Origin of the sequence: Pseudomonas sp. Tri1 (genome assembly GCF_017968885.1) — a bacterium.
Lineage (GTDB): Bacteria > Pseudomonadota > Gammaproteobacteria > Pseudomonadales > Pseudomonadaceae > Aquipseudomonas.
In genome coordinates this window covers 5,263,226-5,377,635 of record NZ_CP072913.1, presented here as the reverse complement: position 1 = coordinate 5,377,635, position 114,410 = coordinate 5,263,226, and the positions used below count along the sequence as shown (strand labels likewise).

The following is a 114,410-nucleotide window of genomic DNA, read 5'->3' as shown; positions in this document are numbered from 1 at the left end:
GGGCGTTGGTGGCCGAGGCGGATGTGGTGCTGGCCATCGGCACCGAACTGGCCGAAACCGACTATGACATTACCTTTGCCGGCGGCTTCGAGATCCCAGGTGCGTTGCTGCGTATCGACATCGACCCGGACCAGACCGTGCGCAACTATTCACCGCGCTTGGCCCTGGTGGCCGATGCACGTACGGCTGCCCGGGCCCTGCTCGACGGGTTGAACGCGCACCCCTTGGCCGAGCGCTGCGGCGATTGGGGGCCGGCGCGCGCTGCGCGGTTGCGGGCCGATCTGGCAGGGAGCTGGGACGCTGCGGCTCGCGCTCAGACGCTATTTCTCGACACCGTTTTGCAGGCGCTGCCCGACGCGGTATTCGTCGGCGACTCCACCCAACCGGTGTACACCGGCAACCTGACCTTCAACCCGGAACAGCCACGTCGCTGGTTCAATTCGTCGACCGGCTACGGCACCCTCGGCTATGCGTTGCCGGCGGCCATCGGCGCCTGGCTCGGGGCAAGGACCTGGGGCACGGTCGCCCGCCGGTGGTGTGCCTGATCGGCGACGGCGGCTTGCAGTTCACCCTGCCGGAGTTGGCCTGCGCGGTGGAAGCGCGGACCCCGGTGATCGTGCTGCTGTGGAATAACCAGGGTTACGAAGAGATCAAGAAATACATGGTCAATCGCGCCATCGAACCGGTGGGTGTGGACATCTACACCCCGGATTTCATTGGTGTCGCCAAGGCCTTGGGCTGCGCGGCCGAAACCATCGACGGCGTGGCGCAACTGTACGCCGCGTTGCTCGCCGCTTGCGACCGGCAGGGGCCGACGCTGATCGAAATCGATCAGGCACGCTGGATGGCTGAGGTGTCGAAATGAGTGTGCTCACAACGCAAGACGGGCTGTACATCAACGGCCAATGGTCCGCAGGTGACCAACCGCTACGGGTGATCAATCCGGCGACCGAGGCACTGCTGACCACTGTTTATGGCGGCGATGAACACGCCGTCGATCAGGCCTTGGAGGCCGCTACCCAGGCTTTCGGCCCGTGGTCGAACACTTCTGGCCGCGAGCGCGGTGCGCTTCTGCGCCGTATCGCCGCCGGCGTGCGGGAGGCGCGTGAGCGGTTGATGCACCTGCAATCGAGCAACAATGGCAAACCGCTGTTCGAAGCGGCCATCGATGTCGACGATGTGGTTGCCACGTTCGAGTATTACGCCGAACTGGCCGAAGGCTTGGACGTTCGGCAAGACAATCCGCTGGCATTGCCCAGCGCTGATTTCAGCGCACGTCTGCGCCGCGAGCCCTGCGGTGTGGTCGGCTTGATCGTGCCGTGGAATTTCCCGATGGTCACCACCGCCTGGAAACTCGCCCCGGCCCTGGCTGCCGGCTGCTGTGTGGTGCTCAAACCCTCGGAAGTCACGCCGCTGCCGGAGCTTGCGCTGGCGTCGATCATCGCCGAATGCGGCTTGCCCCACGGGGTGTTCAATCTGGTCTGTGGCACCGGCCTGGCTGTCGGAGCGCCGCTGGCGGCGGACCCGCGTGTAGCGAAGATTTCCTTCACCGGCAGCAATGCGGTGGGTGTGCAGGTGATGCAGCGGGCGGCGGAAACGGTCAAGGGCGTAAGCCTGGAATTGGGCGGTAAATCGTCCTTGCTGGTGCTGGCCGATGCCGACTTGGACCTGGCGGTGGAACTGGCCTGCGGCGGCGGTTTTTTCAATGCCGGGCAGATGTGTTCGGCCACCAGCCGCGTACTGGTCGCCGATGAACTGGCCGATGAGTTCCTGCAGCGGCTCAAGACCCGCGCCGAGGCGATCCGCGTGGCCGACCCGTTCGACGCGGACGTGGAGATGGGCGCGTTGGTCAACCAGGCGCAATACCAGCGCGTGCTGGGGCATATCGACCGTGGCTTGAGCGCCGGGGCGACGCTGGTGTGTGGTGGACAGCGGCCCGCGCATCTGCCGCGCGGCTTTTTTTTACAGCCGACCGTCTTCACCGATGTGCCCCTGGACAGTGCGTTGTGGTGCGAGGAGATCTTCGGACCCGTGCTGTGCGTACGCCGTTTCAGCACCCAGGCGCAGGCCATCGCCCTGGCCAACGACAGCCGTTTCGGCCTGGTGGCCAGTGTGGTCAGCCGTGATACGACGGCTGCCGAACAGGTGGCCAACGCCTTACAGGCAGGGTTGGTGTGGATCAACGCCCCCCAGGTGATTTTCCCCCAGGCAGCTTGGGGTGGTTACAAGCAGAGCAGCCTTGGCCGCGAATTGGGGCCTTGGGGATTGGCGGCGTTTCAGGAAATCAAGCATGTGATCCGGGCGGTCTGACGGCGCGTTATCAGGTCACGCATGCCTCGAAAAAAGGCATGCGCCAGGAACATGGCTTCAATGAGTTTTTTTCGATAGTCAGGGATTTTGCACAACCCCAGGATGGCCGCAGGCGGCGGCAGAGCCCAAGCAGTACGGGGCTTTGCTCGATGTCGAACGGTGCGGGCGCAGCGGTTTTTACCCACCTCATACTTAAAAGAATAAAGGGAGTCCTCCATGGGCGAGCATGATCTGAACAGACGTCAATTCATCAAGACTGCAAGTGTGGTTTCGGTAGCGGCGGCCGCCATGAGCGTGCCCTTCATCAGCGCCCGGGCCAGTGACACGCGGTTCGTCGGCAAGACCCTACGCCTGCTCACGTGGTCCGACGACACCGGGCTGGCGGCGTTGCGCAATATCGCGGCAACCTTCGAGGCCAAGACCGGGGCCAAGGTCATTGCCGACCGCACCGGCAGTACTTCGGAAATGGTGGCCAAGCTCAAGGCCGGTGGCGACCGGCCGCAGTACGACATCATCACCCTGGCTGGCGTCGGCGCCGAGGGCCTGGCCGTCGCCGGGTTGCTGGAAAAGCCTGACCTCAACCGCATTCCCAACCTGGCCGATGTGCCGGCGCAATATCGCACGGGCGCTGGTGGCCATGGCATCGGTTACCTGCTGTGGTGCAACAGTCTGGTCTACAGCACCCGAACCTTGAAACAGGCGCCGGACAGCTACGCCGCACTGTGGGACGCGGACCTGGCCCCGAACATTTTCCTGCCGCCGCCGAACTGGACCGAGGCCATGGACCTGATCATCATCGCCGCCAAGCTGGCCGGTGGTGACGAACACAATATCGAACCCGGCTTCAAGAAACTCGCCGAGCTCAAGGACCGGGTGGTGACCCTGGGGGAAAACCCGAACCAGATCGCCGAGCTGTTCCGTACCGGTTCCCTGGACATGGGGGGCTTGTACGCGCCGGCGTTTTTCCCCAAGCAGATCCGCGACCCGGCCTACGGCCTGGGGGCGACGTTTGGCATGAAGGAGGGGTTCTACACCGACCTGATGCTCTCGGTCATGCCGAAAAACCGCCCGGGTGACACTGATCTGGCCTACGCCTTCATCGACCACTCCCTCGACCCGCTGGTGCAGGGCAAGATGGCCGAAGACATCTTCAACGGCCCGGTCAACGCCAAGGCCATCATCTCCGCCGAAGCGCGCAAGAGCCCGTACATCCTCACCCCGGAGCAAATTGCCGATAAGGCGATCATGCACGACAACGCCTTCCTGGCGACGGTGCATGACCAGTGGATTCGCCGGTACACGGAAATCTTCTCTTCCTGATTCGAGCACCACTGGGTATGTGCATGGACTCTGTCTCCACCGCCGATCCACTGCGGGAGCGAGCTTGCTCGCGATAGCGGTGGGTCAGTTGGCTGGGATGTCGCCTGTGCCGCCGTCATCGCGAGCAAGCTCGCTCCCACAGGGAATAGGGGGGGGCATGGATTCTGTGACCACTGGAGATCCAGTGTGGGAGTTGGGGTGTGCATGGATTCTGTAATCACTGGAGATCCACTGTAGGGGTTGGGCTGTGCATGGATTCTGTGACCACTGGAGATCCACTGTAGGAGTTGGGGTGTGCATGGATTCTGTGACCACTGGAGATCCACTGTGGGAGCGAGCTTGCTCGCGATAGCGGTGGGTCAGTTGGCTGGGATGTTGCCTGTGCCGCCGCCATCGCGAGCAAGCTCGCTGCCACAGGGAATCGGGGCGTTTTGAGATTTGTGTTTGTTCTGTCGTTTTCCACTGACGAGACCTTGCCATGGAACACCAACCGTTAACCCATCCCCAGAGTGTTGCGCCCATGCGTCCAACCCGGGGCATTTCACCCACCAGCCGAGCCTGGCTTTTCCTGTCGCCGTCGATGTTGTTTCTCGGTGTGCTGATCGCTGCCAGCCTGTTGGTGCTGCGCATGAGCGTCGGCACCAAAGGCGCGGAGTGGAGTGGTTTCAGCCTCGCCAGTTACGGGCAGTTGCTGGAGCCCTATTACCTCAAGTCCCTGCTGCTGACCTTGCGCCTGGCATTGATTAGCGCGGTGATCGCCGTACTGTTGGCGATCCCCGTGGCCTACACCATGTCGCGCTTGGCTTCGCCGTTGTTGCGGCGGGTGTTCCTGGCGGCGGTGCTGCTGCCGTTGTTGGTCAACCTGCTGCTGCAAAGCTATGGCTGGCTGGTGATCCTCGGCCCGGCCGGCATGCTCAACCAGGCACTCATGGGCCTGGGCCTGATCAAGCGGCCGATCATGTTGCTGTACAACCAGAATGGTGTGTTGATGGGCCTGGTTCAGACGGCTTTTCCGCTGGCCGTGCTGCCCATCGCCAGCGCCATGCGTGGCGTTGCCCGTAGTTATGAAGAGGCTGCCGCCACCCTCGGCGCCAGCCGCTTCCAAGTGTTTCGCCAAGTGGTGCTGCCCATGAGCTTGCCGGGGATTATCACCGGCGCGACGCTGGTGTTTGCCTACAACGCCAGCAGCTTCGTCGTGCCGCTGCTGCTGGGCGGTCGACGGGTGCCGATGCTGGCGGTGATGGTTCACGACCAGATCGCCCCGTTGATGAACTGGCCCGCCGCGTCCGCCGCCGGGGTGGTGCTGATTGTCACCACGTTGATGATCATGACCCTGTCCGAATATTTCACCGGCCGTCGTCGGCGAATGCTGGAGGCCTCTCAATGAGCGTGTCGGGTAAAAAACGCCAGTCGCTGTTGCCGGGTGAAACCGGGCGTGCAGTGGGGCTGCTATCGGGTTTCATCCTGTTGCTGGCGGTATTGCCGATCCTGACCATGATCGTCATGTCCTTCAGCGGCGCCGCGAACCTGGACTTTCCGCCGAGCAGCTACAGCCTGCAATGGTATCGGGCCGCCTGGCACACCTTTGTGTCGCCGGATGCCAGCGATGTGCTGAGCCTGGGCCAGGCCATGGCGACCAGCCTGTTGGTGGCCTGCCTGACCATGGTGTTCGCCACACTGATCGCAGTGCCGGCGGCCTACGCGCTGACCCGTTGCGAGTTCCGTGGCAAGGCCGTGGCGCTGCAACTGATGTCGCTGCCGCTGGTGTTTCCCATGGTGGTGCTGGGCTTGGCACTGCTGCTGGTGTTCGACAGCCTGCCGTTCCAGATGACCACCTCGCGGCTGGTCATTGCCCACGTCATTTTGGCCTTGCCGTTTGTGGTGAAGAACTGCACCGCCGCCATGCTCGGCATCGGCAGTGAAGTGGAAGAGGCCGCGCGCATGCTGGGCGCCACACCGCAGCGGGCCATCGTCGATGTGGTGGTGCCCTTGATGAAGTCGGGGATTCTCGCCGGGATGCTGTTGGCGTTCATCGTCTCGTTCAACGAGTTCACCGTGACCTATTTCCTCTACACCATCGATGTCATGACCGTGCCGATCTGGATGTACAGCCGCACCGTGTCGTCGCTGGACCCCACCGTTTTTTCGTTTGCCGTACTCATCGTGCTGATCGACTTCGTGTTGATCTGGGCGTTGGAGAAACTGGTAGGCGAGGGCGGTGTTTCCTTTTGATTTCGAGGTGAAGACATGACTGGACTGATACTGGAAAACGTCGAGAAACACTACGGCTCGGCCTGTGCGGTAACGGACGTGAACCTGCATTTGCCCGAGGGCAAGCTGGTGTGTTTCCTCGGACCTTCGGGCTGTGGCAAGACCACGCTGCTGCGCATGATTGCCGGCCTGGAAAGCCTCAGCGGCGGTGAAATTCGCCTGGATGGCCAAGACATCGGCCATACCCCGGCGCACCTGCGCAATTTCGGCATGGTGTTTCAATCGTTGGCGTTGTTTCCCCACATGACCGTCGGCGAGAACATTGCCTATCCACTGAAACTGCGCGGCGTGAGCAAGGTCGAGCAACAGGCGCGGGTGGTGGAGTTGCTGGAACTGATCCAGCTCCAGGCGATGATCGACCGGCCAGTGGCGAAGCTTTCCGGCGGCCAGCGCCAGCGCGTGGCGATTGCCCGGGCCATTGCCGCCCGGCCGAAAATCCTGCTGTTGGACGAACCGCTGTCGGCCCTGGACGCCAAGTTGCGCGAGTCGATGCAAGTGGAAATCCGCCAACTGCAACAGCGCTTGAACATCACCACCATTTTGGTGACCCACGATCAGCGCGAAGCCATGACCATGGCCGACATCGTGGTGGTGTTGGGTGAGCACCGGGTGCAACAGGTCGGTACGCCGATCGAGATCTACCGGCACCCGGCCAATGAATTCGTCGCCGATTTCATTGGCTCAGGCAACATCTTCCCCGCGACCACACTGGGCAACGGGCAGGTCGGGCTGCCGGGCGGGGACACGCTGCAAGTGCCGGCCAGCCATAGCATCGTCGTTGGCGAGAAGATCAAGTTGCTGGTGCGCCCCGAAGACCTGCAACTGTCCGCGCCCCAGGCCACGGCGGGCAATCGCTTGTTGGGCAAGGTGACGTTCGTGCGGGACATCGGCGCGACCGTGGAGACCACGGTGGAGTGTTCCGGAATCTCCTTCACCGCGCTGAGTACGCCTTGCCAGGGCATGGACCTGGGGATCGGGCATGCGGTGTCGGTGACCATACCGGCGCAGGCGTGTCGGTTGCTCAGTGCCTGAGTTCAAGAGATGAGGCGCTTCTACTGGCCCCATCGCGAGCAAGCTCGCTCCCACAGGGGATCTTCAGTGAACACAGATTCTCTGTTCACAACAGACCCAATGTGGGAGAGATGAGGCGCTTCTACTGGCCCCATCGCGAGCAGGCTCGCTCCCACAGGGGATCTTCAGTGAACACAGATTCTCTGTTTACAACAGACCCAATGTGGGAGCGAGCTTGCTCGCGATGAGGCCGGCCCAGTCAACAAAAAAAAACGGATCAAACACTCAACCGCAACCGCGCCAGATCCCGCAGCGGCGGGGCGCCGAACAACCGGCTGTACTCGCGGCTGAACTGCGAAGGGCTTTCATAACCCACCCGATACCCCGCCGCCGAAGCTTCCAGCCCTTCGGCCAGCATCAGTCGCCGGGCTTCCTGCAGGCGCAGTTGCTTCTGGTATTGCAGCGGGCTCATGGCGGTCATGGCCTTGAAGCGGTGATGCAGGGTCGAGACGCTGAGGTTCACTTCCCGGGCCAGGTCATCGATGCGCAATGGCTGTTCGAAATGGCCGTTGAGCCATTTGATCGCCTGGCTGATGCGATGGCTCTGACTGTTGGCGATGGCGATTTCGTACAGCCGGTAGCCCTGAGGACTGCGCAGCAGGCGGTACAGAATCTCCCGGCGTACCAGCGGCGCGAGCATGGCGATGTCTTTCGGGCTGTCCAGCAACCTGGCCAGGCGCAGCACGGCGTCGAGCGTCGGCGTGTCCAGGCGTTCGACATACAACCCACGCCCGGCGGGTCGGGTCGGCACACCCAGGGGGCCGGCGTCGGCGATCAGTGCGGTGATTTCCGCCGGGTCAATGTCCAGGCGCAGGGCCAGGATCGGTTCCTCGGGCGAAACGTCGGCGATGCAACCACTCAACGGCATCGACACCGAGACCACCAGGTAATGGAGCGGATCGTAATTGAACAATTCGTCGGCCAGGCGCACCTGTTTACTGCCCTGGGCCATGATGCACAGCGCGGGTTGGGCCAGCACCGGGGCGAACTTTTGGGGTTTGCTGTGACGCGACAGGTTCAGCGAGCCGATGGCCGTGGCGTAGCTGCCGTCTTCGCTGGTGTTGCGGTCGATGATCGACGCCAATTCGGCGCGCTGTTGTTCCAGGTGCGTGTCCAGCGGGACGTGGGCGTGGTCGAGCGGCGACATGCCGGAATCCTCAGGAGATAGGGGCGATGGGCAAAGCTTATGTTTGTGCAAGGCGCTGCGGTAGCCACATCCTGTCGAAAGCTTGCCTGATCCTGCACGGCGCTGCGGGACGGGACGGTACAAGGCGGTGGAAACTTGCTTGAAACCTTTTGTTTCAACTTCCCGGCTTCCAACCGGATCAATGTCGGATTTTACCCTGCACGTGCGCAGGATTGTGCAATGGGTCGGCAGGAATCGACTAACGAAGCTGGCATCGCGGCGCTTAACCTTTGATCCTGTCGCAGCCTGTCCCCGGCTGCACAACGGATCACCTGGGAGGGTTGAACATGACTACACAGATCCCCGTCAGTCACATGGCTTTTGTCCGCGCCCGTGCCGGTTGTTCGAAGCAATTGGGGGCACGCCTGAGTACCCTGATCGCGCCTTCGCGCCAGGCGCCCGGTTGTCTGCACTTTGCCTTGCAACATTCCCAGTGTGATGCGGATTTGTGGCTGGTGTCCGGGCTCTGGGTCAATCAACTGGCGATGGATGCCTACTTCAATTCACCGGCCATGGCGATTTTCGCCGAGCTGGTGCAGGACCTGGTGGTGAGCAGCCTGGATTTCCACACGTTCCGCGAAGTCTCCGTCGCCCAGGCGACTGAAGGATGCCTGGCGCAGGTACACAAACTGGCCGGTTGAAGGTTTAATGAGCATCATTTTCCACTGCCAGGATGCACAAGACATGGCACGTAAAGCCTTTGAAACCTTTGAAGCTGTTTCCGCTGTGATCCCCAGAGAAGGCGGCTACCATGCCGCCATTGCCACCAAGGCCATCGGCGGCTCGGGTGCGCCGCGTTTTACCAAGGTGCTTGAACTGCAGAGCTTCAAGACCGCTCACGAGGCTGATGATGCTGCTGCAAAGGAGTTGACCCGTCTTCAGGGTGTCGACGCCGAGGGCGGATTGGTCTGGTAAACCCGCATCGATGGGAATGGCCTTGTGGCGAGAGGATAAATCCCCTCGCCACAAGGCAACCTTCTACTGGGGGCGATACATCTTGAACAGCGCCTCAGGCCCCAACTGGAAATAATCCGCCGGCCCGCCGCCGCGCAGGATTGGCTCGGCGGCGGCGGTGTCGTACACCCCGTCCTTCAACAGCCACTTGGCGATATGCACGGCGACCACTTCGCCGAGGATCAGCCAGCTTGGCACCAGGCCTTTATCCGCCCGTTGCAACTGAATGATCTGGGTAACCTTGCATTCGAAGGACACCGGGCTTTCGGCCACGCGTGGCACCTGGATCAGCCGTGACGCCACCGGCGTCAAACCCGCCAGTTCGAATTCGTTGACCTCAGGCGCGACCATCGCGCAGCTCTGGTTCATCTGCTCGGCCAGCGGTCGCGTGGCCAGGTTCCAGGCGAATTCGCCGGTCTGTTCGATGTTGTTCAGGCTGTCTTTGCGCCCGACGCTGGAGAAACCAATGATCGGTGGGATGTAGTTGAAGGCGTTGAAGAAACTATAGGGCGCCAGGTTCAGGCGGCCTTCGGCATCTTGCGAAGAAATCCAGCCGATGGGGCGCGGGCCGACGATGGCGTTGAACGGGTCGTGGGGCAGGCCGTGGCCGTTGGCCGGTTCGTAGAAATGGATGTCATCGGGCATGGCGGGGGATCCTGGAGGGCCGTTCGTAGGCGGCCAATAGTGCAAGGCTGGGCCTTTTATTTCCATATTTGGTTGATGCAAAAGATCGCAGCCTTCGGCAGCGCCTACAGGACCGTATTCAATCCGTAAGCGCTGCTGAAGGCTGCGATCTTTTTTGCTTCAACAATCAACTAATCGCTTCAGCGGTACCGGTCTTGTCGAAACCGTCAGCGGCGATGGCATCGGCAGTACCGGTCTTGTCGAAACCGTCAGCGGCGATGGCGTCGGCGGTGCCGGTCTTGTCGAAACCGTCAGCGGCGATGGCGTCGGCGGTGCCGGTCTTGTCGAAACCGTCAGCGGCGATGGCGTCGGCAGTGCCGGTCTTGTCGAAGCCGTCAGCGGCGATGGCGTCGGCGTGCCGGTCTTGTCGAAGCCGTCAGCGGCGATGGCGTCGGCGGTGCCGGTCTTGTCGAAACCGTCAGCGGCGATGGCGTCGGCAGTGCCGGTCTTGTCGAAGCCGTCGGCAGCGTAGCTACCGGTGTGGCTGCGTTCGATGGCAGCGCTGGCACCCGAGCCAAAGGAGGCGGTACCGGTTTTGTCGAAACCGTCGGCGGCGAAGGTGTTGGCGGTCAATACGGACAAGGTCAGGGCGAGGATCAGTTTGGTTTTCATGGTTGTCACTCCAGGTTCGTTGGCGATGTGTCTTGCATGGGGTGAATGCTACGCCAATTAAATTGATTGAAAATCTCAAAATAATGCTAAAACTAATCGATTAAATAGATGTTAAGGGCGACGCATATCATCGCTTCAGAGTTGCAGCGAACGTCGCGCAGATGATCGATCAGATGAGCTCAGGGTGCAGCGCCAGCATTAACGGGTGATTAATCGCTCCGTGTGACAGATTTTTCATACATTCCCGACCTGTTTTTCACCGCCGTATCTCCAGTCTGCCCCCATGGCCACCAAGAGCCCGCCATCACACACTGGAGCTTGCCCTGCGATGAATAAATTGCCCCAAATTACCCTGGCCTTCTGGGTCATGAAAATCTGCGCGACGACCCTTGGCGAAACCGCAGGGGATTTGTTATCGATGACCCTCAATGTCGGTTACGCCATCAGCTCGCTGATTCTGATCAGCGTGTTTGTCCTGACGCTGGTTACGCAACTGATGGCCAAGACCTACAAGCCGCTGCTGTATTGGATAGTGATCCTGTCCACCAGCACGGCGGGCACCACAATGTCCGATTTCATGGATCGCACCCTTGAGTTGGGGTACGCCACCGGGTCGATGATCCTGATTGCGATTTTGTTGGCGATCTTCGCCGCCTGGCGCCTGAGTGGTGATTCGCTCAACGTCACCAAGGTGCAGACCTTTCGCGGCGAGATGTTCTACTGGATGGCGATTCTGTTTTCCAACACCCTGGGCACCGCGCTTGGCGATTACTTGGCCGACGATTCGGGGCTGGGATTTGCCGGCGGCGCATTGTTGATCAGCTCGGCCATTGCCGCAGTCGTGCTACTCAAGTACTTCACCAGGATTTCGTCGGTGGTGTTGTTCTGGATAGCGTTCGTGCTGACGCGTCCCCTTGGCGCGACGCTGGGTGACTTGATGACCAAGCCCCATGACCAGGGTGGTCTGGACTTCGGCACCGTCGGCTCATCGGCGGTGTTGGCAGGGATACTGATTGTGATGATCGCTGGCGCGACCTATGCGCAGAACCGTTACGGCAACGGGCAGCGTGCCGCTGAGTTGACCTGATTACCGCGCCGCCGCGCCCACAGGTCCAGCGCAAATCCTGTGGGAGCGAGCCTGCTCGCGATGGGGCCACCACAGTCACCGTTGCAGTGACTGTGGAACCCTGTCAGTCGGTGACGATCCGCGAGTGCTTACGGGTGTCTTTCATGGTGATGTACACCAGCAGCGACACGGCGATGCACGCCGTCACGTACCAGTAGTAGCCGGTTTCCATACCGATGCTCTTGAACCACAGCGCGATGTATTCAGCGGTGCCGCCGAAGATCGACACAGTCAGTGCGTACGGCAGGCCGACACCCAGGGCGCGGATTTCGGTGGGGAACAGTTCGGCTTTCACCACGGCGTTGATCGAGGTGTAGCCGCTGACGATGATCAGCGCGGCCATGATCAGGAAAAACGCGCCCCACCAGCTCTGGATAGTGTGCAGGGCAGTGAGGATCGGCACGGTGCACAGCGTCCCGAGGATGCCGAAGGCAATCAGGATCGGCCGGCGACCGATCTTGTCCGACAGCCCGCCGATCACCGGTTGCAGGCACATGAACAGGAACAGCGTGGCGGCGGAAATGGTGGTGGAGTCGGAGATGCTCATGCCGACGGTGTTCACCAGGTATTTCTGCATGTAGGTGGTGTAGGTGTAGAACGCCAGGGTGCCACCCATGGTCAGGCCGACCACGGTCATCAGTTCCTTGGGATGGCGCAGCAAGGTGCGCATGGCGCTTTCCTTGGACTTCTCTTTCTTGGTGAACGACTCGGTTTCTTCCATGCCGCGTCGCAGATACAGCGCCACGATCGCACACAGCGCGCCGATGGCGAACGGAATGCGCCAGCCCCAGGCATACAGCTGCTCGGTGGTGAGGAACTGTTGCAGCACGATCAGCACGCCAAGGGCGATGAGCTGGCCGGAGATCAGGGTCACGTACTGGAAGCTGGAGAAGAAGCCGCGACGTTCCTTGGTGGCCATCTCGCTCAGGTAAGTCGCCGAGGTGCCGTACTCGCCACCCACCGACAGGCCCTGGAGCAAACGGGCAAACACCAGCAGGATCGGCGCGCCGACGCCGATGGTTTCGTAGCTCGGGCTCAGGGCGATGATCAGCGAGCCGAAGCACATCAGGTACACCGAGGCCATCAAGGCGCGTTTACGACCGGCGCGGTCGGCGTACAGGCCCATCAACCAGCCGCCGATCGGGCGCATCAGGAAGCCTACGGCGAAAATCGCGGCGGTATTGAGCAACTGGGCGGTAGTGTCGCCCTTGGGGAAAAAGACTTTGGCGAAGTACAACGAGAAAGCGGCGTAGACGTACCAGTCATACCACTCGACCATGTTGCCGACCGAACCGCTGAAGATCGATTTGATCCGGCTGGTGGTGGTTCTTTCACGGGCGGGCACGGCGGCCGACCCAAGGGGCAGGGCGTTGGAGTTATCCATTGAAGGATCCTTCGTTTAATTGTTTTTGTGGAGCGCGTGGGAACGCAGCCTGACAGGGCTATAGCAGGAGCTGTGCCAGCGGCTGGAGGGCCGGGCTAGAGGGGTTTGCGGCGCTGGGTGAGCGGAAATCCGCTCATTATGGCTGGGGTGTGGGCGGGAATCCGCTTATGCAGGGGGAGGTTTGTCGTCTGTGCAGGCCTCATCGCGAGCAAGCTCGCTCCCACATGTTTTGACCTGCACGCATAACCCCTGTGGGAGCGAGCTTGCTCGCGATGGCGTCAGTCCAGGCACAGAAAATTCAGCGGCTCTACAAAAACATCTCCCGACTCAACCCATGCCGCTGCATCTTTTCATTGAAGGTGCGGCGTGGCAGTTGCAGCTCTTCGAGCACCGCTTTCACATCACCTTTGTGCCGCGTCAGGGCGGCGCGCAGGCATTGGGCTTCGAAGGCCTCCTGTTGGGCGGCGAGGGACTGGCCGGGCTCGGTCTCCAAGGCGTGCGGTTGATCGAGCCCCAATACCTGACGCTCGGCGACGTTGGCCAGTTCGCGCACGTTGCCCGGCCAGTCGTGGCTGAGCAGGTGGCTCAGCTGCGGGCCACTCAGAGGTGCGGCGGCGCGGCCCAGGCGTTCGGCGGCGCTGTGGGTGAAGTGTTCGAACAGCAGGGGAATGTCCTCGCGGCGTTCACGCAGCGGCGGCAGGCGTAGCTCGGCGACGTTCAGGCGATAGGCCAGGTCTTCGCGGAACCGTCCGGCCCGGGCTTCGTCCAGCAGGTCGGGCTTGGTGGCGGCGATGATGCGCAGGTCCACGGGGATGCTCTGGTTCGAACCCAGGCGTTCGAGTTTCTGTTCCTGCAACACCCGTAGCAGCTTGACCTGTTGCGCCAGGGGCATGCTCTCGATTTCATCGAGAAACAGCGTGCCGCCGTCGGCGTATTCGAGCTTGCCGATGCGCTTGCCTTGGGCGCCAGTGAAGGCGCCGCTTTCGTGGCCAAACAGCTCCGCCTCGAACAGCGCTTCGGGAATGGCCGCGCAATTCAACGCGACGAAGGGTTTGCTCGCCCTCGGGCCGAAGTCGTGCAGGCAACGGGCGACCAGCTCCTTGCCGCTGCCGGTTTCGCCACGGATCAACACATTGACCGGCAGTGTCGCCAGGTCCAGTACTTGGCGTCGCAGGTTCTGCAGCGCTCGGGAAACCCCCAGCAGCGTCCCGTCGAGGCGGGCCCTGGCATCGGCCTGTTCATGCAAGCGACGGTTCTCCAGCACCAGCGTGCGCTTGTCCAGGGCCCGGCGCAGGCTGCCGAGCAAGGCTTCGGGGCTGAAGGGTTTTTCCAGGAAATCGTAGGCGCCGTCGCGCATGGCCTCCACGGCCATCGGTACATCGCCATGGCCGGTCAGCAAAATCACCGGCAGGTCCGGATCGCGCCGCCGCACTTCGGCCAGCAGGTCGAGGCCGCTGAGCCCGGGCATGCGCACATCGCTGAGGATCACCCCAGGAAAATGTTCCGGCAACTTTGCCAGGCATTCGTCGGCGCGGCTGAACAGCTGCACCTGGAACCCCGACAGGCTCAACCATTGCTCGACGGCACTGCGAATGCTGCCTTCGTCATCCACGACCATGACTGAATCAAGCATGTAACTGCGCCTCCTGATCGATGGGCAAGGTCACGCAGAACACTGCGCCGTGCTCATGGTTGTCCGCCGTCAGCCGCCCACCGGACTCGTGAATGATCGCAAACGAAACCGCCAGGCCCAAGCCCAGGCCATCACCCACGGCCTTGGTAGTGAAAAACGGATCGAACACCTGGGCCAGGTGTTCCTCGGCGATGCCGGTGCCGCTGTCATTGACGCTCAGGCGCCACAATTGGTCATCGGCCTCCAGGCGCACTTCCAGGCGCTTGATAGGTTGGCCGGCCATGGCGTCGAGGGCGTTGCGCAGCAGGTTGATCAATACCTGCTCGAGGCGGATCGCATCGCCGCGCACCCACGCCGGGCGAGTCAGGTGCAACACGGTGCTGACCTGTTCGTCGCGCAGGCGTGTGTCCAGTAGTTGCAGCGCCTGATCCACCACCGCCGCCAGGTCCAGGCGTTCGCGCAGGCCGCTGGGGCTTTTGCGGGCGAACGTTTTCAGGTGGCCGGTAAGGGCTGCCATGCGGGTCAGCATGTCATCCACCGGCTTGAGGGCCTTGTAGGCATCGTCGACCCGTCCGTGATCCAACAGCAGGCGCAGGGTTGCCAGTTGCATGCGCTGGGCGGTCAGCGGCTGGTTGATTTCATGGGCCAGGGCTGCCGACATTTGTCCCAGCGCTGCCAGCTTGGCCGATTGCACCAAGCCGTCCTGGGCCGTGCGCAGATCCCGAGTGCGTTCCTCTACCAAGCGTTCGAGTTCTTCGCGGCTGCGCTGTCGCAGTTTGGCCAGGCGCCAGCGCTGGTTGAGGAACAGCAGCAGGAACACCAGCGCCAGCCACAACCCAGCGGCTGCCAAACCGGCATTGCGGCGGTCTTCGAAGGCGATTTGCGGGCGACGCAGCAAGTGCAGTGTCCAGCCTTCGGCACTCAGCGGCAGGGATTCCCACAGATAGTCAGCCGGGCCATCGGGGGCTTCGACCCGGGCCAGACGGCTGTTGTCGCCAAAGTGCCGCAAGGGCTCAAAGGCCAGCGGCTGCAACGGCTGCTTGTCGTATTGGCGGGTGGCCTTGAGTTCAGCGCGGTCGCTGTCGGTCAGCGGCTGCAGGTGCCGATAACGCCATCCCGGGCGATTGGCGATGAAGACGATGCTCCGGGCATCGCTGACCAACAGGGTGTCACTGCCCTGGCGCCATTCGCGCTCAAGCTCCGGAAACTCGAGCTTCACCACCATCGCGCCGAGGAACTCGCCGTTATCGCCGGTCACCGCGCTGGAGAGGAAATACCCGGGGATGCCGCTGGTCACGCCCACCGCATAAAACCTCCCGGTACCTTGGGTGCGGGTCTGGAGGAAATAGGGGCGAAAGCCATAGTTGTGCCCCACATAGCTGCTGGGCAGGCGCCAGTTGCTGGCTGCGACGGCCAGGCCGGTGTGGTCGAGCAGTTCCAATGTCGAGGATTGCGCGGCACCGTTGATCTGTTCCAGTTTGCGGTTCAAGGCGTCCTGCTGCGCCGCACTGACCGGGCCCGTGAGGGCTGAGCGCAACTGCGGGTCCAGCGCCAGCACGGCGGGCAGGGCGCGGTAGCGTTCGATCAGGGTGTGCAACGAATTGGCATACAACGCCAACTGCTGGTTCGCCCGGCTGGCGTCTTCCTCCAGGGCCTGGCGTTCGGCGTGACGCACTGCCAGGGTGGCGGCAACCGCCGCGCCGGCAAGGATCAGCAAGGTGTACAACGACAGACGCAAGGTACGGGTAGTCGGCAGCATGCTGGCGTAAACCAGTGGAAAGTCGGGCGGGCACGATAGCATGGCGCTCGCGAAGACGGCTGCCCATCCAACATGGATGCAAGCTGACCCGCCGCTATCGCGAGCAAGCTCGCTCCCACAGGGGATCTGTGGTGATCAGCAATTTTTGTGAGCAAGCTCGCTCCCACAGGGGATCTGTGGTGATCAGCAATTTTTGTGAGCAAGCCCGCTCCCACAGGGATCTGTGGTGGACATCAAATGTTGTGAGCACAAAAAAAGGCCGGTGAGCTTGTCGCCCACCGGCCTTTTTCATAGCGGCAAAGTGCGTGTTACTGCACTTCTACCGCCAGGCTTTCACTGATCTTCTTCTGCCAGATGGCTGGACCGGTGATGTGCACCGACTCGCCTTTGCTATCGACCGCGACGGTCACCGGCATGTCCTTGACCTCGAACTCGTAGATCGCTTCCATCCCCAGTTCGGCGAAGGCCAATACCTTGGATTTCTTGATGGCCTGGGCCACCAGGTAAGCGGCACCGCCAACGGCCATCAGGTAGACAGCCTTGTTGTCCTTGATCGCTTCGATGGCGGTCGGGCCGCGCTCGGATTTGCCGATCATGCCCAACAGACCGGTTTGCTCGAGGATCTGGCGAGTGAACTTGTCCATCCGCGTGGCTGTGGTCGGGCCGGCCGGGCCGACGACTTCGTCACCCACCGGGTCGACTGGGCCGACGTAATAGATGAAGCGGCCCTTGAGGTCCACCGGTAAGGTTTCGCCCTTGTTCAGCATCTCGACCATACGCTTGTGCGCCGCGTCGCGACCGGTGAGCATCTTGCCGTTGAGCAGCACGGTTTCACCCGGTTTCCAGCTCTGCACTTCTTCCGGGGTCAGGGTGTCGAGGTTGACACGACGAGCCGACGGGCCGGCTTCCCAGACGATTTCCGGGTAGGCGTCCAAGGGTGGCGCTTCCAGCGATGCCGGGCCGGTGCCGTCCAGTACGAAGTGGGCGTGACGGGTGGCGGCGCAGTTGGGGATCATGCACACCGGCAGGGAGGCGGCGTGGGTCGGGTAGTCCATGATCTTCACGTCAAGCACGGTGGTCAGGCCACCCAGGCCCTGGGCGCCGATGCCCAGTTGGTTGACCTTCTCGAACAGTTCCAGGCGCATCTCTTCGATACGGTTCTGCGGGCCGCGAGCCTTGAGCTCGTGGATGTCGATGGACTCCATCAACACTTCCTTGGCCATCACCGCGGCTTTCTCGGCGGTACCACCGATGCCGATACCCAGCATGCCCGGTGGGCACCAGCCGGCGCCCATGGTCGGAACGGTTTTCAGCACCCAGTCAACGATGGAGTCGGACGGGTTGAGCATGGCCATCTTCGATTTGTTCTCGGAACCGCCGCCCTTGGCCGCCACGTCCACTTCCACGGTGTTACCCGGGACGATGGAGTAGTGGATGACCGCCGGGGTGTTGTCCTTGGTGTTTTTACGCGCGCCCGCCGGGTCGGCGAGGATGGATGCGCGCAGGACGTTTTCCGGCAGGTTGTAGGCGCGGCGCACGCCCTCGTTGATCATGTCGTCCAGGCTCATGGTCGCGCCATCCCAACGCACGTCCATGCCCACGCGCACGAACACGGTCACGATGCCGGTGTCCTGGCAGATCGGCCGGTGGCCGGTGGCGCACATGCGCGAGTTGATCAGGATCTGCGCCATGGAGTCGCGAGCCGCCGGCGATTCTTCGCGCAGGTAGGCCTCGTGCATCGCCTGGATGAAATCCACGGGGTGGTAGTAGGAAATGAACTGCAAGGCGTCGGCAACGCTCTGAATCAGGTCATCTTGCTTGATCACGGTCATGAGTCGCGCTCCTCTCTAAAGACGGGAACATTCAATAAGGTGCCGGCCGTTTGGGTGCATCGGTCGACGGGCGGCACCTTTTAAGGCACGCCGGGCATGCTGGCGCGACGCTAAAAAGGCGCGGCAGTATATCGCAGGCGGGCACCCTGTGGGAGCGAGCTGTCTGGATGGCGAAGGGATTTGTGTGGGAACAGGGCTTGCCCGCGATGAAGGCGATGCGGTCTTTGAGGTATCGCGGCGCCTGTTTCGCGGGCAAGCCTTGCTCCCACATGTACCCCCTCGCCACAGGTAAGCGTTCACCACAGACATCAGACAACTGCGTCATTTTGGGCCATTGCTTTGACGCCATTTTTCTGCTCCAGAATTGAATGGTCATTTGCCCTACACGCCACTAAAGTGGCGTCTGGCCTGTAGCGTAGGACGCCTCCTGTCAGTTTCCTTTCCCATGGTGAGTCAACGATTGACCCATAACGCCATCCAACGTCTTTTGCTGAAACGCTTCGCTTTGGCGGCCGCGACTTACGCGCTGGCACTGGTGTTGTTGTGGCTGGCATTTTTCAGTGGTCATTACCTCGATTCGTTGCGCGATGTGATCATCGGCAGCGTGTTGGTGGTGCTGTGCCAGGCAGGGCTGTTCGCGCTGTTTATCACCGACCGCAACCTGCGCTTCGCCGACCCCAGTCTCACTGAAATACAGGTATTGATCGGCCTGGGCTGGCAGACCTGGATGATGGCGCACCTGGACCAGGCACGGGGTGTGTTTCTGGTGTTCTATGTGCTGATCCTGCTGTTCGGGCTGTTCCATCTGTCGCGCCGGGCTTTTGTGCGCTGCGCGATGTTGGTGTTCATCAGCTTCACCGGCATTACCCTGTGGGACGGCTACTTCTTTCGGCTGTCTGACCCCACGTTGGCCGGTTTGCAGGTGTGCGTGCTGTTTATCGTTCTGGTGTGGCTGGTGTTCTACGCCCGCTACGTCCAGACCTCGCGCCAACGCATGCGTCAGCGACGATTTGCCTTGCAGGCGCACCAGGACACCTTGCGCGGCATGATGCGTCAGCTCGAAGACCTGGTGGCCACCGACGAATTGACCGGCCTGTTCAACCGCCGGCATTTCCTGCGCCTGGCGTCCCGTGAACTCAACACCCTCAGGCCTGGCATCGCCCATGGCCTGGCCTTGATCGACCTCGACCATTTCAAGCGTATCAACGACCTGCACGGCCACGCCGCCGGCGATCAGGTGCTTCAGGCCTTTGCCGGCGTTGCCACGGCCTGTCTGCGTGAAGGTGATGTGCTGGCCCGTTATGGTGGCGAAGAGTTTGTCATGTTGTTGCCTGCCTGCGATCCTTTGCGCTTGACCGCCTGTTGCGAGCGATTGCGCCTGGCGTTTACTGAGGTCGAGCTGGTCGGGCTGCAGTTGGGTTCCCTGAGCCTGTCGGCGGGTTTGACCATGCTGGAAGTGGGGGACGACCTGGATAATGCCTTGCAACGGGCCGACCAGGCCCTGTACCGAGCCAAACGAGACGGCCGCAATCGGTGTGCCGCCGCCTGGGAGAATGTCGATGCCTGAACTGACAGTCGCCGGTCGGCAATGGACGGTGGCCGCAGGCAGCAATCTGCTGGATGCGTTGAATCAGTCCGGTGTGCCGGTGCCCTATAGTTGTCGCGCCGGCAGTTGCCACGCGTGCCTGGTGCAATGCGTGGAGGGCGATGTGCGCGACAGTCGGCCCGATGCCCTGAGCCCGGCGCAGCGCGATCAAGGTTGGCGGCTGGCGTGCCAATGCCAGGTGGTCGAGGACGTGCAGATCCATACCTTCGACCCGCAGCGCGACGGCCAGGCTGCCCAAGTGGTGGCGGTGGATTGGTTGGGCCCGGATGTGTTGCGCTTGCGGATTACGCCTGAGCGGGCGTTGCGTTACCAGGCTGGCCAGCATCTGGTGCTATGGGCCGGTGACGTGGCCCGGCCGTATTCCCTGGCGAGCTTGCCGGAAGAAGACCGCTTCCTGGAGTTCCACCTCGATTGCCGCGAGCCCGGCCGATTCGTCGATGCGGCTCGGAAAATGAAAGGCGGCGATCCGATCCGCCTCGGCGAACTGCGCGGCGGAGCTCTGCATTACGACCCCGACTGGCACACCAGACCCCTATGGCTGCTTGCTGCCGGTACCGGCCTGGCACCGCTGTTCGGTCTCTTGCGTGAAGCCCTGCGCCAGCGTCACCAAGGCGCGATTCGCCTGATTCACGTGGCCCATGATGCCGCCGGGCATTACCTGGCCAAACCGCTGGCGGCGTTGGCAGCCAAGCATGAAAACCTCAGTGTCGAGCTGCTGACCGCGGCCGAGGCGCCGCTTGCGTTGGCGCAACTGCGGCTTGTTTCCCGGCAAACCCAAGCCTTGCTCTGCGGCCATCCCGACCGGGTCGAGGCGTTTGCCAAGCGCCTGTACCTGGCCGGCCTGCCGCGCAATCAATTGCTGGCCGACGTTTTCCTGCCCCGTGGTTGAGCGCTGATTTTCAGGCGCGAGACCAACCATGATGGAAAACCTTGCAGCCCCCGCAGGGTTTGGCAGTGGTCGATAAATTGAATAACCACCGCAGACCCACTGTAGGAGCGAGCCTGCTCGCGATGAGGCCAGTCCAGGCAACGCATTTATCAGAAGATAAAAACCAAAAAGCCCCGCCATTCACATGGCAGGGCTTTTGTTTTTCGAGCAGCAGGTCACTCAGACCATCGGGTCGCCAACGTGCAGGATTTTCATCCCATTGGTACCGCCGATGGTGTGATAGCTGTCGCCTTTGGTCAGGATTACCCAGTCGCCGGTTTGTACCACGCCGCGCTTGACCAGTTCATCCACCGCCGCCTGGCTGACTTCGCCCGGTTGCAGGGCGGCCGGGTCGAATGGCACGGTGTAGACGCCACGGAACATGGCGGCGCGGGCCTGGGTTTCGCGGTGCGGGGAGAACGCGTAGATCGGCACCGAGGAGCGGATGCGCGACATGATCAGCGGTGTGTAGCCACTTTCGGTCAGGGCGATGATCGCTTTCACGCCCGGGAAGTGGTTGGCGGTGTACATCGTCGCCAGGGCGATACTCTCGTCGCAGCGCTCGAAGGTCTTGCCGATGCGGTGGCTGGAGGTCTTGCTGGTCGGATGCTTCTCCGCACCGATGCAGATGCGCGCCATGGCTTGCACCGCTTCGAGCGGGTAGAGGCCGGCGGCGCTTTCGGCCGAGAGCATCACGGCGTCGGTGTAGTCCAGCACGGCGTTGGCTACGTCGGACACTTCGGCGCGGGTCGGCATCGGGTTCTGGATCATCGACTCCATCATCTGGGTCGCAACGATCACCGCTTTATTGTGGCGGCGTGCATGCAGAATGATCTTCTTCTGGATGCCCACCAGCTCGGCGTCGCCGATTTCCACGCCCAGGTCGCCACGGGCCACCATCACGGCGTCGGACGCCTTGATCAGGCCGTCGAGGGTTTCATCGTCGGCCACGGCTTCGGCGCGTTCGATCTTGGCCACCAGCCAGGCAGTACCGCCGGCTTCGTCGCGCAGTTGACGGGCGTATTCCATATCGGCAGCGTCACGCGGGAAAGACACGGCCAGGTAATCGACTTCCATTTCCGCGGCCAGCTTGATGTCGGCCTTGTCTTTTTCGGTCAGGGCCGGCGCCGTCAGGCCACCGCCACGACGGTTGATGCCTTTGTGGTCCGACAGCGGGCCGCCGATGGTCACGACGCAGTTCAGTTCGGTGGCGGTGGCGGTCTCGACGCGCATCACCACGCGGCCGTCGTCGAGCAGCAACTCGTCGCCCACGCCGCAGTCCTTGACCAGGTCCGGGTAGTCGATGCCGACCACTTGCTGGTTGCCTTCGGTCAGCGGATGGCTGGTGGAGAAAGTGAATTTGTCACCGATCTTCAGCTCGATGCGCTTGTTGGCGAATTTGGCGATGCGGATCTTCGGGCCTTGCAGGTCACCCAGCAGGGCGACGAAGCGGCCGTGCTTGGCGGCGAGGTCGCGCACCAACTTGGCACGAGCCTTGTGCTCTTCGGGGGTGCCGTGGGAGAAATTCAGGCGGGCAACGTCCAGGCCAGCCAGAATCAGCTGTTCGAGAACTTCCGGCGAATTACTGGCCGGGCCAAGGGTAGCGACGATTTTGGTGCGACGGACGGACATGCAAGACTCCTCAAGTTCAAGCGCCAGCGAAGGCTACTATGCTCTTTGGGTGTAGTCATTGTTCATATGCACTACTTTTTCGTTTGTTTTTCGAAATGAACATTCCTGAAAATTTTTGCGCCTCTATGGCTTTCACATCTGTGGCGAGGGGATTTATTCCCGCTGGGCTGCGAAGCAGCCCCAAAAAGGCCGATGCACATTAACCTGACACACCCAGGTGGCAGGCTTGAGGTCTGCTGCGCAGCCCAGCGGGGATAAATTCCCTCGCCACAAGGCACCATTTTCAGGCTGAAGATTTCTCCAGCCAGGTCGATACAGAGCTCAAGACAGGAGAACCTCCCATGCGATTCGTGCTTTTTGTTGCCCTGGCCCTGAGTGTCACGGGCTGCACCCGTTGGTCGATGAACCATCACATGAACCTGGCCTACAAGGCCTATGACCGTGGCAATTGCGAGCAAGTGATGCTCGAGTTGTCCCAGGTTGACCGCGCCAGCCGGGCCCGTCGCTATATGCAACCGGAAGTCTCGATGCTGCGCGGCCAATGCCTGGAACGGCAGAAACTGTTCGTCGATGCGGCGCAGACCTACCAGTTCATCATCACCCAATACCCTAACAGCGAATACGCCTTCCGTGCCCGCGCGCGACTCGAAACCTTGCAGAGCCTGGGGCATTACCCGACCCGCAGCGCCTCCGCGATGCGCCCCTCGGCGTCCTGACAGGGCATTCTGGGTAGTGGCCAGGAGCGCTTCCTGGCCACTACCACCTTGTATATTTTTTGTTGATGAAATGTGTCGGCATGGACTGGCCTCTCTTCCACCATGAGCTATATTTGTACAAGTCGTATTAGAGCTAAATCTCTAATGTCAAGGAGCACCTGTGACCGGCAGAGGTACAGCCTGGGCGCTTTACAAGTGTCTGGCACCGGGATCGGGGAGAGCGGGCTGGCTTGGGTTCGTTCCGAAGTATTCGTTTACCCCTGTTCGGGGTCGTTCAAAAAGCGATACAAGACATGTACAAAAAAAGGCGAATCGAGCGGCACCAGTTGCCGTGTTTCCTGCGTGTGTTTAACGGCGTCAATGACAGGCCCATCGGCTTTCTGGGCAACGTCTCTGAAAACGGCCTGATGCTGATCAGCCATCTGCCCTTGATGGTCGGGGCAGACTTTGAACTGCATTTGAAAATTCCTTCCGACGAGGGGCCGCAGCAAAACATCAAGCTGAAGGCCAATTGCCTGTGGTGCCATGAAGACGTGACGCCGATGCATTTCGATGCCGGTTTCAGCCTGCAATGGGCGCCACCGGAGTACGTGCAATTGATCAGCGCGTTGCAGCAATATTTCAGTTTTTATCCGTTGCCGGAATCGGCTTAAACCGCGGGTGTACTCAATCCAACTGTGGGAGCGAGCTTGCTCGCGAAGGCGGCGACACATTCAGCATTGATGCAAGCTGATCCACCGCTATCGCGAGCAAGCTCGCTCCCACAGGGTGAATCAGCGGTGTCGTTGGAATTGTGATTACCCGCGATCCAATGTGGGAGCGAGCTTGCTCGCGATGACGATCTCAACCACGCCATCGCAGCAGTTGTGCTCCCACTGATCCGATCAGCGCTGAGTCTTCGCCTCGTTATCCAGCAGCCTCTCCAGCAACAACACCCCCATCTCGCCCATCTGGTGAATCGCCAGGGCCAGGTTGCGCGGGGCGCCTTCGAGGTCTTCGGATAAATCCAGGATCAGCGTGCTCACCGAGCAGAAGGTTTCGTAACTGTGGGCGAGCATGCCTTCGGGGTCGGCGTCGGGGGCGACGATGAAGTAGTCCAGTTGCTTGTCGGTTTTCTTGTCGGCTTGGCCGTTGTCCGGCTTGAGGTAGTAGTCCAGGGCCCTTTGGGCGGCCTGTTCGAGTTTTTCGGGGTCGAGGGTTTCGTGGGGGATAGTGGGTCGGTGTGTGGTGGGTTGGGTGTAGCCTTGAACATGATAGGTCTCCTTGATGGGGCCTCCACCCGGTTCGCGACTAAACGAATGTAGGGTGGCGGCTGGACGCAGGTTAGTCGACCGGCGGAGACACGAAGTCCGGCGCGCCCGGGGGCGCCCTGCGTACAGCCACCATCAAGTAGGGGATAGGGGAACCCCACTGGATGACGCTTGTGCACATCGTGTCAAACCGCCGGGCGACTAAACCCGATCGCTGGATATCAGCGACGCGAATCAAGTTACGGGGCAAGACCAAGGCGCACAAGCCGGCGGATTCTGGCGGATCTGTAGTCCGTTGCGCAAGGCGCTGTAGTCACCCGGACCTCTGCTTGCTCGCTGTAGGACCTAGGCGGTCCCCGCCTTTTTCCAGGCCAGATATTGCGTCACCAATTGCGCCCCCAATTCACTGGGGCGCGCATCCAGGGTCGGGATGCCATGGGCGCCCAGTTGCTGATGCAGTTCGGCCCGCGCATTCACATAGTCCACCGTGCCGCAGTAAGCCAAGGCCTCAGGCAGTGTTTGCACCGGCACTTGGCGCAAGCGGTCGAGCGCCTCTTCCCGCAGGCTGGCCACCAGTACCCGGTGGTGTTGGCCCAGCCGTTTCACGGCGGCCAGCAGTTCCTCGTCGTCCTCATCCCGCAGATTGGTCACCAGTACCACCAGCGCGCGGCGTTTTTGCCGGGCCAGCAGTTGGGTCACGGCCGCCTGGTAGTCGGCGGGGCGTTGGCTGCTGTCGAGGTCGTACACCGTGTTGAGCAAGACGTTGAGCTGGCCGGTGCCTTTGACCGGCGCGAGGTAGCGGGTTTGCTCGCCGGCAAACGTGCTCAGGCCCACGGCGTCGCCCTGGCGCAGGGCGGTGTAGCTGAGCAACAGACAGGCGTTGAGGGCGTGGTCGAAATGCGACAACTCGCCGTCCTGGCTGCGCATGCGCCGGCCGCAATCGAGCATGAAGATGATCTGCTGGTCGCGCTCGTCTTCGTACTCCCGGGCAATCGGCGTGCGGTGGCGTGCGGTGGCCTTCCAGTCGATCTGGCGCAGGCTGTCACCTTCGCGAAATTCGCGCAGTTGATGGAATTCCTGGCCCTGGCCCCGCCGTTGCCGCTGGCGGATGCCGAGCTGGCTCAGCCAGTTGTCCACCGCCAATAACTGGCCTTCGTAGAGCCTGGCGAAATCTGGATAGACGCGGGTCCCATCGGTCGCGTCCAGCAGGCGCTTGTCGGTCCATAGGCCTAACGGGCTCGGCAGGTTGATTTCGCACTGTTCGAAGGTGAAATGACCACGCTTGAGCGGGCGCAGGCGGTAGCCAACCTGGTTGTGCTGGCCGGGTTGAAGCTCGACCGATAGGGGCAGGTTTTCGAAGTCCAGGCCGTCGGGTACGTGATCGAAGACCTGAATGTCCAGCGGTTGCGCAAAGTCGTGGCTGATCTCCAGGCGGACTTCACTCCAACGACCCAGCGCCAGGCTACCGGGCATCTGCCGTTGCACACGGGGCGAAGGCAAGCGCCTGAGCCGCACGGCGTCGAGCAGCGCCAGGGCGAGCAAGGCCAGCAGCAACCCCCAGTTGATCGACAGCAGCGTCGAGGGCAGCGCAACGCCCAACGCCCGCAGCGTGCCCAGCGCGATGCCGAGGGCCAGGAGGATGGCGAGCCAGGTTAGCAGCAGGCGGGAGGGTTTCATGGCCTCATCACAACCGCGGCGCCGGCACTTGATCGAGCAACTGTCCCAACACCTGATCCACCGTCAGCCCTTCGATGTCCAGCTCTGGCGCCAGTCGCACTCGATGGCGCAGCACGGCCAGGGCGCAGCCCTTGATGTCATCCGGCACCACGAACTCGCCGCCGCGCAATAACGCCCGCGCCCGGGCGCAACGCACCAGGGCAATCGAGGCGCGAGGCCCGGCGCCGAGGGTCAGCCCCGGCCAACTGCGGGTGGTGCGGGCCAGGCGCACGGCGTAGTCGAGCACCTGCTCGTCCATCGGCAGATCGCTGGCGATGCGTTGCAGTGCTTGCACGTCCTTGGCCTGCAACACCGTGCGCAACGGCTGCACGTCAAGCATGTCGGCACGGGTCGAGCGGCTGACCTGACGCACCATGTTCAATTCCTGGTCAGCATCGGGGTAGTCCATGCGCACCTTGAGCATGAAACGGTCGAGCTCGGCCTCCGGCAGCGGATAGGTGCCTTCCTGTTCGATGGGGTTCTGGGTGGCGAGCACCATGAACGGTTGGGTGATGGGCAGGGCGCGGCCTTCGAGGGTGACCTGACGTTCCTGCATGGCTTCGAGCAGCGCGGCCTGGGTCTTTGCCGGCGCGCGGTTGATCTCGTCGGCCAGCAGCAGGTTGGTGAACACCGGCCCCTTGCGCAGCTTGAACTGCTCGGTCTGCAAGTCGTACACCGCGTGCCCGGTAACGTCGCTGGGCATCAGGTCGGGGGTGAACTGGATACGGGCGAACTCGCCACCGAAACAGCGGGCCAGGGCACGCACCAGCAAGGTCTTGCCCAACCCGGGAACTCCTTCGAGCAGGACATGACCGCCGGCGATCAGCGCCGTGAGCACATCGTCGATCACCGCGCTCTGGCCGACCACCGCCTTATGCAGCTCGTTGCGGATGGCCTGGGCCAACTGACTGGCGCGCTGGCGCTGTTGGACGGCGTGGGTCTGGCCGTCGGCAGGTTCGTTCTGTTCAGTCATAAGGCATTCCTGAGGGTTTGCAAATGGGCGACCTGGCGGCAGAACTCAGCGCTGGACATACGCTGTTTCGGCCGCGGGCTTAAAGCCTGGCTGATGGCTCGCGTGGGCTGGCGGGTCAGGCGGGCGAGCACCTGCCATTGTTCGGCGACGACCAGTTGTTCGAAGCCGGGATGAAGATGGCGGGCCCGGCGCAGCACGTCCTGTTGCAAGGTCTGCAACAGTTGCTGCTGGCCGTTGTGGCGCAGATGGAAACCGGCGCTGGCCTGCAAGTGTTCCTCCAACTGACGCCGCGCCTTGGGGGCCGGTTGTTGCAGCGGGCCATGGCGCACCGCCGAGCGCCAGAGCCACAGGGCAATCAACGCCAGCAGCGCCACCAGTGCCTGGGGGAAATAGCGCAGTAGCAGGGTCAGCAGGTTGTCGTGGTCAGTGTTGAACAGCAGCGTGACGTCTGTGTCGGCGCTCAAATACCAGAGCAGCCAGGCGTTGTCGTACTGGTCGATATGCTCGTTCTTCCACAGCTCGGCGTCGGTGATCACCGTGACCGAGCCCTGGCCGAGGGGCAGTTGCATCATGTGGGTCGCCCGGGCGCTGTTGGCCCAGGCCTGGGCGAGGTTCTGCGGGTCCTCGAGGTGGAAGTCGGTGTCGAAGCCGATATACGCCGGTGCCTCCTCGTCCTCCAGGTACAACTTGGTCAGCTCGGGGTAACGGTCCTTGATGAGCTCGGGGGCCGGCTCCTTGAGGTCCTTGCTCAGCAGTTGGTGCAGGTGCACGCGGTCCAGCAGCAAATCGCCGCTGCTGCCGGTGTTGTCATCCCACAAGGCCTCGGCGACAAACAGCAATCGCCCACCGGCGCGGGTCCAGTTCAGCAACTGGTCGGCCTCCCGTGGCGTCATGTTGGTTCGCTCACCCAGCAACAGCAGGCTGCGCCGACGGGGTTCCAGGGTGGGCAGCACGCTCAGGCCATTGGCGTGCTCGACGTTGATACCCTGCTGGCGCAGGAAGTGTTCGGCGGCCAGGTAAGGATTGGCCTGGGCTTCGGGGGAGGGGCCGTGGTCGACGGTTTCCTGGTACGGCACCGCCTTCACGGATAGGTAAACCAGCAATGCACCCACCAGCGTGGTCAGCAATACGCCGGTCAGCAGCCCTGCACGCCGGCTCATCGAGACACTCCCGGACCGAACAGCCCACGCCAGCCGTCACACAGCTCCTGCCGCAGCTGCGGCGGTGGTGCCCGATGCCCATAGGCAATGTTCTGCCAGTGCAGGGTCAGGCTTTTGCTGAACCCCAGCAGGTTTTCCTGTTGCAGCTGTTCGACGCGTTGCAGCACCTGGCCTTCGGTGTCGGCCGGTTTCAAGGGGACCTTGAAGTCATGGTGCAAGCGACTGAGCAGGGCTCGATACAGCAGGCCCAGGGCCTCGCGGGGGTTGCTCGACCACAACTGCTCGACGCTGGCGGCCACGTCGATCGGCAGGCTTTCTTCGCGGATATCCAGGCCGAACATCTGCGCAGGTCCCGGGCGTTCCACGGGCTGGCGTCGGGTTGGCCGGCGATTGGCCAGGGCCTTGAGCCGTTCCCGGTAGCGCCAGGCCAGCCAGACAATCGCAGCCACCAGGCAGGCCCAGAGCACGATCTGGATCAGTGCCGCGGCGAGTTCGAAGCGCTGGCTGCCCATCCATTTGAACAGTGTCTTGAGCCAGCCCGGGGTTTGACCCTTTTCGTTGGTGTCGACGGTTTCTTCGCCGAAACGATAGCGAGTGACCGTTTCCGGGTTCTTGAACGGCGGCGCATCGAGGATCGTCTTGATGCTGTCCCGGGCGGCTTCGCTGGTGAGGGGCTGGTTGAGCAGCCGCGGGCTGTCGGGGCCGATGCTGTCCTCATCGGCCCACGCCGGGGGGCCAGCGGTAGCAGCATCAAGGCCAGCAGCATCAGTACCGGGGCTACACCGCCCAGGCGTTGGCGCAGACGGCGGAACGCCAGTTCGATGTCCCAGCCTTCGAGGATCGTGCGTCGGTTCAGGTACAGGCTGAAGCCGCAGGCGACGTAGATCGGTTCCCAGACGATCAGCACCAGGGGGTACAGGAAGTTCACCAGGTGTTCGAACCACAACCAGCCGTATTCGGTGGTGTCGAACAGTGCCTGCCAGTCCCACTCCAGTTCGACCTGTTGCGGCACGAACAGATAGAACAGCGCCATCAGGCCAAACCACAGGGCGGTCTCCAGGTGCACGCCGATGATGGTCAGCCATTGCGCCGCACCGCCATTGCGTTGCAGCAGGACCCGCAAGCGCTGCTCCCGCGCCTCCCCGGCGAGCCCTTCCAGTTGCACCACGGGCATCAGGAAACTGCGGCTCAAGCTTAGTCGTCGCCAGGTCAGGCTCGCCAGCAACTGGGGCTTGAGTAGCGCCGGCCACTGACGCAAGGCCTGCTTCAAGGTGGGGGTTTCGCCAAACAATGCCTTGGAGAGAATGTACAGTGGCAGACGGTCAAAGGCCGGTTTCAACCACCAGAACACCACCACGACCAGGGATGGCGAATCCCACAGCAACAGGGTCAGCAACATATACACCGGCAACGTGACGATGGCCCAACTGGTCATCAGCAACCTTCGGTGTTGCTGGCTCATCAGCACGCCGAGGTCCATGGCTTCCCAGGTGGTACGCGGGCGGATGACTACGGTGGCGTCACTCAGGCGCATGGCGAACCCGTCCGGCAAACAGCAGGTAACTGATCACCAGCAGCCACAACAACCCGCCGACTGTGTATTTGGTGGCGGGAGTCGCGGCGCTGGAGGACCAGTAGGCCTCGATGAATGCGGCAATGAGCAGCAATAGCATCACCCCGCCGATCATCAACACGCTTTTGCCCGCGGCGAGCCGCAAGGCCTCGCCGCGGGTCAGTCGCCCGGGTGCGATCAAGGCCCAGCCCAGTTGCAGGCCCGCGGCGCCGGCCAGGGCGATGGCGGTGAGTTCGAAGGCGCCGTGGCCGATCACGAACGACCAGAACGTTGCACCCGAACCGATCTGGGTCAGATGCCCGGCCACCGCGCCAATGGTCAGGCCATTGAAGAACAGGAAGAACGCACTGCCCAGGCCAAACATCAAGCCGCTGGCAAATGTCTGAAAGGCAATGCCGATGTTGTGCATGATGTAGTAGCCGAACATGGCCCAATCTTCGCTGGAGGCACGCTCGATCGAACGCCCCAGGTGCCCGGCGACCGGGTCGTACATGCCGCGTATCTGGCTGATTTCTTCGACGCTCAGCAAGCTGTAGACCAGGTCGGGAAACAGGTAGACCAACAGCCCGATGCCCACCAGGCTGCCCAGGAACATCAGGCTGGCGGCGAGCACAAAGCGCCATTGTTCACGGACCAGGCGGGGAAAGCCGGAGAGGATAAAGGTGGAAAGACTGGCCGATGGTCGGCTGCGATCCCGGTAGAGTTGCTGGTGGCCCCGCAGCGCCAGTTGCTGCAGGGTGTCGATCAGCAAACTGCTGTAGCCCCGGGCCTGGGCCAGCGCGAGATGGTGGCAAAGCCGTCGATAGGCAGGAGGAAAATCGCTGCTCTGGGGAACGTTGCGGCTGCGTTCCAGTTGGTCGAGCAAGCGCGACAAATCTTCCCATTCCCCCTGGTGGCGGCTTTCGAACTGGCTTTGCTTCATGTTGGCCCCAGCAGGCCGCGGGCAATGCCATTGAGTTCGACCACGGCGTTGGGCGCCTGGACCTTCAAAGGCGCGGCCAGGATGGCAGCCAGTTCGTTGACCCGGGCTGGGGAAAGTTCGGCCTGTCGCTCGGCGAAGCTCAGTACCGCGCGCTGTTCGTTAAGGCTCAGGGCAAATGGCGGCCGTATCGGTTGTACCAATGGCAAGGCGGGGCGCTTGACCGGCTGCTCGCGGTACACCACCAGCGTGCCGGCGGCGAGATCGCCCAGGCGTTTGAAGGTCGGATGTTGCAGGCAACTGATTGCGCCGAAGGCATAGGCGAAAGGCAGCATGTCGACGAAGCGCAGCAGGTTGCGGATCAATGAGGCAGACCAGCCGATGGGACGGCCGTCGTCCTGCACCACGCGCAGCCCCATTATTTGCTTGCCGGGGGAGCGTCCCTGGTTCAGCACCTCGAACAGCACCATGTACCACCAACTGATAACAAACAGCAGGATGGAACCCAGGCCGATGCCCAGCTCGCCGAAAAACGCCAGGATGAGAAAGAGCAGGCCCAGGACCAGCCCGCGTATGCCCAGGTCGATGGCAAAGGCCAGTGAGCGGGGCATCAAGCCCGCCGGACGCAAGGGCAGGTCGATGCCTTCGGGCGTTTCAACCTGATAGCGCGTGTCCAGAGGCGCAGGCAGCGTCGCGTTCCTTTGCAGTGCTGGTGTCTCGAGCATGGGCAACCTGAGTGATGGGCCGGTTCGAACGTTCAATGTCGCTTCGATGCTAGCAGCCTTCGTGCGGGCAAACGATATAACTGTGTATGTCATTTTATGGATCGCGTCAGGATTGAGGGGGCGAACACGGTTTGTCGTGTCCAGCGGCCTTCCTGATGCTCAGGTGTCCGCAGATCCTACAGCCACCACAGATCCCTTGTGGGCGAGCTTGCTCGCGATGACGGCGGCACATTCAACATCGACGCAAACTGACCCACCGCTATCGCGAGCAAGCTCGCTCCCACATGGGGTCCCCAATGTTTACAGAACCAGTGCCTGCCACAGATATCACGCTGGATTTTTCAAAAGTGACAGGACCGCTGGCCTGGGGCAGGTGCGAGCGCCTAGACTTCGCCAGTCTTTAGCTCAGGAACAGCCCGTGACTTCCATCTTCTGGTACGACTACGAAACCACCGGCATCAACCCGCGTTGCGATAGGCCCTTGCAGGTGGCAGGTATCCGTACCGATTTCGAACTCAATGAAATCGATGCGCCGGTGAATCTGTACTGCCAGCCCAGCGAAGACATTCTGCCTCATCCGGCTGCTTGTGCGATCACCGGCATCACCCCGGCATGCCTGGCCGAAAAAGGCTTGAGCGAGGCCGACTTCATGACCCGTGTCCACGCGCAACTGGCCGCCCCCGGTACGTGTGGCGCCGGCTACAACACCCTGCGCTTTGACGATGAAATGACCCGCTACAGCCTGTATCGGAATTTTTTCGACCCCTATGCGCGGGAATGGCAGGGTGGCAACAGCCGCTGGGATCTGATCGACCTGGTACGTGCCGCCTATGCGCTGCGCCCCGACGGCATTGTCTGGCCGCAGGAGGAGGGCCGCGTCACCCTCAAGCTCGAGCGCCTGACCGCCGCCAATGGTATCGACCATGGCCAGGCGCACGATGCGTTGTCAGACGTGCGCGCGACGATCGCCCTGGCCCGCCTGATTCGCCAGAAGCAGCCGCGACTCTACGACTGGCTGTTTCAGTTGCGCAGCAAACAGAAAGTGATGGACCAGATCCGCCTGTTGCAGCCGATGGTGCATATTTCCGGACGTTTCTCGGCGGCGCGAAACTACGTCGGCGTGGTCCTGCCGTTGGCCTGGCACCCGAAAAACCGTAACGCCCTGATTGTCTGTGATCTGCACCTGGACCCCCAAGGCCTGCTGGACCACGATGCCGATACGCTGCGCCAGCGTTTATATACCCGCCGTGAAGAACTGCTCGACGGTGAATTGCCGGTGCCCCTCAAGCTCATTCATATCAACAAGTGCCCGGTGGTCGCGCCGTTGTCGGTGCTGCGCGCCGAGGATCAGCAGCGATTGCAATTGGACATGGACGGCTATCAGCAGCGGGCATTGCGGCTAACTGACGCACAGAAAGTTTGGCAGGATAAACTTCAGGCTATTTATGGGCGCGAGGACTTCACCGCCAGCGAAGATCCGGAGCAACAGTTATACGCAGGATTTATCGGAGATCGCGATCGTCGTTTATGTGAACAAGTTCGCACTGCGGACCCGGCTCAGTTGGCTCGAGAACGCTGGCCGTTCGACGACGAGCGTTTGCCGGAATTATTGTTTCGATATCGCGCGCGCAACTTTCCAGAGACGTTGAGTGCCGAAGAGCAGGGGCGCTGGAGACTTTTCTGTCAACAACGTCTGTCATCCCCGGAATGGGGGGCGCCTAATACCTTGAAAAGTTTTGACGAGGCAATGGGCGAGTGGATGAGCCTTTCTACGCCATTGCAGCGAGAGGTACTCATTGAATGGCAGGGCTACAGCCAGCAATTGCGCAAACGTTTAAGCCTTTGAGCCGGTGCCGAGAAGTAAAGAGACAGGCATAAAAAACGCCAGCAATCGCTGGCGTTATTGTGTTCGCAAAGAACGCTGCGAACCGGTGGTGCTTAGCCCAGCAGTGTTGCCCAGCCTTCAACCACGTCACCGCCCCACTTGGCCTTCCACTCTTTCAAGGTCTTGTGGTTGCCACCTTTGGTTTCGATGACTTCGCCGTTGTGCGGGTTTTTGTATTGCTTAACTTTGCGAGCGCGTTTGGTGCCAGTAGTTTTTACGGCGCCACGTGGTGCTTTGCTCGATTTGGCTTCTGGGTCCAGCAGGGCAATGATGTCGCGCAGGGACTTGGAGTACTCGCCCATCAGGGTGCGCAGTTTGCCTTCGAATTCCAGTTCTTTTTGCAGTTTGTCGTCTTTGGACAGGTCTGCCAGGCGCTGTTGCAGATCTTCAATGGCTTGCTTTGTGGCGTTGTATTCGTTGATCAAGGACATGGGGACTACCTTATGTAGGACGCAGGGTGACATTGCGACAATAGTAATCAGACAGTTTCATCAAGTAAACATTTAAGCCGCGTTTTATTTAATTAATTAGTGCAATGCCACAAAAAACGGGCGGTACAGTTAAATACCGCGCAGTCTCACATCTGTTCACAAATATAGCGTGTCACCACAGGCCATGCCGTTCGCGGCCTCGGGTTGTCTCGAGGAAGACGGCGTGTCATCGATACTGCAGTTTTTCTGCGCAATGGCTAGAATGGCCGCCTTTGCGAAGTTCTGGAGTTCCCCTAATGCGCACTTTTCGGCTGGTGATTGCTTGCCCGGACCGCGTCGGTATCGTTGCTAAAGTCAGTAACTTTCTGGCGTCCCATAACGGCTGGATCACTGAAGCAAGCCATCACTCGGACAATCACAGTGGCTGGTTTTTCATGCGTCACGAGATACGTGCCGACTCGCTGCCCTTCGGTATCGAAGCTTTTCGTGAGGCGTTCGCACCGATTGCCGAAGAGTTCTCGATGGACTGGCGCATCACCGACACCGCGCAGAAAAAACGTGTTGTGCTGATGGCCAGCCGCGAGTCTCACTGCCTGGCTGACTTGTTGCACCGCTGGCACAGCGATGAACTCGATTGCGATATCGCCTGTGTGATTTCCAACCATGACGACTTGCGCAGCATGGTGGAGTGGCACGGCATCCCGTACTACCACGTACCGGTCAACCCGCAGGACAAGCAGCCGGCGTTCGCCGAAGTCTCGCGGCTGGTCAAGCAGCACGAGGCCGAGGTGGTGGTGCTGGCGCGCTACATGCAGATCCTGCCGCCAGCCTTGTGCAGCGAATACGCCCATAAGGTCATCAACATCCACCACAGCTTCCTGCCGTCGTTCGTCGGTGCCAAGCCGTACCACCAGGCCTCGATGCGCGGTGTGAAGCTGATTGGCGCCACCTGCCACTACGTGACCGAAGAGTTGGACGCCGGCCCGATCATCGAGCAGGACGTGGTGCGTGTCAGCCACAGCGACAGTATCGAAGACATGGTCCGTTTCGGTCGCGACGTGGAGAAGATGGTGCTGGCGCGGGGCTTGCGTTATCACTTGGAAGACCGAGTGTTGGTGCACGGCAACAAGACCGTGGTGTTCTGACTTACACTACAAAGGGCCTGGACGAGCGATCGCCAGGCCCTTTTTTCATGAGGCTCGCCATGACCGATCCACTGGACAAAGCCACCTCCAAGGCGCCGGCCACCCTGGGCGAGGGCTGCCTGAGCCGCTATGATCCTGATGCGTTGAGCCCGGAAAATGGCACTGAGTTTCCCGATGCCGCCGAGCTTTGGGAGCAGATGCAAAAACAACCGCATCCCCAGGATGATCCCGAACAGAAGTCCTGACCTCTCAAGCTTGCCTGAGCTTGATCAGCTTCTTGATCAACGGTCGCCCGACCATCAAAAAGAACACCGGCCCGCCGGCCACCAGATAAAAGTAGTAGGTCACCGCTCGCCAGATCAGGATCGCCGCCGCCGCGGTGGATTTGCCCACCATGGGCGCGAGCAGCGCCGCCGATGTCAGCTCTGCCGCCCCGGCGCCGCCCGGTAGCAGGCTGAACTGCCCGGCGCTCAAGGACAGCATCTGGATCAGGAAACTCCAAGCCCACTGCACATCCGCCCCCAGCCCTTTCAATGCCAGGTACAGCACGCTGTAGCGCAGTGCCCAATGCAGGCACGTCAGGCCGAAGACCTGGAACAGGGTCTGGCGTGGCAACTTCAAAGTGTCGGTGAACGCCGCGAGAAAATGCAGGATTTTGCGCGCCCAGCGTCGGCGGGTGCTGCTCTTTACACGCAAATGGCACAGTAGCCGAGCGCCCAGAAGAATCAGCCGGCGGTGGTAGCGGGCCGCCAGCGCGCAGGCGAACAGCCCGCCAAACAATGAAACCGCGCTCAACGTCAGCATCCATTCCAGGCGCTGGCTGAGGTTCTGAAACAGCGCGTAAAACAGGATGGCGACCAAGGCGCAGAGGAAGAACAGCAGGTCACTCAACTGATCCATGGCGAACACCGCGCTGCCATGGGCCGGACGCACGCCGTTGCGCGCCAGCAGGGCCATCAACGTCAGTGGCCCGCCGCTGCCGCCAGGCGTCGCGCACATGGCGAACTCGGTGGACATCACCACGCCCATGCTTTTCAGCCCACCGATGCGCCCGCGATGTTCGCCCAGCAACAGGCGCAGGCGCACCGAATTCAAGCCCCAGCACAGCACGATCATGCCGAGCATGGTCAGCAGCAGCGATAAGGGAAAGCGCTGCACGCGAGCCCACATGTCTGCGCCGCCCACCAGCAACGGAACCAGCAACGCCGTGAGCAGGGCGGCGGCCAGCCAGATCAGCCGTTTCATGCCGCGCTGCTGACCGGCAGCCCCTGGGTCGCCAGCCAGCCGGCCTTGGTCAGCGGCACTCGGCCGTCATTGAGCAGGCGCTCGAGGGTTCGGAGCCAGTAGTCGCGGGAAAAACCGTGGCGCATGTCCACCGGGTGCAGGCCCAGGCGAATCACCGGGGCCTGGCGCCAGCGCTGTTCACGTTGGTCGCTGATGACTTTCGACAGGCCACGACGCCAGGCACTGCGGGCGCTCCAGACCAACCCGGGGGCGTCGATGACGGTGAAGTCCGGCAGGCGATAAAGGTGTTGGCTGTCGCTGGTGTAACTCAGGGGCAACTGGCGCAAGGCCTGGCGTGTGCCTGCGCTCATCAGCCAGGCCGGGGCAACGAAACCTTCCAGTGGCCACTGGTAACGCTGGAAGGTTTCGATACCGGCACGCAGGCGGGCGAGGGCGGCTTGCTCGGACAAGTTGTAGAACTCGCCTTCGTGGGTATAGACCCGGCGCATGAACCAGTCCTTGGGGTGCAGGGCCAGCGGCCCCTCGTCGCAATGGTAATAGCCATGCAGCACCAGTTCGTCGCCGCGCTCGACCCGACTGTCGAGCAAGCGCCGAAAGCCGGGGTGATCCTCCAGCGCATTGGCACGGTGGAAGTCGGGCACCACCAGCCAGGTCATCGGCACATGGCCGAGGGCGTCGACGGCTTCGACGAAGGGCTGGTAGTCGGGCCAGGTTTGCGGCGCCACGTCGTGCAGCACCAGTAACACGCTGGGCGAGTGATTCATCGATAACCCCTCGCCTCAACCATTGGCCAGCAACGGCATCTGTTCGCCGAGCACAGCGTAATAATGCCCCAACAAGCTGTTGACCACGGAGTCCCATGCGTAATGGCGCTCCACATGCTGGCGCGCCAGCACCCCGCGCTGCTGACAGCCTTCGGAGAAAAGTTGCCGCACAGCGTTGGCCATGGCCTGTGGATTGTTGGGGGTGCACAGCAAGCCGCAGTTCTCGTGGACGATTTCAGTAAAGGCCCCGGCCGCCACTGCCACCACCGGGATACCGCTGGCCATGGCTTCGAGGATCACCAGGCCGAATGTCTCCTGGTCACCGGCATGGAGCAGGGCATCGGCGCTGGCCATGAGCCGGGCGACCTGCGGTGCCGGGCAGAATTCATCGACCACCGTGACGTTGTCCGGCACCACGGCGGGCATTGACGAGCCCACCAGCAGCAGGTGGTAGCGCTCGCCCAGGCGTTTCATGCACTTGAGCAACACCGGCAGGTTTTTTTCCTTGGAACCGCGACCGGCAAAAATCAGCAGGCGCGTGTCCTCGGCAATGCCCAGCTCGGCACGCAACTCCGGGTCGCGGGCGGCGGGGTTGAAGGTCTGCAGGTCTACGCCCAACGGTTGCACGTAGACGTTCTTGACGCCCAACCCGATCAGTTTGTCGGCCATGACCTGGCTCGGCGCCAGGACCCGATCGAAGTTGCCATACAACTTGCTGACATAGGCTTCGATATTGGGCGTGAACCAGTTGCCCATGCGGTTGCTCACCAGCAGCGGCAGGTCGGAGTGATAGAAACCGATAACGGGCACGTCAAGCTGGCGCCGGGCATCCAGGGCAGCCCACGCGGTAAGGTAGGGATCGCCGACTTCAATCAGATCCGGCTGTAAATCACGCAGGACATTGCGCCAGGGTGCCAGGCGAAGTGGGAAACGATAGCCCTTGCCGAAGGGCAGGGCGGGGGCCGGAACCTTGTAGATCCCATCGTGCTCGCTCAAATGCGCGCCGGGGATCAACAGGCTGTGGCGAATTCCGGGCCGATCACCCAGGCGCCGGTGCTTGGCATCCAGATAAGTGCGCACGCCTCCGCTGGCGGGGGCGTAGAACATGGTTATGTCCGCTATATGCACGATGAACATCCCTCCGGTCAGTGTTCTCCTGTGTTGACCCTTAGTAAGAATAGATGTTCGGTTGGGGTTGTGGCGGTGGGGTGTCAGGGCAGTCATGCTTTGTTTGGCAGGGCCTCATCGCGAGCAAGCTCGCTCCCACATTGGATCTATGTTGTCCACAACCGCCCCTGTGGGAGCGAGCTTGCTCGCGATGAGGCCAGCCCAGGCGCCGCCTGCTGTTCCAGGCCAACCGCAAGTTTTTATTCATGGCTCGGAACTGCGCCAAGGCCTTATTGTTCCGGGCGTGCTTTTATATAAGCGTGCAAAATGGCGTCATATCGTAAATATCACAGGTGACCACATGCCTGACTCATCGCAACTCGTTATCGGGGCCGACCTTGCTGGCCAGCCCATCGCCCAGGCCATGCGCCTGGCGAACCGTCATGGTCTGGTGGCAGGGGCCACCGGCACCGGCAAGACCGTCACCTTGCAACGCCTGGCCGAAGCGTTCAGCGACGCCGGCGTGGCGGTGTTCGCCGCGGACATCAAGGGCGACTTGTGTGGCCTCGGCGCTGCCGGAAACCCCCAGGGCAAAGTCGCCGAGCGCATTGCCGGTATGCCCTGGCTTGGCCACAAGCCTCAGGCTTATCCCGTAACGTTGTGGGACATCCATGGTCAATCCGGTCATCCATTGCGCACCACGCTGAGTGAAATGGGCCCCCTGCTGATCGGCAGCCTGCTCGAGCTGACGGACAGCCAGCAGTCGGCGTTGTACGCCGCCTTCAAGGTCGCTGACCGCGAAGGCCTGTTGCTGCTGGACCTCAAGGATTTGAAGGCATTGCTCAATCACCTCAGGGACAACCCCGAGTTGCTGGGCGACGATGCGGCCCTGATGACCACCGGTTCCAGCCAGGCCTTGTTGCGACGCTTGTCCACTCTGGAGCAGCAGGGCGCGGACGCGTTGTTCGGCGAGCCGGCCCTGCAACTGGAAGACATCCTGCAACCGGCCAGCGATGGTCGCGGTCGCATCCACTTGCTGGACGCCAGCCGTCTGGTCCATGAAGCACCGAAGGTCTACGCGACGTTCCTGCTGTGGCTGCTGGCTGAGTTGTTCGAGCAGTTGCCCGAGCGCGGCGATGCGGACAAACCGCTGCTGGCTCTGTTCTTCGATGAGGCACACTTGCTGTTCGCCGGCACGCCCAAGGCTTTGCAGGACCGCCTGGAGCAAGTCGTACGGCTGATCCGCTCCAAAGGTGTCGGGGTGTATTTCGTGACCCAGTCGCCTGGGGATTTGCCAGACGACGTGCTGGCGCAGTTGGGTTTGCGCATCCAGCATGGCCTGCGGGCCTTTACCGCCAAGGAGCAGAAGTCGTTGCGGGCGGTGGCGGAAGGTTTCCGGCCGAACCCGCAATTCGATGCCCTGGCGGTGCTCACTGAGCTGGGTATCGGTGAGGCCTTGGTGGGCACCTTGCAGGAAAAAGGCACGCCGGAAATGGTCCAACGTGTGCTGGTGGCGCCACCGCAGTCGCGTATCGGGCCGCTGAGCGAGGCCGAGCGCGCCGGGCTGATCGCCAGTTCGCCGTTGCAAGGGCGCTACGACAAACCGATCGATCGCGAATCGGCCTATGAAGTGCTGATGGGGCGCAAGGGGCTGGAGCCGCAGGCTGAAGTGGCCCCAGGCAAACCGACGGCCGAAGAACCGAGCTTCACCGAACAGGCCGGGGAATTCCTTGGCACGGCGGCCGGCCAGGCGCTTAAATCGGCGATGCGCCAGGCGGCCAATCAGTTGGGGCGCCAACTGGTGCGCGGGTTGATGGGGTCGTTGCTGGGGGGCAGCAAGCGCCGGTAGGTCTGGACTCAACCTGTGGGAGCGAGCTTGCTCGCGATGGCGGTTTAGCAGGCGAAGAATGTGCCGGCTGATCGGCCGTCATCGCGAGCAAGCTCGCTCCCACAGTGGATCTGTGCTGTACACAAGATTTGTGTGCGCTGAAGACCTATGGTGGGAGCGAGCTTGCTCGTGATGGCGATTCAACAGGCAATGAAAATCTCAGTCCTTGGGCCGCGCATGCGCCGCCAACCGCTCCAGTGCCGCCCGCAGCTTGGGATCGGTGATGCCGTCCGCCGTGGCCTGGATGGTCGCGGCGGCATCGCTGGACAAGTCCAGCGTATGCCCCTTGGCGCCGACCTGGACGGTGGGCGGCTGGACCTTGAACAGAATCCGCGTCAGGTTGGCGAACTCTTCGAACGCCTGCAATTGACGCAGCAGGCGCTTTTGCTGGTAGCGCAAACGCGTGGCCCAGTGGCCGTCGGTGACGATCAGCAACAAACTGCCTTCGCGCCAGGACGCCACGTGACAATGCTCGCGGGCGGCTGGCTGCAGCTGACTGTCGAGCAAGCGCTGCAAGTGGCCCAGGCGTTTGGCGTGGCCGAAGATGGCTTTCAGCGGCTTGGCTTCGCGCAGCAGAACGGCGGGCGCCTTGGCTGGAAGAGGGCGGAAGGCCATGAACTAATACCGCAAGTGACAGAGGCGCCATGGTAGCAGAAAGCGCAGGGAGCGCCTGAACCCTGTCGCCCAGCGCCTTTTTACCCGCACAATCAACGCGTAACTTCTGTGCTTTGTGGGTTGAAGTTCGTGCAAAAGCCCTTATTTTAGGGAGGCCCCGTCACAGCGCTGTGCCAGCATCGTGGAATAACGCCACTTTCCTCTCCATCGTTTCCGGGTAGAATGCTCGTTCGCATGCGGCCATGAGGGCTGCACGGGCGACTCATGGGGCCGCCCTCCATCCCTTTAGTGTGGAAGATCCTGCCGATATGTTTGCGCCTTTGTTAAAGAAACTTTTTGGAAGCAAGAACGAGCGTGAAATCAAACGCATGCTCAAGACGGTACAGACTGTCAATGCCTTCGAAGAGCAAATGGTGGCCCTTTCGGACGATCAGTTACGCGCCAAGACTGCCGAATTCAAGGACCGCATCGCCAAGGGGGAAACCCTTGACCAGATCCTGCCCGAAGCCTTTGCGGTCGCCCGCGAAGCCGGCAAGCGGATCATGGGTATGCGCCACTTCGACGTCCAGTTGATCGGCGGCATGACCTTGCACGAAGGCAAGATCGCCGAAATGCGTACCGGTGAGGGCAAGACCCTCGTGGCAACCCTGGGCGTGTACCTCAACGCGCTGTCCGGCAAGGGCGTGCACGTGGTGACGGTCAACGACTACCTGGCTCGCCGCGACGCCAACTGGATGCGTCCGCTCTATGAATTCCTCGGCCTGACCGTCGGCGTCGTCACGCCGTTCCAGCCGCCGGAAGAGAAGCGCGCCGCCTACGCCGCCGACATCACCTACGGTACCAACAACGAATTCGGTTTCGACTACCTGCGCGACAACATGGCGTTCAGCATGGAAGAGAAATTCCAGCGTGAACTCAACTTTGCCGTGATCGACGAAGTCGACTCCATCCTTATCGACGAGGCCCGTACCCCGCTGATCATTTCCGGTCAGGCCGAGGACAGCTCCAAGCTGTACATCGAGATCAACAAACTGATCCCGCAGCTCACCTTGCACGTCGAGGAAGTCGAAGGCGAAGTCACCAAGCCCGGGCACTACACCGTTGACGAGAAGACCCGCCAGGTCGAGCTCAACGAAGCCGGTCACCAGTTCGTCGAGGAAATGCTTACCCGCGTCGGCTTGCTGGCCGAAGGCGAGAGCCTGTACTCGGCCCACAACCTGGGCCTGCTGACCCACGTTTATGCAGGCCTGCGTGCCCACAAGCTGTTCCATCGCAACGTCGAATACATCGTGCAGGACGGCCAGGTCGTGCTGGTTGACGAACACACCGGTCGTACCATGCCGGGTCGTCGCCTGTCCGAAGGCCTGCACCAGGCCATCGAAGCCAAGGAAGGCCTGAACATCCAGGCCGAGAGCCAGACCCTGGCCTCGACCACCTTCCAGAACTACTTCCGCCTGTACAACAAACTGTCCGGCATGACGGGTACCGCCGACACCGAAGCGTTCGAATTCCACCAGATCTATGGTCTGCAAGTGGTGGTGATTCCGCCGAACAAGCCACTGGCCCGTAAAGACTACAACGACCTGGTGTTCCTGACCGCCGAAGAGAAGTACGCGGCGATCATCAACGACATCAAGGAAGGCATGGCCCAGGGGCGTCCGATCCTGGTGGGTACCGCCACCATCGAAACCTCCGAGCACATGTCCGCCTTGCTCAACAAGGAAGGCATCGAGCACAAGGTACTCAACGCCAAGTTCCACGAGAAGGAAGCCGAGATCATCGCCCAGGCCGGTCGCCCGGGGGCGCTGACCATCGCCACCAACATGGCCGGCCGTGGTACCGACATCCTGCTGGGCGGCAACTGGGAAGTGGAAGTCGCTACCCTGGAAGACCCGACCCCCGAGCAGATCGCGCAGATCAAGGCCGACTGGCAGAAGCGTCACCAGCAGGTACTGGAGTCCGGCGGTTTGCAGGTCATCGCTTCCGAGCGTCATGAATCGCGCCGTATCGACAACCAGTTGCGTGGCCGTGCCGGTCGCCAGGGTGACGCCGGTTCCAGCCGCTTCTACCTGTCTCTGGAAGACAGCCTGATGCGCATCTTCGCCTCTGACCGGGTGAAGAATTTCATGAAGGCCCTGGGCATGCAGCCGGGCGAGGCGATCGAGCACCGCATGGTGACCAACGCCATCGAGAAGGCCCAGCGCAAGGTCGAAGGTCGTAACTTCGATATTCGCAAGCAACTGCTCGAGTTCGACGACGTCAACAACGAACAGCGTAAAGTGATCTATCACATGCGTAACAGTTTGTTGGCCGCCGACAACATCGGTGAAACCATCGCCGATTTCCGCCAGGACGTGCTCAACGCCACCGTCAGCGCCCACATTCCGCCGCAGTCGCTGCCGGAGCAATGGGATGTTGCCGGCCTGGAAGCGGCCCTGCAGAGCGACTTCGGCGTGGCGCTGCCGATCCAGCAATGGCTCGACGAAGACGATCACCTGTATGAAGAAACCCTGCGTGAGAAGCTGCTGGCCGAGTTGATCGCTGCCTACAACGAGAAAGAAGACCAGGCCGGTGCCGAAGCGCTGCGCTCCTTCGAGAAGCAGATTGTGCTGCGGGTACTGGACGATCTGTGGAAAGACCACCTGTCGACCATGGACCACCTGCGTCACGGTATCCATTTGCGCGGTTACGCCCAGAAGAACCCGAAGCAGGAGTACAAGCGCGAGTCCTACACGCTGTTCTCCGAACTGCTGGATTCGATCAAGCGCGACTCGATCCGGGTCCTGTCCCACGTTCAGGTTCGTCGCGAAGACCCGGCCGAGGAAGAAGCTCGCCTGCGTCAGGAAGCCGAAGCCCTGGCCGCGCGCATGCAATTCGAACACGCCGAAGCCCCGGGGCTTGAAGTGGTCGCCGAGGAGGGCGTCGACGTCGATGTCGCCCTGGCAACCGCACCGGTGCGTAACGAGCAGAAGCTGGGCCGTAACGAACTGTGCTACTGCGGTTCGGGCAAGAAATACAAGCATTGCCACGGGCAGATCCAGTAACCCCGTTTCAACGCTGAACTACCCGCGCCGCGACAGGCCACCTAGCCGTCGCGGCGTTTTGCCATTTTGATTCGCCGTCTCGCTGCAGGCGGTGTTGATTTATTTATTAAGGAGCGCATTCATGGCTGTTGGTCTTGGTCCGTTGCCAACGTTGCACCCGGTTGCCGGTTTTGAACTCGGTATCGCCTCGGCGGGCATCAAGCGCCCCGGGCGCAAGGATGTCGTGGTGATGCGTTGTGCCGAAGGCTCGACGGTTGCCGGGGTGTTCACCCTCAACGCTTTTTGCGCAGCTCCAGTCATCCTGGCCAAGCAACGCGTGCAGGGGCCGGTGCGTTATCTGCTGACCAACACCGGTAACGCCAACGCCGGTACCGGCGCGCCAGGCCTGGCCGCCGCCGAGCGCACTTGCGCCAAACTGGCCGAGCTGACTGGTGTCGATGCCAGCCAGGTGCTGCCGTATTCCACCGGGGTGATCGGTGAGCCGTTGCCGGTCGAGAAGATCGAAGGCGCGCTGCAGGCCGCTCTCGATGATCTGTCGGAAAACAACTGGGCCGCCGCCGCCACCGGCATCATGACCACCGACACCCTGCCCAAGGGCGCGAGCCGCCAGTTCCAGCACGACGGCGTGACTGTCACCGTCACTGGCATCAGCAAAGGCGCCGGCATGATCCGTCCGAACATGGCGACCATGCTCGGCTACATCGCCACCGACGCCAAAGTTTCCCGGCAGGTGCTGCAAGACCTGATGCTCGACGGCGCCAACAAGTCGTTCAACCGCATCACCATCGACGGCGACACCTCCACCAACGACTGCTGCATGCTGATCGCCACCGGCAAGGCCAACTTGCCGGAAATTACCGAGGCCAGTGGTCCGCTGTTCGCCGCCCTGAAGCAGGCGGTGTTCGAGGTGTGCATGGAAGTGGCCCAGGCCATCGTGCGTGACGGCGAAGGCGCGACCAAGTTCGTGACCGTGCAGGTCAACGGCGGTGGCAATCACCAGGAATGCCTGGATGTCGGCTACACCGTGGCGCACTCGCCGCTGATCAAGACCGCGCTGTTCGCCTCCGACCCGAACTGGGGCCGGATCCTTGCCGCCGTTGGCCGTGCCGGTGTGCCGGAGCTGGACGTGAGCAAGATCGACGTGTTCCTCGGTGAAGTGTGCATCGCCAGCCAAGGCGCCCGTGCAGCGACCTACACCGAGGCGCAGGGGGCGGCGGTGATGCAACAGGAAGAAATCACCATCCGTATCGAGCTGGGGCGTGGTGCTTGCAGCGAAACGATCTGGACTACCGACCTGTCCCACGAGTATGTGAAGATCAACGCTGAGTACCGGACTTAACCGGTTCGGGACCGAGTTGCTGCCATCGCGAGCAGGCTCGCTCCCACAGGGATTTGCTGGGTGGCTTAGAAAGTGTCTACACCGCCGATCCCCTGTGGGAGCGAGCTTGCTCGCGATGGCGCCAGTACAGACTCCACAAAACCAAAAGAAAGGAATCCACATGAGCCTGCACCTGATCATCGGCGACAAAAACCTTTCTTCCTGGTCTCTGCGCGGCGCTTTAGCCCTGGCGCTGACCGGCGCGAAGTACACCGAAGAGTTGGTCAGGCTCGACCAACCCGACACCCGCGAGAAACTGCTCAAGTATTCGGCCACGGCCAAAGTCCCATTGCTCAAGACCGAATTCGGCGTGATCGCCGATTCCCTGGCGATTGCCGAATACCTGGCTGAGCAATTCCCCGCCGCCGGCCTCTGGCCCAAGGATGTGGCTGCCCGGGCCCAGGCGCGCTCGGCCTGTGCGCAAATGCACAGCGGCTTCTTTGCCATTCGCAGCAACATGCCCTTTGCGTTGACCCGCAATGCACCGCTGTCGCCGATGCCACCTGAGGTCCAGGCGGAGATCCAGCGGATGCTGGCGCTGTGGGCTGAATGCCGTGCTGCTGCCACCGAGGCCGGCCCTTACCTGTTTGGTACCTTGAGCCTGGCCGACGCGTTTTTTGCGCCAATTGCCGTGCGCCTGCGCACCTATCAGGTGGAATTGCCCGAGGTCGATGCGGCCTATGTCGAAACCCTTTATCAATGGCCGGCGTTCAAGGCGTGGCAACAGGCCGGCCTGGAGGAAACTGCGCGGTGAAACGAGTACACGTAGCGGCGGCGGTCATTCGTGACGCTGCTGGCAAGATCCTGATCGCCCGCCGTGCCGACACCCAGCACCAGGGCGGTCTGTGGGAGTTTCCTGGCGGTAAGGTCGAGGCCGATGAGTCCGTCGAAACCGCCCTGGCCCGGGAGCTTCATGAAGAGCTGGGCATCGTGGTCGGCACCGCTCGGCCGCTGATCAAGGTGCGCCACGATTACCCGGACAAACAGGTATTGCTGGATGTCTGGGAAGTCTCGGCGTTCAGCGGCGAGCCCCATGGCGCCGAAGGGCAACCGTTGGCTTGGGTGACGGCCCGTGATCTGCCGAACTACGAGTTTCCGGCGGCCAATCAACCGATTGTCGCGGCGGCCCGCTTGCCGGGCGAATACCTGATCACGCCTGAAGGCCTCGAAACGCCCAGCTTGTTGCGCGGCATGCAGAAGGCTATCGCTGGTGGGATCAGACTGCTCCAGCTACGCGCCCCCAACGGCTACGACCCGCAATACCGCGACCTGGCGGTGGATGCGGCGGGGTTGTGTGCCGGCAAGGCCCAACTGATGCTCAAGGGACCGTTCGAATGGCTGGGGGATTTTCCTTCCGCTGGCTGGCACATCACCGCCGCACAACTGCGCAAGCATGCGGCGGCAGGGCGCCCTTTCGGCAAGGACCGCTGGTTGGCTGCTTCCTGCCATAACGCCGAGGAACTGTCCCTGGCGCAGCAGATGGATGTGGACTTCGTCACCCTTTCGCCGGTGCAACCGACCCAGACCCATCCAGACGCCCAGCCGTTGGGGTGGGCAGAGGCGGCGCGGTTGATCGAGGGTTTCAACAAGCCGGTCTACCTGTTGGGTGGGGTCGGGCCTGGCGAACGGCAAAAGGCCTGGGAGGCTGGGGCGCAGGGTGTGGCGGGGATTCGGGCGTTTTGGCCTGGGGCTTGATTTTGTGGTGTGCTGCTGACGCTATCGCGAGCAAGCTCGCTCCCACAGGGATCTACCGGGTGACATAGATAACATGTACACCGCGGATTACTGTGGGAGCGAGCTTGCTCGCGATGAGGTCCTCACAAACGATACACCTCTGTGATCACTCCCCCGGCTTGGTCGCCGCCACCCAAAGTACCTCCGCCACCCCCTGCCGCCGTGCGATGACCCGAGCGGCCACGAACAACAAGTCCGACAACCGATTGATATAGGCCAACCCTGGCCCGGCCAGCGGCTCCATGGCGTTCAACTGCTGGCAACGGCGCTCGGCGCTGCGGGCCAGGCTACGGCAGACATGGGCCTGGGCTACCAGGGTCGAGCCGCCGGGCAGGATGAAATTCTCCAGCGGCCCCAATTCCTCGTTCCACACATCAATCGCCGCTTCCAGTCGTTCGACTTCCGTCGTGTTCAGCGCCTGATAGGCCGGCATAGCCAGTTCACCGCCGAGATCGAACAGCCGGTGCTGACAAGGCGTCAGCACTTCGATGACCTCCTTGAGTGCCGGGTATTGAGCCATTTCAGCGGCAAGGCCGGCCAGCAGCAACCCCAGCTGACTGTTCAGCGTGTCCACTTCGCCAATGGCCTCGACCCGCGGGTGATCCTTCGGCACGCGGCGACCATCGCCCAACCCGGTTTCACCTTTGTCGCCGGTGCGGGTGTAAATCTTCGACAGGCGAAAACCCATGCTCAGCGCTCCAGTTGCTTGTTTTCCTGCGCCACCATCGAAGTGCCCGTCAGGGGCAGGCGCAAGGTGAAGCAGGTGCCTTGGCCCGGCGCTGACTGCACTTCCATCTGGCCCTTGTGGTTGTTGGTGATGATGAAATACGAAACCGACAGCCCCAGGCCCGTGCCTTGGCCGATTTCCTTGGTGGTGAAGAACGGTTCGAAGGTGCGTTTGCGCACGTTTTCGCTCATGCCGATGCCGTTGTCCTCGACCTGGATTTCCGCCCACGGTGGATTCAACCGCGTGCGCAGGATAATGCGCCCGGGCTCGCTGTCGTCCTGGCGTTGGTGGATCGCCTGGGCGGCGTTTTTCAGCAGGTTGAGCAGTACCTGCTCCAACTCGTTGGCCGTGCCGGGCACCGGGCCCAGGTTCGGGTCGAACTGACGGATGATCGCCTGGCCCTTGAAGTCGAAACCAATCGCCAGGTCGAAGTCATTGCCGGCGATTTCCACCGCTTGGTCGATCAGTGCCGGCAGGTCGCATGGCGCCATTTGCCGGGTACTGCGCCGGCTGAAGCTGAGCATGTGGGTGACGATTTTCGCCGCCCGGGCACCGGCCTGTTGAATGCCGTCGAGCAACTGCGGGATCTCTCGGCTTTGCAGGTAACGATTGACCACCGGTAGCTCGATACCCAGTTGCTCGGCCTGTTCGAGGTTCTTGGGCAATTCCGGCGACAGGCGCCGACGGATGTTTTGCACGTTGTGCAGGATCGCCCCCAGCGGGTTATTGATCTCGTGGGCCATGCCGGCTGCGAGGCCGCCGACCGAGAGCATTTTCTCCGATTGCACCATCATTTCTTCCAGCGACAGGCGCTGGGTGATGTCATCGATCCGGATCACCACCCCGCGCCCGGCGCCGCCCATCAGCGGGTAGAAGGTCAGGGCGTAGTGCCGGGCTTCGTCGTCCTTGGTCCAGGTGACGCGTTCGATTTTGGCCACCGTGTGCTGCTCGACCGTCTGCTTGAGCTGCGGCAGGTAGGGCTTGAGCGGTTCGAAAGCGAGGAAGATCGGTTGGTTCAGCGCCTCGTCCAGTCGTGTGCCGGAGAGGGCACTGGCTTCCTGGTTCCATTGGGTGACGTAGAGCTGTTCGTCGAGGGCGATCAGCGCTGACGGCATGGAGTCGATGATGCTGTTGAGGTAGTTCTGGAAGCCCGTGAGCTTCTTCTCGATCTTGCTGCGCACCTGGACTTCCAGCTCCAGCTTGCGGTTGGTGTGGCGGGTTTCTTCCGCCAGGCCCTGGGCCTGGTCGTAGGCGGCCTGGGAGTCGTCCCTGGCGCGCTTGAGTTGCTGTTCCCGGGCTTCGATACGCGAGAGCATGGTGTTGAACGCCTCGGCCAGGCTGCCGATTTCATCGTGGTTGCCGCGAGCGGCGCGCAGGGCATAGTTCTCCTCGCGGGTGACCTGGCGCGACAGCTCTTCGAGCTGATGAATTGGCTGGGTGATCAGGCGTTTGATCTGCTGGGCAATGATCAGCCACAGCAACACGCTGAAAATCAGGATGCCCAGGCTGGCGGTCAGGGTGCCGGTGTAGAACGCCGTGGGCAGTTCGCTGCTGGCCACCAGCAACAGGTGACCGGGCTCCGTGCCGGGACGGGGTAGGGTGATGACCTGGTTGCTGCGGAATTCGCCAGCCTGCCAGGCCTGCATATGGCGGTAGTGGTCCGGCAGCTTGAGTTTTTCGGCATGCTGAAGCTGCGCCAGGCGTTCGCCCTGGCCGTCGTATAGCGCCGCTGCCCGTAGCGGTGCATAGCTGTTGAGTTCATCGAGCAGGCGCTTGGCACTCTGTGGCGATTGCAGGGCATCGGAGATCAGGCTTGGATTGGCCACCAGCCGGCCGATGGTCTGCAGGGCCTGGGGCGCCATGCTTTCCTGGGAAATGTAATAGGCGGCGCTGATAAAGGTCAGGTTGGCCACCAGCAGGACAGTGGTCAACAACACCAACAGGGCGGCCAGCAGCTTCTGGCCGACCGGGAGGTTTTCAAGGCGCTGGCGCAATGGCATCAGACTCATCATTAAAGAAGGAACACGAGGGCCAGCGTAGCCGCTGCTCAGTCGCTGGGCAATCCGAGGTTGTTCAAGTGGGCAATCAGTCGCTGGCGCAGCTGTTCCAAGTGCGGCACGGTCAGCTCATGGCGCTGGGCGACCTTGCAGGCGTGGCCGAGCAAATAGCTGATTTCGGTGCGACGGCCGTTGGCAACGTCCTGGTACATCGAGGAGTAGTTGGCGGCGGTGGCCTGGATCACCCGTTCCACTTCGGTCGACAAGTCTTCGGCTGCGGCGGGCTGACCGCAGCGCTCCAGCAAGTCCGTGAGCTCGGCGCAGAGGGTCGCCACTTCGCAGTGATGCGCCTGCAAGCCACCATTCTTGCAGTGATGCAGCACGGTCAGCGGGTTGATTGCGCAGTTGAGCGCCAGTTTGCGCCAGAGCCGCGTGAGGATGTCGGCGCTCCATTCGTGGGGAATGCCGGCGGCGCTCAGGTCATCCAGCCAGAACGGCGCCACCGGGTGCGCGGGGTCGCCCAGCCAGGTGTAACCGTGGCCGGCGAACACCACGCGCCAGTCACCGTCGCGGAACGCGCCTTCGGTGCTGGAAGCGCTGATACAACGGGCTTGGGGGACGCGGTTTGCTACCGCGTCCTGGCTGCCGAGGCCGTTCTGCAACAGGATCAGTTCCGATTCGGCACTCAGGCGATGGGCCACCGAGGCCACGGCCGCTTCGGCATCATAGGCCTTGCAGGCCACCAGCAGGCGCTTGATCGGCTCAGGGCTGTCCGCCATTTCGCCAGGTACCGGGTAACACTGCGCTTGACCCTGTTCCACCAGCGTCAGCCCCCCGGCCGCCCGATAAGCCTGCAAGCGGGTGTCATTGCGCAACACCAGCCGCACCGGCAGGCCGGCCCGGGCCAGGCGAGTGGCCCACAAGGTGCCGAGGCTGCCAGCCCCGAGGACGTGCCAGGTGGTGGACATCAGTTTTTTACTCGGTTTGGCGCAGGCATCTGCGGGGCTCGCGGTATCGGCAAGAAAAGACCCGTTATAATGAGCCCGATTTTAACCACAAGCCAAGCGCGCGCCTTTGTTACAGCGCGCCTTTTTATTTGGAGAACACTACATGCCGTCATTCGACGTGGTATCCGAACTGGACAAACACGAAGTCACCAACGCCGTTGAAAACGCCGTCAAGGAACTCGACCGTCGTTATGACCTTAAGGGCAAAGGCAGTTTCGAGTTCAAGGAAAAGGACCTGACCGTCAACCTGACCGCCGAGGCCGATTTCCAGCTCGAGGCGATGATCGAGATTCTCAAGCTGGCCCTGGTCAAGCGCAAGATCGACGTGCAGTGCCTTGAGGTCAAGGACGCCTATGCCTCGGGCAAGCTGATGAAGCAGGAAGCCGTGCTCAAGGAAGGCATCGACAAGGAACTGGCGAAGAAAATCGTCGCTCATATCAAGGACGCCAAGCTCAAGGTACAAGCCGCCATCCAGGGCGAGCAGGTGCGCGTTACCGGCAAGAAGCGTGACGACTTGCAGGAAGCCATCGCGGCACTGCGGGCCAAGGAATTCGGCATGCCATTGCAGTTCAATAACTTCCGCGACTGATACCGGGTTGTCTGAAATTACGGTGGCCAGAGATTGCTCCCGCTTGGATGCGCAGCGCCCACCTATAAAAGGGGCTGCTACGCAGCCAGCGGGAGCAATCTCTGGCCACGATGCCGCGTGCAACAGGAATAGGAGAGAAAGATGGACTTGAATGCTGAAGTGGACAACCTGGTCAAGGCTTCCCAGACCTGGATCCCGATGATCATGGAGTACGGCAGCCGGGTGCTGCTGGCGGTCATCACCCTGGCCATCGGCTGGTGGCTGATCAACAAGGTGACGCAGAAGCTGGGGGCTTTGCTGGCGCTGCGTAACGCCGACCTGGCACTGCAAGGGTTTATCAGTACCCTGGCCAATATCATCCTGAAGATACTGCTGATCGTCAGCGTCGCATCGATGATCGGTGTGGAAACCACCTCGTTCGTCGCTGCCATCGGTGCCGCCGGCCTGGCCATCGGCCTGGCGTTGCAGGGCAGCCTGGCGAACTTCGCCGGCGGCGTGCTGATCCTGCTGTTCCGTCCGTTTCGCATCGGCGACTGGATCGAAGCCCAGGGTGTGGCCGGTACGGTCGACAGCATCCAGATCTTCCACACGGTGATTCGCACCGGTGACAACAAAACCGTCATCGTGCCCAACGGCAACCTGTCGAATGGCATCATCACCAACACCAATCGCCAGCCGACGCGCAAAGTTGTGTTCGACGTGGGTGTGGATTACCAGGCTGACCTGCAAAAGGCCCGGGAAGTGTTACTGGACTTGGCCAAGGATGAGCGCGTGCTGGCGGATCCGGCGCCTGAAGCGGTGATTTCCACCTTGGGCGACAGTTCCATCACGGTGTCGTTGCGGATTTGGGTCAAGACGGCGGATTACTGGAACGTGATGTTCATGCTCAATGAGCAGGCACGGGATCGTTTGAAGGACGCGGGTATTGATATCCCATTTCCACAGCGAGTGATTCGGGTCGTTCAGGAATCGACTTCGGCGTAATGTTCTATTGGTTGTTGTTTGACCTTCAGGTCAGACCTTGCGTAAAAGTTGACCCAATGAAAAAGGCCCATCCGAGGATGGGCCTTTTTTTGATTACCGCGAACTAACTTTCGGCAATTACAGAACCGAAATCGGATAGTCGACGATCAGGCGGAACTCTTTGATATCGCCTTCGCCTTCGTCAGCGTTAGCGTAGTGCCAGGCTTGACGAACACGGAAGGAAAGATCTTTGGCCGGGCCAGACTGAACAACGTACTTGGCTTCGAAGTTGGTTTCGTTGTGCTTGCCATCGGCGCCGTAGAACGGGTTACCTTGACTATCGCGGTACTGGCTGTTAGCCGACAGGTTGGTACCGTCGATGTCCCAACCTTTGACGTAACGGGTCATGAAGCTCAGACCTGGAACGCCGTACTCAGCCATTTTCAGATCGTAACGGATCTGTGCAGACTTCTCGCCAGGGGCGTTGAAGTCAGAGTACTGGATGGAGTTGGCGAGGAAGATCGAGTCGCCGCCGCGGTTGTTCGTGCCCACACCGATGTAGTCGAACGGGGTGTCGCCGTTGATTTTCTGGAAAGCAACGGTGATGGTGTGCGCTTTCAGGAACGAGAAGGCAGCTGCCAGGGAGTACGCGGTGTTGCTGATGTCACCGGCCTTGGAGCTGCCAGTGTCGGTGGTGCGGTAGATGTTACCGTCCAGGTTCAGCGACTGATCGCCACCCATTGGGATGGTGTAGTTCAGGTTGCCGTAGTACTGGTTCCAGATGTCTTCCAGCTGGGCGCCGTAGAGCGATGCGCTCAGGTTTTCGGTGAAGGCATACTTGCCGCCAGCGTAGTCGATGGAGTTGGCTTCTACGCCGGCGTAGGTTGCATACAGGCCGCCATTGCGAGCGTTGCGGTCCTGGCTGGTACCCGAGTAGAAGTGACCGGCTTCGAGGTCAAGATCTTTGACTTCGCTGCTTTGCAGTTGGAAACCGCTGGCAGTTTGAGGCAGAACGCGGGAACCACCTACAGCGAACACTGGGGCAGTGCTTGGCTGCTGGTCACCAATTTTCAGCTCGGTCTTGGAGACGCGGAACTTGATAGCTGCGCCTGCTTTACCTTGGCTGTCGTTGACGTCGCCATCGGCATCGCGGCTCATGTTGCCAGTGCCGCCGGTACCGTCGCCACCGTCCAGTTTGACTGCCAGGTAACCGAAGGCATCGACGCCTACGCCTACGGTGCCTTGGGTGTAACCGGAGTTGAAGTTACCCCAGATACCTTGGGTCCAGTCTTTCTGATCGGTTGAACCATCTTTGCGGTCACGGTTGAAGTAGTAGTTGCGCAGCAGCAGTTTAGCGCTGGCATCTTCAACAAAACCCTTGGCTTCAGCCTGGTCACTTACGAAAGGTGCGGCCGAGGCCATTTGAGTACTGGCGGCTGCTGCAACTGCCAGTGCGATCATGCTCCACTTCATCACGCGCATCGTGATTTGCTCCTTTGGTTTTAGAAGAGTACTGCCGTCCCACCTGTTTTATTATCTGGGCGGCTCTTTCTTTTTGTGTCGGCGCAAACTTATATCACGCCGACCCTATTGGCGATACTTGCCCATGTAACCTTTCAGCTTCTTTACGACCATGTCGCCAATGGCTCGATCCATGTCGCATTTCAGCTGGCCCGACGCAATCGGATTCACAACTTTAATGTTGTTTTTCTTTTCCGGCATCGGTGTAAAGAGTCCGTCATTACCGCGCTTGAAGCTCCTGAGGGCAGCCTTGCCACTTTAATTTGTATGTCTGCAGGGCCCCGCTTCCGGTAGGGCCCTTTGGACGATGTGGGGATGAATGCAACAAGCATGCACAAACCCGAGTTTCGTTTACATTTTTTTCACATTTTAGCTGCTGTCGTGGTGAAACCTCATGAAACCGGGCCCCAAAGGCCTTGTTTTAAATAGGGTTGACTGCCGTGCAGCTATCGTGTTTGGCACCGACAAATGTCGCGAGACAACCAAAAACGTTACCGGTTCACCCTGCCAGGTGAGTAAATCCCGGATGCTTCGTGCACTGAGCGTAGACGCACTGTGCTGTTTTGGTGCAAAAAATTTTCAAGCTGTACGAAAATCATACAGGTCCGACGTTTTGCCTAACCCTTTGGGCGGTCGTTTCAGGTGTTCACGGTATCTTTGCGCTGTGTTGGTGCGCGAGGCTGCACTTGTTAATGCCAGGCGCCGAAAAAGACGGCTCGAATATTGGCCTCAGGCCAGGGCCCGGGCGGTACACAGTGAACGAGCCGGCATTCGCGGGTATGCTGCCAGTCTGTGCCCGGCGCAGGCCTGCGGGCCGCCAGACCGGGCAGAACCGATAACGAGCGAGGAGTACGCGCGGTGTTTGCCTTAGATCCACGATTGCAACAAGACACATTGCCCATCGGTGATTTCCCGTTGTGCCGGCTGCTCTTGTCCAACGATTCGAATTACCCGTGGTTCATCCTCGTACCGCGGCGGGAAGATATCAGCGAATTGTTTCAATTGGATGACGCTGATCAACAACAGTTGTGGAAAGAAACCACAGCGCTGGCCGAAACCCTCAAGGACTCGTTCGATGCCGACAAGTTGAACGTTGCAACCTTAGGTAACGTTGTCAGTCAATTGCACATGCATGTCATCGTCCGCAAGCGTGATGATGCTGCTTGGCCGGCCCCAGTCTGGGGCAAGCATCCGGCCAAGCCGTATAATGACGAGCAGGTGACGGCCATTCGCGAGCGATTGCGAGTGGCCCTGACCAATGATTTCAAGTTTCTGGAGGGCTGAAACCATGAACCTTGAAGCGCGTGTAACCGATCTGGAAAGCCGCCTGGCGTTTCAGGATGACACCATCCAGGCATTGAACGACGTGCTGGTGGAACAACAGCGAGTCGTCGAACGCCTGCAACTGCAGATGGCGGCGCTGCTCAAGCGCCAGGAAGAAATGGTTGGGCAATTCGAATCCTTCGAAGAAGAGGCGCCACCGCCTCATTACTGAGCAGGCCCCGAACGGCAGGCAATAAAAAACCGCGAGCAGCCAGGCTGCATCGCGGTTTTTTTACGCTTGGATCAGCGGCGCGGGAGCGCGGCGATCACATCTTCGGCCTGCAGGCCTTTGTCACGGTTCATCACGGAGAATTCCACGCGCTGGCCTTCTACCAGGACGCGGTGGCCTTCGCCACGAATGGCTCGAAAGTGCACGAAAATGTCATCGCCGGAGTCACGGGAGATGAAACCGAACCCCTTGGATGTGTTGAACCACTTCACGGTGCCGGTATCGCGGTTGGACATGTCGTAGTTCTGAGGTGCGGCGGCTGGTGACGACTTTTTGTAGAAGCTGACAGCCAAGTGCAGTGCCACCGCCAGCAGTGCCGCGGCCAGGCTGAACACAATGGCCGGTTGACCGCCGATTTCCGGCATAGGTGCCAGCAGGGCCAGGGTTTGCAGGGCAACGGCCAATACCAGCAAGGCGCTGACAAGGTTTTGCAGTTGATGACGTGGACCTTTGTTCCAGTAAGGGATAACAGGTGCGAGGGTCAGGTTGAGCAGGCCGAAAAAGGCCAGGTACAGCGCGTCGGGGTGTTGCAGGTAAGGTGTGGCTTCGGAACCCAGGCTAGGGATGAAGGACAGCAGCAGGGCAGCTGCGCCCATTAGCAAGTGGACGATTTTCAACATTTTGATTGGCTCACGGTTAAGACGGATCACAAGGAAGAGCTGGTCGGGGCGGTTCGCTTCGGAAAAATTAAGAGGCGTTGGACACGTACCCGAATCAGCCTATGCGCCACACCTGGAAAAATAGGCGTAGCGACACACTGCCTATTTAACAGCAAAGCCCTGGCCTTCTCAAACTCGTTACCGACGCGTGCCGCGCTGTTCGTCGGCCAGGAAAATCCCGCCGGCGCTTGAAGGTCCCTGGTAAAGGGCGTTGAATTTCCCCGGCTTGCCGGAACCGTTCGGTGTCCCGGCTTGTCGGTTCAGGAACGTTGGCAATTTGTCGCAGGCTACAGACGGCGACATCCACTAGAGTCATTGTCAAATTCATCACCATCAGGAGATCAACCCACATGGCAATTGATATCGGTATCAGTGAAGAAGATCGCAAGTCCATCGTCGACGGGCTGTCACGCCTGCTGTCGGACACCTATGTGCTGTATCTCAAGACCCACAACTTCCACTGGAACGTCACGGGGCCGATGTTTCGGACCCTGCACCTGATGTTCGAGGAGCAATATAACGAGCTGGCGCTGGCGGTGGACCTGATTGCCGAGCGAATCCGCGCGCTGGGCTTCCCGGCACCGGGCGCCTACTCGGTGTATGCGCGCTTGTCCTCTATTAAGGAAGAGGAGGGCGTGCCTGGGGCCGAGGACATGATCAGGCAACTGGTCGAGGGCCAGGAGGCAGTGACGCGTACGGCCCGCAGCATCTTTCCCCTGTTGGACAAGGTCAGTGATGAACCCACTGCCGATCTGCTGACGCAGCGTATGCAGGTCCATGAAAAAACCGCGTGGATGTTGCGTTCATTGCTGGACGAGCGGTAAACATCGCGCGGGTGATGAACGGGGCGTAGGTATCGTTGCCTGCGCGCCGCGTGTAGGACAGCGTAATTCGTCGCCTGCGTGCCGTTGGCTTGTCCTACGTCGATGGTCATAAAGTCATCTGGATCTGGCGATGCCGTTGAGCTTCCATAGAGCCACAGATTGGTTGTTCCAACTGAGAGGTTCGTATGGCAAAGGAGTGTCAACGGTATGATTCAAGGAAAAGCAACCAGGGAGGGGCGACAGGGGCGTTTTCGACCCATCGACATCGACCCGTTCGTCAGTGGGTTCGATATGCAACTGGCCTGTCCCTCGGCCCGATCCATCCGCCTGAACGGGTTCGCTACCTGTCTGCGGCTGGAGCAGATCTATTGGGATATTCTCGGTGCCATGGCCCGGCTCAACAGCTGTTCTGTCAGCACGTTGCTGTCCCATGTGGACCGGGAAGTGCACCTGCGTCACGGTGGGGTGCGCAATTTCAGTGGCTTGGTGCGCGTGGTCTGCGTGGTGCACAGTTTGAAGGAAACCGGGATGGAGGTCGTGCAACCCACATTGGCTGGGTGAGCGCATAGCCCCATCGAAGATGGTGATGGCCTGTGCGGTCTTACGGCTGCACAGGCTGCATTTAATGGATATAATCCCGCTCTTTGCCGCAAAGCCCAACCTTTGCGCGAGTAACCTGATCGCCGAGACAACCCCCATGCCGATGTACGACTATCAATGTGCTTCCTGTGGTCATCAGATGGAAGCCATTCAAAAGATCAGCGCGGCACCGCTGGTCGACTGCCCTGCCTGCCAGGCGCCGGAACTGAAAAAGATGCTGTCCATGCCAGGTTTTCGCCTCGGCGGCACCGGCTGGTATGAAACCGACTTCAAGACCGGCGCCAAGAAGAACCTGGCCGGTGGCGACAAAGCTGATTGAGTTGAACACGCGCGAGTGCTTGCACGGGCAGGTCCTCCAACCGAATTTCGAATTACGAGAAGTGAAACCACTACCATGATGCGCAGCCATTATTGCGGCCAACTGAACGAAAGCCTGGAAGGTCAGGAAGTTACTCTTTGCGGATGGGTCCATCGTCGCCGTGACCATGGCGGGGTGATTTTCCTCGATATCCGTGATCGTGAAGGCCTGGCGCAGGTGGTGTTCGATCCGGACCGCGCTGAAACCTTCGCCTCCGCCGACCGCGTGCGCAGCGAATATGTGGTCAAGGTCACCGGTAAGGTCCGCTTGCGTCCGGCCGGTGCCAGCAACGCCAACATGGCGTCCGGCATGATCGAGGTGCTGGGCTACGAGCTGGAAGTGTTGAACGAGTCGGAAACCCCTCCGTTTCCGCTCAACGAATATTCCGATGTGGGCGAAGAAACCCGCCTGCGCTACCGCTTCATCGACCTGCGTCGCCCGGAAATGGCCGAGAAGCTGCGTCTGCGTTCGCGCATGACCACCAGCATCCGTCGCTACCTGGACGAGAACGGGTTCCTCGACGTCGAGACGCCGATCCTGACCCGCGCCACGCCGGAAGGCGCTCGCGACTACCTGGTGCCGAGTCGTACACACCCCGGCAGTTTCTTCGCCTTGCCGCAATCGCCGCAGCTGTTCAAGCAACTGCTGATGGTGGCCGGCTTCGACCGCTACTACCAGATCGCCAAATGCTTCCGCGACGAAGACCTGCGTGCCGATCGTCAGCCTGAGTTCACTCAGATCGACATCGAGACCAGCTTCCTCGATGAAAAAGACATCATGGGCCTGACCGAAGGCATGATCCGCAATCTGTTCAAGGAAGTGCTGGGTCTGGAGTTCGGCGAGTTCCCGCACATGACCTTCGAAGAAGCCATGCGTCGCTACGGTTCCGACAAGCCGGACCTGCGTAACCCGTTGGAACTGGTGGACGTGGCCGACCAGCTCAAGGAAGTCGATTTCAAGGTATTCAGCGGCCCGGCCAACGACCCGAAATGCCGTATCGCGGCGCTGCGTGTGCCAGGCGGGGCAAGCATGCCGCGCAAGCAGATCGACGACTACACCAAGTTCGTCGGCATCTACGGTGCCAAGGGCCTGGCGTACATCAAGGTCAACGAGCGCGCCGCGGGTGTTGACGGCCTGCAATCGCCGATCGTGAAAAATATCCCTGAAGCCAACCTGAACGTGATCCTCGATCGGGTGGGTGCGGTTGATGGCGACATCGTGTTTTTCGGCGCCGACAAGGCCAAGATCGTCAGCGAAGCCTTGGGCGCACTGCGCATCAAGCTGGGTCACGACCTGAAGCTGCTGACCTGCGAGTGGGCGCCGATGTGGGTCGTTGACTTCCCGATGTTCGAAGAGAACGACGATGGCAGCTTCTCTGCGCTGCACCACCCGTTCACCGCGCCGAAGTGCTCGCCGCAAGAGTTGGAGGCCAACCCGGCCACCGCCCTGTCGCGCGCTTACGACATGGTCTTGAACGGCACCGAGCTGGGTGGCGGTTCGATCCGTATCCATCGCAAGGAAATGCAACAGGCGGTCTTCCGTCTGCTGGGCATCAACGAAGCGGAGCAGGAAGAGAAATTCGGCTTCCTGCTCGATGCGTTGAAGTACGGTGCCCCGCCCCACGGTGGCCTGGCCTTCGGCCTGGACCGCCTGGTGATGCTGATGACTGGCGCCCAGTCGATCCGTGAAGTGATCGCGTTCCCGAAAACCCAGAGCGCGGCCGATGTCATGACCCAGGCCCCGGGCGTGGTGGATGCCAAGGCACTGCGCGAGTTGCACATCCGTCTGCGTGAACAGCCAAAGGCTGAGTAAGGCTGACCCTTGAGGGCGCATCTTCGGATGCGCCTTTTCATTGGGATCGATATTTCTGCTTGCCGGCTGCTGCGTGAGCGCAGGGCGGGCAATGTTTCAAAGAAAAACCGGAGCGAGTTATGGCAGGTCATTCCAAGTGGGCGAATATCAAGCACCGCAAAGAACGTCAGGATGCCAAGAGGGGCAAGATCTTCACCAAGTGGATCCGTGAGCTGACGGTCGCGGCTCGCCAGGGGGGCGGTGATCCGGGGTCCAACCCGCGTTTGCGCCTGGCCCTGGACAAGGCGCTGGGTGCGAACATGAGCCGCGACATCATCGACCGGGCCATTGCCCGTGGCGCGGGTGCGACCGAGGCCGACAACGTTGAAGAGCTGACCTACGAAGGTTACGGTCCGGGCGGCGTGGCGGTGATGGTCGAATGCATGACCGATAATCGCAACCGTACCGCGGCAGCCGTGCGTCATGCCTTCAGCAAGTGCGGTGGCAACCTGGGTACCGATGGCTCGGTGGCTTATCTGTTCGAGCGCAAGGGGCAGATCAGCTTCGCGCCAGGCCTCGATGAAGATGCTCTGACGGAAGCGGCCCTGGAAGCCGATGCCGATGACGTGGTCAGCCATGAAGACGGCTCGTTTGACGTGTTCACGTCCTTCGCCAGCTTCTATGCCGTGCGTAATGCCCTGGAAGCGGCCGGTTTCAAGCCTGCCGATGCGGAAATCGTCATGCAGCCGACCACCAGCGCCGAACTGGACCTGGAAGGTGCCGAGAAGGTGCTCAAGCTGATCGACATGCTTGAAGACCTGGACGATGTGCAGAACGTCTACTCTAACGCCGACATTCCGGAGTCGGTGGCTGAACAGCTCGGCTGAGAAGGCCTGTTCAAATATTGACGATTGCGAATGACCCAGATGTGGGAGCGAGCTGGCTCGCGATAGCGGTACTTCAGTCAAAGCTCTGCTTGCTGATTCGACGCCATCGCGAGCAAGCTCGCTCCCACAGATCTGGATAACTCCCCTTCAAACCGCAGGCGCTATGACTTTAATCCTTGGCATCGACCCCGGTTCGCGCATCACCGGCTACGGCGTGGTTCGCGACACCGGGCGCGGCTGCGTGTACGTGGCGTCTGGCTGTATCCGCACCGGTGCTGGCGAGTTGCACGAACGTTTGCAGATTGTTTACCGCGGCGTGCGTGAGGTCATCCAGACCTACGGCCCGGTCACCATGGGCATCGAAAAGGTCTTCATGGCGCGCAACGCTGACTCGGCCTTGAAACTGGGGCAGGCTCGGGGCGCGGCGATCGTGGCCGGTGCCGAGGAAAGCCTGGAGATCGCCGAATACACCGCGACCCAGGTCAAGCAGGCGGTTGTCGGAACGGGGGCGGCGAACAAGGAGCAGGTGCAAATGATGGTCATGCATTTGCTGAAGCTGGTCAGCAAGCCGCAAATCGACGCCTCCGATGCCCTGGCCATCGCCATTTGCCATGCTCATACCCGTTCCAGTCTGTTGCCTCACGGCCTGGGAGCCGCACGCAGTCGTGGCGGGCGCCTGCGTCTCTGATAGCATCAGCGCAATCTTTCGTGAGCCTGAGCATTTTGCGCCTGTGTTGTCGGCGTTGCTGCTCCGGCCGTTACTCGCCAGCCAGCGGCTGGCCTACGCCCAAGGATCTGAAACGTGATTGGACGCTTGCGCGGCACCCTGGCTGAGAAACAGCCGCCGCACCTGATTCTGGATGTAAACGGCTTGGGTTATGAGCTGGAAGTGCCCATGACCACGCTGTATCGCTTGCCGTCGGTCGGTGAGCCGCTGACGCTGCACACCCATTTGGTCGTGCGCGAGGATGCGCAGTTACTCTATGGCTTCGTCGGCAAGCGCGAGCGGGATTTCTTCCGCGAGCTGATCCGTCTCAATGGCGTCGGCCCGAAGCTGGCCCTGGCCTTGATGTCGAGCCTTGAAGTCGACGAACTGGTGCGTTGCGTGCAGTCCCAGGACACCTCGGCGCTGACCAAGGTGCCGGGTGTGGGCAAGAAAACCGCCGAGCGTCTGTTGGTCGAGCTCAAGGACCGTTTCAAGGCTTGGGAAGCGGTGCCGGCCATGTTCGCGCTGGTGCCGAACCAGCCCGACGCACCGGCACCTGCGGTCAGTGCCGAAAACGATGCGGTCACCGCGCTGATCTCCCTGGGCTACAAGCCACAGGAAGCCAGCAAGGCGATTTCCGCTATCAAGGAAAAAGGCCTGAGCACCGAAGACATGATTCGTCGTGCCCTGAAGGGAATGATTTAAGTGATTGAAGCTGACCGTCTGATCGCCGCCACGGGCGCGCCCCGTGACCGCGAGGAAATCCAGGACCGCGCAATTCGCCCCGTCAGCCTGGCCGACTACATCGGTCAACCGACCGTGCGTGAGCAGATGGAGCTGTTCATCCAGGCGGCCCGTGGGCGCAGTGAGTCGTTGGATCACACCTTGATCTTCGGTCCGCCAGGCCTGGGCAAGACCACCCTGGCCAACATCATTGCCCAGGAAATGGGCGTGTCGATCAAGAGCACGTCCGGTCCGGTCCTTGAGCGGCCGGGTGACCTGGCGGCGCTGCTGACCAATCTTGAGCCCCATGACGTGCTGTTCATCGACGAAATCCATCGGCTGTCGCCAATCGTCGAGGAAGTGCTGTACCCGGCCATGGAAGATTTCCAGCTCGACATCATGATTGGCGAAGGGCCGGCGGCGCGCTCGATCAAGTTGGATCTGCCGCCCTTCACCCTGGTGGGCGCTACCACCCGCGCCGGCATGCTGACCAACCCGCTGCGCGACCGTTTCGGTATCGTCCAGCGCCTGGAGTTCTACAACAACGCGGACCTGGCGACGATTGTCAGCCGTTCGGCGGGCATTCTCGGGCTGCCGCTGGACCCGGATGGCGCTTATGAGATCGCCCGGCGAGCCCGGGGTACGCCGCGGATCGCCAACCGCTTGCTGCGCCGGGTCCGGGATTTCGCCGAAGTTCGGGCCAAGGGGCACATCACCAAGCCGATTGCCGACCTGGCGTTGAACCTGCTGGACATCGACGAACGCGGCTTCGACCACCAGGACCGACGCCTGCTGCTGACCATGATCGAGAAGTTCGACGGTGGCCCGGTCGGCGTGGACAGCCTGGCCGCGGCCATCAGCGAAGAGCGTCACACCATCGAAGATGTGCTGGAGCCGTACCTGATCCAGCAGGGCTACATCATGCGCACTCCGCGTGGCCGGGTGGTGACCCGCCATGCTTATTTGCATTTCGGCTTAAACATCCCGACACGAATGGGGGAGATGCCGGTGCTAGACGAATTCCTCGATGCCGTGGACGATTGAACGAGCTCTGTGCAACGACTTTTTTCGAGTTCGTGCTGTCCCAGACGACACTCGGAGCGTCAATGCCTTCGAGAATGAAAAAACAGTTGCCTGGCCGATTGGCAACCTGAGGAGTAAGCACTAGAGTATGCGCGCGCAAAACGGGCTGGAGTCGTTCGCACATCGCTGTCGCGTTTATTACGAGGACACTGATGCCGGCGGCATCGTTTACTACGTCAATTACCTCAAGTTTATGGAACGGGCTCGAACCGAACGGCTGCGGGAACTGGGTTTTGCCCAATCCGCGCTGGCAGGGGAGGACCTGTTATTCGTCGTGCATTCCAGCGAAGCGCGTTACCACGCGCCGGCGCGACTGGACGACGAGCTTCTGGTAAGTGCCGATGTCATCGAATTAAACCGTGTCAGCCTGCGTTTCAAGCAGCAGGTCAGGCGGGCTACGGATAATGTGCTGCTCTGTGAAGGGCAGTTTTTGGTGGCCTGTGTGCGCACCCATAGTTTGAAACCCCGGGCCATTCCCGAAGCTCTACGTGCGGCCTTTGCCGGCGTGAGCGGCGCGGGTACACACTCAGAGCAGGAGATAAAGCGTGGAAGCTAACGTCGTCGACCATACCTCCATGTGGAGCCTGGTCAGCAATGCCAGCGTCGTGGTGCAGTTGGTAATGCTGATCCTGGTAGCCGCATCGGTGACCTCATGGATCATGATTTTTCAGCGCAGCAATATGCTGCGCGCCGGTCGCCGTGCCCTGGAGAGCTTCGAAGAGCGCTTCTGGTCCGGTATCGACCTGTCCAAACTCTACCGTCAGGCCGGGAGCAACCCGGACCCGGATTCGGGCGTGGAGCAGATTTTCCGTGCCGGCTTCAAGGAATTCTCCCGTCTGCGCCAGCAGCCAGGCGTTGACCCGGAAGCGGTGATGGAAGGCGTGGCCCGTGCCATGCGCGTCGCCATCTCCCGTGAGGAAGAAAAACTCGAACAAGGTCTGTCGTTCCTGGCCACCGTCGGCTCGGTCAGCCCGTACATCGGTCTGTTCGGTACCGTGTGGGGGATCATGAACTCCTTCCGTGGCCTGGCCTCTGCTCAACAAGCGACCCTGGCCACCGTGGCCCCGGGTATCGCCGAGGCACTGGTCGCCACTGCCATCGGCCTGTTCGCGGCCATTCCGGCTGTTATCGCCTACAACCGCTTCGCTGCTCGCAGCGAAACGCTGACCAGCCGCTACTACACCTTCGCCGATGAATTCCAGGCGATCCTGCACCGCAAAGTGCACACCAGCGAAGAATAAGCAGGTATTTCCCCATGGCTTTAATCGCTCGAGCCCGAAACAAGCGCAAGCCGGTTGCCGAGATGAACGTGGTGCCCTACATCGACGTGATGTTGGTGTTGCTGGTCATCTTCATGGTGACCGCGCCGATGCTCAATCAGGGCGTGAAGGTCGATCTGCCCAAGGTTTCCAGCGAAGCCTTGCCGCAGGACAACAACACCCAGGTACTGACCATTTCGATCAAGGCTGACAAGACCTACTACTGGAACCTTGGCAGCGAAGTCGATACCGAGAAGCAGCAGGACCGGGCCATGACCTTGCCGCAGATGACCGACGCGGTGACCAAGATCATTCGTGTCGGCAACGATGCCGGCAAGCGCACCCAGGTCTTCATTCGCGGCGACAAGACCGTCGACTACGGTGCCGTGATGGGCGCCATGGGCGGTTTGCAGAAAGCCGGGGTCGGTAACGTTGGCTTGATCACTGAGGCGCCCTGATGCAGCAACAGCGAGAGCCGTCCGCCTCGGAAAGCTACTTCTGGCCTAGTGTTCTGGCAATCGGCCTGCATGTGCTGGTGTTCGGCATGCTGTTCGTCAGTTTTGCCATGACCCCGGAGCTGCCGCCGGCCAAGCCGATCGTGCAGGCGACGTTGTACCAGCTCAAGTCGAAAAGCCAGGCCACCACGCAGACCAACCAGAAGCTGGCGGGCGAGGCGAAGAAATCCGCCGCGCGCCAGACTGAAGTCGAGCAGATGGAACAGAAGAAGGTCGAGCAGGAAGCGATAAAGGCAGCGGAACAAAAGAAAGAGGAAGCGGCTCAAAAGGCCGAGGAAGCCAAGAAGGCCGATGAGGCGAAGAAAGCTGACGAGGCGAAAAAGGCTGACGAAGCCAAGAAAGCCGACGAAGCGAAGAAGACCGCCGAGGCCAAAAAGGCAGAAGAGAAACAATTGGCTGATATAGCCAAGAAGAAAGCCGAAGAAGAAGCCAAGAAAGCCGCTGAAGAAGAGGCCAAGAAAGCGGCCGCTGAAGAAGCGAAGAAAAAGATCGTCGAGGACGCGAAGAAAAAAGCGGCCGAAGACGCCAAGAAGAAAGCTGAAGCTGAAGAGGCGAAAAAGAAAGTCGCCGAAGACGCGAAGAAGAAAGCCGCCGCCGACGCCGCCAAGAAAAAGGCCCAGGACGCAGCGCGTAAATCCGCCGAAGACAAAAAGGCCCAGGCCCTGGCAGATTTGCTTTCCGATACGCCGGAGCGCCAGCAGGCATTGGCCGATGAGCAAGGCGATGAAGTCGCCGGCAGTTACGATGATTTGATTCGCGCCCGAGCGGCAGAAGGTTGGGCTCGTCCACCTTCGGCGCGCAAAGGCATGACGGTAGTATTGCAAATCGGCATGTTGCCCGACGGTACGGTTACCTCGGTCAGCGTCGCCAAGTCCAGCGGTGACGGTCCGTTCGACGCTTCGGCGGTCGCAGCGGTCAAGAACATTGGGCGATTGACGGAAATGCAAGGAATGAAACCGAGCGACTTTGCTCCCTATCGTTCATTCAAGATGACATTCACACCTGAGGATCTAGCCTTGTGAGAAACCTTCTTCGAGGAATGCTTGTCGTTATCTGCTGCCTGGCAGGGATAGCGGTAGCAGAGGAAAAGAACATTCTGGTCACCAGCGGCAGTGATCGGGCTACCCCGATCGCCGTCGTACCGTTCGGCTGGCAGGGCGGTAGCGTCCTGCCGGACGACATGGCGGAAATCATCGGCAACGACCTGCGCAACTCGGGTTACTACGCGCCGATCCCGAAGCAGAACATGATCAGCCTGCCGACCCAGGCCAGCGAAGTCATCTACCGTGACTGGAAGGCCTTGGGCGCCCAGTACATCATGGTCGGTAGCATCGTTCCGGCCGGCGGTCGCTTGCAGGTGCAGTACGCCCTGTTCAACGTCGCTACCGAGCAGCAAGTACTGACCGGCAGTGTGTCGGGCAGCGTTGATCAGTTGCGCGACATGGCGCACTACATCTCCGACCAGTCGTTCGAGAAACTCACCGGCATCAAGGGAGCATTCTCTACCCGCATGCTCTACGTGACGGCTGAACGCTTCTCCGAGAACAACACCCGCTACACCCTGCAGCGCTCCGACTATGACGGCGCTCGTGCAGTGACCTTGTTGCAATCGCGCGAGCCGATCCTGTCGCCGCGTTTCGCCCCTGATGGCAAGCGTATCGCTTATGTCTCGTTCGAGCAGAAGCGTCCACGTATTTTCATGCAGCACATCGATACCGGTCGCCGTGAGCAGATCACCAACTTCGAAGGCCTCAACGGCGCACCAGCCTGGTCGCCGGACGGTACCCGCCTGGCGTTCGTGCTGTCCAAGGACGGTAACCCGGACATCTACGTGATGAACCTGGCTTCGCGTTCGATCTCCCGCGTCACCAACGGCCCGGGCATCAACACTGAACCGTTCTGGGGCAAGGATGGCTCGACCATCTACTTCACCTCCGACCGTGGCGGCAAGCCGCAGATCTACAAGACCAGTGCGGGTGGTGGCGGTGCCGAACGCGTGACGTTCATCGGTAACTACAACGCCAACCCTAAGCTGTCGGCGGACGAAAAGACCCTGGTGATGATCCATCGTCAGGACGGTTTCACTAATTTCAAGGTGGCGGCCCAGGATTTGCAGCGCGGAAGCGTAAAAATCCTCACTGATAGCACTCTGGACGAGTCACCTACTGTTGCGCCCAACGGCACCATGGTAATCTACGCCACCCGCCAGCAGGGCCGGGGAGTCTTGATGCTCGTGTCCATCAATGGACGCGTGAGGCTCCCGCTTCCTACCGCACAAGGCGAAGTCAGAGAACCGTCCTGGTCCCCTTACCTGAACTGACGCGGCGCTATACGTTTTACTTAACACACTGGGGTTCATTAGGAGTTTCACGATGGAAATGCTGAAGTTTGGTAAATTTGCTGCGCTGGCTCTGGCCATGGCTGTAGCTGTAGGTTGCTCGTCCAAAGGCGGCGACAATGCCGGTGAAGGCGCTGTTGATCCAAACGCTGGTTACGGCGCTAACACTGGTGCAGTCGATGGCTCCCTGAGCGAAGAAGCTGCTCTGCGCGCAATCACCACCTTCTACTTCGAATACGACAGCTCGGACCTGAAGCCAGAAGCCATGCGCGCTCTGGACGTTCACGCCAAGGACCTGAAAGCCAACGGCGCTCGCATCGTTCTGGAAGGCAACACCGACGAACGTGGTACTCGTGAGTACAACATGGCACTGGGCGAGCGTCGTGCGAAAGCCGTTCAACGCTACCTGGTACTGCAAGGTGTTTCCCCAGCTCAGCTGGAACTGGTTTCCTACGGCGAAGAGCGTCCAGTTGCTACCGGCAACGACGAGCAGTCCTGGGCTCAAAACCGTCGCGTCGAACTGCGTAAGTAATTCGTCATGCGAACGTGCCGTCGTGCTGTAACTGTTCTGGCTCTCAGCCTCGCGCCGCTTGCGGCGTGGGCTGCGGTTCCTGTGGTCGATAACGATGCCGGCTATAACAATAGCGGGAGCAGCTATCCGCCTGCGGGTTACGGTACGAACGGCGCCTATGCCGGGGGAGGGGTTTCGGCCCCTGTCTCGGCACAGGGCGAGCTGTTCAACCAGCTCCAGCAAATGCAGGATCAGCTTTCGCGCCAGCAAGGCGTGATCGAAGTTCTGCAAAATGATATTGCGCGCATGAAGCAGGAAAACCTGGAGCGATACCAGGATCTTGATCGGCGCATAGGATCCGGCGTTGCACCTGCACCTGCCGCGTCTCCTGAGAATTCTCCTGCCGGTGGCGATTTGAACGCCCCCGGTGCAGCCGCGGGCGCTGGGGCAACGGCTCCAGCACCTGCCGCCAATGGTGAGCCGGCTGATCCGGCGAAGGAAAAGCTCTATTACGACGCTGCCTTCGACTTGATCAAGGCCAAGGATTTCGACAAGGCCAGCCAGGCTTTTGCCGCTTTCCTGCGCAAATACCCAAACAGCCAGTACGCGGGCAACGCCCAATACTGGTTGGGCGAAGTGAACCTGGCCAAGGGTGACCTGCAAGGTGCCGGCCAGGCGTTCGCCAAGGTGTCACAGTTGTATCCCAAGCACGCCAAGGTGCCGGATTCGCTGTACAAGCTTGCTGATGTAGAGCGCCGCCTCGGTCATACCGACAAGGTGAAAGGCATTCTGCAGCAGGTGGTGGCCCAGTATCCGGGCACATCCGCTGCTCAATTGGCCCAGCGTGATCTGCAACGCATGTAATAAGCCGGCTTGACCTGTTTTGAAGAAACCCGCGCCTGTCGCGGGTTTTTTCGTTAGAATTCACGCCCTTTTATGAAACACGCTTTTTGGGATCTGCGCGTTGGCGGGGTTCCTTGAAGTGCCTGACGGAGGCGGACAGCCTGTTTAGCTGTTACGCCCGTGGCGACTATGCAAGACACATTGAGAATCACCGAAGTTTTTTACTCGTTGCAGGGTGAAACGCGAACGGCTGGGCTGCCCACAGTTTTTGTGCGCCTCACCGGTTGCCCGCTGCGTTGCCAATACTGTGACAGTGCCTACGCATTCAGCGGCGGCACTGTGCGGACCCTCGACGATATCCTCGAGCAAGTGGCTGGTTACCGCCCGCGCTACGTCTGCGTCACCGGTGGTGAGCCACTGGCGCAACCCAACGCCATCCCCCTGCTCAAGCAGTTGTGTGATGCCGGTTATGAGGTTTCGCTGGAAACCAGCGGTGCCCTGGACATCTCGGCCGTCGACCCGCGCGTCAGTCGCGTCGTGGACCTGAAAACCCCAGGCTCCAAGGAAGCGCATCGCAATCGTTATGAGAACATTGAACTGCTGACACCTAACGATCAGGTCAAGTTCGTCATTTGTTCGCGGGAAGACTATGACTGGGCCGTCTCCAAGCTGATTCAATACGGTCTCGACCAGCGGGCCGGCGAAGTGTTGTTGTCGCCGAGTCATCACGATTTGAGTGCGCGGGAACTGGCGGACTGGGTGGTGGCGGACAATTTGCCGGTGCGCCTGCAATTGCAGTTGCATAAATATCTTTGGAACGACGAGCCGGGGCGCTGATATGACTGAACAATCGAACACTGCAGAAAAACGTGCGGTTATCCTGCTGTCCGGTGGCCTGGATTCGGCGACTGTCGTGGCCATGGCGCGCGCCGAAGGCTACCGTTGCTACACCATGAGTTTCGATTACGGTCAGCGTCACCGTGTCGAGCTGCAAGCCGCTGAACGGGTTGCCCGGGATTTGGGCGTGGTGGAGCACAAGGTAATTGGCCTGAACCTCAACGGCATTGGCGGTTCGGCTCTGACTGACAGTTCCATCGATGTCCCCGAGGCGCCGAGCGAAGGCATTCCGGTGACCTATGTACCAGCGCGTAACACCGTATTCCTGTCGTTGGCGCTGGGTTGGGCCGAGGTGTTGGGCGCCCGTGATATTTTCATTGGCGTGAATGCCGTGGATTATTCCGGCTATCCAGACTGCCGCCCGGAGTTTGTCGAAGCCTTCGAGCGCATGGCCAATCTGGCGACCAAGGCCGGTGTAGAGGGGCAGGGCTTCCGTATCCAGGCGCCGCTGCAGAATCTCAGCAAGGCCGATATCGTCAAGGCTGGGGTGAAGCTTGGCGTGGACTACGGACTGACCGTTTCCTGCTATCAGGCCGACGATCAAGGCCGCGCTTGCGGCAAATGCGACAGCTGCCGCCTGCGTGCAGAAGGCTTTGCAGCCGCGGGTGTGAGCGATCCAACCCCTTATTTTTGATTTATTTCAAATTAAGTGTTGAATAGTCCTTAGAAATCAGTATTATACGCGCCACCACACAGCGGGTCGTTAGCTCAGTTGGTAGAGCAGTTGGCTTTTAACCAATTGGTCGTAGGTTCGAATCCCACACGACCCACCATTTTTAGCAGTTTTAAAAGTCTGGAAGGCCCACGAAAGTGAGGATTTCCGGATTTTTTTTTGCCTGATGAAAAGTCGGCAGCCGAAAAGCCGGGAACCACTCGACGATTCGAGCGGTTCCCAGGCTGATTAAAGCAAGCCGTCTTCAGCGCAGACTTTTACGATTTGTTCGCGAAACCAGCTGTTGGCGCTGTCCTGGGTCGGTTTCTCGCTCCACATCATTTCCAGCGTGAAGCTCGGTAGACCTGCCGGTGCTCGGCGATGACCGAACCTGTGTTCGTCGCAGGTCAATGCCTGAATACGCTTAGGCAGGGTCAGGATGAAGTCGGTCCCGCTGATCATATTGAGTGCCGCTACGTAGCTGTTGGCCCGAGCGACAATCTGTCGGCTGTAGCCTTGGCGAGTGAGCCATCCATCTATCATGTTGGTGTCGGATGTCCAGGGTGTCGGGAAAACGTGCTGGCACGCGACGAACGTCTCCAGGCTGAAGTCCTCTTGCGTTAGCGTGAAGTTTTTATCGACCACGCAGACCAATTCATCTTCCAACAAGACCTGCGAGCGCAAACCTTTGACGCCGCGATGAAAGTTCGGGCCAAAACAAATGACCAGGTCGAAGCGGCCGTCCATCAATTCCTCGGCGGGAATATCCCTGTGAAACTTGGTTATGTTAATGATGACCGGAAAGCGACTGCCAATAAAACACTTGACCAATTTTGGCAGGATTAGAAGTTCAAAGTACTCGGGTGCGCAGACATTGAATGTTATCTCTTTCTGGGTGGGGTCGAATGTCTGAATGCCGGAATGGCATATGTTTATTGTTTTGAGAATCTTCAGTATATGACTGTACATGGCGGTGGCTTTGCTGGTGGGACGCATGCCACTGCGGGTATTAACGAAAAGTTCATCTTCGAAGCTTGTGCGGAGCTTCTTCAAGCAGTAGCTCACGGTTGACTGGCTGACACACAGGGCCTCGGACACCTCGGTGACGCTGCTCTGCTCGTACACCGCGACAAACACCATCAAGTCCTGCATGTCCAGCTTTCTAAGCAAATTACTATTGAGCATAAGATCCTTCTTGGCGCAATCCATGGACTAGCGTCCTATGTTTTTATGACAAAGACGTTTATTTACATATTAGCGGAAGCAATTTATTTTTTAAATGGTCTGTAGGACTTTTCCCCAATATGCTCGCCTCGCTTTTTACAGGAATCCTGCACAAGGACGGAGGAGGACGAAATGCAAATACGTGTCGCTGAAACTAAGACGCCGTTATGGGTGCAAGCCACAGAAGTAGTGAAGGAGAAATTTCGCAGTTCTTATTCCGCTTCGGTTGAACCGAATCCGCAATACTTTGCGGTTACTCAGGATCCGGCGGATCGTATTCTTGCTTGCGCCGGTATTACGTTTGCGGACCACCGCACGTTATTTTCCGAGCAATACCTGACACAACCGATAAACGAGATATTGTCCCAGCGTTTCGAAAAAACCATTGATCGCTCGAACATTGTCGAGATCGGTAACCTGATCTCCCATCACCTGACGGCCGGAATGATTCTGGTCAACATGATTCCGTTGTTGGCCTGGTGCATGGGTGGGCACTACCTGTTGTGCACGGTGACTCCTCGAGTCCGGCAAATGATGGAGAGTTGCCAGATCGATTTCGAGCCACTGTTGACTGCGGACCCCACGCGCCTGGCCGACGACGGCGGCAAGAAATGGGGGAGCTATTACGCCAAGTTGCCAGTCACCGGTTTCATCCGGGTGGACCCGCAACGTTCACGCTTCGCTGCCATGACTCTCAATACCTCATTCACTCAATTGCCGGGTGACTCTCTGGCGAGGGCGCAGCCATGAGCGGTGGGTTTATCAGCCAATTGCAACGTGCGTTGCTGGAAAACCGCGAGGCCGTCTGTGCGGTTGACTGGCCGCAAGTGGGCAATGAACCGACGCAGTTGACCTATGGCGAGCTGGAACAGCGCTCGCTCAATCTGGCGGCAACCCTGCAGCGGCGTTTCGCAAGCCGAGCCCATGGTGATCATGTGGTATTGGGGATTGCGACGCGCAACAGCAGTGACTGGCTGGTGGCCGACCTGGCCTGCCTGTTCGCCGGTATCACTGCGCTGCCGCTGCCGCTGGCGTTCAGCCAATCCCAGGCGGAGCACCTGGCCGGCGGTTGCGATGGGTTTCTGGTGGATGCCGCCGGGCAGCAAACCCTGGCGCAACGCTGGAAGCTGAATTTCCCCGACAGCCGCCTGCAACGCATCAACGAGCCGGTACCCGAGCAACCATTGCTCTATACGCCGGAAAGTGAGGGTGACTGGATCTGCAAAATCATTCACACCTCGGGCACCACCAGCCGGCCAAAGGGGGTACGCCTGAGTGCCCAGGCGGTCGGCGCGGTGCTGGCGTCGCTGCGCCAACGCATGCCAGCCAATGCCCATCGTCGTTACCTGTCGATGGTGCCCTTGAGTCTGTTGCTGGAACAGGTGACCGCCGCGTATCTGCCGCTGCTGGCAGGCGGGACTGTGCATTTTTTACCGCCAAACGAGCCCTTGCTCGGCGAGCCTGGCGCGTCACCGCAGCGCCTGGTCGACTGGATCCTGCAAGTCCAGCCAACGGCCCTGACGGTTCCGCCGGTCATGGTCAATCGTTTCCTGGAGCAGATGAACGAAGGAGGCGAGGCGGGCGAACGGCTGGCACGGTACCTGAAATCGGGCGCGCACATCACCTGCGGCGGCGCGGCAGTGAGTATCGATGTCTTGCGCGGCCTGGCTGAACAAGGCATCGAGGTGTACCAGGGTTACGGGCTTTCGGAGAACGCCTCGGTCGTCAGCGTGAACACCTTCGAGCAGCAACGCCTTGGCAGCGTCGGCAAGCCGCTGCCCCACGTCCAGGTACGTATCGGCGCCGACCAGACCATCGAGGTCAAGAGCAGCTCGTTGTTCAGTGGCTATTCCGGCACTGACCCCAGCGCCTGTTCCATGTCCAGCGACGGCTGGATGGACACCGGCGACCTGGGGATGCTGGATGATGATGGTTACCTGTACGTGCACGGGCGCAAGAAGAACGTGATCTGCCTGCCCAATGGTCGCAACGTCAGCCCCGAGCAGGTTGAGCTTGAGTACCGCAAATACCCGGGCGTCAACGATGCCGCGGTGTTTTTCGATGAGCTCCATGGTCTCGTGGCGTTGTTGTGCGTCGAGGCGACACCGGCGCGCGATGAACTGCTCGCCTGGTCGGCGGGGCGCTTCTCCGACATCGAGCGACCGAATCGACTCTGGTTGTTGACCAAGGATGACCCGTTGCTCGAGCAGCTCTATACCGTCACTGGCCGGCCGAAACGCGCCGATATCGCCACTGTTTTTTCCACTCTGCAAAGGAATGCATCCAATGAGCACACCTGCCTTTCACTTTGAAAACCCGGACGTATCCATCGTCGAGTCGCATCACTTCGCCAACTTGGGCAAGGGCGAGTTGTATGAGTTGCTGGGGCATTACGGCGTCGTGCTGTTTCGCAACTGTATTCACAATGCCGAGGATTTCAGTGCCTACGTGAAGCAAAACAGTTCGCGGCTGAGCCTGGATCCGGCCCGGATCATGGTCGGTGGCGCGGCGCAGTTGGTGGATGCCGGGCATCAGGCCGTCGGTTTGCATTGCGAGAACGGCAACTCCCCATTCTGGCCGGACATGACCTGGTTCTATTGCCAGGAAGCGCCGCGCAAGGGTTCGCAAACCACCTTGTGCGACGGTGAGAGGGTGCTGGCGAAACTGTCCCCAGGCTGTCGCACCTTCTTTGAAGAAAATCCCATTCGCTACAGCCGGACCGTGGCCGGGGAGAAATGGCGCCGGCTGGTTTGTCACTACTCGCCAACGCTGTCGGACCCGGCGGCCGTCGCTATCGAGGACCTGTTGCAAATCATCGGTGACGATCCGCAAACCCTGATTTCCTTCAACCCGGCCGATGATTCGATCCACTACGCCTTCAGCACCTCGGCGATCCTGACATCGGCCTTCAGCGGGCGTCCGGCTTTTGCCAACAGCATCCTGGGGCCGTCCTTCAACTACGAAGCGCCGGTGATCGATACGCTGGCCGGGCAGCCGATTCCCGCCGAGTACCTGGCTGAGATCGCCGAGGTGTCCGCCCATTACACCTACCCGGTGGGCTGGCGTGACCATGACGTAGTGATGATCGACAACCGTCGGGTCATGCACGGTCGGGAAACCATCGTCGACGAGCGTCGGCGCATTTTCAACGCCTTGAGCTATCGCTGAGAGATCTCATGAAACACGACAAATACATTATCGGAGGACAGTACGAGACCTATCTCGACGGTGATGGTCGCTCGATCATCGACCTGACCGGCGGGTTTGGCTTTCAGGTGCCGTCCGTGATCGAGGCGGTCAGCCGTCAGGCCCAGATCATGGGCCTGTCCAATCGGGTGCTGATGTCCGAACCGTTGCTTGCCTTGTGTCGGCGCCTGGCCGAGCTGCTGCCCGCGCCGCTGGAGAGCTCTTATGTGTGCAGCTCCGGCGACGAGGCTTTTGAGGGGGCCTTGAAGTTGTGCAAGGGGCTCAAGCCCAAGGGCAACACCATTGTGTTTATCCAGGGCGGCGATTATGGCTCGCTGACTTACGGGCGTTGCCTCAACGCAGCGCAGGGCGATCTTGGCCTACAGAGTTTCCTGGGATTCAAGCGAGCGGCGATTCGTCATGTCGCTGACCTGGACTCGGTGGACTGGAGCGATTGCTTTGCGGTGTGCCACAGCAGCACCCGTACGGATGCAAACGGTCGACTGCAACTGCTCGAACCGGCCTTGATCGAGCAGTTGCATGCACGCGCTGCGCGGGCGTCGGTACCGGTCATCGCGGTCGATACCCACAGTTGCCTTGGCAGCCTGGGTTCGCTGTTCGGTTTCCAGCGCTATCGTCCGGTTCCGGACATTGTCGTGCTCGGCGGGCCCCTGGGCGGCAGCGCGATTCCCATCGGTACCTATACCTGCAGCGAGCATATGGCCTGGCAGGTCTATGGGCGCAGCAGCCCAGCCAAGCATGGCAGCACCACCGCCGGTAATCCAATGGCCTGCGTGGCGGCCCTGGCCGCATTGGATTATGTGCAAGCCCACGACTCGCCCCGGCAATGCCAGGAAAACGGCCAGTACCTGGCGCAAACCCTGGCTTCATTGGGGGCGGTGGCTGTGGGCGCCTGGGTCAGCCTGCCGCTGGCCGATGACCTGCAACCGGCCGTGGTTTGCGAAGCGCTTTACCAGCAAGGCGTCTATGTCAGTGCGCCTCGTGGCCGCGAATTGGTTTTGCGCTGCCCGATCAGCGCTCGCCCTGAGCACATTCAACGTGCTGCGCACATCATCAAGGAGACGTTAAGCCATGTCCTTACTCAGGCCGCATGAACAACTGTTGGATGACTGCCAGCGACACTGGAGCGCGTCGGCGGCCAAGCTGTATCGCCTGGGCAAGACCAGTGTCGAGCAACAGGCCGAAGGCATCCATGTCACCGACCACGCCGGCAAGCGCTTTATCGATTGTGCGTGCAGTTATGGGGTGTTTATCGTCGGGCATCGCAATCCGACGGTGCGTGAGCGGGTGCAGGCGCAATTGAATCAGATGGCCTGGGTGCCGGAAGGTCGGCGCCACCCGCTTCAAGACACCCTGCGCGAGCGGCTGTGCCAGTTGGTGCCGGGGGAGTGGGGCGATGTGCAGTTCATGGTATCGGGTGCCGAAGCCGTCGAGCAGAGCCTGCGCTATGTGCTGCGAATCCAGCCTCAGCGGCGTCGGATCGTGGTGATGAGCGGTTCCTACCATGGCAAGACCCTGGCGGCGATGAGCATTCTGGGCCAGCAACAGAACCATGCTAGCTACGGTATCGATCCTCCCGAAGTGACCTGCGTGCCCTACGGCGATTTCGCCGCTCTGCAAAAGGCCGTGGGCGAGGGCGTGTGCGCGGTGTACGTCGAACCGATTCTGGGCGGCGCTCATTTGCAAGTGCCGCCGGTGGGCTATATGGCCAATCTCCGGGCCTTGTGCGATGCCACCGGTACACTGTTGGTGGCCGATGAGATCCAGACCGGTTTTGGACGCTGTGGCAAATGGTTCGCCGTGCAATATGACGAAGTGGTCCCCGACATCATGATCCTTTCCAAGGGCTTGACCGGCGGCTACACCTCGTTTGCCTGCGCCATGTACAGCCAGCGCCTGGCCAGCCAGTACCCGCTCGGTGAAATCGAGCCTGACACGCGAACCAACGGCGGGCACCCGGTGGCGTGCGCTTCGGCGCTGGCAGCCATCGACTACATCGAGCAACACAACCTGGTGGAGCAGTCCCGGGTCAATGGCGGCTTGTTGCGTCATGGCCTGCAACGGCTGGCCCTGCGCTATCCGCACATTGTCGAGGACGTGCCTGGCGTCGGCTTGATGACGGGCCTGCGCTTGCGCGGCTCGGTCTATGAGGCCTTGATGAGCATGGAGCTGAGCAAGCGCGGCGTGCATGCCGGGCATTCGATGAACGAAAAGGCCGAGCGCCCGGTGCTGCGGTTCTATCCGCCGCTGACCATCACGCCTGAAGCCTTGCACCATGTCCTGGCGATGATCGAAGAGGCCCTGGAAGCCATCGACCGGCGTCCAACGCTGGCGGTGAAGGCGTTTTCCCTGGTAGTGCGCAATATGTACCAGTTGCCCAACAAATGGCTGCGCAGCCAGGGGGCGTCATGAGCATGTTCAATCCTGACACGCTGACCCTGCGGGAAATGGCCGGTCTGCTGCGCCGTGGCGCGCTGACCAGCGTTACGCTGCTGGAGTTCTACCTGCAACGCATCGCCGAGCGTAACCATCAGATCAACGCATTGATCCAATTGGCGCCGGTCGAGGAGCTGCGGCGCCAGGCCCGTGAGGCCGACGAGATGGCGCGCGTCGGGCAGATCAGCGGTCCACTGCATGGCATTCCCATCACCGTCAAGGACGTCCTCCATGTTCGCGGCTTCAAGATGTCCCGCGGCGTCGGGGAATTAATGGGCGATACCAGCCAGGAGGACGCGACGGCGGTCGCGCGGCTGCGGCAGGCCGGCGCGATCATCATGGGCATCAGCAACGTGTCTGAGCTGTGCATGGCTTTCGAGACCGAGAACCTGGTCTACGGCCGTACCCTCAACCCTCACGATCTGCGGCGCTCCGCTGGGGGCAGCAGTGGTGGGGAAGCGGCCGCGATCGCCGCCGGGTGCTCGCCGGCCGGGTTGGCGTCCGATGCCTGTGGCAGTGTGCGGATTCCGGCGCACTTCAATGGCATTTGCGGCTTGAAACTGACCCAGGGTCGGGTGCCGTTGACCGGCCAGTTTCCCAATGACCGGTCCGGCCTGTTTCATATGACGTCGGCCTTTGGCGTGATGGGGCGCTATGTCGATGACCTGGCGCTGCTCGGCCAATTGATCAGTGGTGCCGACGGCCATGACCCGGATACCGTCGACGTGCCGTTCGCCACCAGCGAGCCGCTGACCCATCTGCGTGTCGCGCTATTTTCGGCGTCGAGCCGGACCCCCGTCAGCGCAGCGGTGAGCCAGGTGTTGCAGCAGGTCGAACGGTGTCTGGAACCGGTGGTGGCACAGGTGGATACGGTGGCACCGCCGATGCTCGGCGAAGCCTGCGATGTGCTTTGGCGGGTATTCATCACCGGCGCTGATGCCGGGCGCGGCTGGCGGCAATTGTTCGATACCATGAACAAGCGCGACTTCACGGCGCCCATCGCCCAGTTGTTGGACATGAGCGAAGCCGTGACATTGACCGTGGATGACGTCAAGCGCGACTGGATCATGATCGATACATTCCGCTATCAATTGGCCAAGTTCTTCAAGCAGCACGATCTGTTCATCTGCCCGGTATTCCCTGACGTTGCGTTTCGGCATGGGGAGTCCCTGCAAGATCGCGACCGCTATGCCTTCGTGTTCCCGTTCAGTCTCAGCGGCTCCCCCGCGGTGGTGATCCGTGCCGGATCAGACCCGGCCACCGGGCTGCCCATCGGTATCCAGATTGTCGGCCCTCACTGGCAAGAGGAGCGGTTGCTGGCGGTGGCCGGTTTCCTTGAACGGGAGCTGGAGCGTTGGAGCGCGGTGGCGCCTGGCGAGGCCTCGACGTACTGACGGGTTTCAAGCCGTAGCAGTCTTGGCGTTACGGCTGCTGACCACCAGGGCCAGCATGCCGCCGCCCACCAGAGTGGCACCGATGATCTCGATCAGCATGGGTTGCTCCCTGAGCCAGAACCAATGCAGCAACGTCACGAACAGGGTGTTGAGGTAAACATAGGAAATCACCGTGGATGGCGTGATCACCCCAATTGCCCGGTGCAACAGCCAGAACGTGGCGAGGGTGCCGAACAATGCCAGGTACACCAGCCAGCCGATGTCCAGCATCGACAGCTGCAGGCCGCTGCGCCAGCCGCCGCTGAACAGGCAGAACACCAGCAGGAACAGCGAACCGAACAACATGTTCCAGAACGTCATCGCCACCGGTTCCCGCCCCTTCAACACCGAAGCTTTGAAACGCTGGCTCAGGGGCGAATACAACGCCATTGCCAGGCAACCAGCACCGAAGACCAGCGTCGGATAGAGCGCCGGCAACTGACCCGGGGCCGAGCCTTTGAGGGTCAGTAATATCGCGCCGATTGCCGCCACCAGCATAGGCAGCAAGCGGGTCTTGAGGCTCGGGCTGGGCAGCAGGAACACCTCGAAAAACAACGTCATCAAGGGCACTAGCGTGTAGAGCGTCGCGGTATTGACCGCCGAGGTGTAGCGCAGCGCTTCGAACAACGAGCCAAAGTAAGTCGCCAACAGCAGGCCAAGCACGGCATGGGCCAGCAGGCCTCTGATGGAAATGGGCGACGTGTTTTTCAGGAGCAGCAGTGGCAGGAACATCAGCGCGGAAAACAGCAGCCGCAGGCCGGTGAGCAGGATCGGGTCGATCGTCTGGCTGACCTGTGCTGCTGCGAAGAACGATGAGGTGATCAGCATCGCCCAGATGAGCATGCCCCAGTGAGCGGCTGCAAAACCGACGTGTTTCATCAAGATATTATTCCTGCGTTGCAGACCGAAGCGTCGTGATGGACGTATCGGGCTGCCGTCATGGGTGAGTGATAAAAAAAACGGGCTGCAATGCATGCAGCCCTCGAAGCCTGTTTGCGGGGCTGTCCTCGGCCATCAACTGATATGCCGTGCGTAGTGCTTGGGATTGAAGCGCAGGACCATCAGGATCATCAAAGCCATGACGGCGGTGAGCGACCACCAGGCCCATTCGAAGCTGCCCAACTGGTCGCGAATCATCCCGGCAATCAACGGCGAGAGCCCGGCGATCAGGTAGCCGATGCCTTGCACGAATGCCGTCAGGCCACCGGCCCGGCGTGGGTTGTCCAAGTGATCGAGGGACACGATCAGGCTCATCGGAAACAGACCGCCGATGCCCAGCCCCAACAGGCAGGGCCACAACAGGCTGAAGCGTTCCGGGCTGAGGATCAGGCCGCAGAAGCCGCCCATGATCAGGGCCAGCAATACAGCGAGGACCAGGCGTTTATCCTGGCTGCGGTTGGCAATCGCCGGGGTGACGAGGCCGGATAACACTTCCATCGCGGTGAGGAACCCCAGCAGCAGGCCCGCGTGTTGTTCGCTCCAGCCCTTTTCCACGTAGTACGGCGCCAGCCAGGCCAGCACGCAGGTGTAGGATGCGGTGCCCAGGCCGAAGAAAATCGCCAGCAACCAAGCCCGGGAGTTGCTGAAGAATGACTCTTGCTGCCGGGCAGGGGCTTCGGGTAACGGTGTCACGCTTGAGCGCTGGGCGTACCAGCAACCCAGGGCAACCAACGCCAGCAGTGCCCAGATCGCCAGGCCGATGCGCCAGCTGCCGGTCTGCGACAGGACAAAAGGCGAAAACGATGCGGCAATCGCTGCCCCGCCCATGATCGACGTGACATACAAGCCCATGAACAGTGACACGTTGTCGGCATAGCGCGACTTGATCAGCGCCGGCATCACCGCCTGGATCAGCGCGATGCCAAGCCCGGCCAACACTGCACTGACGATCAACTCGACGGCGCTGTCCAGGTACAAGCGCGAAGCCGTGGCGATGCCGATGATCAACAGCGACAACACAATGGTGCGGTGTTCGCCGATGCGCAGGGCAATGCGCATACCCAGGAACATCGCCAGGCCCATCGCCATGACCGGCAGCATGGTCAGCAGCGAGGCGGTGCTGAAGCTCAACGGCACCTCGCCACGAATGGCCGATAACAACGGCCCGATCGCAGCCATGGAGGGCCGCAGGTTCAGCGCCACCAACACGATGCTGACCATCAGCCAGACGGCGTGGGTGCTTGAGGTTCGAACGTTTTCCATAACAGAGCCTTGGCTTAACAAAGCGCTATTTAGGCTGTGGCGCCATGCTATGGGCAAACTGAAAACTGGCGCAGCGTATTGAATAATTAAATGCCGTGCCCCCACCACGGGGTTGGTAGGGGGCATAAGGGTGGTTTGCCCCCTCGGTTATTCCATCGCCGGACTCAACGTCCCCAGCCATGCCACCAACCCCAGGATGATCACTGCCACGCAGAGCTCCAGCACCATGCTGCGCCGCAGGGCATTCACCGCAACGCTGTGCTCACCGGTCTGTCGGGATCGTTCCAGCAGCGGGCTGAGGTGAAAGCGATTCAGCGCGGCGAACACCAGCATGGCCGCGAACAACACCAGTTTGAGCGCCAGCAGCTGACCATAGGTACTGTCCAGCAGCCCTTCGACATTCGGCCCGACGATGAACAGATAATTCACCACCCCCGTCACCCCGACCACCAGCACAATCACTGCACCGGCCGTTTCAAACCCGGTCAGGGTTCGCGCCAGTACTGGCAGCCGAGGCTCGGCCTGGCGCAGCAGTAGGGCAAACGCTGCCAAGGCGCCGACCCAGCTTCCTGCGGCCCACAAATGCAAAAAGTCGGTGATGAAGTGCCAATTGCGGCGCTCACCTTCGTCCATGGCGCCATGCCCGGCCCAAGCCAGCGTTGCCAACGCCACGGCGCCGCCCAGCATGACCAGCCACAAGCTGGCGGTCGGCCAACGTGTATTGAGCGTCACGGCGAAACCGGCCAGCACGAGCGCCGCGATCCGCAGGTTCCAGCTCAACCCCACATCGGTCTCGAACACCATCATTTCAATGTGCGGCCAGAGCTCGGCCCAGTCCGAAACGCCACTCATGGCGCGAGCCATGCACAGCAGGGCGGCGACGGACAGCAGCCCGCCGAGCACCGCCGTGGTCAGCAGCAACGACTTGAAGTGCAACACCGAACCGGAATGCCGCTCCTCGCCACGCAGGCTATACAAACCAAAAGCGGCCAGGCCGAACAGCAACATCAAATCCAGGTAGAGGGCAAAGCGCAGGGCGATGTTGAAGGAGTCGCTCATCGAATCACTTCACCTTGAACGTGACGTTGCCGGTGATCGGGTGGGTATCGGACGACACGGCGCGCCACTGGACCTGGTAAGTGCCGGCGGCAAGCGGGGCATTGGGCATGATGACCATGGTCTTGGGATCGTCGCTGCCGGACACCTTGGCTGGCATGGGCATCGGCGAATGGGCCGACATACCGGGCATCTCGGTCATCATCAGCTTGGCGCCGGAGAATTTGGTCATCAGGTTTTCGGAAAAATGCAGTTCGATTTTTTCCGGTGCCGCCCCAACTGCCCCTTCGGCGGGGGTAGAGGACAGCAGTTTCGGATGGGCCTGGGCCAAGCCACTGACTAACAGGCCGGTGGACAAGGCAACAGCGACAACAGCGGTTTTGATAAATGACATGCAAGGACTCCTACAGCTTGGTTTTAGTTTTTTAGTGAAACAGGTCAGTGGCTCAGAACCACATGCGCAAGCCCAACACCAGGCGCGCTTCACTGCGGTCGTCGCCTTCTTCGCGGGCGTAGTCGGCGGTGTTGCCGTAGACCCGGTTCCAGGTGACGCCAATGTACGGGGCGAATTCACGGCGTATTTCATAACGCAGCCGCACGCCGAGTTCGGTGTCTGACAGCCCCGAGCCGACACTGCGGGCCGGATCGTTCTTTGTGTAGAAGTTGGCTTCGGCGCTGGGCTGCAGGATCAGCCGGTTGGTCAGCAGGATGTCGTAGTCGCCTTCCAGGCGCGCCGCGCCCTGGCCGCCTTCACCGATGAACGCCGTGGCCTGGGTTTCGAAGTTGTACAGCGCCATGCCTTGCAGGCCGAAGGCGGCCCAGGTCTGCGCATCGCCGGGCTTGAAGTCCTGGCGCACGCCGGCCACGACGTCCCACCAAGGGCTGATGGCGTGCCCCCACAGGGCCTGCAGTTCGGCTTCTTCGGTCTTGCCGTTGAGGCGCTCACCTTCAGAGCGCAGCCATAAACGGTCGATATCGCCGCCGATCCAGCCGGAGGCGTCCCAGCTCAGGGCGCTACCGTCGTCGGCGTCTTGCCACTCCAGCTGGTCGATGAGAAAAAACGAATTGATGGCGCTGTCATGCACCGCATGTCCGCCGTGATCCTCGTAGACGGCGGCGCGGTCGGCGGCGGTCAGTTCCGGGATCGGCGTGCGGCTGGTGGTCGACGCCGATTGCATGGGTTCCATGCCCTGCATTGAGTCCATGCCTTGCATCGAATCCATGCCTTGCATCTGGCTGTGGTCCATCCCCGGCATCTGGCTGTGATCCATGCCTTGCATGTCATTACTTGCCGCCCAGGCCGAGGTGGTGGCGCCGAGGGTAAGGCTGGCAATGAGTGCCATGGGGTATTGAAAAACAGTGGTCATGCTCGACTCCTCATTCCTGCACCCGAACTTCACGGAACATCCCCATCTCCATGTGAAACAGCAGATGGCAGTGGTACGCCCAGCGCCCCAGGGCATCGGCGGTGACCCGGTAGCTGCGCCTGGAACCCGGTGGCACATCGATGGTGTGTTTGCGCACCATGAACTGGCCGTTTTCGTCCTCCAGGTCGCTCCACATGCCGTGCAGATGAATAGGGTGGGTCATCATGGTGTCGTTGATCAGTACGATGCGCAGGCGTTCGCCGTACTTGAGCAGCAGCGGCGCGGCGTCGGAGAATTTCACGCCGTTGAACGACCAGGCGAATTTCTCCATGTGCCCGGTCAGGTGCAGTTCGAGGGTGCGCCCCGGCTCGCGGCCGTCAGGGTCGGAGAAGGTGCTGCGCAGGTCGGCGTAGGTCAGCACCTTGCGCCCATTGTTGCGCAGGCCCATGCCCGGGTCGTCGAGCTTGGGCTTGACGCTCATGGCCTGCATGTCCACCAGCGGGTTGTCCTTCTCGGTGTCTGGATGGGACTGCATGTCGCCCATGCCTTGCATGGCACCGTGGTCCATGCCGGCCATGTCGCCCATGCCCTGCATCTGGCTGTGGTCCATGCCCTGCATCTGGCTGTGATCCATGCCTTGCATCTGGCCGTCGTCCATCTCCGACATGCCCTGCATCGCCCCATGGTCCATGCCGCCCATGCCCATGTCATCCATGGTCACCAGTGGCCGTGGGTCCAGCGGTGGCACCGGCGCCGAAAGGCCGGCCCGTGTCGCGAGGGTGCCGCGGGCGTATCCGCTGCGGTCCATCGATTGAGCGAACAAGGTGTAGGCTTCTGCGCTGGGCTCGATGATGACGTCGTAGGTTTCGGCCACGGCAATGCGCAATTCATCGACACTTACGGGATTGACGTATTGCCCATCCGCCGCCACGACGGTCATTTTCAAACCAGGGATGCGCACGTCGAAGTAGGTCATGGACGAACCGTTGATCAAGCGCAGGCGCAGGCGCTCGCCGGGTTTGAACAGGCCGGTCCAGTTCATGTCCGGTGCCTGGCCGTTCATCAGGTAGGTGTAGGTGGCGCCGCTGACGTCGGCCAGGTCCGTGGGGTTCATCTTCATTTCAGCCCACATCTTGCGATCTGCCACGGTGGCGGCCCAGCCGTTCTTGCTCACATCGTCGATAAAGTCGCCGACGGTGCGTTTGTGGTAGTTGTAGTAATCGGACTGTTTCTTGAGCTTGCGGATGATGTCGCCAGGCTCTTCGTCGGTCCAGTCGGTGAGCATCACCACGTAGTCCCGCTCGTAGTGGAACGGCTCGGGTTCCTTGGCGTCGATCACCAGCGGGCCGTAGACCCCGGATTGCTCCTGGAAGCCAGAGTGGCTGTGGTACCAGTAAGTGCCGTTCTGCCGGACCTTGAACTGATAGACGTACATGCCATCGGGCTCGATGCCCTTGAAGCTCAAGCCCGGTACACCGTCCATGTTGGCTGGCAGCAAAATGCCGTGCCAGTGAATGGAGGTGCTGTCCTTCAAACGGTTGCGCACCCGCAGGGTCACGGTGTCGCCTTCACGCCAGCGCAGCAGCGGGCCGGGAATGCCACCGTTGATGGTCTGGGCCGTGCGTGGATGCCCAGTGAAGTTGACCGGGCTTTCGCCGATGAACAGGTCGAATTCAGTGCCCGTCAGCATGGTGGGCTGGCCGGGGCTGGTGACTGCCCAGACGGGCGAGCGCCATAGCCCCAGGCCACCCAGGATGCCGCCGGCGGTCAGGCCTTTGACGAAGGTTCGCCGGGAAGTTTTTGTTTGCATCGATGGAAGTCCGTCAGTCGATTCGCAGCGAGTACAGGGACTGCTCCCTGTGCAGGTTTGAAAAGAAGATGACATAAGCCGGCGCGGCGAGTGATTACATTTCAGTCAGCTTGGCGGGGGGGGAGAGAGCCCACAGTGGACCCCGTCCGGTTCTGTGGTCGGGTGCAGGTCAGAATGATCTTTTGCAACGGCGGGATATTCTGTAGCCTTGCCGGCTTCACGCTGTCCCGTGCCTGATTGATACCCACTTTCCCGGCGGTACCCGAGTGGTCCGGAGCCGGGTGTATACTCGACTTTCGCGCAAACGCGCTTGCAGGTCTTGCGAACATGACGCAAATTTCCGAACGCCTTCTGGTCCAGGCCCACCTCGACGCCAAACAGCCCAAACCGCTGAGCGCCGAGCAAGAGGCCTGGTACCGCGCCGCCATCGCTGCCGAGCTCAAGGCTCAGGACGCGGTGCTGGTCGCGCACTTCTACTGCGACCCGATCATCCAGGCCCTGGCCGAAGAGACCGGGGGCTGCGTGTCCGACTCCCTGGAAATGGCCCGCTTCGGCAACGCCCACCCGGCCAAGACCGTGGTGGTGGCCGGGGTCAAGTTCATGGGCGAGACCGCCAAGATCCTCAACCCTGAAAAACGCGTACTGATGCCGACCCTGGAAGCCACCTGCTCCCTGGACCTGGGGTGCCCGGTGGACGAGTTCTCGGCGTTCTGCGACCAGCATCCTGAGCGCACCGTGGTGGTGTATGCCAACACCTCGGCGGCGGTCAAAGCCCGGGCCGACTGGGTGGTGACGTCCAGCTGTGCGCTGGAAATCGTCGAGAGCCTGATGGACAACGGCGAGACCATCATCTGGGGCCCGGACAAGCATTTGGGCACCTACATCCAGCGCAAGACCGGTGCCGATATGCTGCTCTGGGACGGCGCCTGTATCGTCCACGAAGAGTTCAAGTCCAAGCAGTTGGAGGACATGAAGGCGTTGTACCCGGACGCCGCGATCCTGGTGCACCCGGAATCGCCGACCGCGGTGATTGAACTGGCGGACGCGGTGGGCTCCACCAGCCAGTTGATCGCCGCGGCCCAGAGCCTGCCGAACAAGACGCTGATCGTTGCCACCGACCGCGGCATTTTCTACAAGATGCAGCAGCTGTGCCCGGACAAGGTCTTCATCGAAGCTCCTACCGCCGGTAACGGCGCGGCATGCCGCAGTTGTGCACACTGCCCGTGGATGGCGATGAACACCCTGGAGCGTACCCTCAAGAGCTTGCAGGAGGGCACCAACGAGATCTTCGTCGACCCGGCGTTGATCCCCCAGGCCATTCGCCCACTCAAGCGCATGCTGGATTTTACCCAGGCCGCGCGGATGAAGTTGGCGGGGAATGCCTGATTGTCGGGAGACTTGATCGTTCCCACGCTCTGAGTGGGAACGTCTCTGCGGACGCTCCGCGTTCGGCTCTTTGGGCCGCAGAGCGTCCCGAGCAACATTCCCACGCAGAGCGTGGGAACGATCTATCCGCTGATGCGGTGTTTTTACTTGGTCTTCTTGGGAATCCGCACCAACTGCGTATCCGAGTAGATGTCATGCCAGCTGCGCTTGCGCTTGTCGAACAGTGCCCAGATAAAGCCCAGCCCCACCAGCAGCAATGACGCGATCGACACCACAAAGCGCAACAGCGCCTGCCACAGGCTGATGGCCGTGCCATCGGCGTTCTGCACCCGGATGCACCACACCTGCATGCCCAGGGTCTGGCCGTTGTGGGTCCAGAACTTGGCGAAGAAGCCGAACAGCACGAAAAGCAGCACGGTGGACAGCAACGGGTCGCCATCCAGGGCGCCAGCTTCCGTGAGGGCGCGCATTTTTTCTTCGCCGATGATCGCCATCTGGATCATCTTGTAAACGCCGCTGGTGACAATCAGCAGCGCCGTGCACAGCAAAAAGTCATAGAACATCGCGGCCAGGCGACGGCCAAGGCCTACGGGGGGGAAGTCGCCCTGGGGAGTGAGCAGGTGTTTCGGCATGACGGCCTCGGACGAAAAAAGAAGCCATTTTACGGATTTACGCCCATAAAAAAGCCCCTGATATCAATCAGGGGCTTTTTAGTTCGCGAAAGCCTCAGGCTTCAGCTTGTACTTCGTCAGCTTGCATGCCTTTCTGGCCTTGCACGGCAACGAAGGTGACTTTCTGGCCTTCTTTCAGGCTCTTGAAGCCATTGCCCTGGATGGCGCGGAAATGGACGAACAGATCCGGACCGCTTTCAGGCGTGATAAAACCAAAACCCTTCTCGTCGTTGAACCACTTGACGGTACCGCTCTGACGTTGAGACATTTTCTTATTTCCTTTGACGCTAAAATTGATGACAGCCTCTTTCACATGAAAGAGTACTGGGGCTGGGTTGCAGGAAAGTAAGAGACGTCGAACGGGATGTAGCGGACTTCATAAGCTACTGCCCAGGTCACGATTCCAAGCGACCCATGCAAACACAGTGACCAAACTCTACGCCAACTCCGAACGAAAAAACAACCCCCCTGGGGAGCCCGTATTTCCTCAGGTTGCTGGCATTTTACACACTACGCCGGCCAAGGCTTATTCGACAGGCTAGTTCAATTGTTATCGATCGTTATAAGCGCAATTGAATGTCTGAAAGATGCACCTTTTTATGGCGGTTGCGTTACACATTAGTGCACGTATAACGAAACCGCGTTACTTATAGAAACAGTCAATCAGCCACGGTAGTAGCGTTGTGGAACAAATGGCGTTTTGCTTACAAGCAAAGGCACCTTCTTCCCACGAACAATGGCCCAAACTGGCGTATCCAGTGCGACATAAGCACTGTCCAGATAACCCATTGCCAGCGGACCGCCCAAGGTCGGGCCGAAACCGCCGCTGCACACTGCTCCAATAATCTCGCCCGCTTCGTTGACGATCTCCGCGCCTTCGCGCACTGGTGTGCGTTCTTGGGGCAGCAGGCCGACACGTTTGCGCTTCACCCCGCTCTGCTGCTGGGTGAACACGATATCCGCGCCGGGGAAACCACCGGCGCGGGCGCCATCGGCACGGCGCACTTTGGAAATGGCCCACAACAGGCTGGCTTCGATTGGTGTCGTCTCGCTGTTCATGTCATGGCCGTAGAGGCACAGGCCGGCTTCCAGGCGCAGGGAGTCCCGGGCGCCAAGGCCGATGGCGGCGACTTCCGGTTCGGCCAGCAGGGCGCGGGCGAGTTTTTCCGCGTCGGCGGCGGGCACGGATATTTCGAAACCGTCTTCACCGGTGTAGCCCGAACGGCTGACAAAGCAGTCCACGCCCAGCAGCGTGACGCGTTGGAACTGCATAAACGTCATCTTCGCCACGTCCGGGGCCAGGCGCGCGAGCACGGTGACGGCCGCCGGGCCTTGCAGGGCGAGCAGGGCGCGGGCCTCGAACAGTGGCTCGATGCTGCACTGCTCGCCAATGTGCGCACGCAGGTGGGCCAGGTCTTGCTCCTTGCACGCCGCGTTGACCACCAGGAACAGCTCATCGTGGCCCAGGTTGGCGACCATCAGGTCGTCAAGGATGCCGCCGTTGTCGTTAGTGAACATGGCGTAGCGCTGCATGCCCACTGGCAGGTCGATGATATCCACCGGTACCAGGGTTTCCAGGGCCTTGGCGGCGCCTGCGCCGGTCAGGCGGATCTGGCCCATGTGGGACACGTCGAACAGCCCGGCCTGGTCGCGGGTGTGCTGGTGTTCTTTCATCACGCCCAGTGGGTACTGCACTGGCATGTCGTAGCCAGCGAACGGCACCATGCGCGCGCCGAGTTCGAGGTGCAGGGCGTGCAGCGGGGTCTTCAACAGTGGTTCGGTGGACATATCAGCTCCTGGAAAAAATGTAGAAGTGAGGCAAGCGCATCAGCATTCGATGATGTTGACCGCCAGACCGCCGCGGGCGGTCTCCTTGTATTTGCTTTTCATGTCGGCGCCGGTCTGGCGCATGGTGCGGATGACTTTGTCGAGGGAGACGAAGTGATGCCCGTCGCCGCGCATGGCCATGCGCACCGCATTGATGGCTTTCACCGAGCCCATGGCGTTGCGTTCGATGCACGGCACTTGGACCAGGCCGCCGATGGGGTCGCAGGTCAGGCCGAGGTTGTGTTCCATGCCGATCTCGGCAGCGTTTTCCACTTGTTGCACCGTACCGCCCAACACTTCGCACAAGGCGCCGGCGGCCATGGAGCAGGCCACGCCGACTTCGCCCTGGCAGCCGACCTCGGCCCCGGAGATGGAGGCGTTTTCCTTGTACAGGATGCCGATGGCGGCGGCGGTCAGCAGGAAACGCACCACCCCGTCTTCGTTGGCCCCGGGGATGAAGCGCATGTAGTAATGCAACACCGCCGGGATGATCCCTGCCGCGCCGTTGGTAGGCGCAGTGACGACGCGCCCGCCGTAGGCGTTTTCTTCGTTGACCGCCAGGGCGTACAGGTTGACCCAGTCCAGCACTGACAGTGGATCACGCAACGCGGCTTCGGGGTTCTTGCACAGCTGGCGATGCAGCGCCGCCGCTCGGCGCTTGACCTTCAGCCCGCCCGGCAAAATCCCTTCGTTGCGACAACCGGCCGCCACGCAATCTTGCATGACCTGCCAGATCTTCAGCAGGCCGGCGCGGGTTTCGGACTCGGGGCGCCAGGCGCTTTCGTTGGTCAGCATGACCTGGCTGATGGACAAGCCATAAGTGGTGCAATGGCCCAGCAGATCCTTGGCGCTTTTGAACGGGAAGGTCAGGGGCGTGGTGTCTTCGACAATACGGTCGGCACCGGCCGCGCCTTCGTCGACGACAAAACCTCCACCCACCGAGTAGTACTCGCGGCTGCGCACTTGCAGGCCCGCGGCATCGAAGGCACGGAAGATCATGCCGTTGGGGTGGAAGGCCAATGGTTTGCGGATCATGGCCAGGTGCAGTTTTTCGTTGAATTCGATGGTGTGCTCGCCGAGCAGGTTCAGTCGACCGTTGCTGCGGATCGCTTGCAGGCGGGCATCGACGGTTTCGGTGTCCACGGTATCGGGGTGTTCACCTTCCAGGCCCAGAAGCACGGCCTTGTCGCTGCCGTGACCTTTGCCGGTGGCGCCGAGCGAGCCGTAGAGCTCGACTTTGACGCTGGTGGTGACATTGAGCAGGTCATCACGACGCAACCCTTCGGCGAAACGGGCAGCGGCACGCATCGGGCCGACCGTATGGGAGCTGGAAGGGCCGATGCCGATCTTGAACAGGTCGAACACGCTTAACGACATGGTGTTTCTCCGGTTTCTTTTTATGAGGATCGACGATTATGAAGTCGGGTACTGGTCCCTTGTGGGAGCGAGCTTGCTCGCGATGGCGGAGTGTCAGTCAACATCTCTGTCAGCTGTCACACCGCTATCGCGAGCAAGCTCGCTCCCACAGGGGGATTGGATTTCCTTGAGGCAGTGATCTTCCACAAGGTTTGCGGTGTTGAGAGAGGAGGCGAGTAAACCCGCCCCTTCACAGATCAAGCGTAGCTTTCGATCGACGGGCAGGCGCAGACCAGGTTGCGGTCGCCGAACACGTTGTCGACCCGGCCCACCGGCGGCCAGTATTTGCCGTCGATCAACGACGCCACCGGGTATACGGCCTGTTCGCGGCTGTAAGGGTGAGCCCACTCGCCGACGATTTCCGCCGCAGTGTGCGGGGCGTTTTTCAGTGGGTTGTCGTCTTTGTCCAGGCTGCCGTTTTCCACCGCGCGGATTTCTTCGCGAATGCAGATCATGGCGTCGCAGAAACGATCCAGTTCTTCCTTGGATTCGCTTTCGGTCGGCTCGATCATCAGCGTGCCGGCGACCGGGAAGGACATGGTCGGGGCGTGGAAACCGAAGTCGATCAGGCGCTTGGCCACGTCATCGACGCTGATGCCGCTGCTGTCCTTGAGCGGGCGCAGATCGAGGATGCATTCGTGGGCCACCAGGCCATTGCTGCCGGAGTAGAGCACCGGGTAATGCTCTTCCAGGCGCCGGGCGATGTAGTTGGCGTTGAGGATCGCCAGTTGCGAGGCACGCTTGAGGCCTGCGCCACCCATCATGCGGATGTACATCCAGGTGATCGGCAGGATGCTGGCGCTGCCAAACGGCGCCGCGCACACCGCGCCTTCCTTGCGTTCCATGTTGGCATGGCCGGGCAGGAACGGTGCCAGGTGGGATTTGACGCCAATCGGGCCAACGCCCGGGCCGCCACCGCCGTGGGGGATGCAGAAGGTCTTGTGCAGGTTCAGGTGCGACACGTCGCCGCCGAACTTGCCCGGGGCGCAGAGGCCGACCATGGCGTTCATGTTGGCGCCGTCGATGTACACCTGGCCGCCATTGTCATGAATGATGCCGCAGATTTCGCGGATGCCTTCTTCGAACACGCCGTGGGTCGACGGGTAGGTGATCATCAGCGCCGCGAGGTGTTCGCGGTGCTCGATGGCCTTGGCCCGCAGGTCTTCGATGTCGACGTTGCCGCGGGCATCGCAGGCGGTCACGACCACGCGCATGCCGGCCATGTTGGCGGTGGCCGGGTTGGTGCCGTGGGCCGAGGACGGGATCAGGCAGATGTCGCGGCGCTCTTCGCCACGGCTCTGGTGATACGCGCGGATCGCCAGCAGGCCGGCGTATTCGCCCTGGGAACCGGCGTTGGGCTGCAGCGACACCGCGTCATAGCCGGTGGCGGCGCAGAGCATCGCTTCCAGCTCGTCGGTCAGTTGCTGGTAGCCGGCGCTTTGCTCGGCGGGGGCGAACGGGTGCAGGGCACCAAACTCGGCCCAGGTCACCGGGATCATTTCACTGGCGGCGTTGAGTTTCATGGTGCAGGAACCCAGCGGGATCATGGTGCGATCCAGGGCCAGGTCCTTGTCGGCGAGCTTGCGCAGGTAGCGCATCAGCTCGGTCTCGGAGTGATAGCGGTTGAACACCGGGTGACTGAGAATGGCCGACTGGCGCACCAGTTCGGCCGGTATGCGGCTTTGCACGGTAGCGGCCAGCGCGGCGAAGTCCGGCAGGGCCTTGCCGTCGGCCAACAGGCTCCACAGTGCCTGGACGTCAGCCTGGCTGGTGGTCTCGTCCAGGGACAGGCCCAGGCGTTCAGCGTCCACCACGCGCAGGTTGATGCGCTGGGTGCGAGCCTTGTCGTGCAGGGCTGCGGTTTGCGGGCCAGTGTGCAGGGTCAGGGTGTCGAAGAAACTGTCTTGCTCGACGCTCAAGCCCAACGTGCCCAGGCCCTTGGCGAGAATCGCGGTCAGGTGATGGATGCGGTTGGCAATTTGCACCAGGCCTTTGGGGCCGTGATACACGGCATACATGCTGGCGATGTTGGCCAGCAGCACCTGGGCGGTGCAGATGTTGCTCGTGGCTTTCTCGCGGCGGATGTGTTGCTCGCGGGTCTGCATCGCCAGGCGCAAGGCCGGCTTGCCGAAACGGTCCACGGAAACACCCACCAGGCGACCCGGCATGTCGCGCTTGAAGGCGTCCTTGGTGGAAAAGTACGCCGCGTGCGGGCCACCGAAGCCCAACGGCACGCCGAAGCGCTGGGCGCTGCCAATGGCCACGTCGGCACCGAACTCACCCGGTGGGGTCAGCAGGGTCAGGGCCAGCAAGTCAGCGGCCACGGCCACCAGGGCGTTGGCGGCGTGAAAGCGTTCAGTCAGTTCGCGGTAGTCGAACAGGTCACCGTTGCTGGCCGGGTATTGCAGCAGGGCGCCGAAAAAGCTGTTGACGTCGGTCAGTTCGCGTTCATCGCCGACCACCACGTCGATGCCCAGGGGCTCGGCACGGGTGCGCAGTACATCGAGGGTTTGTGGGTGGCAGTGGCGGGAGGCGAAGAAGGCATTGCTGCCCTTGTTCTTGCTCAGACGCTTGCAGAAGGTCATGGCTTCGGCGGCGGCGGTGGCTTCGTCCAGCAAAGAGGCGTTGGCGATTGGCAGGCCGGTGAGGTCGCTGATCAGGGTCTGGAAGTTCAACAACGCTTCGAGACGGCCCTGGGAAATTTCAGGCTGGTACGGTGTGTAGGCGGTGTACCAGGCCGGGTTCTCCAGCAGGTTGCGCAGGATCGGCGCCGGGGTATGGCAGCTGTAGTAGCCCTGGCCGATGTAGGTCTTGAACAGTTGGTTCTTGGCGGCAATGGTCTTGATCGAGGCCAGTGCATCGGCTTCGCTCTGGCCGTCACCCATGTCCAGCACGCTGGTGCCCTTGATGCTTTCCGGGATGACGCTGGCGCTCAACGCTTCCAGGGAGTCGTAGCCCAGACGCTCGAGCATGGCTTGCTCGTCGCTGGAACGCGGGCCGATGTGGCGGGCGATGAATTCGTTGGCGGTGCCGAGATTAACGGTCATGTTGCGCTCCTCAGGCTTCGGCGTTGGCTTTGATCAGGCGGTCGTAGGCGTCCTGATCCAGCAGTTGGTCAACTTGGGCGGCGTCGGCAGGCTTGAAGCGGAAAAACCAGCCTTCGCCCAGCGGATCTTCGTTGACCAGTTCCGGACTGCTTTCCAGGGCCGGGTTCACTTCGAGCACTTCACCGTCCAGTGGCATGTAGACACCGCTGGCCGCTTTCACCGATTCCACGGTGGAGGCTTCGGCACCCTTGTCATAGCTTTGCAGTTCCGGTAACTGAACATAGACCACATCGCCCAAGGCGTTCTGCGCAAACGCAGTAATACCGACGGTAACGCTGCCGTCGGCTTCGGTGCGCAGCCATTCGTGATCTTCAGTGAAACGCAACTCGCTCATGGAAACTCCTGGGGCCAGATTCGTCTGGTGGACGCGAAGAAAGGCGCGGGACTTGGCCCGGCCGAATGGCTATACCCATAGCAAGAATACGGCCAATGTTGATAAATGTTTATAAATCAACGAGTTGTGCGATTTACTCGCGACGCGAATCAATTCATCTGTAGCGAAATCGCTACAGATGAAGGCCCGGATAAAATCGTTGTGGGATCAAAGCCTTACTTGGCGCCGCTTAGCGGCTACTGTATCGATATCGTTCCACTGTAGCGCTTTCAGTACAGATGGAGGTCGGTTTTGGCTCGGTCTCAAATACACCACAGGTCCTTGTGGAAGCGAGCTTGCTCGCGATAGCGGAGTGTCAGTCAACATTTCTGTCACTGTTGGACAGCCATCGCGAGCAAGCTCGCTCCCACAGGGGAACTGCGGCGGGCTTATGGCTTCCCGGAAATCCCATACTTGCGCAACCGATGGGCGATCGCGGTGTGGGAGGTCTGCAGGCGGCTGGCGAGTTGGCGGGTGGAGGGGTAGTTGACGTACAGGCTTTCGAGCAGGTGTTTCTCGAAGGTTTCCACGGCCTGTTCCAGGCTTTCGACTTCGACATCGCCCTGGCGCGCCACGGAGGTGCCGGCGATGTCCAGGTCGCCGATGTCCACCAGGCTGCTTTCGCAGATGGCGGCGGCGCGGAAGATCACGTTCTGCAATTGCCGCACATTACCCGGCCAGCGATTGCCCAGTAGCGCCGGGTAGGTGCCTGGGGCCAGGCGACAGACCGGGCGCTGGATCTGTGCGCAGGCCTGCTGCATGAAGTAGCGCGCCAGCAGCAGGATGTCCTGGCCGCGCTCACGTAACGGCGGGACTTCGACATTGAGTACGTTCAGGCGATAGAACAGGTCTTCGCGGAATGAGCCTTCGCTGACCATTTTTTCCAGGTTGCGGTGGGTGGCACTGAGGATCCGCACATTGACCTTGATTTCCCGGTCGCCACCGACCCGCCGAAAGCTGCCATCGTTCAAGAAGCGCAGCAGCTTGGCTTGCAGGTACGGCGACATCTCGCCGATTTCATCGAGAAACACCGTGCCTTGGTTCGCCAGCTCCATCAGCCCTGGCTTGCCGCCCCGTTGCGCGCCGGTGAAGGCGCCGGGGGCGTAGCCGAACAGTTCGCTTTCGGCCAGGTTCTCTGGCAGCGCGGCGCAGTTGAGGGCCAGAAACGGTGCGCTATGACGGGCGCTGATGGCGTGGCAGGCCCGGGCCACCAATTCCTTGCCAGTGCCGGTTTCACCCTGGATCAGCAGCGGTGCATCCAGGGCCGCGACCCTCTGGGCACGGGCCTTGAGGGTGCGGATCGCCGGGGATTCGCCGAGCAGCGCATCGAAGCCCTCGGCGTGGTCGTGGTGCAGCGCCGACAGGCGTTCGCCGATGCGGTTCGGCTGATAGAGCGTCAACAGCGCCCCGGCGTCCGTAATAGGCGTGGCGTCCAGCAGCAAAGTCTGGCCGTTGAGGGTGATTTCCCGCAGCGGCAGGCGAAAACCGCTCTCCAGCAAGGCACCCAACAGGGCTTCGTCACCGAACAGCTCGGCGACGCTTTCCCCGGCCGGTTCACGACCGTACAGGGCGATCAGCGCCGGGTTGGCCAGCAACACCTTGCCGGCACTGTCCAGGGCCAGTACCGGGTCGGTCATCGCCGCCAGCAGGGCATCGAGCTGCAAGTGCCGACGTTGGCCCGGCAGGATGTCCACCACGGTGACCGCTTGCACGCCGCGGACACTGAACAGCGCCTCGCGCAACTCGTCCAGCACCTGCGGGCTGAGAGTCGGGGCGTCGATGTAGACGTTGGGCGGCACCATCTCCACGGCATCCAGATTGAGATTGCGCCCACCGAGCAAAGCCAGGACTTCCTGGGTGATGCCGACGCGGTCGATGAAACTGACATGGATACGCATGGGGCGGTTCTGGGTTCTGGACGGCGGAGGGTGGCAAGTATGCCTTGGGGCGGGCTATTGGTGAAATCCTGGCGAAAAGCTTGAGGTCGTACAGAGATCCCCTGTGGGAGCGAGCTTGCTCGCGATAGCTGTGAGCCAGTCAATAAAAGGGTGACCGACACTCGGCCATCGCGAGCAAGCTCGCTTCCACAAAGGCCTGCAGGCGACAGCTACAACCCCACATCCCACTCCGGTCTCTCGGGAAACTTGAGCACCAGGAAATCCAGCAGGCTGCGCAGCGCCGACGGCATGTGCTTGCGAGATGCATACACCGCGTACATGTTCATCCGACGGGGTTCGGCGTGGGGCAGGAGACGGATCAGTTCGCCGTTCTTGATGTGGGCGCCGGCCTGATAGCTGGGCAGCATCGCCACCCCGGCGCCGGCCATGGTGGCCCGCAGCAGCGTGCTGGCCTCGTTGGCGCTGATGTTGCCCTGCACCGGCACCGAGACCTGTTCGCCGTCCTGCTCGAAATGCCACAGGCTCTTGCCCACGTAAGAGTGGGTCAGGCAGTTGTGCCGGCTCAAATCCTCGACCCGTTGGGGCGTTGGGTGTTCACGCAGGTAACCGGGCGAGGCGCAGATCACCGAGCGACAGACCGTGAGGCGGCGGGCGATCAGGTTCGGGTCCAGGTCGTTGCTCATGCGGATCGCCAGGTCGATGCGCTCATCCACCAGGTTCACGGTGCGGTCGAGCATTTGCAGATCGACGCTCACCCCAGGGTAGCGGATGACGAACTCGGTCATGGCCGCCGCCAATTGGGCCTGGCCGAACGAGGTGCTGGCGCTGATGCGCAGCATGCCCCGTGGCGCGTCGCCCTGGGTGGTGACCGCTGCTTGCATGTCGCCAGACAGCTCCAGCATCTGTCGGCACCGCGGCAGGATCTCCGAACCTGCGGCCGTCAGGCTCAGCTTGCGGGTGGTGCGGTGCATCAACCGGGCACCGACCCAGTCTTCCAGCTCCGCCAGATACCGTGACACCACCGGGCGTGACAGGTCCAGGTGCTCGGCCGCCGCCGACTGGCTGCCCAAGTCGACCACCGTGACGAACACCCGCATTGCTTGTAGACGATCCATGATTTGCCCGATTTCAGAAACAAACTATGTTTGATCATCGCATTTTTTGAAGCGAGTCAGGCCACTAAGCTCCGTCTCATTCCCTTTCGGGCTTTTTGAACAACGGAGCACTGCATGACTGCATTCACCCCACTCAAGCGCCTGCTGCTGGCGACCGCCTCGATGGCGTTCGCTGCCCACACCTGGGCCGCCGACCTGACGCTGGACGTCTACAACCCGGGCGCGGCTGCGGTTTTCCCGGTGACATCGGTATTGGTCAGCGGCGAAAAGGACGCGATCCTGGTGGATGCCCAGTTCGGCAAGACCCAGGCCGAGCAGGTCGTGGAAAAAATCCGCGCCAGCGGCAAACGATTGACCACGATCTACATCAGCCACGGTGATCCGGACTACTATTTTGGTCTGGAAACCCTGACTGCCGCGTTCCCCGAGGCCAAGGTCCTGGCGTCCGCGCCGACCGTCGAGCACATCAAGCAAACCGTCGATGGCAAGCTGAAATATTGGGGGCCGATCTTGAAGGCTGATGCACCGGCCAAGGCTGTCGTGCCACAGGTACTCAAGGGCGACAGCCTGACCCTGGAGGGCAAACGCTTGCAGATCGTCGGCCTTGAAGGCCCGCAACCGGACCGCAGTTTCGTGTGGATTCCATCGATCAAGGCGGTCGTCGGCGGCGTGGTGGTGGCCGAGAACATCCATGTCTGGATGGCCGATACCCAGACGCCGCAGTCTCATAAGGATTGGCTGGCGACGCTCGCTGGCATTGAAAAGCTGCAACCGAACACCGTGATTCCCGGCCATTACCTGGGTAAAAGTGCCAGGTCCCTGGCCCCGGTGACATTCACTGCCGGCTACATCAAGGCTTTCGACAAAGAAACCGCCAAGGCCAAGGATTCCGCCGCTCTGATTGCCGCCATGAAGCAACGCTACCCGAGCCTGGGTGAGGACAGTTCCCTGGAGCTCAGTGCCAAGGTGGCCAAGGGCGAGATGAAGTGGTGAACCCCGATCTGTGATCGGAGCACCGTTGTGCTGAGGGGATTTGTCCCCGCTGGGCTGCAAAGCAGTCCCATGATTCATCAACCGCGGCGATGTGTCAGACAGGACGCAGGGGGTTGCTGCACAACCCAGCGGGGCTAAATCCCCTCGCCACAAGAGCATGCATTTCAGACATCGCTAACCAATGGAGAACATCATGAGCAAAATCGCAATCATCGGCGCCACCGGTCGGGCCGGCAGCCAACTGTTGGAAGAAGCCTTGCGTCGTGGTCACAGCGTGACGGCCATTGCCCGCAACACCGCGAAAGTCGGTAAAAGGGCCGGGGTGGTCAGTCAGCAGTTGGACGTATTGGACAGCGAGGCGCTGATCGCAGCCATCACCGGCCATGATGTGGTGATCAGTGCCGCTCACTTTGCCACCGTACCGGCCGACAAGCTCATCGCGCCGGTAAAAGCCGCCGGGGTCAAGCGTTTGCTGGTGGTCGGCGGGGCCGGTTCGTTGCTGCTGCCGGACGGTACTCGGGTGATCGACAGCGATGGCTTCCCGGAGGAATACCTGGCAGAAGCCAGCGCCGGCGCGTTGTTCCTGGACGTGCTGCGCAAGGAGCAGGACCTGGACTGGGCCTTCCTCTCGCCTTCGGCGGAGTTCGTCGAAACCGAGCGCACCGGCCAGTTCCGTCTCGGCAAGGATCACCTGCTGTTCGACGACGCCGGACGCAGTTGGATCAGCTTTGCCGATTTCGCCATCGCGATGATCGATGAAGTGGAAACGCCACAGTTTTCGCGGGCGCGGTTCACCGTCGGTTACTGATCCACCCTTCACCGTGCAGGAGCCCGCGACGGCTCCTGCCGGGCGGCATCAGCCGTGGACCCTCACCCAGACGCTGACCAACACCGTCGCGGCCATCAGCCATGCCACCGCCGCCACGGCCAGGGAAGCCTCCAGGCGCATGCGATCGACCATCACATAAAGCGTCGCCAGATAGACGAAGTACGGAATGATCGACCACATGCCAAACACGATGGTGGTTTTCAAATCGTCCAGCGAGCGGCCTTTGCCAACAATGTAATGGGCGATCAGGGCGAAGGTCGGGAACAGTGGCACCAGCCCGGCGATGTAATAGTTTTTGGTCTTGGCCAGCATCGCCAGGATGACCACCACGGCCGCACCGAGGGCCGCCTTGAAAATCAGATCCACAGGTTTACGCCCCGGTTAATGGCTCAGGCCATATTTTTTGACTTTGTCGAACAGCGTGGTCTTGGCCATGCCCAGTTCCAGGCTGGCCTGGGTCAGGTTGCCACCGCTGCGTTGCAGGGCATCCACCAGCAGGTTGCGCTCGAAGGCTTCCACCGCTTCGGCGAAGGCCAGGCCCTGGCTGCCGCTGCTGGCGCCGGACTTCTTGAAGGCCGGCAGGCCAAGGGCATAGCGCTCGGCGACGTTGCGCAGTTCGCGCACGTTGCCCGGCCAGTCGTGGCTCATCAGGTTCGACAGGGTCTGGTTGTCCAGCTCCGGCACCGTACGGTCGAAGCGCAGCGACGACTGCTGAAGGAAGTGCTTGAACAATTGCAGGATGTCTTCGCGCCGCTCGCGCAGTGGCGGCAGTTCCAGGGTCACCACGTTGAGGCGGTAATACAAGTCGCTGCGAAACTGCCCGGCCCGCCCCATCTCGTCCAGGTCGGACTTGGTGGCGGCGATCACCCGGCAATCCACGGCCACGCTCTGGTTCGAGCCCAGGCGCTCGAGGGTGCGCTCCTGCAACACCCGCAGCAGTTTGATCTGCAAGGGCAGGGGCATGCTTTCCACTTCATCGAGAAACAGCGTGCCACCGTCGGCGTGCTCGATCTTGCCGATCCGGCGTTTGCCGGCACCGGTAAAGGCGTTGGCTTCGTGGCCGAAAATCTCGCTTTCGAACAGGTTTTCCGGCAGGCCGCCGCAGTTCAGCGCGACGAATTGTTTGTCGTGGCGGCGGCTGAAGTCATGCAGGCAGCGGGCGACCAGTTCCTTGCCGGTGCCGGTTTCGCCCTCGATCAGCACGTTGGCCGAGGTGTCGGCGACGTTGGCGATCAGCGCTCGCAGGTGTTGCATGGCCGGTGAGCGGCCAATGATCCGGCCTTCCAGGGTGTCGCGTTCGGCCAGTTGCCGGCGCAAGGAGGAAACCTCGCGCGCCAGGCTGCGCTGTTCCAGGGCGCGGCGGGCCACATCCACCAGGCGTTCCGGGGAGAAGGGTTTCTCCATGAAGTCATAGGCGCCTTTTTGCATGGCACCGACCGCCATGGAGATGTCGCCATGCCCGGTGATCAACACTACCGGCAGGCTGCGGTCCCGTGCCTTGAGGCGCGTCAGCAGTTCCAGGCCATCGATGCCCGGCAGGCGAATGTCACTGATGACGATGCCGGCAAAGTCATCGCCGACCCGCTCCAGGGCTTCTTCGGCGCTGCCCACACCGATGCTGGGAATGTCTTCCAGGGTCAGCGCCTGCTGGCAGCCCAGCAGGACATGGGGGTCGTCTTCGACGATCAGTACGCTCAGGTCGTTGTTCATAGTGGCTCGGCAGGTAAAAGGCTTACCAACGGTAAACTGAGGACAAACGTGGTTCCACTGCCCTCGACCGGGTGCTCGACGCCCAGGTATCCACCCGTGGCGGCGGCCAGGCTGGCGGAGAGCGTCAGGCCCAGGCCCAAGCCCTGTTCGCCGGGTTTGGTGGTGAAGAAGGGTTCGAACAGATGCTTGCGTGCTTCTGGATCGATGCCGTGGCCGTTATCGCGCACGCGCAGGCGATATTTGCCGTCGCCGGCCTGGCCTTCGAGCCACAGTTGCGGCTCGGGTTGGGTCTGCATGGCATCCAGGGCATTGCCGATCAGGTTCACCAGGATCTGTTCCAGGCGCGTCTGGTCGATTTGCACCTGGACGTCGTCGAAACTGGAATGAATCTGGATGTTCAAGCTTTCCAGGCGAGCGCCCAGCAGTTGCAGCGCGGCCTCGACGCCCTTGCCGAGGCTGGCCTGGCCCTGGTCGTCCCCGCGCCGGGCAAAGGAGCGCAGGCTGGCGGTGATCCGGCCCATGCGGTCGATCAAATCGTTGATGGTCTTGAGGTTGGCGCTGGCGATATCCAGCTGGCCACGCTCCATGAAACGCACAGTATTGCCGGACAAGGTGCGCAGTGCCGCCAGCGGCTGGTTGAGTTCGTGGGCGATGCTGGTGGACATCTGCCCGATGGCCGCCAGTTTTCCGGCCTGCACCAGTTCGTCCTGGGCCCGGCGCAAGGTCTCTTCGGCCTGGCGCCGTTCGCGGATCTGGCCCTTGAGTCGTTCGTTGCTGGCGCGCAGGTCGGTAGTGCGTTCGGTAATCCGACGCTCGAGCTGGTTGTTGGCTTGCTGCAAGGCTTCCCGGGCGGCGAGGCGGGTGGCGATGACTTTGCGTCGCTCGTTCCAGGCGATCAGCAGGAACGCCACCAGGGCGAACGCCACGGCCACCAGGATGCCCTGGTTGATTGCTTGGCGACGCAGATCTTCAAGGGGAGTCAGCAGGGTGAAATTCCACGGTGTGTCGCTCAGGGGCCGGGTCTGCGACAGGTAGCTGATGGCGCGTTCGTCGGCCACCAATTCGCTGTTGGCCGGGAAGGTCAGCTTCTCCATGCCTTCGGCCAGGCGTTCCCGGGCCAGGGGTACCAGTTCGTTCAGCGGGAACCAGTAATATTGCAGGCTGCGGGCCAGGCGCTCCTTGGTTTCATCACTGAGCGGGCGTACCGACTTGAGCCGGCGCGCCGGGTCACTGGACAAGATGATGATGCCGTTCTCGTCACTGACGAACGCTTCCAGGCGCGCGCGCTGCCAGCGCTCCTCCAGCGCTTCGAGGCGCACCTTCACCACGGCGACGCCGATGATTTTGCCCTGTTGTTCCAGGCCGTGGGCCAAGTAGTAACCGGGCTCACCGTTGGTGCTGCCGATGCCGTAGAAGCGCCCCGGCTGGCCGCGTACGGCATTCTGGAAATAGGCGCGGAAGGACAGGTCTTCACCCAGGTAACTGTCGACGTCGCGCCAGTTGCTGGTGGCCATGACCCGGCCAGTGGTGTCCATCACATAAATGGCCCGGCTGCGGCTGCGCCGGTTCAGGCCTTCGAGGTATTCGTTGACAGTCTTGCGGTGCTCGGGCGTCGGATCGTCGAGCAATTGCGAGACACTGGACTCCAGCTCCAGCAGGCTGGGCAGGTAGGTGTACTTGCTGATCTCGCTCTCCACCGCACGGGCGTGCAGCTCCAACTGGCGCTCGCCGTTCTCGGCGAGGCTGCGAACGCCGTAGTGCTCGCTGATCCAGAAGCCGAGATAACCCAGGCCGACCATCAACGCGATGATCAGGGGCGGCAAAAACAGATGGCGGACCAGGCGGGGTTTCACGGCAAGTGATGGCGGCGCGGCGCGATAGAGGGTGGGGTCGCATTTCATCACAGAAGCCTTGGGTCAACCACAACACAAATCGACAAACCAACACTGGCCCCTTGTGGGAGCGAGCTTGCTGGCGATGACTGCTGACCAGACGACAATGATGTTGACTGGCAGTCCGCTATCGCGAGCAAGCTCGCTCCCACAGGAGCGGTGTGGGTTGTTTAGTGCTGCAGGATTTTCTCAAGGAAGTGCTGCGCACGTTCGGAGCGGGCGCTGATGTCGCCGAAGAACTCTTCCTTCTCGCAGTCTTCGATGATCTGGCCCTGGTCCATGAAGATCACTCGGTTCGCCACTTTGCGGGCGAAGCCCATTTCGTGGGTCACGCACATCATGGTCATGCCTTCGTGGGCCAGTTGCACCATGACGTCGAGCACTTCGTTGACCATTTCCGGGTCAAGGGCCGAGGTCGGTTCGTCGAACAGCATCACCACCGGGTCCATCGCCAGGGCGCGGGCGATCGCCACGCGTTGCTGCTGACCACCAGAGAGCTGGCCCGGGTGCTTGTGGGCATGGGCCGAGAGACCGACCCGCTCAAGCAATTGCAGGCCTTTCTTGGTGGCCTCTTCCTTGCTGCGGCCCAGGACCTTGATTTGCGCGATGGTCAGGTTTTCGGTGATGGTCAGGTGCGGGAACAGCTCGAAATGCTGGAACACCATGCCCACGCGCGAACGCAGTTTCGGCAGGTTGGTCTTCGGATCGGCGATGGAGGTGCCGTCGACCACGATGTCGCCTTTCTGGAACGGCTCCAGGGCGTTCACGCACTTGATCAGCGTGGACTTGCCCGACCCCGAAGGGCCGCACACCACCACAACCTCACCCTTGCTGACCTCGGTGCTGCAATTGGTCAGTACCTGGAAGTCCCCATACCACTTGTTGATGTTCTTGATAGAGATCATACGGCGAACCTTTTTTGCAGACGCTTGACCAGCAGCGAGGCGGCAAAGCTGATTGTGAAGTACACGAGACCTGCGATGATCAGGAACTCATTGGAGCGGCCGATGATGTCGCCATTGGCCCGCGAAGCATTGAGGAAGTCCACCAGGCCGACCGTGTAGACCAGCGAGGTGTCCTGAAACAGGATGATGCTTTGTTGCAGCAGCAACGGGGTCATCTTGCGAAACGCCTGGGGCAGGATGATCAGGCGCATGGTCTGGCCATAATTCATCCCCAGTGCCTGGGCGGCACCCATCTGGCCTTTGGGGATCGACTGCACGCCGGCCCGGACGATTTCGCAGAAGTACGCCGCCTCGAACATCATGAACGCCACGACGCAGGAGCCGAACGCGCCGATGGGGGTGTCCTCGCCGGTGATCCAGCGCAGTACGAACGGCACTGCCAGGTAGAACCAGGTGATTACCAGCAGCAACGGGATCGAGCGGAAGTAATTGACGTAGGCGCCGGCGATGTTGGAGACCAGCTTGTTATGGGACAGGCGCATCAGCGCCAGGATCGTCCCCAGGATGATCCCGCCGACGACACCCATGGCCATCAGCTTGAGGGTCATCAGCATGCCGTTCCACAAGCCGGGAATGGCCGGGATGACGCCACTGAAATCGAATTCCATTATTTACCCCCCACGGAAATCAGGCCGGGCACCGCGACTTTCTTCTCAACCATGCGCATGAGCAGCATCAGGCTCATGTTCAGGGTGAAGTAGATCAGCGTCGCCAGGGTGAAGGCTTCGAACAGGTTGGCGGAGAACTCGGCGGTCTGCTTGGTCTGCGCGAGCAGCTCCATCAGGCCGATCAGCGAGGCCACGGAGGAGTTCTTGAAAACGTTGAGAAATTCCGAGGTCAGCGGCGGAATGATGATCCGGTAGGCCTGGGGCAGCAGCACGTTCCAGTAGATCTGCGGCAGCTTGAAACCCATGGCGCGGGCTGCGGATTCCTGGCCGCGCGGTAGCGCCTGGATACCGGTGCGCACCTGCTCGCAGACCCGGGCGGCGGTGAACAGGCCCAGGCACACGACGACGCTCAGGTAGGCCGAGGTGGTCGGGTTCAGGTCCTGTTTGTACCACTCCTGCATATCGGCGGGCAGCAGGTCCGGCACCAGGAAGTACCAGATGAACAGCTGGACCAGCAGCGGCACATTACGGAAGAGTTCCACGTAGCAGGTGGCGATGCCCGACACCAGCCGGTTCGGCACGGTGCGCATCACGCCCAGCACCGAGCCCAGCAGCAGGGCGATGATCCAGGCCACGACGGCGATGGCGATGGTCCAGCCCAGGCCGGCTACATACCAGTCGAGATAAATCTCGCTGCCGATGCCGGTGGACTTGAAGAACACGCCCCAGTCCCAGTTGTAATTCATTAGGGTCTCCCCTCAGATCGTTCGATGTACAAGTGCCCGCCTGGGGAAACTCCGTTCCCATCCCGACTTGATGGTCGGGCACACGCGATCGGCTCGACAGCCACCGGTTCGAGTGTTTCCAGAATATGCCAGCAGGGAATGACCATCCCCTGAAAGGGCCAGGCCCCTTCAGGAGATAAGGTTAGTCAGAAATCAGGATTTCTTGTCGTCAGCCGCTTTGTCGGTCGGCTTGGCGATCAGTGCCTTGAGTTCGTCGCTCATTGGGAAGTTCAGGTTCAGGCCTTTTGGTGGGATGGGCTGCATGAACCATTTTTCGTAGATCTTGTTGATCTCGCCCGACTTGTAAGTGGCCACGATGGCGTCATCGACAGCCTTTTTGAACGGCTCGTCGCCCTTGCGCATCATGCAGCCGTAGATTTCGTAGGACTGCGGGGTACCCGTCACGGTCCAGTCATCGGCTTTCTTGGCCTTGGCCGCTTCGCCGGCCAGCAGGGCGTCGTCCATCATGAAGGCAACGGCACGACCGCCTTCGAGCATCTGGAAGGACTCGCCATGGTCCTTGGCGGAGATGACGTTCATACCCATTTGCTTGTCGGCGTTCATGGACTTGAGCAGGCGCTCGGACGTGGTGCCGGCGGTGGTCACGACGTTCTTGCCCTTGAGGTCGTCGAAATCCTTGTACTTGGAATCTTTCTTGGTCAGCAGTCGGGTGCCGATCTCGAAGATGCCAACGGAGAAGTCAACCTGCTGCTGACGCTCGACGTTGTTGGTGGTGGAGCCGCATTCCAGGTCCACGGTGCCGTTCTGCACCAGCGGGATACGGGTTTGCGAAGTCACCAGGTTGTACTTGACCTGCAGGTTAGGCAGGTCCAGGTCTTTTTTGATCGCTTCGACGACTTTCAGCTGGATGTCGTGGGAGTAGCCGACCGGTTTGCCGGACGCGTCTGCAATATAGGAAAACGGAATGGAAGCGTCGCGATGCCCAAGCGTGATAACGCCGGACTCTTTGATCTTTTTCAGCGTGCCGGTCAGTTCGGCTGCAAAAACCGGAGTGCTGATCAGAGCGGCAGCAATGGCTGCGCCCAGGAGATGGGGAACGATGCGCATCTATATTTCCTCGACATTGTTTTTCTTATTTAGCCGGTTCGTCGGCCCTGAGTGCTTCGAATGCCTGGCAGCTCCTGTTGTGTTGGCATGCAGGTATTCGTCTCCAGGAGTGTAGAGCATGACTCGTGCCAGGCCAGGGCTGTCCTTATAACCTGTTGTTTTGCTTGGTAATTAATGTTTTGTTTCAGGTTTGATGCGGGCTGTTTTATCCGGTTAGCCGAACTGACTGGCAGGTCGTGTTCGGAAAACCGAATGGCTTGAGCCTGCCTCGATCCATTGTGGGAGCGAGCTTGCTTGCGATAGCAGTGTGTCAGTCACATGGATGTTGAATGGGCTGGCCTCATCGCGAGCAAGCTCGCTCTCACAGGGGCATCGGTGGACTTCAGATAGCAAAAAGCCCCTGAATCGCAGGATTCAGGGGCTTTGGGTTTAGCAGGCTATCGATCAGGCCGCTTCGATCTTGCGGCGGTTTTGCTCAACTTTACTCAGGTATTGCTGCAGCTTTTCCTGTTCGCCCTGAGTGGTAAACAGCCCCAGCTTGCTGCGGCGCCACAGGATGTCCTGGGCATCGACGGCCCATTCGTCGCTGCACAGGTAGTCGACTTCCCGGGTGTAGAGGCCTGCGCCGATGTGTTCGCCCAGGTCGCCGAGGTTGTGCACGCCTTCGAGCATGCGCCAGGTGCGGCTGCCATACGTGGTAGCCCAGCGGCGGGCGATGTCGGTCGGCAACCAGTCGAATTTGTCGCGCAGGGCCGAGCACAGCGCCTGCGGGGTGGTCATGTTTTCGCCTCCGGGGAGGGCCTCTACGGCGGTCCAGCTCGAGCGCATCTGCGTAAAAAATGGGGCCAGCTGCGCCATGGCCGATTCGGCCAGTTTGCGATAAGTGGTCAGCTTGCCACCGAACACCGACAGCAACGGCGCTTCTTCACCATTACCGGAGAGTGCCAGGGTGTAATCCCGGGTGACGGCTGAAGGATTGTCGGATTCGTCGTTGCACAGTGGGCGCACACCGGAATAGCTGTGCCGGATATCGTCGCGGCTGAGCTGCTTTTTGAAGTGAGCGTTGACCACCTTCAACAGGTAATCGGTTTCACCTTCGGTAATGGCTACTTTGGCCGGGTCGCCGGTGTATTCGCGGTCGGTGGTGCCGATCAGAGTGAACTGGTTCAGGTATGGAATGGTGAACACAATGCGCTGATCTTCGTTTTGAAGAATGTGCGCATGCTCGCCCTCATAGAGTTTCGGCACGATCAGGTGGCTGCCCTGGATCAGGCGGATGCCGTAAGGCGATTCCATCTTCAGGTCATCGCGAATGAACTTGGCGACCCATGGGCCAGCGGCGTTCACCAGTGCCTTGGCGCGAATCGAAAACAGACTGCCGTCGGCACGTTCCAGATGCAAGTGCCACAGGCCTTTGCTGCGGCGGGCGTTCACGCAGCGGGTGCGGGTGTGGACATGCGCGCCTTTTTCCCGGGCGGCCATGGCGTTGAGCACTACCAGTCGTGCGTCATCGACCCAGCAGTCGGAGTATTCGAAGCCCTTGGTGATCTCGCTTTTCAATACGCTATCGGCACCGAATTTCAGGCTCTTGGAACCGGCGAGTTGCTCACGTTTACCAAGGTGATCGTAGAGAAACAGGCCGGCGCGAATCATCCAGGCCGGACGCAGGTGTGGGCGATGGGGCAGCACGAAGCGCATTTGCTTGACGATGTGCGGGGCCTTGGTCAGCAGCACTTCGCGCTCTGCCAGCGCTTCGCGCACCAGGCGGAATTCGTAATGTTCGAGGTAGCGCAGGCCGCCGTGGATCAGCTTGCTGCTGGCCGACGAGGTGTGGCTGGCCAGATCGTCCTTTTCGCAAAGGAACACCGAAAGACCGCGACCGGCAGCGTCCGCGGCAATCCCCACGCCGTTAATACCGCCACCAATGACGGCGATGTCGTAAACCTCGGCGAGAGGGGGCGTAGGCAAGGTAGAAGTGGGCATCGGCTGGCCTCGGGCTCTTTTTGCAATATTTGAATTCGAACATTAATGTTCATTTGCGAAAATACTAGCCCATAAACTCGGCAACAGCCAGTCGGCTTCGATTGAAAATACTGATCAAAGGAAGCTGAAAGGAAAATTTTCGAACATAAAGAGATATTGAGGCCTACAGGGAGGCAGTTGTGGCAAGGAGGCTAGCGAAGCGTCGCCCCGCCCCGCTGGGCTGCGAAGCAGCCCTAAATCCCGGGCGAGGCGGTGCATCAGGCAAATTGAGTGACTGCATTGGGTTGCTGTGCAACCCAGCGGGGCGGTGCGACGCTTCGCTAAATCCCCTCGCCACACGGGACCGGGGGTGAAGTCAGACCACTTCCAGGCGAATCTTGTGCTGGCTCAGCAATTGCGCCAAAGCCGGCACCGGTTGCTGGTCCGTCACCAGGCAATCGATCAGGCTGATAGGCCCCAGTCGAACCATGGCGTTGCGCCCGAATTTACTGGAGTCCGCCGCCAGCAATACCTGCCGGGCGTTGGCGATGATCGCCTGGGAAACCCGTACTTCCTGGTAGTCGAAGTCCAGCAGGCTGCCGTCTTCATCGATACCGCTGATGCCTACCAGGGCAAAATCGACCTTGAACTGGTTGATGAAGTCTACGCTGGCCTGGCCCACCACGCCCCCGTCGCGTCGTACGTTACCGCCGGCTATCAGGACTTCGAAGTCGTCCTTGGCGCTGAGGATCGAAGCCACGTGCAGGTTGTTGGTGATGACCTTGAGATGGTTGTGATTGAGCAGCGCTCGGGCGATGGATTCGGTGGTGGTGCCAATGTTGATGAACAGCGAGGCGTGATCGGGGATCTGCGCGGCGATGGCTTCGGCGATGCGTTGTTTCTCGTCGCGCATCTGGTCGGCGCGCATGGCGTAGGCGGTGTTTTCCACGCTTGAATCGTAGGCGGCGCCGCCATGGTAGCGGCGCAGCAGATTCACTTCCGCCAGTTGATTGATGTCGCGGCGGATGGTTTGCGGGGTGACGACGAAGAGCTGCGCCATTTCCTCGATGCTGACATAGCCGCGTTCGCGAACCAGTTCGAGGATTTGCTGCTGACGGGGAGGCAGATTCATGGGGCTTCCTTTGGGCTGCCGTACAAAATTTGCCCATGATGCCGCAGGAATCCACTCCCGACCAGTTTCTGACCGTTCTCGTCTCCAGCTTCGGTTTATTCGGCGTCTTCGTGAGGCTCCCAGTCACGGGTGCGGCTGACCGCTTTTTTCCAGCCAGCGTAGAGTTTTTCCTTCGCCTGTTCGTCCAGTTGCGGTTCGAATTCGCGCTCGATCACCGCTTTACCGCGCAGCTCTTCCAGGCTACCCCAGAAGCCGCAGGCCAGGCCGGCCAGGTAGGCCGCACCCAGGGCGGTGGTTTCACGCATTTTCGGACGTTCGACCTGGGTGCCCAGGATGTCGGCCTGGAATTGCATCAGGAAGTTGTTCGCCACTGCGCCGCCGTCCACCCGCAGGGCCTTGAGGCGTTCGCCTGAGTCCTGCTGCATGGCGTCGAGTACATCGCGGGTCTGGTAGGCAATCGACTCCAGCGCCGCACGGATGATGTGATCGACCCGTACGCCACGGGTCAGGCCGAACAGCGCACCACGGGCGTAGGGGTCCCAGTACGGCGCACCCAGGCCGGTGAAGGCGGGCACCAGGTACACACCGTTGCTGTCCTTGACCTTGTTGGCAAAGTATTCGGTGTCGTGGGCATCGTTGATGACTTTCAATTCATCGCGCAGCCACTGAACCGTAGAGCCCCCATTGAACACCGCGCCTTCCAGGGCGTAGGCCACTTCGCCGCGAGGGCCGCAGGCAATCGTGGTGAGCATGCCGTGATTGGATTTGACGGCCTTGGCGCCAGTGTTCATCAGTAGGAAGCAACCGGTGCCATAGGTGTTTTTCGCCTGGCCTGGCTCCACGCACATCTGGCCGAAAAGGGCGGCCTGTTGGTCGCCGGCGATGCCACCGATGGCAATGCCGCTTTTGGTGCGGCCGTAGATTTCCGAGGACGATTTCACTTCCGGGAGCATTTCGCGGGGGATGTCGAGGATGTCGAGCATCTTCGCGTCCCACTCCAGCGAGTGAATATTGAAGAGCATGGTGCGCGAGGCATTGGTGTAGTCGGTGACGTGGACCTTGCCGCCGGTGAATTTCCAGATCAGCCAGCTGTCGACGGTGCCGAACAGCAATTCACCGTTGCGGGCACGCTCGCGGCTGCCTTCGACGTTATCCAGGATCCACTTGAGCTTGGTGCCGGAAAAGTACGGATCGGTGACCAGGCCGGTGGTTTCGCTGATGTACTGCTCGTGGCCATCGCGCTTGAGCTGCTGGCAGATCTCGGTGCTGCGGCGGCATTGCCAGACGATGGCGTTGTAGATTGGCCGACCGGTGGTCTTGTCCCAGACTACGGTGGTTTCACGCTGGTTGGTGATGCCGATGGCGGCGACCTGGTCGTGGTGCAGGCCGGCCTGGGCCAGGGCTTCGACCATGACCGCGCTCTGGGTGGCGAAGATCTCCATCGGGTCGTGTTCGACCCAGCCGGCCTGCGGGTAATGCTGGACGAATTCGCGCTGGGCGGTGCAGACCACGTTGGCGTCACGGTCGAAAATGATCGCGCGCGAGCTGGTCGTACCCTGGTCGAGGGCAATGATGTAGTTCTTGTTCTGTATGTCGGTCATGTCGATTGCCTTGGGACGTAAAAAGAGGGGAGGCCATGGCGCACGCCCGAAGGGCAGGAGCATGCGCCCACGTTTCAGGACGTTCTGGGCTTGCCGTCAATGGCGGGTGTTGCATCCTTTGTAGCAGTTGTGGCGCTGGGCAGATGACGGGCAATCAGCCCGCGATAGGCGGCAGCACCCAGGCACGCACCCACAATCGGTGCAAAAATCGGAACCAGGAAGTACGGGATGTCGCGTCCACCCGTGAAGGAAATTTCACCCCAGCCAGCGAAGAAAGTCATCAGTTTAGGGCCGAAGTCTCGTGCCGGGTTCATCGCGAAACCGGTCAGCGGGCCCATCGAGCTGCCTATCACTGCAATCAGCAGGCCGATCAGCAGCGGCGCCAGTGGGCCGCGGGGCAGGCCATTGTTGTCGTCGGTCAACGACATGATCACGCCCATCAGGATGGCGGTGATGATCATCTCCACCACAAAGGCCTGGCCGGTGGACAGTGCCGGGTGCGGATAGGTCGAGAACACCGAGGCCAGTTCGAGGCTGGCTTCAGTCCCCCGGATCATGTGCCGGGATTGTTCGAAATCGAAGAATAGATTGCTATACAGCGTGTAGACCAGCAGTGCACCGCAGAAGGCGCCGGCCACTTGGCAGATGATATAGAACGGCAATTTGCGCTTCTGGAAGTCGGTGAACAGGCACAGGGCAATGCTGACGGCGGGGTTTAGGTGTGCGCCGGAAACACCCGCGCTGAGGTAAATCGCCATGCTGACGCCCACGCCCCAGATGATACTGATTTCCCACAGGCCGAAACTCGCACCCGCGACCTTGAGCGCCGCGACGCAACCGGTACCGAAGAAAATCAGCAGGGCAGTTCCAAGGAATTCAGCCAGGCATTGGCTGGAAAGGGATGGTTGTTGTAAAGCAATTGTCATTCAAACCTCAGTTTTTGTTGTTGTCTGGCGCGTTCGATATACAGCTCGATAGCGCGATTTTGCCGACGCAGGAGGGCGGTCCTGATTTCGGGGTGTTGCTTGAGACATGCGTTATTGCTTTCAGTTTCGAAAAAATATAGACAAGAAACGCTGGTGTCAAAGGTCGAAAGTGAACCGTCGGTCACATTTCAACTATTCGTAGCGTGAATGACGCCTCTTCAACACGGCCTCACCATGACTGGCCGTGCTGCCCCGCGCTTTTTTTGCTGGCGATGGCTTAGAATCCGCCCATTCTTTTTGATTTCCTTGCCAGGAGCGGTCATGACCCCCGCGTTGGATCTGTTGAAGAAAGTACGTGCCGAGCATCGCATTCACAGTTACGAACACGACCCCAAGGCCGCGTCCTATGGGCTGGAGGCGGCGCAAAAGCTCGGACTGGATCCGGCGCAGGTGTTCAAGACGTTGTTGGCGGCCAGCGAAAAAGGTGAGTTGTTGGTGGCGGTGGTGCCGGTGGCAGGGACCTTGGATTTGAAAGGCCTGGCCCATGCCGCCGGGGTGAAAAAAGTCGAAATGGCCGACCCGTCCGCCGCGCAGCGCTCAACGGGTTATTTGCTCGGCGGCATCAGCCCGCTGGGGCAGAAGAAGCGTCTGCGCACGTTTATCGACAGTTCGGCCCAGCCACTTGCGAGCATTTTTGTCAGCGCCGGACGCCGGGGATTGGAGGTGGAGCTAGCTCCTGCGGTCCTGGCGGAGCATACCGGGGCGACGTTTGCGGATATCGGGCGGGTCTGAATCCAGGGGGCCGCTTCGCCCCCCAGCGCGAGCAAGCTCCCTCGCCACAAGAGTGCAGGGCTCAAGCCTGGCAGGATTCTCACGCTAAGCTGTAGGGTGAAAATTGCGCTGATCTGTCACTGGAAATTCGGCAGCTCGGGCCCTCATGCTGGCGCATCAATAAAAAGGAGAAGTGCCATGCAGCTTGCGTTTCATCAAGTCGATGCGTTCAGTGATCGGCCGTTTGGCGGTAATTCGGCGATGGTCTATCGGCTCGACGCCTGGCTTGCCGATGACTTGATGCAAAAGATCGCCGCCGAACATAACCTGGCTGAGACCGCTTTCCTGGTTCGCGAAGGCCAGTATTGGCATATCCGCTGGTTCACCCCCACCACCGAAGTCCCGCTCTGTGGGCATGCCACTTTGGCCAGTGCCTATGTGCTGTTCGAGGTCTATGACGAAACGGTTGGGCAGCTGGATTTCATCTGCAAATCCGGGCCGCTGAGCGTCACTCGCGAAGGCGATCGGTTGTGGCTGGATTTTCCAGCCGTGATGCCTAGCGAGTTGGGAGCGTCCCTGGCCGTGCAGAGTGCCCTGGGTGTCGAAGCGGTGGATGTGCTGAGCTCCCGCGAACTGTTCGTGGTGCTGGAGTCGGAGCAAGCGGTGCTCGATTGCAAGCCGGACATGGCGGCCTTGGCGAAACTGCCGTGGCCGGGCGCTATCGTGACCGCCCCGGGCAGCAAGCATGATTTTGTCTCCCGCTATTTTGCCCCGGCCATTGGTATCAATGAGGATCCGGTGACGGGTTCGACCCATTGCAGCCTGATTCCGTACTGGTCCAAGCGCTTGGGTAAGCATGGGCTGACGGCTTACCAGTGCTCGGCCAGGGGCGGGGCGTTGTTCTGTCGATTGGAGGGTGAGCGGGTGAAGATCGGCGGGAATGCGACGTTGGTGGCCAGTGGGACGTTGATGCTGGGGTAACCTCAAGCCAACGAGGTTACTTGTGGGAGCGAGCTTGCTCGCGATAGCGGTGGTTCAGCTTGCATCGATGCTGAATGTGCCTACGCCATCGCGAGCAAGCTCGCTCCCACAATGGTCAGCTGGCGGTGCTGTAGCGCCGCACTCCACTTTCCACCGGTGGTATATGCGCCGCGGTACTGCCCGAGGCCTGGAACAGTACCAGGTGTTCAGCCGCCACGCGGATGCCGACATGGTCCCCGACCTGATGGTCGGCGTGGCTTGGGAAGATCGATTCCAGCTGCGCCCCCGTCGGCAATTGCAGGCGATACAGCGTGGAAGCCCCCAGGAACGTCTTGCCGACGATTTGAGCCGTGAGCGGGCTGTCCGGTGCGTAGACGATATCGTCCGGGCGCAGCAGCAGGTCCACCGCGCCGCCAATGGGCCAGGTATAGGCCCGGTTGCCGCGCAGGATGCCCAGCTCGGTCTGCACCGATTCCGGGCTTTCGAGCCGGCCACGAATGAAATAGCCCTGGCCAATGAAACTGGCGACGAAAGGCGTCAGCGGTTCGTGGTAGAGATTGTAAGGCGTGTCCCACTGCTCCAGCCGACCTTCCTTGAACACCCCGACATGGTCACTCACGGCGAAGGCTTCTTCCTGGTCGTGGGTGACCAGGATCGCGCTGGTGCCGCGGGCCTTGAGGATGTCCCGCACCTCATGGCTGAGCTTGCGTCGCAGCTCGCCATCGAGGTTGGAGAACGGTTCGTCGAGCAACAGCAACTGTGGCTCCGGTGCCAGGGCTCGGGCCAATGCCACGCGCTGTTGCTGGCCACCAGAGAGCTCATGGGGAAAACGCTTGCCCAGGCTCTTGAGGTTGACCAGTTCCAGCAGTTCTTCGACGACGCGGTCCTTGTTTGGATGCTTGCGAATACCAAAGGCAATGTTCTCGGCCACGCTCAGGTGAGGGAACAGCGCGTAGTCCTGGAACACCATGCCGATTCGGCGTTTTTCCGGGGCGAGGGTGAAGCCGGCGCGGGAGATGGTTTCCCCGGCCAGTTGGATCTCGCCCTCGTGCACCGGTTCGAAACCGGCGATGGCGCGCAACGTCGTGGTCTTGCCACACCCGGACGAACCGAGCAGGCAGCCGATGTCGCCGGCATTGAGATGCAGGTTGAGATTCTGCACGACCCGCTGGTTTTGGTAGCCGCAAGCCAGGTTATGCAAATTCAGTAGCAGCGAATGGCTCATGCGTGGTGGTACGCCGGCTCGACAAGAAACTCGAGCAGGGCCTTTTGCGCGTGAAGGCGATTTTCTGCCTGGTCCCAGGCCACCGAGCGCGGGTCGTCCAGCAAATCGAAGCTGATCTCCTCGCCGCGGTGGGCTGGCAGGCAGTGCATGAACAGCACTTCGGCATCCGCCAGGTCGAGCAGGGCCCGGTTGACCTGGAACGGCGCGAACAATTTGAGGCGCTTGGCGGTTTCTTCTTCCTGGCCCATGGAGGTCCAGACGTCGGTGCTCACCAGGTGTGCGCCGGCCACGGCCTGTTTCGGATCACGAACGATGGTCACCCGATCCCCGGCCCTGGCGACCAGTTCGGCATTCGGGTCGTAGCCTTCAGGGCAGGCGATGCGTAGCTGGAAGTCGAATTGCATCGCCGCTTCTATATAGCTGTTGCACATGTTGTTGCCATCGCCGATCCAGGTCACGGTCTTGCCCTGGATTGGGCCACGGTGCTCGAGGAACGTCTGCATGTCGGCCAGCAATTGGCAGGGATGCAGGTCGTCGGACAGACCGTTGATCACCGGCACGCGGGAGTGGGCCGCGAATTCGGTCAGGGTGCTGTGGGCAAAGGTACGGATCATCACGGCATCCAGCATGCTCGACATGACGATGGCGCAATCGCTGATGGGTTCGCCGCGGCCCAACTGGGTGTCGCGCGGCGACAGGAAGATCGCCTGGCCGCCCAGCTGGATCATGCCGGCTTCGAAAGAGATGCGGGTGCGGGTCGATGACTTCTCGAAGATCATCCCCAGCACGCGGTTTTTCAAGGGCTCGAACAGTACGCCGCGGTTACGCAGGTCCTTGAGCTCCACGCCTCGACGGA

General features: G+C 61.0%; 104 protein-coding genes, 1 tRNA gene and 3 pseudogenes (2 of these 108 running past the window's edge). 54 read left to right on the top strand and 54 right to left on the bottom strand.

The window, feature by feature from the left end:
* The 6 genes and pseudogenes from J9870_RS23350 to J9870_RS23325 all read left to right on the top strand — a co-directional run.
* Positions 1-865 (top strand): annotated as a pseudogene (locus J9870_RS23350) (5-guanidino-2-oxopentanoate decarboxylase); it begins 772 nt to the left of the window's first position.
* Positions 862-2,310: an aldehyde dehydrogenase family protein gene (locus J9870_RS23345; RefSeq protein ID WP_210640503.1), complete on the top strand. Its 1,449-nt coding sequence runs from the start codon at positions 862-864 to the stop codon at positions 2,308-2,310. The pseudogene J9870_RS23350 and the gene J9870_RS23345 overlap by 4 nt, the downstream one beginning before the upstream one ends.
* 216 nt (positions 2,311-2,526) lie before the next feature.
* Positions 2,527-3,630 carry an extracellular solute-binding protein gene (locus J9870_RS23340; protein ID WP_210640501.1) on the top strand — a complete coding sequence of 368 codons (1,104 nt, stop codon included), beginning with the start codon at positions 2,527-2,529 and terminating at the stop codon, positions 3,628-3,630.
* Between the two features lie 478 nt (positions 3,631-4,108).
* Positions 4,109-5,017, top strand: a complete 909-nt coding sequence (locus J9870_RS23335) for an ABC transporter permease (protein ID WP_210640499.1) — start codon at positions 4,109-4,111, stop codon at positions 5,015-5,017.
* Positions 5,014-5,862, top strand: coding sequence for an ABC transporter permease (locus tag J9870_RS23330; RefSeq protein ID WP_210640497.1), 849 nt, complete (start codon positions 5,014-5,016; stop codon positions 5,860-5,862). The genes J9870_RS23335 and J9870_RS23330 overlap by 4 nt, the downstream gene beginning before the upstream one ends.
* A 15-nt stretch (positions 5,863-5,877) precedes the next feature.
* Entirely contained in the window at positions 5,878-6,933 is a 1,056-nt protein-coding gene (locus J9870_RS23325; RefSeq protein WP_210640496.1) for an ABC transporter ATP-binding protein, read from the top strand.
* A gap of 256 nt (positions 6,934-7,189) precedes the next feature.
* Here J9870_RS23325 and J9870_RS23320 read toward each other — a convergent pair whose 3' ends face one another.
* Positions 7,190-8,119, bottom strand: a complete 930-nt coding sequence (locus J9870_RS23320) for an AraC family transcriptional regulator (protein WP_210640494.1) — start codon at positions 8,117-8,119, stop codon at positions 7,190-7,192.
* A 326-nt stretch (positions 8,120-8,445) separates the two neighbouring features.
* Between J9870_RS23320 and J9870_RS23315 the strand changes: the two genes are divergently transcribed.
* Positions 8,446-8,799, top strand: a complete 354-nt coding sequence (locus tag J9870_RS23315; protein WP_210640492.1) for an antibiotic biosynthesis monooxygenase — start codon at positions 8,446-8,448, stop codon at positions 8,797-8,799.
* Positions 8,800-8,842: 43 nt separating this feature from the next.
* Positions 8,843-9,073 (top strand): hypothetical protein, encoded by a 231-nt coding sequence (locus J9870_RS23310; protein ID WP_210640490.1) that lies wholly within the window; start codon positions 8,843-8,845, stop codon positions 9,071-9,073.
* Positions 9,074-9,136: 63 nt separating this feature from the next.
* Here J9870_RS23310 and J9870_RS23305 read toward each other — a convergent pair whose 3' ends face one another.
* Together J9870_RS23305 and J9870_RS23300 are read right to left on the bottom strand one after the other, a co-directional pair.
* Positions 9,137-9,757, bottom strand: coding sequence for a flavin reductase family protein (locus J9870_RS23305; protein WP_210640488.1), 621 nt, complete (start codon positions 9,755-9,757; stop codon positions 9,137-9,139).
* 159 nt (positions 9,758-9,916) lie between these two features.
* A complete protein-coding gene (locus tag J9870_RS23300; protein ID WP_246883044.1) occupies positions 9,917-10,408 on the bottom strand; it encodes a hypothetical protein in 492 nt (163 codons plus the stop codon).
* Positions 10,409-10,736: 328 nt separating this feature from the next.
* Between J9870_RS23300 and J9870_RS23295 the strand changes: the two genes are divergently transcribed.
* Positions 10,737-11,495, top strand: a complete 759-nt coding sequence (locus J9870_RS23295) for a hypothetical protein (RefSeq protein WP_210640487.1) — start codon at positions 10,737-10,739, stop codon at positions 11,493-11,495.
* Positions 11,496-11,598: 103 nt separating this feature from the next.
* On the opposite strand, the gene J9870_RS23290 is transcribed toward J9870_RS23295, so the two are convergent.
* The 4 genes from J9870_RS23290 to J9870_RS23275 all read right to left on the bottom strand — a co-directional run bounded on the left by J9870_RS23290 (position 11,599) and on the right by J9870_RS23275 (position 18,142).
* Positions 11,599-12,918 carry an MFS transporter gene (locus tag J9870_RS23290; protein ID WP_210640486.1) on the bottom strand — a complete coding sequence of 440 codons (1,320 nt, stop codon included), beginning with the start codon at positions 12,916-12,918 and terminating at the stop codon, positions 11,599-11,601.
* Between the two features lie 307 nt (positions 12,919-13,225).
* A complete protein-coding gene (locus J9870_RS23285) occupies positions 13,226-14,551 on the bottom strand; it encodes a sigma-54 dependent transcriptional regulator (protein WP_210640484.1) in 1,326 nt (441 codons plus the stop codon).
* Positions 14,544-16,310, bottom strand: coding sequence for an ATP-binding protein (locus J9870_RS23280; protein ID WP_210640476.1), 1,767 nt, complete (start codon positions 16,308-16,310; stop codon positions 14,544-14,546). The genes J9870_RS23285 and J9870_RS23280 overlap by 8 nt, the downstream gene beginning before the upstream one ends.
* Positions 16,311-16,618: 308 nt before the next feature.
* On the bottom strand, positions 16,619-18,142 hold the full coding sequence (locus J9870_RS23275; RefSeq protein ID WP_210640474.1) for a fumarate hydratase: 1,524 nt from the start codon (positions 18,140-18,142) through the stop codon (positions 16,619-16,621).
* Positions 18,143-18,602: 460 nt separating this feature from the next.
* Between J9870_RS23275 and J9870_RS23270 the strand changes: the two genes are divergently transcribed.
* Together J9870_RS23270 and J9870_RS23265 are read left to right on the top strand one after the other, a co-directional pair.
* The gene (locus J9870_RS23270) at positions 18,603-19,709 is read left to right on the top strand and encodes a GGDEF domain-containing protein (protein WP_210640472.1); all 1,107 of its coding nucleotides are present in this window, start codon (positions 18,603-18,605) and stop codon (positions 19,707-19,709) included.
* A complete protein-coding gene (locus tag J9870_RS23265; protein ID WP_210640470.1) occupies positions 19,702-20,637 on the top strand; it encodes an iron-sulfur-binding ferredoxin reductase in 936 nt (311 codons plus the stop codon). Before J9870_RS23270 ends, J9870_RS23265 begins: the two co-directional genes overlap by 8 nt.
* 219 nt (positions 20,638-20,856) lie before the next feature.
* Here J9870_RS23265 and pyk read toward each other — a convergent pair whose 3' ends face one another.
* Positions 20,857-22,308, bottom strand: coding sequence for a pyruvate kinase (gene pyk / locus J9870_RS23260; RefSeq protein WP_210640468.1), 1,452 nt, complete (start codon positions 22,306-22,308; stop codon positions 20,857-20,859).
* A gap of 341 nt (positions 22,309-22,649) precedes the next feature.
* Here pyk and J9870_RS23255 point away from each other — a divergent pair, with 341 nt between their 5' ends.
* Together J9870_RS23255 and J9870_RS23250 are read left to right on the top strand one after the other, a co-directional pair.
* Positions 22,650-23,024, top strand: coding sequence for a tetratricopeptide repeat protein (locus tag J9870_RS23255; RefSeq protein WP_210640466.1), 375 nt, complete (start codon positions 22,650-22,652; stop codon positions 23,022-23,024).
* Between the two features lie 293 nt (positions 23,025-23,317).
* Positions 23,318-23,677: a PilZ domain-containing protein gene (locus tag J9870_RS23250; protein ID WP_210640464.1), complete on the top strand. Its 360-nt coding sequence runs from the start codon at positions 23,318-23,320 to the stop codon at positions 23,675-23,677.
* A 231-nt stretch (positions 23,678-23,908) separates the two neighbouring features.
* Here J9870_RS23250 and J9870_RS23245 read toward each other — a convergent pair.
* From J9870_RS23245 to J9870_RS23215, 7 genes and pseudogenes are all read right to left on the bottom strand, one after another.
* Positions 23,909-24,276, bottom strand: a pseudogene (locus J9870_RS23245) (DUF6124 family protein).
* A 343-nt stretch (positions 24,277-24,619) separates the two neighbouring features.
* Positions 24,620-25,951, bottom strand: coding sequence for a DUF58 domain-containing protein (locus tag J9870_RS23240; protein WP_210640462.1), 1,332 nt, complete (start codon positions 25,949-25,951; stop codon positions 24,620-24,622).
* Between the two features lie 7 nt (positions 25,952-25,958).
* On the bottom strand, positions 25,959-26,963 hold the full coding sequence (locus J9870_RS23235) for a MoxR family ATPase (RefSeq protein WP_210640460.1): 1,005 nt from the start codon (positions 26,961-26,963) through the stop codon (positions 25,959-25,961).
* Positions 26,960-28,123, bottom strand: a complete 1,164-nt coding sequence (locus J9870_RS23230; protein ID WP_210640458.1) for a DUF4350 domain-containing protein — start codon at positions 28,121-28,123, stop codon at positions 26,960-26,962. Before J9870_RS23230 ends, J9870_RS23235 begins: the two co-directional genes overlap by 4 nt.
* Positions 28,120-29,657: pseudogene (locus J9870_RS23225) on the bottom strand (DUF4129 domain-containing protein). The gene J9870_RS23230 and the pseudogene J9870_RS23225 overlap by 4 nt, the downstream one beginning before the upstream one ends.
* The gene (locus tag J9870_RS23220) at positions 29,644-30,618 is read right to left on the bottom strand and encodes a stage II sporulation protein M (RefSeq protein WP_210640456.1); all 975 of its coding nucleotides are present in this window, start codon (positions 30,616-30,618) and stop codon (positions 29,644-29,646) included. The pseudogene J9870_RS23225 and the gene J9870_RS23220 overlap by 14 nt, the downstream one beginning before the upstream one ends.
* Positions 30,615-31,340 (bottom strand): RDD family protein, encoded by a 726-nt coding sequence (locus J9870_RS23215; protein WP_210640453.1) that lies wholly within the window; start codon positions 31,338-31,340, stop codon positions 30,615-30,617. Before J9870_RS23215 ends, J9870_RS23220 begins: the two co-directional genes overlap by 4 nt.
* Positions 31,341-31,758: 418 nt before the next feature.
* Here J9870_RS23215 and sbcB point away from each other — a divergent pair, with 418 nt between their 5' ends.
* Complete coding sequence (gene sbcB, locus J9870_RS23210) at positions 31,759-33,186, top strand: exodeoxyribonuclease I (RefSeq protein ID WP_210640451.1); 1,428 nt, start codon at positions 31,759-31,761, stop codon at positions 33,184-33,186.
* A 92-nt stretch (positions 33,187-33,278) separates the two neighbouring features.
* Here the strand turns inward: sbcB and mvaT are convergent, their stop codons facing one another.
* Entirely contained in the window at positions 33,279-33,656 is a 378-nt protein-coding gene (mvaT, locus tag J9870_RS23205) for a histone-like nucleoid-structuring protein MvaT (RefSeq protein WP_003178543.1), read from the bottom strand.
* A 296-nt stretch (positions 33,657-33,952) separates the two neighbouring features.
* Here mvaT and purU point away from each other — a divergent pair, with 296 nt between their 5' ends.
* Positions 33,953-34,801: a formyltetrahydrofolate deformylase gene (purU, locus tag J9870_RS23200; RefSeq protein ID WP_135846935.1), complete on the top strand. Its 849-nt coding sequence runs from the start codon at positions 33,953-33,955 to the stop codon at positions 34,799-34,801.
* Positions 34,802-34,860: 59 nt separating this feature from the next.
* On the top strand, positions 34,861-35,046 hold the full coding sequence (locus J9870_RS23195; protein WP_210640450.1) for a hypothetical protein: 186 nt from the start codon (positions 34,861-34,863) through the stop codon (positions 35,044-35,046).
* A gap of 4 nt (positions 35,047-35,050) precedes the next feature.
* On the opposite strand, the gene J9870_RS23190 is transcribed toward J9870_RS23195, so the two are convergent.
* Genes J9870_RS23190 through J9870_RS23180 form a run of 3 tightly spaced genes read right to left on the bottom strand, consistent with a single transcriptional unit; the run spans position 35,051 to position 37,947 of the window.
* Positions 35,051-36,046, bottom strand: coding sequence for a lysylphosphatidylglycerol synthase transmembrane domain-containing protein (locus J9870_RS23190; RefSeq protein WP_210640448.1), 996 nt, complete (start codon positions 36,044-36,046; stop codon positions 35,051-35,053).
* Positions 36,043-36,810: a DUF2334 domain-containing protein gene (locus J9870_RS23185; RefSeq protein WP_210640446.1), complete on the bottom strand. Its 768-nt coding sequence runs from the start codon at positions 36,808-36,810 to the stop codon at positions 36,043-36,045. Before J9870_RS23185 ends, J9870_RS23190 begins: the two co-directional genes overlap by 4 nt.
* A 15-nt stretch (positions 36,811-36,825) precedes the next feature.
* Positions 36,826-37,947: a glycosyltransferase family 1 protein gene (locus J9870_RS23180; protein ID WP_210640444.1), complete on the bottom strand. Its 1,122-nt coding sequence runs from the start codon at positions 37,945-37,947 to the stop codon at positions 36,826-36,828.
* A gap of 331 nt (positions 37,948-38,278) precedes the next feature.
* On the opposite strand from J9870_RS23180, the gene J9870_RS23175 reads away from it, so the two are divergent.
* Positions 38,279-39,766, top strand: coding sequence for a helicase HerA-like domain-containing protein (locus J9870_RS23175; RefSeq protein WP_210640443.1), 1,488 nt, complete (start codon positions 38,279-38,281; stop codon positions 39,764-39,766).
* Positions 39,767-39,964: 198 nt separating this feature from the next.
* Here the strand turns inward: J9870_RS23175 and J9870_RS23170 are convergent, their stop codons facing one another.
* Entirely contained in the window at positions 39,965-40,420 is a 456-nt protein-coding gene (locus J9870_RS23170; RefSeq protein WP_210640441.1) for a DciA family protein, read from the bottom strand.
* A gap of 308 nt (positions 40,421-40,728) precedes the next feature.
* Between J9870_RS23170 and secA the strand changes: the two genes are divergently transcribed.
* From secA to J9870_RS23150, 4 genes are all read left to right on the top strand, one after another.
* A complete protein-coding gene (secA, locus tag J9870_RS23165; protein WP_210640439.1) occupies positions 40,729-43,464 on the top strand; it encodes a preprotein translocase subunit SecA in 2,736 nt (911 codons plus the stop codon).
* A 121-nt stretch (positions 43,465-43,585) separates the two neighbouring features.
* A complete protein-coding gene (argJ, locus tag J9870_RS23160; RefSeq protein ID WP_109753795.1) occupies positions 43,586-44,803 on the top strand; it encodes a bifunctional glutamate N-acetyltransferase/amino-acid acetyltransferase ArgJ in 1,218 nt (405 codons plus the stop codon).
* 160 nt (positions 44,804-44,963) lie between these two features.
* Entirely contained in the window at positions 44,964-45,596 is a 633-nt protein-coding gene (locus J9870_RS23155) for a glutathione S-transferase family protein (protein ID WP_210640437.1), read from the top strand.
* Positions 45,593-46,537: a Nudix family hydrolase gene (locus tag J9870_RS23150; protein WP_210640435.1), complete on the top strand. Its 945-nt coding sequence runs from the start codon at positions 45,593-45,595 to the stop codon at positions 46,535-46,537. Before J9870_RS23155 ends, J9870_RS23150 begins: the two co-directional genes overlap by 4 nt.
* A gap of 145 nt (positions 46,538-46,682) precedes the next feature.
* Here J9870_RS23150 and J9870_RS23145 read toward each other — a convergent pair whose 3' ends face one another.
* From J9870_RS23145 to J9870_RS23135, 3 genes are read right to left on the bottom strand one after another with little or no spacing between them, the layout of a single operon-like run.
* Complete coding sequence (locus J9870_RS23145; protein ID WP_210640433.1) at positions 46,683-47,264, bottom strand: cob(I)yrinic acid a,c-diamide adenosyltransferase; 582 nt, start codon at positions 47,262-47,264, stop codon at positions 46,683-46,685.
* A 2-nt stretch (positions 47,265-47,266) separates the two neighbouring features.
* The gene (locus J9870_RS23140; RefSeq protein WP_210640431.1) at positions 47,267-49,303 is read right to left on the bottom strand and encodes an ATP-binding protein; all 2,037 of its coding nucleotides are present in this window, start codon (positions 49,301-49,303) and stop codon (positions 47,267-47,269) included.
* Positions 49,304-49,350: 47 nt separating this feature from the next.
* Positions 49,351-50,268 (bottom strand): putative 2-dehydropantoate 2-reductase, encoded by a 918-nt coding sequence (locus J9870_RS23135; protein ID WP_210640429.1) that lies wholly within the window; start codon positions 50,266-50,268, stop codon positions 49,351-49,353.
* Positions 50,269-50,410: 142 nt separating this feature from the next.
* Between J9870_RS23135 and J9870_RS23130 the strand changes: the two genes are divergently transcribed.
* Together J9870_RS23130 and J9870_RS23125 are read left to right on the top strand one after the other, a co-directional pair.
* The gene (locus J9870_RS23130) at positions 50,411-50,896 is read left to right on the top strand and encodes a YajQ family cyclic di-GMP-binding protein (RefSeq protein WP_135846922.1); all 486 of its coding nucleotides are present in this window, start codon (positions 50,411-50,413) and stop codon (positions 50,894-50,896) included.
* Positions 50,897-51,037: 141 nt separating this feature from the next.
* Positions 51,038-51,880, top strand: a complete 843-nt coding sequence (locus J9870_RS23125; protein ID WP_210640427.1) for a mechanosensitive ion channel family protein — start codon at positions 51,038-51,040, stop codon at positions 51,878-51,880.
* Positions 51,881-51,997: 117 nt separating this feature from the next.
* Here the strand turns inward: J9870_RS23125 and J9870_RS23120 are convergent, their stop codons facing one another.
* A complete protein-coding gene (locus tag J9870_RS23120; RefSeq protein ID WP_210640425.1) occupies positions 51,998-53,341 on the bottom strand; it encodes an OprD family porin in 1,344 nt (447 codons plus the stop codon).
* A gap of 897 nt (positions 53,342-54,238) precedes the next feature.
* Between J9870_RS23120 and J9870_RS23115 the strand changes: the two genes are divergently transcribed.
* Together J9870_RS23115 and J9870_RS23110 are read left to right on the top strand one after the other, a co-directional pair.
* Entirely contained in the window at positions 54,239-54,664 is a 426-nt protein-coding gene (locus J9870_RS23115) for an HIT domain-containing protein (RefSeq protein WP_210640423.1), read from the top strand.
* Between the two features lie 4 nt (positions 54,665-54,668).
* Positions 54,669-54,875, top strand: a complete 207-nt coding sequence (locus J9870_RS23110) for a SlyX family protein (RefSeq protein ID WP_210640421.1) — start codon at positions 54,669-54,671, stop codon at positions 54,873-54,875.
* Positions 54,876-54,946: 71 nt separating this feature from the next.
* Here the strand turns inward: J9870_RS23110 and J9870_RS29715 are convergent, their stop codons facing one another.
* Both J9870_RS29715 and J9870_RS23100 read right to left on the bottom strand, forming a co-directional pair.
* A complete protein-coding gene (locus J9870_RS29715; protein WP_210640419.1) occupies positions 54,947-55,552 on the bottom strand; it encodes a cold-shock protein in 606 nt (201 codons plus the stop codon).
* A gap of 177 nt (positions 55,553-55,729) precedes the next feature.
* Entirely contained in the window at positions 55,730-55,894 is a 165-nt protein-coding gene (locus tag J9870_RS23100) for a hypothetical protein (RefSeq protein ID WP_210640417.1), read from the bottom strand.
* A gap of 47 nt (positions 55,895-55,941) precedes the next feature.
* Between J9870_RS23100 and J9870_RS23095 the strand changes: the two genes are divergently transcribed.
* From J9870_RS23095 to J9870_RS23010, 18 genes are all read left to right on the top strand, one after another.
* A complete protein-coding gene (locus J9870_RS23095) occupies positions 55,942-56,415 on the top strand; it encodes a Dps family protein (protein WP_210640415.1) in 474 nt (157 codons plus the stop codon).
* 207 nt (positions 56,416-56,622) lie between these two features.
* Positions 56,623-56,976 carry a ribbon-helix-helix domain-containing protein gene (locus J9870_RS23090; protein ID WP_210640407.1) on the top strand — a complete coding sequence of 118 codons (354 nt, stop codon included), beginning with the start codon at positions 56,623-56,625 and terminating at the stop codon, positions 56,974-56,976.
* A gap of 136 nt (positions 56,977-57,112) precedes the next feature.
* Complete coding sequence (locus tag J9870_RS23085) at positions 57,113-57,334, top strand: zinc ribbon domain-containing protein (protein ID WP_003178589.1); 222 nt, start codon at positions 57,113-57,115, stop codon at positions 57,332-57,334.
* A 75-nt stretch (positions 57,335-57,409) separates the two neighbouring features.
* Entirely contained in the window at positions 57,410-59,185 is a 1,776-nt protein-coding gene (gene aspS / locus J9870_RS23080; protein ID WP_210640405.1) for an aspartate--tRNA ligase, read from the top strand.
* Positions 59,186-59,304: 119 nt separating this feature from the next.
* Positions 59,305-60,051 carry a YebC/PmpR family DNA-binding transcriptional regulator gene (locus J9870_RS23075; protein ID WP_018614256.1) on the top strand — a complete coding sequence of 249 codons (747 nt, stop codon included), beginning with the start codon at positions 59,305-59,307 and terminating at the stop codon, positions 60,049-60,051.
* Positions 60,052-60,214: 163 nt separating this feature from the next.
* Positions 60,215-60,739 (top strand): crossover junction endodeoxyribonuclease RuvC, encoded by a 525-nt coding sequence (ruvC, locus tag J9870_RS23070; RefSeq protein WP_025215229.1) that lies wholly within the window; start codon positions 60,215-60,217, stop codon positions 60,737-60,739.
* Between the two features lie 114 nt (positions 60,740-60,853).
* Positions 60,854-61,462, top strand: coding sequence for a Holliday junction branch migration protein RuvA (ruvA, locus tag J9870_RS23065; protein ID WP_058542614.1), 609 nt, complete (start codon positions 60,854-60,856; stop codon positions 61,460-61,462).
* Positions 61,463-62,524 (top strand): Holliday junction branch migration DNA helicase RuvB, encoded by a 1,062-nt coding sequence (gene ruvB, locus J9870_RS23060; protein ID WP_210640404.1) that lies wholly within the window; start codon positions 61,463-61,465, stop codon positions 62,522-62,524.
* Between the two features lie 127 nt (positions 62,525-62,651).
* Positions 62,652-63,119, top strand: coding sequence for a tol-pal system-associated acyl-CoA thioesterase (gene ybgC, locus J9870_RS23055; RefSeq protein WP_025215227.1), 468 nt, complete (start codon positions 62,652-62,654; stop codon positions 63,117-63,119).
* Positions 63,109-63,804: a protein TolQ gene (gene tolQ / locus J9870_RS23050; RefSeq protein ID WP_135846912.1), complete on the top strand. Its 696-nt coding sequence runs from the start codon at positions 63,109-63,111 to the stop codon at positions 63,802-63,804. The genes ybgC and tolQ overlap by 11 nt, the downstream gene beginning before the upstream one ends.
* Before the next feature lie 23 nt (positions 63,805-63,827).
* Complete coding sequence (gene tolR / locus J9870_RS23045; RefSeq protein WP_161796096.1) at positions 63,828-64,280, top strand: protein TolR; 453 nt, start codon at positions 63,828-63,830, stop codon at positions 64,278-64,280.
* Entirely contained in the window at positions 64,280-65,359 is a 1,080-nt protein-coding gene (gene tolA / locus J9870_RS23040; RefSeq protein ID WP_003205033.1) for a cell envelope integrity protein TolA, read from the top strand. Before tolR ends, tolA begins: the two co-directional genes overlap by 1 nt.
* 17 nt (positions 65,360-65,376) lie before the next feature.
* Complete coding sequence (gene tolB / locus J9870_RS23035) at positions 65,377-66,657, top strand: Tol-Pal system beta propeller repeat protein TolB (RefSeq protein WP_210640402.1); 1,281 nt, start codon at positions 65,377-65,379, stop codon at positions 66,655-66,657.
* A 52-nt stretch (positions 66,658-66,709) separates the two neighbouring features.
* On the top strand, positions 66,710-67,207 hold the full coding sequence (gene pal / locus J9870_RS23030; protein WP_210640400.1) for a peptidoglycan-associated lipoprotein Pal: 498 nt from the start codon (positions 66,710-66,712) through the stop codon (positions 67,205-67,207).
* Between the two features lie 6 nt (positions 67,208-67,213).
* Complete coding sequence (gene ybgF, locus J9870_RS23025) at positions 67,214-68,050, top strand: tol-pal system protein YbgF (protein WP_210640398.1); 837 nt, start codon at positions 67,214-67,216, stop codon at positions 68,048-68,050.
* Between the two features lie 168 nt (positions 68,051-68,218).
* Positions 68,219-68,866 carry a 7-carboxy-7-deazaguanine synthase QueE gene (queE, locus tag J9870_RS23020; RefSeq protein WP_210640396.1) on the top strand — a complete coding sequence of 216 codons (648 nt, stop codon included), beginning with the start codon at positions 68,219-68,221 and terminating at the stop codon, positions 68,864-68,866.
* A gap of 1 nt (position 68,867) precedes the next feature.
* On the top strand, positions 68,868-69,560 hold the full coding sequence (gene queC, locus J9870_RS23015) for a 7-cyano-7-deazaguanine synthase QueC (RefSeq protein ID WP_210640394.1): 693 nt from the start codon (positions 68,868-68,870) through the stop codon (positions 69,558-69,560).
* A 63-nt stretch (positions 69,561-69,623) separates the two neighbouring features.
* Positions 69,624-69,699 (top strand) — tRNA-Lys (locus tag J9870_RS23010).
* Between the two features lie 128 nt (positions 69,700-69,827).
* Here J9870_RS23010 and J9870_RS23005 read toward each other — a convergent pair.
* Positions 69,828-70,763 carry a LysR family transcriptional regulator gene (locus tag J9870_RS23005; RefSeq protein ID WP_210645389.1) on the bottom strand — a complete coding sequence of 312 codons (936 nt, stop codon included), beginning with the start codon at positions 70,761-70,763 and terminating at the stop codon, positions 69,828-69,830.
* A gap of 171 nt (positions 70,764-70,934) precedes the next feature.
* Between J9870_RS23005 and J9870_RS23000 the strand changes: the two genes are divergently transcribed.
* From J9870_RS23000 to J9870_RS22975, 6 genes are read left to right on the top strand one after another with little or no spacing between them, the layout of a single operon-like run.
* Entirely contained in the window at positions 70,935-71,552 is a 618-nt protein-coding gene (locus J9870_RS23000) for a thermostable hemolysin (RefSeq protein ID WP_210640393.1), read from the top strand.
* Positions 71,549-73,114 (top strand): AMP-binding protein, encoded by a 1,566-nt coding sequence (locus tag J9870_RS22995; RefSeq protein WP_210640392.1) that lies wholly within the window; start codon positions 71,549-71,551, stop codon positions 73,112-73,114. Before J9870_RS23000 ends, J9870_RS22995 begins: the two co-directional genes overlap by 4 nt.
* Positions 73,089-73,970: a TauD/TfdA family dioxygenase gene (locus J9870_RS22990; RefSeq protein ID WP_210640390.1), complete on the top strand. Its 882-nt coding sequence runs from the start codon at positions 73,089-73,091 to the stop codon at positions 73,968-73,970. Before J9870_RS22995 ends, J9870_RS22990 begins: the two co-directional genes overlap by 26 nt.
* A gap of 8 nt (positions 73,971-73,978) precedes the next feature.
* The gene (locus J9870_RS22985) at positions 73,979-75,103 is read left to right on the top strand and encodes an aminotransferase class III-fold pyridoxal phosphate-dependent enzyme (RefSeq protein ID WP_210640388.1); all 1,125 of its coding nucleotides are present in this window, start codon (positions 73,979-73,981) and stop codon (positions 75,101-75,103) included.
* The gene (locus tag J9870_RS22980) at positions 75,081-76,421 is read left to right on the top strand and encodes an aminotransferase class III-fold pyridoxal phosphate-dependent enzyme (RefSeq protein ID WP_210640386.1); all 1,341 of its coding nucleotides are present in this window, start codon (positions 75,081-75,083) and stop codon (positions 76,419-76,421) included. The genes J9870_RS22985 and J9870_RS22980 overlap by 23 nt, the downstream gene beginning before the upstream one ends.
* Before the next feature lie 2 nt (positions 76,422-76,423).
* Positions 76,424-77,839 carry an amidase gene (locus J9870_RS22975; protein WP_210645387.1) on the top strand — a complete coding sequence of 472 codons (1,416 nt, stop codon included), beginning with the start codon at positions 76,424-76,426 and terminating at the stop codon, positions 77,837-77,839.
* Positions 77,840-77,845: 6 nt separating this feature from the next.
* Here the strand turns inward: J9870_RS22975 and J9870_RS22970 are convergent, their stop codons facing one another.
* The 6 genes from J9870_RS22970 to J9870_RS22945 all read right to left on the bottom strand — a co-directional run bounded on the left by J9870_RS22970 (position 77,846) and on the right by J9870_RS22945 (position 84,313).
* On the bottom strand, positions 77,846-78,757 hold the full coding sequence (locus tag J9870_RS22970) for a DMT family transporter (protein WP_210640384.1): 912 nt from the start codon (positions 78,755-78,757) through the stop codon (positions 77,846-77,848).
* A 135-nt stretch (positions 78,758-78,892) separates the two neighbouring features.
* The gene (locus tag J9870_RS22965; RefSeq protein WP_210640382.1) at positions 78,893-80,080 is read right to left on the bottom strand and encodes a cyanate transporter; all 1,188 of its coding nucleotides are present in this window, start codon (positions 80,078-80,080) and stop codon (positions 78,893-78,895) included.
* Positions 80,081-80,227: 147 nt separating this feature from the next.
* Positions 80,228-81,139: a copper homeostasis membrane protein CopD gene (gene copD / locus J9870_RS22960; RefSeq protein WP_210640380.1), complete on the bottom strand. Its 912-nt coding sequence runs from the start codon at positions 81,137-81,139 to the stop codon at positions 80,228-80,230.
* Between the two features lie 4 nt (positions 81,140-81,143).
* Positions 81,144-81,530 carry a copper homeostasis periplasmic binding protein CopC gene (copC, locus tag J9870_RS22955; protein WP_210640378.1) on the bottom strand — a complete coding sequence of 129 codons (387 nt, stop codon included), beginning with the start codon at positions 81,528-81,530 and terminating at the stop codon, positions 81,144-81,146.
* Between the two features lie 52 nt (positions 81,531-81,582).
* Positions 81,583-82,503, bottom strand: coding sequence for a copper resistance protein B (locus J9870_RS22950; protein WP_210640376.1), 921 nt, complete (start codon positions 82,501-82,503; stop codon positions 81,583-81,585).
* Positions 82,504-82,513: 10 nt separating this feature from the next.
* On the bottom strand, positions 82,514-84,313 hold the full coding sequence (locus J9870_RS22945; protein WP_210640374.1) for a copper resistance system multicopper oxidase: 1,800 nt from the start codon (positions 84,311-84,313) through the stop codon (positions 82,514-82,516).
* Positions 84,314-84,640: 327 nt separating this feature from the next.
* On the opposite strand from J9870_RS22945, the gene nadA reads away from it, so the two are divergent.
* The gene (gene nadA, locus J9870_RS22940; protein ID WP_135846898.1) at positions 84,641-85,699 is read left to right on the top strand and encodes a quinolinate synthase NadA; all 1,059 of its coding nucleotides are present in this window, start codon (positions 84,641-84,643) and stop codon (positions 85,697-85,699) included.
* A 143-nt stretch (positions 85,700-85,842) separates the two neighbouring features.
* Here the strand turns inward: nadA and J9870_RS22935 are convergent, their stop codons facing one another.
* The 8 genes from J9870_RS22935 to J9870_RS22900 all read right to left on the bottom strand — a co-directional run bounded on the left by J9870_RS22935 (position 85,843) and on the right by J9870_RS22900 (position 96,106).
* Entirely contained in the window at positions 85,843-86,331 is a 489-nt protein-coding gene (locus tag J9870_RS22935; protein WP_210640373.1) for an RDD family protein, read from the bottom strand.
* 94 nt (positions 86,332-86,425) lie between these two features.
* On the bottom strand, positions 86,426-86,638 hold the full coding sequence (locus tag J9870_RS22930; protein ID WP_003175786.1) for a cold shock domain-containing protein: 213 nt from the start codon (positions 86,636-86,638) through the stop codon (positions 86,426-86,428).
* Between the two features lie 395 nt (positions 86,639-87,033).
* Positions 87,034-88,158: a glycine cleavage system aminomethyltransferase GcvT gene (gene gcvT, locus J9870_RS22925; RefSeq protein ID WP_210640370.1), complete on the bottom strand. Its 1,125-nt coding sequence runs from the start codon at positions 88,156-88,158 to the stop codon at positions 87,034-87,036.
* Between the two features lie 39 nt (positions 88,159-88,197).
* Positions 88,198-89,574 carry an L-serine ammonia-lyase gene (locus J9870_RS22920; protein ID WP_210640368.1) on the bottom strand — a complete coding sequence of 459 codons (1,377 nt, stop codon included), beginning with the start codon at positions 89,572-89,574 and terminating at the stop codon, positions 88,198-88,200.
* A 236-nt stretch (positions 89,575-89,810) separates the two neighbouring features.
* Entirely contained in the window at positions 89,811-92,660 is a 2,850-nt protein-coding gene (gene gcvP, locus J9870_RS22915) for an aminomethyl-transferring glycine dehydrogenase (protein WP_210640359.1), read from the bottom strand.
* Positions 92,661-92,670: 10 nt separating this feature from the next.
* Positions 92,671-93,054, bottom strand: a complete 384-nt coding sequence (gene gcvH, locus J9870_RS22910; RefSeq protein WP_210640357.1) for a glycine cleavage system protein GcvH — start codon at positions 93,052-93,054, stop codon at positions 92,671-92,673.
* 428 nt (positions 93,055-93,482) lie between these two features.
* The gene (locus J9870_RS22905) at positions 93,483-94,991 is read right to left on the bottom strand and encodes a sigma-54-dependent transcriptional regulator (RefSeq protein WP_210640356.1); all 1,509 of its coding nucleotides are present in this window, start codon (positions 94,989-94,991) and stop codon (positions 93,483-93,485) included.
* 209 nt (positions 94,992-95,200) lie between these two features.
* Positions 95,201-96,106: a LysR family transcriptional regulator gene (locus J9870_RS22900; RefSeq protein WP_210640354.1), complete on the bottom strand. Its 906-nt coding sequence runs from the start codon at positions 96,104-96,106 to the stop codon at positions 95,201-95,203.
* A 114-nt stretch (positions 96,107-96,220) separates the two neighbouring features.
* Here J9870_RS22900 and J9870_RS22895 point away from each other — a divergent pair, with 114 nt between their 5' ends.
* Both J9870_RS22895 and J9870_RS22890 read left to right on the top strand, forming a co-directional pair.
* Positions 96,221-97,099, top strand: a complete 879-nt coding sequence (locus J9870_RS22895; RefSeq protein ID WP_210640352.1) for an MBL fold metallo-hydrolase — start codon at positions 96,221-96,223, stop codon at positions 97,097-97,099.
* Between the two features lie 193 nt (positions 97,100-97,292).
* Positions 97,293-97,907 (top strand): NAD(P)-dependent oxidoreductase, encoded by a 615-nt coding sequence (locus tag J9870_RS22890; RefSeq protein ID WP_210640351.1) that lies wholly within the window; start codon positions 97,293-97,295, stop codon positions 97,905-97,907.
* Positions 97,908-97,955: 48 nt separating this feature from the next.
* Here the strand turns inward: J9870_RS22890 and J9870_RS22885 are convergent, their stop codons facing one another.
* From J9870_RS22885 to J9870_RS22835, 11 genes are all read right to left on the bottom strand, one after another.
* A complete protein-coding gene (locus J9870_RS22885) occupies positions 97,956-98,285 on the bottom strand; it encodes a GlpM family protein (RefSeq protein ID WP_210645385.1) in 330 nt (109 codons plus the stop codon).
* A 24-nt stretch (positions 98,286-98,309) separates the two neighbouring features.
* Positions 98,310-99,590 carry a sigma-54 dependent transcriptional regulator gene (locus J9870_RS22880; RefSeq protein WP_246883159.1) on the bottom strand — a complete coding sequence of 427 codons (1,281 nt, stop codon included), beginning with the start codon at positions 99,588-99,590 and terminating at the stop codon, positions 98,310-98,312.
* A 44-nt stretch (positions 99,591-99,634) separates the two neighbouring features.
* Complete coding sequence (locus tag J9870_RS22875; protein WP_210640346.1) at positions 99,635-101,539, bottom strand: ATP-binding protein; 1,905 nt, start codon at positions 101,537-101,539, stop codon at positions 99,635-99,637.
* 161 nt (positions 101,540-101,700) lie between these two features.
* On the bottom strand, positions 101,701-102,435 hold the full coding sequence (locus J9870_RS22870; RefSeq protein WP_014339893.1) for an amino acid ABC transporter ATP-binding protein: 735 nt from the start codon (positions 102,433-102,435) through the stop codon (positions 101,701-101,703).
* Positions 102,432-103,103, bottom strand: coding sequence for an ABC transporter permease subunit (locus tag J9870_RS22865; RefSeq protein WP_210640344.1), 672 nt, complete (start codon positions 103,101-103,103; stop codon positions 102,432-102,434). Before J9870_RS22865 ends, J9870_RS22870 begins: the two co-directional genes overlap by 4 nt.
* Positions 103,103-103,849: an amino acid ABC transporter permease gene (locus J9870_RS22860; RefSeq protein ID WP_210640342.1), complete on the bottom strand. Its 747-nt coding sequence runs from the start codon at positions 103,847-103,849 to the stop codon at positions 103,103-103,105. Before J9870_RS22860 ends, J9870_RS22865 begins: the two co-directional genes overlap by 1 nt.
* Positions 103,850-104,041: 192 nt before the next feature.
* Positions 104,042-104,956, bottom strand: coding sequence for a glutamate/aspartate ABC transporter substrate-binding protein (locus J9870_RS22855; protein ID WP_210640341.1), 915 nt, complete (start codon positions 104,954-104,956; stop codon positions 104,042-104,044).
* 444 nt (positions 104,957-105,400) lie between these two features.
* Complete coding sequence (gene glpD / locus J9870_RS22850) at positions 105,401-106,939, bottom strand: glycerol-3-phosphate dehydrogenase (RefSeq protein ID WP_210640339.1); 1,539 nt, start codon at positions 106,937-106,939, stop codon at positions 105,401-105,403.
* A gap of 355 nt (positions 106,940-107,294) precedes the next feature.
* A complete protein-coding gene (locus J9870_RS22845) occupies positions 107,295-108,050 on the bottom strand; it encodes a DeoR/GlpR family transcriptional regulator (protein WP_003204973.1) in 756 nt (251 codons plus the stop codon).
* 95 nt (positions 108,051-108,145) lie between these two features.
* Positions 108,146-109,651 (bottom strand): glycerol kinase GlpK, encoded by a 1,506-nt coding sequence (gene glpK / locus J9870_RS22840; protein ID WP_210640332.1) that lies wholly within the window; start codon positions 109,649-109,651, stop codon positions 108,146-108,148.
* A 74-nt stretch (positions 109,652-109,725) separates the two neighbouring features.
* Positions 109,726-110,577 carry an MIP/aquaporin family protein gene (locus J9870_RS22835; protein WP_210640330.1) on the bottom strand — a complete coding sequence of 284 codons (852 nt, stop codon included), beginning with the start codon at positions 110,575-110,577 and terminating at the stop codon, positions 109,726-109,728.
* Positions 110,578-110,898: 321 nt separating this feature from the next.
* On the opposite strand from J9870_RS22835, the gene ybaK reads away from it, so the two are divergent.
* Both ybaK and J9870_RS22825 read left to right on the top strand, forming a co-directional pair.
* Complete coding sequence (gene ybaK, locus J9870_RS22830) at positions 110,899-111,369, top strand: Cys-tRNA(Pro) deacylase (RefSeq protein ID WP_210640328.1); 471 nt, start codon at positions 110,899-110,901, stop codon at positions 111,367-111,369.
* Positions 111,370-111,546: 177 nt separating this feature from the next.
* Positions 111,547-112,329, top strand: a complete 783-nt coding sequence (locus J9870_RS22825) for a PhzF family phenazine biosynthesis protein (RefSeq protein WP_210640327.1) — start codon at positions 111,547-111,549, stop codon at positions 112,327-112,329.
* A gap of 115 nt (positions 112,330-112,444) precedes the next feature.
* Here the strand turns inward: J9870_RS22825 and J9870_RS22820 are convergent, their stop codons facing one another.
* Positions 112,445-113,554 carry an ABC transporter ATP-binding protein gene (locus J9870_RS22820; RefSeq protein ID WP_210640325.1) on the bottom strand — a complete coding sequence of 370 codons (1,110 nt, stop codon included), beginning with the start codon at positions 113,552-113,554 and terminating at the stop codon, positions 112,445-112,447.
* On the bottom strand, positions 113,551-114,410 hold the 3' portion of the coding sequence (gene argF / locus J9870_RS22815; RefSeq protein ID WP_210640323.1) for an ornithine carbamoyltransferase. 61 nt of this gene lie beyond the right edge of the window; only the last 860 of its 921 coding nucleotides appear in the window; the start codon falls outside the window, past its right edge — the gene reads right to left on this strand; its stop codon occupies positions 113,551-113,553. Before argF ends, J9870_RS22820 begins: the two co-directional genes overlap by 4 nt.

Bases quoted from the DNA above. Each gene is read 5' to 3' on its own strand.
- J9870_RS23345 (WP_210640503.1), top strand. From the start codon at position 862: ATGAGTGTGCTCACAACGCAAGACGGGCTGTACATCAACGGCCAATGG.
- J9870_RS23340 (WP_210640501.1), top strand. From the start codon at position 2,527: ATGGGCGAGCATGATCTGAACAGACGTCAATTCATCAAGACTGCAAGT.
- J9870_RS23335 (WP_210640499.1), top strand. From the start codon at position 4,109: ATGGAACACCAACCGTTAACCCATCCCCAGAGTGTTGCGCCCATGCGT.
- J9870_RS23330 (WP_210640497.1), top strand. From the start codon at position 5,014: ATGAGCGTGTCGGGTAAAAAACGCCAGTCGCTGTTGCCGGGTGAAACC.
- J9870_RS23325 (WP_210640496.1), top strand. From the start codon at position 5,878: ATGACTGGACTGATACTGGAAAACGTCGAGAAACACTACGGCTCGGCC.
- J9870_RS23320 (WP_210640494.1), bottom strand. From the start codon at position 8,119: ATGTCGCCGCTCGACCACGCCCACGTCCCGCTGGACACGCACCTGGAA.
- J9870_RS23315 (WP_210640492.1), top strand. From the start codon at position 8,446: ATGACTACACAGATCCCCGTCAGTCACATGGCTTTTGTCCGCGCCCGT.
- J9870_RS23310 (WP_210640490.1), top strand. From the start codon at position 8,843: ATGGCACGTAAAGCCTTTGAAACCTTTGAAGCTGTTTCCGCTGTGATC.
- J9870_RS23305 (WP_210640488.1), bottom strand. From the start codon at position 9,757: ATGCCCGATGACATCCATTTCTACGAACCGGCCAACGGCCACGGCCTG.
- J9870_RS23300 (WP_246883044.1), bottom strand. From the start codon at position 10,408: ATGAAAACCAAACTGATCCTCGCCCTGACCTTGTCCGTATTGACCGCC.
- J9870_RS23295 (WP_210640487.1), top strand. From the start codon at position 10,737: ATGAATAAATTGCCCCAAATTACCCTGGCCTTCTGGGTCATGAAAATC.
- J9870_RS23290 (WP_210640486.1), bottom strand. From the start codon at position 12,918: ATGGATAACTCCAACGCCCTGCCCCTTGGGTCGGCCGCCGTGCCCGCC.
- J9870_RS23285 (WP_210640484.1), bottom strand. From the start codon at position 14,551: ATGCTTGATTCAGTCATGGTCGTGGATGACGAAGGCAGCATTCGCAGT.
- J9870_RS23280 (WP_210640476.1), bottom strand. From the start codon at position 16,310: ATGCTGCCGACTACCCGTACCTTGCGTCTGTCGTTGTACACCTTGCTG.
- J9870_RS23275 (WP_210640474.1), bottom strand. From the start codon at position 18,142: ATGACCGTGATCAAGCAAGATGACCTGATTCAGAGCGTTGCCGACGCC.
- J9870_RS23265 (WP_210640470.1), top strand. From the start codon at position 19,702: ATGCCTGAACTGACAGTCGCCGGTCGGCAATGGACGGTGGCCGCAGGC.
- pyk (WP_210640468.1), bottom strand. From the start codon at position 22,308: ATGTCCGTCCGTCGCACCAAAATCGTCGCTACCCTTGGCCCGGCCAGT.
- J9870_RS23255 (WP_210640466.1), top strand. From the start codon at position 22,650: ATGCGATTCGTGCTTTTTGTTGCCCTGGCCCTGAGTGTCACGGGCTGC.
- J9870_RS23250 (WP_210640464.1), top strand. From the start codon at position 23,318: ATGTACAAAAAAAGGCGAATCGAGCGGCACCAGTTGCCGTGTTTCCTG.
- J9870_RS23240 (WP_210640462.1), bottom strand. From the start codon at position 25,951: ATGAAACCCTCCCGCCTGCTGCTAACCTGGCTCGCCATCCTCCTGGCC.
- J9870_RS23235 (WP_210640460.1), bottom strand. From the start codon at position 26,963: ATGACTGAACAGAACGAACCTGCCGACGGCCAGACCCACGCCGTCCAA.
- J9870_RS23230 (WP_210640458.1), bottom strand. From the start codon at position 28,123: ATGAGCCGGCGTGCAGGGCTGCTGACCGGCGTATTGCTGACCACGCTG.
- J9870_RS23220 (WP_210640456.1), bottom strand. From the start codon at position 30,618: ATGAAGCAAAGCCAGTTCGAAAGCCGCCACCAGGGGGAATGGGAAGAT.
- J9870_RS23215 (WP_210640453.1), bottom strand. From the start codon at position 31,340: ATGCTCGAGACACCAGCACTGCAAAGGAACGCGACGCTGCCTGCGCCT.
- mvaT (WP_003178543.1), bottom strand. From the start codon at position 33,656: ATGTCCTTGATCAACGAATACAACGCCACAAAGCAAGCCATTGAAGAT.
- purU (WP_135846935.1), top strand. From the start codon at position 33,953: ATGCGCACTTTTCGGCTGGTGATTGCTTGCCCGGACCGCGTCGGTATC.
- J9870_RS23195 (WP_210640450.1), top strand. From the start codon at position 34,861: ATGACCGATCCACTGGACAAAGCCACCTCCAAGGCGCCGGCCACCCTG.
- J9870_RS23190 (WP_210640448.1), bottom strand. From the start codon at position 36,046: ATGAAACGGCTGATCTGGCTGGCCGCCGCCCTGCTCACGGCGTTGCTG.
- J9870_RS23185 (WP_210640446.1), bottom strand. From the start codon at position 36,810: ATGAATCACTCGCCCAGCGTGTTACTGGTGCTGCACGACGTGGCGCCG.
- J9870_RS23180 (WP_210640444.1), bottom strand. From the start codon at position 37,947: ATGTTCATCGTGCATATAGCGGACATAACCATGTTCTACGCCCCCGCC.
- J9870_RS23175 (WP_210640443.1), top strand. From the start codon at position 38,279: ATGCCTGACTCATCGCAACTCGTTATCGGGGCCGACCTTGCTGGCCAG.
- J9870_RS23170 (WP_210640441.1), bottom strand. From the start codon at position 40,420: ATGGCCTTCCGCCCTCTTCCAGCCAAGGCGCCCGCCGTTCTGCTGCGC.
- secA (WP_210640439.1), top strand. From the start codon at position 40,729: ATGTTTGCGCCTTTGTTAAAGAAACTTTTTGGAAGCAAGAACGAGCGT.
- argJ (WP_109753795.1), top strand. From the start codon at position 43,586: ATGGCTGTTGGTCTTGGTCCGTTGCCAACGTTGCACCCGGTTGCCGGT.
- J9870_RS23155 (WP_210640437.1), top strand. From the start codon at position 44,964: ATGAGCCTGCACCTGATCATCGGCGACAAAAACCTTTCTTCCTGGTCT.
- J9870_RS23145 (WP_210640433.1), bottom strand. From the start codon at position 47,264: ATGGGTTTTCGCCTGTCGAAGATTTACACCCGCACCGGCGACAAAGGT.
- J9870_RS23140 (WP_210640431.1), bottom strand. From the start codon at position 49,303: ATGCCATTGCGCCAGCGCCTTGAAAACCTCCCGGTCGGCCAGAAGCTG.
- J9870_RS23135 (WP_210640429.1), bottom strand. From the start codon at position 50,268: ATGTCCACCACCTGGCACGTCCTCGGGGCTGGCAGCCTCGGCACCTTG.
- J9870_RS23130 (WP_135846922.1), top strand. From the start codon at position 50,411: ATGCCGTCATTCGACGTGGTATCCGAACTGGACAAACACGAAGTCACC.
- J9870_RS23125 (WP_210640427.1), top strand. From the start codon at position 51,038: ATGGACTTGAATGCTGAAGTGGACAACCTGGTCAAGGCTTCCCAGACC.
- J9870_RS23120 (WP_210640425.1), bottom strand. From the start codon at position 53,341: ATGCGCGTGATGAAGTGGAGCATGATCGCACTGGCAGTTGCAGCAGCC.
- J9870_RS23110 (WP_210640421.1), top strand. From the start codon at position 54,669: ATGAACCTTGAAGCGCGTGTAACCGATCTGGAAAGCCGCCTGGCGTTT.
- J9870_RS29715 (WP_210640419.1), bottom strand. From the start codon at position 55,552: ATGTTGAAAATCGTCCACTTGCTAATGGGCGCAGCTGCCCTGCTGCTG.
- J9870_RS23100 (WP_210640417.1), bottom strand. From the start codon at position 55,894: ATGTCGCCGTCTGTAGCCTGCGACAAATTGCCAACGTTCCTGAACCGA.
- J9870_RS23095 (WP_210640415.1), top strand. From the start codon at position 55,942: ATGGCAATTGATATCGGTATCAGTGAAGAAGATCGCAAGTCCATCGTC.
- J9870_RS23090 (WP_210640407.1), top strand. From the start codon at position 56,623: ATGATTCAAGGAAAAGCAACCAGGGAGGGGCGACAGGGGCGTTTTCGA.
- J9870_RS23085 (WP_003178589.1), top strand. From the start codon at position 57,113: ATGCCGATGTACGACTATCAATGTGCTTCCTGTGGTCATCAGATGGAA.
- aspS (WP_210640405.1), top strand. From the start codon at position 57,410: ATGATGCGCAGCCATTATTGCGGCCAACTGAACGAAAGCCTGGAAGGT.
- J9870_RS23075 (WP_018614256.1), top strand. From the start codon at position 59,305: ATGGCAGGTCATTCCAAGTGGGCGAATATCAAGCACCGCAAAGAACGT.
- ruvC (WP_025215229.1), top strand. From the start codon at position 60,215: ATGACTTTAATCCTTGGCATCGACCCCGGTTCGCGCATCACCGGCTAC.
- ybgC (WP_025215227.1), top strand. From the start codon at position 62,652: ATGCGCGCGCAAAACGGGCTGGAGTCGTTCGCACATCGCTGTCGCGTT.
- tolA (WP_003205033.1), top strand. From the start codon at position 64,280: ATGCAGCAACAGCGAGAGCCGTCCGCCTCGGAAAGCTACTTCTGGCCT.
- tolB (WP_210640402.1), top strand. From the start codon at position 65,377: ATGCTTGTCGTTATCTGCTGCCTGGCAGGGATAGCGGTAGCAGAGGAA.
- pal (WP_210640400.1), top strand. From the start codon at position 66,710: ATGGAAATGCTGAAGTTTGGTAAATTTGCTGCGCTGGCTCTGGCCATG.
- ybgF (WP_210640398.1), top strand. From the start codon at position 67,214: ATGCGAACGTGCCGTCGTGCTGTAACTGTTCTGGCTCTCAGCCTCGCG.
- queE (WP_210640396.1), top strand. From the start codon at position 68,219: ATGCAAGACACATTGAGAATCACCGAAGTTTTTTACTCGTTGCAGGGT.
- queC (WP_210640394.1), top strand. From the start codon at position 68,868: ATGACTGAACAATCGAACACTGCAGAAAAACGTGCGGTTATCCTGCTG.
- J9870_RS23005 (WP_210645389.1), bottom strand. From the start codon at position 70,763: ATGCTCAATAGTAATTTGCTTAGAAAGCTGGACATGCAGGACTTGATG.
- J9870_RS23000 (WP_210640393.1), top strand. From the start codon at position 70,935: ATGCAAATACGTGTCGCTGAAACTAAGACGCCGTTATGGGTGCAAGCC.
- J9870_RS22995 (WP_210640392.1), top strand. From the start codon at position 71,549: ATGAGCGGTGGGTTTATCAGCCAATTGCAACGTGCGTTGCTGGAAAAC.
- J9870_RS22990 (WP_210640390.1), top strand. From the start codon at position 73,089: ATGAGCACACCTGCCTTTCACTTTGAAAACCCGGACGTATCCATCGTC.
- J9870_RS22985 (WP_210640388.1), top strand. From the start codon at position 73,979: ATGAAACACGACAAATACATTATCGGAGGACAGTACGAGACCTATCTC.
- J9870_RS22980 (WP_210640386.1), top strand. From the start codon at position 75,081: ATGTCCTTACTCAGGCCGCATGAACAACTGTTGGATGACTGCCAGCGA.
- J9870_RS22975 (WP_210645387.1), top strand. From the start codon at position 76,424: ATGTTCAATCCTGACACGCTGACCCTGCGGGAAATGGCCGGTCTGCTG.
- J9870_RS22970 (WP_210640384.1), bottom strand. From the start codon at position 78,757: ATGAAACACGTCGGTTTTGCAGCCGCTCACTGGGGCATGCTCATCTGG.
- J9870_RS22965 (WP_210640382.1), bottom strand. From the start codon at position 80,080: ATGGAAAACGTTCGAACCTCAAGCACCCACGCCGTCTGGCTGATGGTC.
- copD (WP_210640380.1), bottom strand. From the start codon at position 81,139: ATGAGCGACTCCTTCAACATCGCCCTGCGCTTTGCCCTCTACCTGGAT.
- copC (WP_210640378.1), bottom strand. From the start codon at position 81,530: ATGTCATTTATCAAAACCGCTGTTGTCGCTGTTGCCTTGTCCACCGGC.
- J9870_RS22950 (WP_210640376.1), bottom strand. From the start codon at position 82,503: ATGACCACTGTTTTTCAATACCCCATGGCACTCATTGCCAGCCTTACC.
- J9870_RS22945 (WP_210640374.1), bottom strand. From the start codon at position 84,313: ATGCAAACAAAAACTTCCCGGCGAACCTTCGTCAAAGGCCTGACCGCC.
- nadA (WP_135846898.1), top strand. From the start codon at position 84,641: ATGACGCAAATTTCCGAACGCCTTCTGGTCCAGGCCCACCTCGACGCC.
- J9870_RS22935 (WP_210640373.1), bottom strand. From the start codon at position 86,331: ATGCCGAAACACCTGCTCACTCCCCAGGGCGACTTCCCCCCCGTAGGC.
- J9870_RS22930 (WP_003175786.1), bottom strand. From the start codon at position 86,638: ATGTCTCAACGTCAGAGCGGTACCGTCAAGTGGTTCAACGACGAGAAG.
- gcvT (WP_210640370.1), bottom strand. From the start codon at position 88,158: ATGTCCACCGAACCACTGTTGAAGACCCCGCTGCACGCCCTGCACCTC.
- J9870_RS22920 (WP_210640368.1), bottom strand. From the start codon at position 89,574: ATGTCGTTAAGCGTGTTCGACCTGTTCAAGATCGGCATCGGCCCTTCC.
- gcvP (WP_210640359.1), bottom strand. From the start codon at position 92,660: ATGACCGTTAATCTCGGCACCGCCAACGAATTCATCGCCCGCCACATC.
- gcvH (WP_210640357.1), bottom strand. From the start codon at position 93,054: ATGAGCGAGTTGCGTTTCACTGAAGATCACGAATGGCTGCGCACCGAA.
- J9870_RS22905 (WP_210640356.1), bottom strand. From the start codon at position 94,991: ATGCGTATCCATGTCAGTTTCATCGACCGCGTCGGCATCACCCAGGAA.
- J9870_RS22900 (WP_210640354.1), bottom strand. From the start codon at position 96,106: ATGGATCGTCTACAAGCAATGCGGGTGTTCGTCACGGTGGTCGACTTG.
- J9870_RS22895 (WP_210640352.1), top strand. From the start codon at position 96,221: ATGACTGCATTCACCCCACTCAAGCGCCTGCTGCTGGCGACCGCCTCG.
- J9870_RS22890 (WP_210640351.1), top strand. From the start codon at position 97,293: ATGAGCAAAATCGCAATCATCGGCGCCACCGGTCGGGCCGGCAGCCAA.
- J9870_RS22875 (WP_210640346.1), bottom strand. From the start codon at position 101,539: ATGAAATGCGACCCCACCCTCTATCGCGCCGCGCCGCCATCACTTGCC.
- J9870_RS22870 (WP_014339893.1), bottom strand. From the start codon at position 102,435: ATGATCTCTATCAAGAACATCAACAAGTGGTATGGGGACTTCCAGGTA.
- J9870_RS22865 (WP_210640344.1), bottom strand. From the start codon at position 103,103: ATGGAATTCGATTTCAGTGGCGTCATCCCGGCCATTCCCGGCTTGTGG.
- J9870_RS22860 (WP_210640342.1), bottom strand. From the start codon at position 103,849: ATGAATTACAACTGGGACTGGGGCGTGTTCTTCAAGTCCACCGGCATC.
- J9870_RS22855 (WP_210640341.1), bottom strand. From the start codon at position 104,956: ATGCGCATCGTTCCCCATCTCCTGGGCGCAGCCATTGCTGCCGCTCTG.
- glpD (WP_210640339.1), bottom strand. From the start codon at position 106,939: ATGCCCACTTCTACCTTGCCTACGCCCCCTCTCGCCGAGGTTTACGAC.
- J9870_RS22845 (WP_003204973.1), bottom strand. From the start codon at position 108,050: ATGAATCTGCCTCCCCGTCAGCAGCAAATCCTCGAACTGGTTCGCGAA.
- glpK (WP_210640332.1), bottom strand. From the start codon at position 109,651: ATGACCGACATACAGAACAAGAACTACATCATTGCCCTCGACCAGGGT.
- J9870_RS22835 (WP_210640330.1), bottom strand. From the start codon at position 110,577: ATGACAATTGCTTTACAACAACCATCCCTTTCCAGCCAATGCCTGGCT.
- ybaK (WP_210640328.1), top strand. From the start codon at position 110,899: ATGACCCCCGCGTTGGATCTGTTGAAGAAAGTACGTGCCGAGCATCGC.
- J9870_RS22825 (WP_210640327.1), top strand. From the start codon at position 111,547: ATGCAGCTTGCGTTTCATCAAGTCGATGCGTTCAGTGATCGGCCGTTT.
- J9870_RS22820 (WP_210640325.1), bottom strand. From the start codon at position 113,554: ATGAGCCATTCGCTGCTACTGAATTTGCATAACCTGGCTTGCGGCTAC.